Here is a 115,343-nt window from a genome sequence, read left to right as displayed (position 1 = left end):
GTTGCCGATCATCGTCAGCACCACCGGTAACATGCCGCCTTCGGCGATCCCCAGCGCAAAGCGCAGCGCCAGCAGCTGATACTGGCTGGTGGCCATGCCGGTCAGTATGGAAATCACCGCCCAGGCCAGCAGCGACCAGCCAATAAAGCGTTTACCGTTGCCGTAAACGGCCAGCCTGCCGCCGGGCACCTGCAGGAACAGGTAGCCAATGAAGAAAATGCCGCCTGCCAGCCCGGCCATCGAGGCGCTGATGCCCAGTTCAGCATCCATGCCGCCCGGCATCGCAAAGGCGATGTTGACCCGATCCATATACGAAATGATGCAGGTAATCAGAATCGGCGGAATGATCCGCAGCCAGCGCAGTGCAGGGACCTTTTCATGATTGACAGCGCTTGTGGTGATGCTCATCGTGCCTCCCTGCCTTACACCAGATCGCGCGTGGGGATCTTCACCACGACTTTGCGGATCGGACCGGGCTGACTGACCGCGCAGTTAGGACGATGAATATCCTGAGGAAAAAATACGGCGAACGTGCCGGGCTGCATCCGTACCAGGGTTTCATCGGGGGCATGTTGATAAAAAACGATGTCGCGTTCGCTGTCATAAGGCTGATGCACCGCCAGATCCAGCGGTTGTGTGGCGACGCCGATCACTTCTTCGCCTGCCACCAGATACTGCACGTCGATGTGATAGCGGTGCGCCTCCGGGTAATTCTCTGCGGCGGGAACCGTGTGCAGATCTAACACCTGTACGACCCAGCCGGTTTCTTCGTCCTGATAACGGCCGGCGGCCATGTTTGCCAGATCATGACCGGCGAGGTAGGCCAGGGCATGAGCAATCGCGGCGGGATAGTGACGGGGATCGGTATTGGCAAGGTGTCCGGTAATCATGATGCCTTCTCCTGTAGCGCCTGAATGCGCGCCCAGACGCGCTCATCAACCGGAATACCCAGGCGTTCGTTTTCTTCACGCAGTGGCGGAAATTTGTCACCCGGCAGGCGAATCGCCTGTATGCTGTCAGCCGGTTCCGCACCGGTGATGGATGCGCGAATACGATCGAGTTTTTGCTGGCGGGTTTCGCCCGGAATGAGCCGATCGACGTCGATGGCGATAAACACCTGAGAAATGCCAAATTCATCGCCGTTGTCGTGAGTGACTTCAGTCACGGAGGCGCCGTTAGAGAGCAGGGTGGCCAGCATATCCAGCACCACAGACAGCGCTGAGCCTTTCCAGTAACCCATTGGTAAAATGCGGCGGTTTTTTTCCAGCGTGGCCGGATCGCGGGTGTAGTTGCCCTCATCATCAAAGCCGCCATCGACCGGCAGGCTTTTCCCCGCCAGGCGATTCACTTCCAGCATGCCGTAGGAGAACATCGACATGGACATATCCACCATCGTAACCGGCTCGCCCGGTACCGCGATAATCAGCGGATTGGTGCCGATCGCGCAGCTTTTTGCGCCCCAGGGCGGCATTACGGCAATGGAGTTGGTCCAGCAGATGCCGACAAAGCCCTTTTCCGCCGCCTGCCAGCCATAGCTACCCCCGCGCATCCAGTGATTGGCATTGCGTAAGGCCACCAGCCCAATGCCGTGTTCCGTGGCCAGCGCCATCGCGCGCTCCATCATGCTATGGGCGGTGATATTGCCAATGGCGCGTTGCGCATCCCACTGCTCAATCGCACCCAGCGACAGGACTTTTTGCGCATCCGCATCGGGAATAATGTGGCCGGCATCCAGTTGCTGAATAAAACGCGGGAAGCGGTTAACGCCATGGGAATAGACGCCGTTAAGACTGGTTTCAGTAAACATGTGCGCGCAGGCCTCGGCTTTGGCCTGCGGCACGTTGCGGCTGAGGAGTACGCGAATAAACTCCTGATACAACTGCTGATAGCTGATTCTCATCTGACTGATACTCCCCGCGCCTTATTTCATAATGTGGAATGTAATTTCAACTAAATGCTATGGGGAAAAATGCAGCGAGTCAAAGAAATGACTCAAAAATTATTTCATTTAAATCAAAAGGATATAATTAATTCTGACTTCTGTGATCTTGGGCTTTTTTGCCCGATTCCGGCTACAGTCAGGCCGGTCAGCTGAGAGACAGCTGACCTGATTTGCTCTGCTTTTCGCCCTGCCTGTGCAGGGGCGTTAGCGTAGCGTTACCCGGTAGAGTGAAGTGTTGGCTGTGATATAAAGTTCATCATTATTCGGTCCGCCAAAGGTGCAGTTGGATACCGTTTCAGGAATCGGAATTTTGCCCTTACGGTTTCCGCTGCTGTCGAAAATAATCACGCCGTCAGCGCAGCTACAGTAAATATCGCCGTTGGCATCCACACAAAATCCGTCCGGGAAACCGGGTGAGACATTGGCAAAAAATTGCCCTGCAGACAACGTGCGACCGTCCACTTTATAGGTGCGCAGCTCATGGCGGCCGAGTGTCGGGAAATCCACCACCGACATGTCCGCCACGTACAGCACGCTTTCATCAGGCGAGAACGCTAGCCCGTTTGGCCGCTGCAGATCGCTGGCGGCAATACTGAGCTGCCCGCTTTCCGGATCAAAACAGTAGAGATAGCAGCCGATCACCTGGCTGGGAGCCAGGTAACCCTCATGATCGCTGACGATCCCGTAAGGCGGATCGGTAAACCAGATGGTGCCGTCGGAGCGGATCGCCAGATCGTTAGGCGAGTTAAACCGCTTGCCCTCGACTTTATCCACCAGCACGTTCACCGTACCGTCTGTTTCTGTCCGGCTGATAGCCCGGCGACCGTGTTCGCAACTGACCACGCGTCCCTGATGATCGCGGGCATTGCCATTGGCATAGTGAGAATGATGACGCCAGATACTCAGCTCGCCATTGCGCTGCCAGCAGTACATACGGTTGCCTTTGACATCGCTAAATACCACCCCATCCAGCGCCGGTAACCAGACTGGGCCTTCGGCCCAGGTGGCAGGGGAGCACAGTTTTTCTACCTGCATGATGCTGGCCTCCGTTACTTCACGCCCCAGATAGCTTTGTAATGGTCCTGATAGCCGTTTTCCGGATCGTAGTGGTTCTGCGGTCCGCCATCCCGGCTGATATTTTCCGGTGTAATCAGGTGCGCAGGCGTGACATAGCCTGACGGGGGCTGTCCGGCGAAGGCGCGGTTGAACTCATCCAGCAGTTGCCAGCCATGCAGTTTCAGCGGTTCAGCGACGGTCGCGACCTGGCTTTCACCATTGCGAATGCGCTGGAAGGCCGACACCGAGCCGTCGCCTGCCGAGATGTTATACGGTGCGTTTTTGCCGCCTTTCCCTGCGGTTTTCAGCGCGGGTGCCATAAAGTCAAAATAAAGGTCATTAATCGCCAGCGAGTACTGCCAGCGGTCACCGTACTTCTGTAACAGGCTAAAGGTCAGCGACGGCATACGGTTAGAGGTATCGGCCAGCGGCGTGTCAATAAAGTCGATGACTTTACACTCGCTGCACTTCTCAATTTCCTGCTTCATCGCATTGGCTTTATCCAGCGCGATTTTGTACAGCGAGTCGGTGAAGATAATCACCTGCGCTTTGCCGCCTGACTTCACAATGGCGTACTGCGCCGCCAGACGGGCAACCTCATTAGAATCGGACGTAATGTTATCGGTGATCCCGTACTGCTTAATCGGGCCCGGTTGAGGCTCTGCGTGCCAGGCCATCAGCACGATTTTTTGCTGCAGGGCTTTTTTCAGCGGCATTTTGGCGACGTTCGGGTTCCAGCCGCCGATAACGATACCGTCAGGGCGCTGGGCAATCGCCTGATTCAGCGCCGCCAGTTGATCTTTGACAGAGCCTGCGCCGTCCAGCGTATCCAGCGTCCAGCCAGCCACTTTCGCCGCTTCGCTCAGGCCTTGCTGAACGCCCTGCACACCGCCATTTTTCATATCCGAGGCGATAAAGATCAGTTTCTTTTTAGGCTGCAGCTTTGGCCCGGTCGTCGGACCGTCCCAGGTCGTGGCGCTGGCCGTCGCTTTGGCCACGGCCGCTGTCGCCTGATCGAGATAGCTGTCTGCATGGGCTGGTAAGGTGGCGACCAGCATGGCGATGAGAGAAAGACCAAATACCGGATTTTTCATAATGAGTTCCCTGGTGTGATGGTTTTTTGCTGTGAGTCAGGTGTGGTCGCCGGCGCGCTCTGACTGCGCACGACGGCTTTTTGATTCAACATACGGCGGCGCTGAGCGTAGCCGGCCAGCGTAATCGACAGCAGCAACGTGGCACCGTTAAACAGCGGTTCCACCCAGAACGCGCCGCCAAACTGCTGAATACCGGCAATACCGATAGCCAGGATAGCGATGCCGACCACGGTGCCCCAGACGTTTACCCGCCCCGGACGAATGGTGGTACTGCCCAGAAAAGCCCCGACCAGCGCAGGCAGCAGGTAATCCATCCCGACGCTGGCCTGGCCGACGCCCTGTTCCGCCGCAATCAGCACCCCGCTGAAGCCGGTGATCACACTGGAGGCGATAAACGCGCCGATCACGTATTTATTCACGGCAATACCGTTGAGGCGCGCGGCGACGGGGTTACCGCCCACGGCATACATGCACCTTCCCAGTGGCGTGTGCTCAGTGATCAGCCACAATACCAGCGCCAGGCCCAGCACATAGAAGGCACCAATCGGAATGCCAAATACTTCGGTACTGTGCAGCGCACTAAAGGCATCCGGTAAGTCACCAACAATTTGGCGACCGCCGGAGTGCCACAACGCAATGGCATACAGCACCGTGCCGGAACCGAGCGTGGCGACGAAGCTGTCGATATCCGCCAGCGCCACCAGAATGCCGTTCAGCAGGCCATACAGCGCCGACAAGACCAGCACTGTCAGCACCGCCATCTGCCAGGAAAAACCGTATTCCACCTGAAGCGTAATGGCCAGGATGTGCCACAGCACGATCCCGAAACCGACGTTCAGGTCGATTTTGCCCACAATCATCGGCAAGGTGGCGGCCAGCGCTAGCAGGGCGATTTTGGCCTTACTGGACAGAATGGCCTGCACGGTGAGCAGGGATGCGAAAGTCGGGGACAGTACCGAAAACAGTAACGCCAGCAGCACACATAACAACAGTAATCCGTAGCGGGTGACGACCTGCATCGACCACGGCGCAAAACCATGCTGAGCAAGGCTGACCCGTTGTTCAAGTGCAGTAGATTTCACCGAGGTTTTAGACATAGCGTTTCTCCTGACTGCCTTTTCAGACGGTAGCGAAGGGGGCAGCAGAGCTGGCTGAGGCCAGCTCCAGTAAATTAGCAAAAGTGACCTGTTCGTTTTTCAGTTCACCCACTACCTGGCCCCGGTTAAACACCAGCGCGCGGTTACAGATATGCGCGATTTCCTCCAGGTCATTCGAGATCACCAGCACTGCCACGCCGTCTGCCAGCGCTTTGTTGAGCAGGTGATAAATTTCTTCGCGCGCGCCCACGTCGACGCCCGCAGTGGGATCTTCAAGAATCAGCAACGGGGCATTGAGGTGCATCCAGCGGGCCATCACCACTTTTTGCTGGTTGCCACCGGACAGGGCGCTGATATCCAGATCCACGTTTTTAGGGCGCACGTCGAAAAGCTGCACTTTCCACCAGCTGGCACCCACCTCCGCGCGGCGACCATAATGGGACATCACCCGGTGCCCGCTCGCGCAGGGGTTGAGAAACAGGTTTTCACGCACGCTCATCGACATAACCAGACTTTCACCGGTGCGATCGCCTGCCACAAACGAGATGCCTGCCGCCATAGCCTCGCGAGGTGATCGGGAATGGCAGGGCTTGTCGCGAAAAATGACCTGGCCCTGGGTAGCCTGTTTCAGGCCAAACAGCATCCGGCCAATCTCTTCCTGACCGGCACCACGCAGGCCGGCCAGCGCCAGCATCTCGCCGGGTTGCAGACTGAACGAGACCGGGCCCACTTCATCGATGCAGAGCTGATCCAGTGACAGCACGGGCGGGCGCCCCTCAGGCAACACAAGGCGCTGATTGCTTTCCAGCGCTTCGCCGACAATCATTTCAACCAGATCGTGCAACCTGTAGTCTGCCGTGTTGCCCTCTGCGACGCGTTTACCGTCCCGCATCACACAAATGCGATCGGCAATTTCAATTACCTCATCCAGACGGTGAGTCACGTAAATCATGCCGACGTTGCGACTTTTCAGGCGTTCTATCACGCTAAACAGATGCCGTACGTCATTGGCGGGTAACGAGGCGGTCGGTTCGTCCAGTACCAGTACTTGCGCGTTGACGGCCACCGCGCGGGCAATGGCCAGCAGCGATTTCTCCGTGCGTGACAGTTCAAATACGCGGGCATCGGGATCGAGCTGAATACCGACGTCTTCCAGCGCTAAACGTGCCCGTTCACGCACGGCCCGCCAGTTAATCAGGCCCAGGCGACGGTTGAAGCCCATGATCAGCGCCATATTTTCCGCCACCGTCATCCACTCGATCAGCCCCAGATCCTGATGAATAAAGGCGACAGGCTGGCTGGTGGCGGTTTTTAGCGCGGCCGCTGAGGGGATGGGGTTACCATTAAAGGTTATCTGGCCTTCGTCGCTGGTATAAACGCCGGCCAGTACCTTGATCAGCGTCGATTTACCCGCACCGTTTTCACCTAACAGCGCGACCATTTCGCCCGGAAAGACATCCAGGCTTACGTCATTGACGGCAGGGTTTCCCCCGAAACGTTTGGTGATATGGCTTAGTGTCAGGACCGGTTTATCCGGGTTAGTTTGCATTCCAGCCTCCCGTGACGCCTGGTGAGTAGTGGCAGCAAGCGTGGTGACGCGCTTTTGCTGATTTCAACATGTGAAATACTATTCCAAAAAATACTATCCCTGAAAATGCGGAAAAGCAAAGAAGCGAGGCGACTATTTCCTCAGTAGAAACATGGAGTTAAAATATTGTTTTGAAATTGTGATGAACAGCGCAATTCCTGCCAGGCGGAATGCGATCGCCAGGCCACACTAAAAAAGCGAAAGATTCCCAGTTGTTATGCCATGAGTTAACATCATGCGATAGTGCGTTCAGGAAGTCAGAAACGGAGAGGATCGGCGGATGGTGGGTAAAGTGGATAAAGCTAAGGAAAATAAAAACGATAAGCCGTTGGGAACACAGAGTCTGTTTCGTGGCCTTCAGTTAATTGAGTTACTGAGCAATTTCCCGAACGGTTGCCCGCTGGCCCATCTCGCTGAGCTGTCCGGCATGAATAAAAGTACCGTCCACCGCCTGTTACAGGGGCTGCACAGCAGTGGCTATGTCACCCAGGCCCCGTCGCCTGGCAGCTATCGCCTGACGACCAAATTTATTTCGGTCGGTCAGAAAGCGCTGTCATCGCTCAATATCATCCACGTAGCCGGACCGCATCTGGAAAAGCTCAACCTGGACGTGGGCGAAACGGTTAACTTTTCCAGCCGTGAAGACGATCATGTTGTATTGATCAATAAACTGGAACCCACCACCGGCATGATGCGCACACGCGCCTATATTGGGCAGCATATGCCGCTCTATTGCTCGGCGATGGGCAAAATTTTTCTGGCCTGGGGCAGTGAAGAGTACCTGCTGCACTACTGGCAAAGCCATCAGGACAGCATTGAGCAACTGACAAAAAACACCATCACTACCTTGCCTGAGATGCAGCAGGAACTGAGAGATATTCTGCAGCAGCGCACCGCGATGGATCGCGAAGAGAACGAGCTGGGCGTGACCTGTATCGCCGCGCCGGTATTTGATATTCAGCAGCGCGTTCCCTATGCGGTGTCGGTCTCGCTGCCGACGGCCAAGCTGCAACAGATTGGGGCAAAAAACCTGATGGCGAAGGTGGTAGCGACCGCCCAGGCGATCTCACACGAGCTGGGCGCTTCCGCCTGAGCCCTGGGCAGCGGCCCGCCTGGGACGCATCCTGCGTTATCCGTTTTCAGGCGGGATACTGTCGCCCGCGCCAAGTGTCCGCTGCATCAATACCGTGTCCAGCCAGCGCCCGTGTTTGTAGCCTACGGAGGTTAACGTACCGGCCACGGTGAAGCCCGCCGATCGGTGCAGAGCGATGGAGGCCACGTTGGCGCTGTCGCCCACATTCCCGACCATCTGGCGAAAGCCCCGGCTTTCTGCCCAGTCAATCGCGTGCGCCAGCAGGCGTTTACCCACACCTTTCCCCTGAAAAGCCGGATGGATATAAAGGGAATCTTCCAGGGTAAAACGATAAGCCGGGCGCGGACGATAAAAGCCCAGATAACAGTAACCGCAAACCTGGCCGTCTTCGATGGCCACAAACCAGGGCAGCCCGGCGGCACGGATTTTTTCTAACCGGCTGGCGAGTTCGGCTTCATCAGGCGGATCCAGTTCAAAACTGCCCGTGCCATGCATAACATGGTGAGCATAAATCTGTTGCAGGGCGGGAATGTGGTCATCCTGCGCGAGCGTGATGTGCATTCTGCGATTCCGGAGTGAGCCAGTAAGGATCATGACAATACAAAAGACAGGCAGGAAAGGCTACCGGCCTGTTTTGCCGGGTAAGATCCCTGTCGCAGGACGGGGCGTCAGGCACCACTCCTGCCAGGCGCGGTTTATCGCTTTTGCACCTACCAGACGGCACCTGGGCAGGCTAAGTCCCTGATACAGGAGGTGATAGCGACGGCGATTGCCCGGCGTCACCCAGGTGATATGCCTGAGCATGGCGAGATTGATGTGATCGGTGCTGCCTTGCAGCGCCCCGGCACGCGGCGTGGTGGCACAGCAGCGCCGGATATAACGCAGCAAACTGACAGGCATCGCGAGATCCAGCAGGATATAGCCCGTTGCGCGCGCCAGTCTTTCGGGCATGCAGCGCGTATAATTGCCTTCGATAACCCAGCGTTCTGCACTGATTGCCTCGCGGTGAAGCTGTAAAAACACGGCGTGCTCTCTGGGCTGCCAGTCGGTATTGGGCTGGTGATAAAGCTGATCGAGATGAATAACGGGCAGCGACTGCTTTTCCGCAATCGCCACGGCCAGGGTAGATTTACCGCTGTTTGAGGGGCCCATGATACAAATGCGCGGACCCAGATGTGCAAGCGGCGGCAACGGTGTCATCAGGCGAAACCTCCGTCAAGGCTGTGTTTGCGCCTCAGTATACGCGGAAAATGTGCGCCAGCCATCGTGCCTCAGGGCTGGCCGGGGTCAGACCGATCCCGCTTTCTCGATCACCAGTACGCGCGCTTCGCCCTGTGGATGGGCAACATGTTCCGTGCCCACGCTGGCATAAAAAATATCCCCTGTCTGCAAGCGCACTGTCCTGATGTCTCCGTTTTCCTTGTAGTGCATCTCTACACAGCCATCCATCACCGCAAAAACTTCCTGACCGTCATTGATGTGCCACTTGTAGGGTTGATCCGTCCAGTGAAGCCGTACGGTTGTGCCATCAAAGTTAGCGATGTCGAGTGCACCCCAGGCCCGGTCGGCTGAGAACGCTTTGCTGATATAGGTTTTCATGGTTTTTCCGTTATGCGCAGTGGTAAGACATGGATGAGGTTATACCGCGTGAAGTGGGGCATGGCTTGCAAAAAATTGCGGAAAACTGAGGCGAATCAACAGAGCAGGTACGGGATGAAAGCGTCAGGGCAGGCGGGAAAGCAGACCTGCCCTGCGGGCAGGTCTGAAGGGCGGATCAGAAATTCACGTTAGCGCTGATTCCGCCGACAAAGGCATCTTTCACGTCGCTAACGGCACCCGGCGCAACAACGTATTGCAGGTTAGGACGCAGTTGCAGCCATTTGGTCAGCTGCGCGTTGTAATAGATTTCATAGTTGTACTCCGAACCGTCCTGAACAGGCAGATAGGTCGGGCTGTTAAAATCGGTCTGCCCGCTGGCGTCGTTCTGTTCACGCAGCGAACGCGTGTAGGCGCTGTTGACGTGAATACGCGCCGCGCCGATGCCAATCTCATCCTGCGGACGGGCATCGAACGGTCCTTTCCAGGTGAAGCTGACGGACTGATAATTATCGGTTTTCGAGGTTTTATGGTCGTTCATCACCGCCTGAACCGTCACGCCCAGACCCCGGCTGGCATCGCCGCCCTGCGCCGTCAACTGCTGCTGCAACAGGACATAGCCGCCGTAAGCATGATTTTTGCGCTGGTAAGCGCCGTCACGCCAGCTGCCATAGTTGTCGCCATTTGCGGACGAGTAGTAATAGCCGATACGATAGTTACCCGGCAACTTGTCGGGGCCTAACGTCGGTTTCCAGCCTAACTCGACCGGCACCAGATTCCCCTCTGAGTTGCTGGTATCCAGCCGGAAACCATCGCCACGGTCGTAATTCGCACGGTTTTGATTGTAGAAACCGACCTGGAAAAACACCTCAGGCGTAACGTTGACTTTTAGCCTGCCGCCCCACTGCGAAACCGGCCAGTTAAACCAGCGATCGCCGCGCCAGTTACCGGCCTGGCCGCTGCCAAACGCCAGGTTCTGGAACTTGCTGTCGAAGTTATCGAAATCTTCGCCGACGGTAACGCGTCCGGCTTTCAGATTGACCGTGTTATCGAACAGGCCTTTGCTTAACCAGAACTGCGTCAGGCGCCACGTCTGGCCACGACCGTACACCTCCTGGGTAGAAGAGAGCATCCCGGTGCGGCGATCGGCCACCTGATCGGAGATGTTGCGGCCATTGCGATCGGTAATGGTGACCTGGAACTGCGTATCCTGCCAGTCGAGGAGTTTTTGCAGATCGAAATTGGCACCAAACGCCCACTGGTCGCTGTAGCGCATCGAGGTATGGCTGTCAGCTCCGCCACCCAGATTGGCGGCACTTTCCATGGTGTAGTTAACATCTAACTTAATGCCGTCGTTTTCTAACTGCGTTCGGTTACCGCCCCAGTCGCCAAACAGGTAAGGTGAGTCATAGCTAAAGGCATCGGCGGCCAGCGCGGAGGCGCTCAGCATCGCAAACATCAGGCTGCCAGCGGCCAGGCGAGGCATAAACTGCACTGCTTTTTTTGTATTCATCAGCGTTATTCTTTATGAAATGACAGGAAAAGACAGGGCAGAGAATAATGCTGACTAAATGTCAATTTTTGCAAATCTGTGCGTATGTAACTGCAAAGTGGTAAGGAATTAACGCAATTGTGACAGTTATCGCTGAATGAATATTTTTATAGCTAAAAAGGCATTTATTGCGAGGCAAAGTAAAAGGGATGCCGCGGCATCCCCGGAGGTTTTATGGCCTGCTGGCCTGGGACAGCTCTTCAATTTCTTGCTTGCTCAGCGTCAACTCAGTGGCTTTGACCAGTTCATCAAGCTGCGACAAGGAGGTCGCACTGACGATAGGGGAGGTAATACTCGGGCGCGCGATGAGCCAGGCCAGCGCCACCTGCGTGGCTGACGCATCATGTGACGCCGCCACGTCTTCCAGCGCTTCAACAATGCGTTTACCGCGTTCATTCAGGTACTTATCTACAATACCCTGACCGCGCGCGCTCTTGCTGGCATCCTGCGGTTTTTTATATTTGCCGCTGAGAAAGCCGCTGGCCAGCGCGTAGTAGTTGATCACGCCAAGCTGATTCTCTCGCGCTACCTGCTCCAGCTCGCTTTCATATTCTTCACGGTCGTAAAGGTTGTAGAGCGGTTGCAGGGTTTCGTAACGCGCCAGCCCATGCTGTTTGCTGATGTCCAGCGCCTCCTGCAGTCGCGCGGCGCTGTAGTTGGAGGCCCCAATAGCCCGGACTTTGCCGGCTTTGATCAGAGCGTCAAAGGCGCTTAACGTGTCGGTCAGTGGCGTGGTTTCATCATCGCGATGCGCCTGATAGAGGTCGATCACGTCGGTTTGCAGACGGCGCAGCGAGTCCTCGACGGCCTGGCGAATATACCCAGGTTTCAGTCCCTGCTTCTCCGGTGACATTTCGATGCCGACTTTGGTCGCCAGCACTATTCTGTCGCGTTTACCGCTTTTCTTCAGCCATTTGCCGATGATGGTTTCGGATTCGCCCCCCTGATTGCCGGGCGCCCAGCGTGAATAGACATCGGCGGTATCGATAAAGAACAGGCCTTTTTCCACCAGCGCGTCGAGCAGAGAAAACGAGGTTTTCTCGTCTACCGTCCAGCCAAAGACATTGCCGCCAAAGGTCAGAAGCGGCACAGAGAGGCCGCTGTTGCCGAGGGGGCGGGTTTTAGGCTGCGTCATAGCATTCTCCTTTATTAAACGTATCAGGTGTACTTATCAGCTTAGCAAAGGTAAATCGACAGCTTTTCATTCGGTTTGTCAGCCAGTGCGGCATAACAAGGTAGCAAAGGTCACTTTTACCGCTGGCACGGCAGCGCCCGTCCTGAAACGTGCAGGCACACAGCCCCGCGAATGCCAGAAAACCCGATACCGTAAAGCGAGGGATTTTACATTCAGAAATCTGGCTTTACCGACGTGGACAAAATCGTAGCTGACGGGCCTTAGGGCTTGGGGTTATAAGAATACCGGGCTGGTGTGATGCGACCTTCACGATGATCGGGCAAAACGTCACAGGAGACGTGGCACTGATGAAACCTCATAATCTGTCTGGCTTCACATCCACGCCGCGACGTCGGTTCTTAAAACGCAGCGCGGCGCTGTTGCTGGGTTCCGCATTGCCGATACCGGCCTTCGCGGCCGAACCGGCTTTCCCCCCCTTAAAGCGCATAGCCGCGCAGCGTCATCTTCTGTTTGGGTTCGCGGTCCGGCCCGAGCGTTTGCGGTCCGATGCGCATTACCGGCAGTTTGTGGCCAGCCAGGCCAATATTATTGTTCCGGAAAACGCGCTGAAGTGGGTGGTCGTTCAGCCTGAGCAGAATCGCTACGATTTTTCTGGCCCGGATACGCTTGCCGCCTTTGCCAGAGCGCAGGGCCTGCTGCTACGCGGGCATACCTTTTGCTGGCACCGCGCGGTGCCGGACTGGCTGCTGGCGATTCGCGATGCCACGCTGCTGGAAAAAGTGTTGAGAGACCATATTCATACCGTCGCGGGGCGCTATCGGGGACAGATACAGAGCTGGGACGTGGCGAACGAGATTATCAACCTGTCTGACGGTTTGCCTGGCGGATGGCGCAACAGTTTCTGGTATCAACGTCTGGGGACGCGTTATCTGGATATCGCCTGTGACGCGCTGCATCAGACCGATCCTCACGCCGTCATTTGCTATAACGATTACGGGCTGGAAAGCGACCATGACAACGCGCAACGAAAACGCGACGCTGTGCTGGCGCTGCTACGCAATTTGCAGGACAGACAGATCCCCATTGGTGCGCTGGGCATTCAGTCTCATCTCAAGGCCGGTCCGCAGTATGCGTCTGGTCCGGGACTGGCGACATTTATTCGTGAAGTGAAAGCGCTGGGCCTGGCCGTGTATATCACCGAACTGGATGTTGATGACAGCCGCCTGCCGATGGCGCGCCGCGCCATGGCGGTCGCCAGCACCTATAAGCGCTATCTTTCGCTTGTGCTGGAAGCCGGTGTCGACGCAGTGCTCACGTGGGGTGTCTGGGACACGCCCCACCGGACGGCGGCGACGCCGAAGGCAAGCGATGAGCTGGCCACCGGACCGTTGCTGTTTGCTAAAGACGGCCAAATCAAAGACGCCAGTTGGGCAGCGCTGCATGCGCTACGCTGATTAACGCGTTGCGGGCGCCGCTCTGGCGGCAATCCACTGTCGATAACGCGCGGGTGTCATCGCCATCACCTGATTAAACGCTTTGCGAAAGCTGCTTTCGTCAGAATAGCCACAATCGGCGGCCACCTTACGGATGCTTACGGTGGGGTTCTCCAGGAGAAGACAGGCACCTTCAATGCGGACCCGGGTAATAAACGCCTTAGGACTTTCGCCGGTCAGCATTTTCATTTTACGGTGCAACGTACGTTCGCTGGTATGTAACGCAGAGGCCAGCCGTTCTGCCGTGATGCCTGGCTGTTGATAGCGAATAATCTCTTCCGCCCGCATCAGCAACGGGTGCTGAGTGTTAATAAACCCGGGCGGCGCATACAAACGTTGCGACACGGGCTGGGCATCGGCAACGGCCATATCAGCAACCTGTCTGGACACGTTCGCTCCCAGTATCCTGTGCAGCAAATGCAACGTGAGCGCGCTCCACGAGAGTGGGCCACCTGTAGTAATGATATTTTCCTGTTGTTCGAGCGTTTGTCCCCATACCGGACGCGCATCCGGATAGCGCTCCCGCAGGGTCGGAAACAGCCACCAGGTGGTGGTACAACGCCGACGACTGAGCAGCCCCGCTTCGCCCAGCACCAGACAGCCCGCGCAGGCGGCACCGACGATGGCACCCTGATGGTACATTTTTTTTATCCAGGTCCCCGCCTGTATGACCGCCTCCGGATGGTGCGGAAACCGATCGCGGCCCAACGCCATTCCCCCGACCAGGACGATATCTGACGCCTCTGCCTGGCTGAAATCAGCATCGACATGTAGCCATCGTCCCTGCGCATCGCGCACGGGCTGGCCATCAGCACTTACGATTTGGACCTCCAGCGGCGCGCGGGTCAGTTGCGCCGCAGTATCGGGGCGAGACGCAATCACCTGGCGCGCAATCCATAAGGTGTCACAAAAGCCGTTGACGGCAGAAGGCAGGCTGCCTTCCAGCGCCACAATCGCTATGCGCATAGCCAGTCACTCCTTATGGCGAGTTTTGCCTGTTAGTTGTCTTATTCGCCATCTTACACGCTCTTTTCGCCCGATCTACCATGGTCCGCATGAAAACAACCACAGGAACAGGCGAGATGCGGCGAAAGAGCAGTAAGGCGAAAAGATTAAAGCATGCGGTGCTGCTGGGGCTGACGTTATTGAATGTGCCGCTCGCTGCGCAGGCGACGGTGAAAAACATCGTCTTAGTCCACGGGGCGTTTACTGACGGCTCAGGCTGGCGGGCGGTGATTTCACGCCTTCAGCACAAAGGTTATCACGTCACCGCCGTTCAGAATCCATTGACCTCATTGCAGGATGATGTAAAGGCGACGGAGGCGGTCATTGCGCGTCAGCAAGGCCCGGTGCTGCTGGTTGGGCATTCCTGGGGCGGTGTGGTAGTGGCTGATGCTGGCAACGATTCGCGCGTAAGGGGCATGGTTTTTCTCTCTGCGCTGGTGCCCGACAGTAATGAATCTGCTGCCGGGCTGTTGCAACGACTTCATGCCCCGATGACGGAAATGAGGCCGGATAAACACGGGATGATCTGGCTGGATAATGCCCAACAGTTTGGTGAAATGCTGGCCGGCGACGTGCCTGGTGCGCGGGTGCGCGAACTGGCTGCGGTACAACAACCTGTTGCGGCGAGCGCTTTCACTGACAAGGTGACGCGAGCGGCATGGAAAAGCAAACCCACCTGGTATTTGTTGACCACGCAAGACCGGGCGCTGCCGCCCCGTGTCCAGTCTGACATTGCTGCGCATATTGGCGCACGCGTTCAGCGTCTCGCATCTAGTCATTTATCGCTGGTTTCACATCCTGAACAGGTGGCTGCGTTTATCGATCGCGCGGCCAGAACCCTTCCATCGTCATAGCACCATCACTCTCAGGGGAATCCCATGAACAGATTACTTCATATTGACGCCAGTATTTTCCAGACGCCGTCGGTTACCCGGCAGCTTACCGCGGACATCGTCAGAAAACTGTTGGCAAAGTACCCCGCTGCTCAGGCGACTTACCGTGATGTCGTGGCCGAGGAAATCCGTCCTCTTAACGCGGCCATCGCGGCAGGTTTCAGGGCGGGAAACGACGACAACGTCAGTGAGTACATAGCAAAAGAGCATCGCTTATCTGACCTGCTGGTGGCGGAGTTTCTTGCCAGTGATGTGATAGTCATCGGTGCGCCGATGTACAACTTTTCGGTGCCTGCCCAACTAAAATCCTGGCTGGACCGGATCGCGCAGGCAGGCAAAACATTCAGTTATACGGCACAAGGCCCGGTGGGATTGTCAGGTGGGCGAACCGTGATCGTGGCCTCGGCGCGAGGCGGCTTTTACCACGGCGGTTCCCTTGAAGAGTGGGATTTTCAGGAACGGTATCTGGCCGCATTTTTTCGGTTTTTAGGCGTTGAGCATATTCATGTTATCCGTGCAGAAGGGGCTTCAAAAGGGGAAGCCATTCAACAGCGTGAAATCGGCAACGCGTTTAATGCCGCCAGCACGCTCATCCAGTCACTTGCGTTGTAATCCACAGGAGAACCTTATGCTTTACATTGTTACGCTGAGTTATCGTGGTGCCACCGCCGAACGTGAAAAACACAGCGCGGGTCATAAAAGCTGGCTGGTGGAGCACATCAAGACGGGCGAGGTGGTGTTGGCCGGACCGCTGGAAAATCAGCAGGGCGGCGTTGTGTTGTTTCTCGCCTCTGATGAGCAGGCTGTTCGCGACAGGTTGACCGAGGATCCCTTTGTGGCGTTGGGACTGGTTGATGTGGCTGTTACGGGCGTTTATCCAGCCCTGGTTTCTTCTGTGTTTGACGCCGACTGGGGCAGTGAAACGAAGGTCGTTGATATGGCCCACCGCGCCTGAAGCCGTTTGCCGCGGAGCAGGGCATCGCTCCGCGGCAGGTCGATCAGAATGACTGCCAGTTATCCGCTGACGGTGCGGCAGGCACAGGCGTCATAACGGGTTTTTTCAAAGCTGTGCTGCGGGACGTCGCCAGACCTGTGGTCGGCTTTCTGCCCGTGTTAAACACGGAGACCGACTGACGTAACTGCGTAGCCTGATCTTCCAGTGAGGCTGCCGCACTGGCCGATTCCTCTACCAGCGCCGCGTTTTGTTGCGTGACGCCGTCCATTTCCGATACCGCTTTCGTCACCTGTTCAATACCGCGTGTCTGCTCGGCCGAGGCCGAGGCAATCTCAGCCATCAACTGGGTCACGCTGTTAACGGAATGCACAATGCTTCCCATGACATCACCCGCTTCTGAGGCATGAGTCGAACCGCTGTTGACACGCTGCGTCGATTGTTCAATCAGCGTGCGGATCTCCTGCGCCGCGCTTGCACTGCGTCCCGCCAGTGAACGCACCTCACCGGCGACCACAGCAAAACCGCGCCCCTGTTCGCCTGCGCGCGCGGCTTCGACCGCAGCGTTAAGCGCCAGGATATTCGTCTGGAACGCAATGCTGTCGATAATGCCGATGATGCTGGCAATCTGTTTGGAACTTTCACTGATCTGTTCAATATTGGAAATCACCTTCGCCACAATCTGGCCGCCCTGCGACGCCATCACCGCGGCATCATTCGCCATCGCGGTGGCCTGCTGTGCATTTTCCGCGTTCAGTTTTACTGTCGAGGTCAGTTGCTCCATGCTGGCTGCCGTCTCTTCCAGTGCGGCTGCCTGTTGCTCGGTGCGGGCAGAGAGGTCGATGCTGCCGGCCGATACTTCTGCTGCGCCGGTGAAAATGGACTGCGTCGCATCATCGACAGAACGAATCGTCACCACCAGCGCGCTGCGCATCTCTTCCAGTTGGCTGAGGAGCCGTCCTGTTTCATTGTGACTGTCGCTGGCGATCTCACGGGTCAGATCCCCGGCAGAAATCGCGCGCATGTAGTCGGTTGCCAGAGTCAGAGGTTTCAGCAGCAGTGTCCGCAGGCCAGCCCATACGCTGGCAACGGTCACCAGAGCAATAACTGCGATAATCAGCAAGGTCCACAGCATATTGGTGTAGTTGTGATCGTTTTCTGCGGCGATTTCCTTCATCAGCTGATAGTTAGCGCTCCGCCAGGCCTGATAAGCCTTATCCAGCTGATCCTGCGCTTCCTGTGCATCAAGATTGCCGTAAGCCTGATAGTTGTTATTTCGCAGGAACTCGACCGACGCGAGCATGGTATCGTGCATTTTGCTGTAAGCCGTCTGCACGTTTTGGGTCAGTTCCGCATGCTGTCCGGGTAAGGGCGGGGCGGCTTTGTAGGCTGAAAAATACTCATCGGCTTTTTCAGCAGATTGTTTCGCTGTGTCCAGCAGTGTGGCAATCGAGGCCAGAGATGCCGGATCCTTCTGGTTTTTCAGAAAACGAATAGCCACCCGGCTGACGGTGACACGCGTCTTTATCAGCGTCTGCACACTGTCGCTCAGTTGCTGTTGTTGTAGCGTCAGTTGTTCAGTGTGAGAAAAGTTGCGTCCCGCCTGGCTGACAGACGAATAAAAAAGCGACCCGGTAAGCATTAACAGCGCACTGAACAAAAACAATACGGCAATAATGCCCGTTGTAATTTTAAGGTTTTTAAACATGGCGGTGATACCTGATAAACGTGGATACAGGTATATCGGTATTTAACGGATTACCTTAATAGTGACGCCATAAATAATGTGATCTATAACGATTAGTTTAAAAATAAAATGACGCTTTCAGGAAAAGCGTGTTTTTTTAAGGGGTTGGCATAGTCACAAAAACGGGATGGTCAAGGGGCCGTTTATGCAGAAATGTACCAGGAGTTACGTTTTTTTCGCGCAATAATAAGATGAAGGCTTGTATGAGACATTTACGCGTTATTATTTTTCGCTGCCCTCATACGTGACCGCAATCTGACGTTGTGTCCGTCTTCGCTGTATAAGCCGTGCTTCACAGACAGGGGGCTGAAAATAGGTATGGCGTTATTTGCCCACCGCTGAGGCCGCTCAGCCTGTTTGCCGCTGAGGGACGTTTCTGACAATCTTCCGTAATGCTTCTTTCCGGATGGCCCTTAACCCGAGCGGGCCGTCAGGGTGAAATGGCATATCAGCGTGTTTTTGTCGCTATCCTGCGCATCACCCCCATCCAGATCAAGAAACAAGAATAGTTATCATTTGTATAATTCCTGCCTTAGTTGTTAACGGTTGGGATATATCTGTGAAAATCAAAACACACACCACCTATCGTGTCAGAGGCTACCAGCCTTCTGTTGATCCCGCCTGGCGGCAAAAATTACTAACCATGGGCGTGCTGCCCGGCACGCTGATTGACGTTATCCGTACTGCACCACTGGGTGATCCCGTTCATATCCGTACGCGTCGCCTCAGTCTGGCGGTGCGGCAACGCGATCTGGCTTCGGTTCTGCTGGAAGAAGTCCGCTGATGAGAACATTAACCCTGGGTCTGATCGGCAACCCGAATACCGGTAAAACCACGTTATTTAATCAGCTTACCGGGGCCCGCCAGCGCGTAGGGAACTGGGCGGGCGTGACGGTAGAACGCAAGGAAGGGCAGTTCTTTACGGCTGAAACGGATGTACGGCTGGTTGATCTGCCAGGCACGCGCTCGCTTACAACGCTTTCGGCGGACAGCGCCATCGATGAAAGTATCGCCTGTGGGTATCTGTTTGAGGATCACGCCGACCTGGTGATTAATGTGGTAGACAGCTCAAACCTGGAGAGTCATCTTTTCCTGACTTTTCAGCTACTGGAGCTGGGCATGCCCTGTATCGTGGCGTTAAACATGCAGGATATCGCGCTCAGCCAGAATATCATCATCGACAGGGCAGCGCTGTCAGCCCGGCTGGGGTGCCCGGTCGTGGCGCTGACGTCAACACGTGGCGAAGGCATCGCCTCGCTTAAACGCGCCATTGACGACTGGCAGGGAGAAAGACCGCCACAACCTCTGGTTTATCCTCGTGAAATTGAGACGGCCATCGCGCGCCTGCAAACGATGATGCCTGCGGACATCGCCAGGCAAAAGCAGCGCTGGCTGGCGCTACAGTTGCTGGCGGGTGACATTAACAGTCAGCGCATCTGTCCCACAGTCGTCCCCCAACTGCCGGCGATCAGGCAGGCGGCGGGCGGCGATCCGGCAATGCATGTGGTGAACTGTCGTTATCAGGCTATCAACGCGCTCTGCGCCGCGGTCTGTAACCTCAATAAAGCCGCACCCGCTGCGCTGACTGAGTGGCTGGACAACCTTGTGCTGAACCGGTTCCTGGGAATACCGGTTTTTCTGGGCGTGATGTATCTGATGTTTGTGCTGTCAATTAACATCGGTGCAGCCTTCCAGCCTTTGTTCGACAGCGGATCGGTGGCGCTGTTTATTCATGGCGCGCAGTGGCTGGGCTATACCTGCCACTTTCCCGACTGGGTAACGGTCTTCCTTGCGCAGGGCATAGGGGCCGGGATTAACACGGTGTTGCCGATTCTGCCCCAGATCGGCCTGATGTACCTGTTTCTGTCTTTTCTTGAAGACTCGGGGTATATGGCGCGTGCAGCGTTTGTAATTGATCGCCTGATGCAGTCGCTGGGCTTGCCGGGAAAATCCTTTGTACCGCTTATTGTCGGGTTTGGCTGCAACGTGCCTTCAGTAATGGGCACGCGTACGCTGGATACACCCCGTGAGCGCTTACTTACCGTGCTAATTGCGCCCTTTATGTCCTGCGGTGCGCGGCTGGCGATTTTTGCGGTTTTCGCCGCCACCTTTTTTGGCGCCTGGCGCGCCAGCCTGGTTTTCTCTCTGTACGTGCTGGGCATTATCGTGGCCATCGTCACTGGGCTTATCCTGAAAAATACGCTGCTGCGCGGCGAAGCGTCACCTTTTCTTATGGAGCTGCCGGTCTACCATCGCCCCCATGTGAAAAGCCTGCTGATCCAGACCTGGCAACGTTTAAAGATGTTTATCGTGCGCGCAGGTCGCGTCATTATTGTGGTCAGCATGGTGATCGGATTACTCAGCAACTTTTCGTTTAGTGGGGCAACCGTAGACCATATCAATGATTCTGCGCTGGCTACTGTGAGTAAAGTCGTCACGCCAGCCCTGCGACCTGTCGGCGTGACATCAGACAACTGGCAGGCCACGGTCGGGCTGGTGACAGGCATCATGGCGAAAGAAGTCGTGGTCGGTACGCTGAACAGCCTTTATGTCGGCGAAGATGTTCAAAGCGGCGCGTTTCGCCCGCAGGACTTTTCGCTGTCGGGTGAGTTAGGTGACGCGCTGAAAGAAACCGGTGACAGCCTGAAGAGCGCATTCAGCCTGCGTGCGCTGGCCAACCCTATTGAAGCGAGTAAAGGTGACAGTACAATCAATGCGACGCAAATGGGCGTGATGAGTGCGAAATTCGGCAACGGCTTCGCAGCGTACAGCTATTTGCTGTTTGTGTTGCTCTACGTTCCCTGCGTATCGGTGATGGGCGCAATAGCCCGGGAAGCCGGGAAAAACTGGATGCTGTTTTCCTTTTTCTGGGGCCTGAACGTTGCGTACTCCGTTGCTACGCTGTTTTATCAGAGTGTCAGTTTTCGCCTGCATCCGGGGTTTAGCGCGCTGTGCCTGATGAGTGTGGTCGTGCTTAACGGTCTGGTCATTAGCCTGCTGCGCCACGCAGGTGGACGTGCGCGCACGAAGCCGGTTTCCGCACCGCTCACCTCATCGCGTAAGACAGGATGTGGCGGCTGTGCGGGATGTGCTGAGCACCGGCACGCCAGCGACTGAGGACGACGGGGATGCGTGCGGCTGCCCATGATAACCGTGGGCAGACGGAGCCGCCGGAAAGCAATGACGATAAGGTTACCAGTCTGATCGCACGGCTTCCTCGGTCGCCGTTGAACGAAGAGGCAATGCCGGAAGCATATTTAGCGATTCTCTCCGCGACCCGGGCGGAATCAATCTCACCGCAGAAAGCCAGTCCATGCAGCCCCGGGGTGTGCCAGTCCACGCATATTTTCAGGCGCTGAGATTTTTTATATGCCCCAAAAAGTTAAACGTTAATTAAACACTTCTGTTTCTTCTGGCATATTTATTTATTTTTACTGGACACGCGTTGTTTTTTATTAATGTGTCATCTGAAATATGTCGATTTTTATAAGGAAGTTCTTATTAATTTTTTCCGGGAAAAGTGTCTTCCATTTTTCACTTCACTGGCTATTGTCTGAATGTTCTCTTTACGCTTTACATTGCGAAGGTGGCTTATTGCGGAAACGGTCCGCGCCTGAGTAGAGTATCACAGACAGGATCTCTGTATTTCCGCAGGGTTCAGTAACGCCATTTTTAAATTACAGAATACTCTTAGTTTTGATGTCATCTTCATGTTTATGCTGTCTTTTATTTTCTGGTTTCATGCTATACATATTTTGATACAAAAATTGGCGATGTGCATACAGATGACTGATTTAGAGTAGCGAAAAATTTTTACGAATAAAAATAGCTGGAACTAACCGACACTTTCCCTGCGCTACACTTTAATAAATATGTCACACCAGAGGTTATATGTTTAATGATCAACACGCCCCTTTAGTGTCATTTATCGTGCCTGTTTATAACGGCGCGATGTTTATTGAACGTTGCGTCGAGAGTATTCTTCAGCAACCTCATGCTGAGCATTGCCAGCTTATTTTAGTCAATGATGGTTCAAGTGATAATTCACTTGAGCTAATGAGAAAATACCAGAATTATCCTGGCGTAGAGATTATAGATAAGCCCAATGGCGGCGTTTCATCGGCACGTAACTGCGGTCTGGATGCTGCGCGTGGCACATTCCTCTCTTTCATCGATGCCGACGACTTTCTGCCTTCAGGTGTGCTGGATATCTGGCTGGGGCTGATGAATGAAGACGTCATTCTGGCCGTAGGCGAATCCCGCACCTTTTCTCATGACGGCGAGCCGCTGTCCGGGGAGCCTGAAGAGACCGCACTGCGCACTCTGCGCGCTGATAAGGCGATCGGTGAACTGCTCTACCACACGCCGAAACACGGTATCTGTGACAAGTTTTTCCGCCGGACGATCGTGCAACAGCAGCAGTTACGCTTTCGGGAAGATATCTTCAACTTTGAAGATCTGCTGTTTGTGATCAGCTACCTGTCCGGTGCCCCGCAGGGACAGGTCGTGTTCAGCCCTCGGGTCGTCTACCACTATGTTGAGTCACACGATTCGGCAACGCGCTCGGCGCTCAAAGAAAAACACTTCACTTACGTCCGGGCTTTTACAGGGATTAAACGCGTCTTGCTACGGCCGCAGGAACGCTATTACTACTTCTTATTTCTGAAGGTCACGGCCTCGCACATCTATAAAGCCCTGTATAGTGGGACGTTCAGCGCGGCATTCGTCAGGCAGTATATTGAACTTTACCGGCAAAACTATCGTGCCTATATTGCCGCGGGCGTACTCCCAGACGCCTGGAGCCTTTATTTTACGCTTTTCTACCTGTCTCCACGCCTGGTGTCGGGGCTGCGTCATGCCGTACAGACTCTGTTGAGGGCGCGTTCGTGAAACAAAAGCTGCAAAACTCGTTATGGATGATCATTGAGAAGCTGGTTGCGGTATTTGGCCTGATGTTTGTAACGTCCTTCGTCGCTAAGTACGTCGGGCCTGTCACGTTTGGTGTGATCGCCATTTCCATGCTGATATTTCAGTTTATCCAGTCTGTGGCGATGATGGGCTGCGACGTCATCCTGCTCAAGCGCATTGCCCAGAATCACCGTTCTGGCATCCGCCTTATGGTGCCGGCTGTCATTTTGGTGTTTAGCCTTTACTGTGTGCTCTCTACCATTGGCATTGTGGTGATGCGGGAAGAGATGAACTCGCAAGCGTTTGTCTTTATCTGCGCGGCGGCACTGGCTTGTCTGTTCTCGGCTATCGATCTGGTTAATATCTACAATGAAGCGGTGTTGAATGCGAAGCTGAACGTGATGGCTAACCTTACCGGTCTCCTGATCAGTCTGGCTATCCGTTATGGGATTTCCTGGTTCCAGCTCAAACCGGAATTGTTGGCCATTCCCATTGTGCTGGCTACCTTCATTCCTTTCCTGATCAAACTCTGTGTGTTTAGCTGGCACCAACGACGTACGCATGAGAAGCCGCCGCTTCCCCGACTCACTCATATCCGACGTTACAGCGGTTATATTTTGCAGGCCGGACGATCCCTGGTGCTGTCGGTGATTGCGATTACGATTTATACCCGGCTTAACCAGCTCAGCGTTTCATGGTTCTTAGGGTTAAAAGAGGCGGGCATCTTTTCTGTCGCGATGACGCTGTCGGTGGCCTGGGTCTTTTTACCCAACGCTTTACTTGCCTCGTTTTATCCCGCGTTGTTTGCCGAACGTGATCCTGATGTGGCGATTGTCCGCGCGCAGAAGTTACAGCTAATGGTCATTGCCGTGTCGGGGGCCGTTATCGGCGGTATTGCCCTGATCGGCCCCTGGTTTATCCGGCATTTTTACGGCGCAGCTTACACCGAAGCGATTGCTCCGATGGTGTTATTAAGCATCGGCGCCATGTTTGGTGTACTAAGCAGCGTCATGGATCGCTTCATTATTAAATACAATGGCTATCGCTACCTGATCAAAAAAACGTTCTGTGTGCTGGCGGTATGTCTGATCACGACGGTGACACTGGTGCCAGTCTTCGGCATTACTGGCGGTGCCATAAGTGTGGTGATTACTGAGTTTATGGCCTTTACGCTGTTAAACTATTTCTTCCGTGGGCAGCCGATGATGAAGATTCACAAAATATTCATTCAACCCGGAAAACTGTGGTTTCTTATTAATCGCTCGCTCTTTTCTGGGCGGTGATACAGATATTTCTTAAAGATATGCGTTGTAAGGCGTTTAAATAAAACGTCTTGAACGGCATCTTTAATATAACGCGTTTTTTATCTGCGCGTGAGTAACGTTAATATCCTGCCATGTGGCGGGAGGATGTACCCTGCCTGTTCGTTTTTTTTAATTATCGCTTAATAAAAATGAAAGCGTATCTTCATGATCCGAATAATGCCCGTTTACGGTCAGTTTAATTTCGCGCTTTTATAATCTTAGAGTGGGTTAATAAATAATTAGATGCTTATTTTCTTTTCGGTTATCAGGAAAAGGAAAGGCTTTTATTTTCATTATCTTTTTCGCCTTTTTAAGGGCGGCAGGCATTAGGGCTGGTTACGAGGTTTTGAAATGAATGATAAATATTTATTCAGTATAATAATACCTGTTTATAATGCTGAAAAGACGATTATGCGTACCCTGCAAAGTCTTCTCCTTCAGACATGCAAAGATTATGAAGTTATCCTGGTGAATGATGGCAGCAAAGATAACTGCGCCTCTGTTCTTGATGAATTTAAACACTATAAAAATTTTAATGTTATCTCGCAGAGTAATGCCGGCGTCAGCGCAGCGCGAAATGCAGGCCTGGAAGTGGCTAGGGGAGAATACGTTATTTTTGTTGATGCCGATGACTGGGTGGATGATGACTTTCTGGCTATGTTTCATCAGCACCTTTCTCCGAGCGTATCACAACCTGTTGATTTACTGGTGGGGAACCTCAGGTGCTCGCGCGTGGGTAGCCTTTCCACCTACGGCCATTTCGGCCATCAGTCTATTCCTGCTGTGCTGGATGAGCTTGAGTTAAGTGATAACATTGGCTATCTCCATAACAAGTGCTACAGAAGAAAGTTGCTTGAGGATCACCAGCTCCGCTTCACTAAAGGGATATCGATGAGTGAAGACCTGCTGTTTAATCTCAACTGTCTTTACTATGTCGATAACCTGTTTATTTTTGACAGTGCATCTTATCACTATGATGATGTGGAAAACTCGCTGTCGAAAAGACGCGTCCCGTATGAAGAATTGCTGGATCGTAAGCGTTACCTGACTGATCTGTATGAAAGGTTATTTGTTAAATATAAAAACGAGGATTTGTCGCTTTTCTCTACCGGTGTCACCAAACGTAAGCTCACCCTCGATATGCAAATCGTTACCGCCATGTATTACACCACGCTTAACATTAATGAAATCCGGAAAAGTATCAAACGCATCAAAGAGAAACGCTATCCGGCAAACGTACTGGCATTATTAAACAGAAGCGAGAAAGTGAAGTACCACGTCATGAATGTGAATGCCAGAGTGGCTTATCTGGTGTTGTATATGCTGTTCAGATTACGGTTTTTTTAACTTCCGGCTTTGTCATTCAGTGTCGGGCCCTCGACGGAAATGGCGCATATTTTGGCGAGGTGAATTTCCGTAGGGGGCTCTGTTATCGCGTCAGTATTTTGCTATTCCACGTTGGGTCAAATGTCGCAATTCTGAAAAGGGGCCGCGTTTTCACTGTCGCGCCGGTCCCCGATGCTTGGCAGGCATTGCATTCATTTCCGCAGCCTGATCGTGAACGTCATAACGAAGATGACCGCGTGCAAACGTAAGGCGAGGCTGGAGATGGCGTTATGCATTGACCTTCAGGCCCGGAATAGCCGACGCAACCTGCTGAGTCGCTGTCGTAAAAGCGCTTCCTTTAATGTGCACTATTCCCGACGCGTCACAGCACTGGCAGGCCCGGGTGTAACTTCTCAGCACGTCTGAGTGGAAGTTATGGCCACGCGCCCGAATCGTGCTGACGACCTCAGAAAATATCTGCTGTCCATAACGCTTATCCGTCTCGTCGGCCGCTCCGTTTCTGCCACGTATCAGATAACGCCAGCATACTGAAGATCACACCCAGGTGTCTTTGCATGTTCGCCATGAAAAAACGCATTTAGTTCAGCTCTGGATTGCCAGAGGGATCCGAAATGCTCGACGTAGAGACGCGCCTTCAACGTGCTGAGCAGCACGATGTCAGCCCGACATGCTTCTCTGAGTGTAAGTAACATGGGCATGTTCTTTTCATTCTTACCGATGCCCGTGCGTCACGAAGCGGTGAGCAGGGGGGAAATCAACGACATGCGGGTCAGGTGACAGGTGGCTTTCTGGTTGCGGCAGTGACAGCGTTTGTTGTCGCACAGTTGAAAGCCATCGCTTACGCCAATCGGTTATCACCCAGCCTGGCCGCCGCTTTTGTGTCGCCAGGCGTCTTTGCGGGGAACAGCAGCAGGCCGATGTTGATGCTGGTCGAAGCGTTCATGGCGAATCCTGAACAGTGAAAAATGTTTCATCGCTTTTTCTTGTTAAAAGGCAACGCCTCTGAATCCAATACAGGAAAGGGCGCATGACTACAGAGGAGGAGATGGCGAATGCAACCGCTATCACAGGCAGGCTGTCATGCAGAAAGGGCGACTGGTCATGATGAACGTAGAAAATTCACTTTCTTGCGGTGCTAAGGCGCATTATGAGTGCTAAAACGTAAAAACCCCCGCCGAAGCGAGGGTTTCAAATTTTGGTGCCCGAACCCGGAATCGAACCAGGGACACGGGGATTTTCAATCCCCTGCTCTACCGACTGAGCTATTCGGGCAACGGGGCGCATTAAACCGTAAAGGCCGCAGGCCGTCAACGGCTTTCATGAAAAAACCCTGCAAAACGTGACTGATTGCCTGAATTTCAGTCAAAGGCGTTGAAACTCACGCCAGTGCGCCATTTTTACGGCACAGGGCAATGCTTAATATATCTTCCGCCAGACGTTTAGCGACATCCACATCCTGCACATTGCGCTTGATCAGCAGCTTGCTTAAGCAGCCTTCCAGCACCAGCTCCATTTGATCAGCCACCATACTCGGGTTATCCAGACCCAGCGCATTTAAAATAGTGTGGGTAAATTCCCAGGAGGCGCGCTTCTGTTTTTCTGCCAGTTGATGAATGGGTTGATCGGGATGCGGATAGAAGCTGCAGGCGGCGATAAACAGGCAGCCGGGAAAGCGTCCCTTGGTGACATGCTCATTCAACCCTTCGTAGCGCGCCATTAACTTCTGTTCGGGTCGCAGTGCGCTGTTTTGTAATACCTCTTGTCGCCAGCTGTCGATTTGCTGGGCATGAAACTGCAATGCGTCGTAGAGCAGTGCGTCGCGGTCAGCCCAGAACTGCTCAAGTTGCTGCTCGCTGAGTCGCATCTCTTCGGCCAGGATTTTCAGCGACGAGGTGGACGCTAAGCCATTTTGTTCAAGCACATTTAATGCATGGTCAAGTATCTGTTCACGTTGCAAACCGTTCTCCTCTGCGATGCAGGCCCGTTCAGGTCAACGGGCTGTGTCCAGGTTCCAGTGTTGTTTACTCACGCAGTTTCTGCAAATGTTCGTCAAAATCCTTTGGCTTCAGGAAACCGGTGATACGTGAACCGGGAATTTCTTTTCCCTGAGCATCAAAGAATAAAATCGTGGGCAGCCCCAGCACGTGAAGATGCTGCAACAGCGCATTGTCGGTAGCCGTGTTCGCCGTGACGTTAGCCTGTAACAGCTGGACATCCTTAAGACTGGCACGTACCGCACTGTCGCTAAAGGTATACTTCTCAAACTCTTTACAGGCCACGCACCAGTCCGCGTACAAATCCACCATCGTCATGCGGCCCTGTGTGTGTTGCAGCGCCTGATCTAACTGGCTAACCGTTTGAACAGACTGAAAGGGAAGGTGCGCGACAGTTTGCTGTGGCGCGTCATTGCCAAACGCCCAGTCCTGCAAAGGGCGAGCGCTGATCAGGGCGGCGATCAGCATGAGCATTTGCACGATGCGCCATTTGCCGCCGCTGGCGCGCAGGCTGGCACTGAAGGCCCACGCAAAAAAGGCGACGCCCAGCAGGCTCCATAAGCGCACGCCCCACAGCTCACCCAGCACCCGTTCCAGCAGGAAAACCGGCAGCGCGAGAATAACGAACCCAAACCCTTCCTTGACGGTCTGCATCCAGGGGCCGCTTTTAGGCAGGAAGCGGCTACCGAACAGCGTCACGGCAATCAGCGGTAAGCCCATACCGATGGCATACAGCCACAATGTACCGGCACCCGCCAGCAGGTTACCGCTCTGTGCGATATAGAGCAGGATGGCACTGAGCGGCGCGGTGGTGCAGGGGGAACAAATTAAACCTGCCAGCGCGCCCATCAGGAAAACGCCGGGCAGTGAGCCGCCCTGCTGACGGTTGCTCCACAGCGTCAGACGGGTTTGTACGCTGGCGGGTAACTGTAGCGAAAACAGGCCAAACATCGACATGGCCAGCACTACAAACAGCACGGATAAACCGATCAGGACATAGGGATGCTGTAAGGCCGCCTGAAAACGCAGGCCAGCCGCGGCGACTGTCACGCCGAGCAAGGTATAGGTAAGCGCCATTCCTTGCACATAAACCAGGGCCAGCGCGAACAGGCGACCCAGCGAGTTGTTACGCTTACCGCCAAGGATAATGCCCGAAATCAGGGGATACATCGGTAAGACGCAGGGCGTAAATGCCACACCGATACCAATCAGCAACGCCCACAATGGCGAAAAGGGGAGCGGGCTGGCGGTGGCGGGCGGGCGCTCCCCTGAGTCTGCATCCGCGCTGGCGACAACGGGCGTGAGTGGAATGCTGCGCGTTTCAGGTGGATAACAGAAGCCAGCGGCAGCACAGCCCTGATACGTCACGCTCAGCGTACTGCCCCTGGCGGCCTGTTGCAGCGTGACGGGCACGTTCAGGTTCTGCGGATAAATCTCGCTCTTACCAAAAAATTCATCTTCGTGTGGCTGACCCGCTGGCAAGGCCACAGGCGCGATACGCGCATTGTTGGCGACGACCCTGATTTGCTGGCGGTAGAGATAGTAGCCGTCTTTAACCTTCCAGTGCAGATTGAGCTGTGCGCCCTGTTGGTCGAAATCAAAAGCAAAAGCCTGGTCGACGGGCAAAAAGCGGCTGGTGGTTTTGGGGGCAAACAGGTCTGCCTGCGCCTGCAGGCAGATAAACAGGGCCAGTATCAGGGTAATTAAGCGAGCGATGCGTGCAGCCATGACAAGTATTCACTGTCTCCATGTTGAACCGGAAGCACCAGCAGTTCTGGTACGTCATAAGGATGTGAGCGCTTAAGCAGATCGAGCAATGCCTGCTGATGAGCTGTATCGCATTTGAGTAACATCTGAACTTCGCTGGCCTGCTCCAGCTGGCCCTGCCAGACGTAGTACGAGGTGGCACCCGGTAAAAGGGTGACACAGGCGGCCAGTCTGGCCTTCAGCGCCTGGGTGGCAAGCTGCTGCGCGCACGCCTGGTCAGGGGCGGTGCAGAGGATGACAACGGCATTCATCATGAGGCTCCTGTTGAAAATCGCGTCGATGATAGCATGTTCACTGTGCGGTCGGGACTACAGCAGCAGCCCACCAAAAATAAAGCCGAACACGACAGACAGGGTGATGGCCAGCACGCCGGGAATGATAAAGGCATGGTTGAACACGAACTTACCGATTCGGGTCGAGCCAGTGTCATCCATCTCAACGGCGGCTAACAGTGTGGGATAGGTCGGTAACACAAACAGCGCTGACACGGCGGCAAAAGAAGCGATAGCTGTCAAAGGGGTGACGCCAAGGGCTAACGCCGCAGGCAGCAGGGCTTTCGCGGTTGATGCCTGAGAATAGAGCAGCATCGAAGAAAAGAACAATACCAGCGCCAGCATCCACGGATAGGTTTTTAAGGTATCCCCCGCCAGCATCTGGATATCAGCCAGATGGGCTTTGACGAAGGTATCGCCGAGCCAGGCTACGCCCATGACGCAGACGCAGGCACTCATACCGGATTTAAACGTACTGGCGCTCAGAATCGCGCCGCTGTCAATATTACAGGTCAGACTAATCAACGTGGCAATAGTGAGCATAAACACCACAATCGCTTCGTTGCGCGGCAGGGGCGGATTGACGATCAGGTTTACGCTTTCGCTGGTAATGGTCGCATAGATCACCACGGCAGCAATCCCGACCAGGAACAGCAGGACAGACTTTCTGGCGCCAGGTCTGGCGTGATAGACGGTTTCCCCACGCAGGGCCACGTCGCCTTTCGCCAGGCGAGCCTGATAAACGGCGTCATCTTTCAGCTCTTTTCCCAGGAAGTTAGTGACCAGCGCGGCAAGAAACAGCCCAACCATGGTAGCCGGAATGGCGATGGCCAGCAGCATGATATAGCTTACGCCGCGCGGTTCGAGCAGCGTGGCAAAGAAGACGACCGCCGCCGAGATTGGCGAGGCGGTAATGGCAACCTGAGATGCGACAACCGCCATCGACAGCGGACGAGAAGGACGCACGCCTTGCTCCTTCGCCACCTCGGCGATGACCGGCAGGGTAGAGAAGGCGGTATGACCGGTGCCCGCCAGCAGCGTCATCACATAGGTGACCAGCGGGGCAAGAAAGGTGACATAACGGGGATGACGACGCAGCAGGCGTTCGGCAAGGCTGACCAGGTAGTCCATGCCGCCAGCAACCTGCATGGCCGCAATCGCCGCGATGACCGCCATGATGATTTCAATCACATCAAACGGAATGGCGCCTGGCTTCATACCAAAGCCAAGCGTCAGGATGAGCACGCCCATGCCGCCCGCAAAGCCAATCCCGATCCCGCCAAGACGCGCGCCCAGCCAGATCGCCAGTACCACGATAAACAGTTCAACCAGGAACATGTGCCACTCCCGAAATGATGATGAGCCGAAAAGCAAACCCATCCTTTTAACAAACAAAAAGGCACATCGTTTTGATTACGATGTGCCTTTTACACCAGTAAGCGCAATTACGCCTTACTGTTCGTTTTCATCGGTATAGCGTTTCGCCTTGTAAACCGGATACATCAGGTTTTGCACAGAGAAAATATCATCCAGCTCGCTTTCGGTCAGCAGGCCGCGCTCCAGCACCACCTCGCGCACGCTTTTGCCGGTTTCGGCGCAAATTTTACCGACGATGTCACCATTATGGTGGCCGATATAGGGGTTCAGATAGGTCACAATCCCAATGGAGTTAAACACGTAGGCTTCGCAGACCGCTTTGTTCGCCGTGATACCGTTGACGCATTTTTCCAGCAGGTTATAGCAGGCGTTGGTCAGAATGCTGATCGATTCAAACAGCGCCTGACCGATGACCGGCTCCATGACGTTGAGCTGAAGCTGGCCGGCTTCCGACGCCATCGTGACCGTCGTATCGTTACCAATCACCTTGAAGCACACCTGATTGACGACTTCAGGCACCACCGGATTCACTTTGGCAGGCATGATGGAGGAACCGGCTTGCAGCTCCGGCAGGTTAATCTCGTTCAGGCCCGCGCGTGGGCCGGAAGAAAGCAGGCGCAGGTCATTACAGATCTTCGACAGTTTGACAGCCAGGCGTTTGAGCGATGAATGCACCATGACATAGGCACCGCAGTCTGAAGTGGCTTCGATCAGGTCTTCGGCGGGCACGACCGCGAGGTTGCTGACTTCCGCCAGTTTCTGCACCGCCAGCTGCTGGTAACCGTCCGGCGTGTTCAGGCGCGTACCGATAGCGGTTGCGCCCAGGTTCACTTCCAGCAGCAGTTCGCCAGTGCGCAAAATGCTTTTCGTCTCTTCATTCAGCAGAACGCTGTAGGCATGGAACTCCTGGCCCAGCGTCATCGGCACCGCATCCTGTAGCTGGGTACGACCCATTTTTAAAATGGTCTGGAATTCATCCGCTTTACGCTGAAACCCGTCCGCTAACTGACTGATACCGTCGAGCAGTTTCAGCAGTGAGCTGTAAACGGCAATACGAAAACCCGTCGGATAGGCATCGTTAGTGGACTGGCATTTATTTACGTGGTCGTTCGGGTTCAGGTACTGATATTCGCCTTTTTGATGCCCCATCAGCTCCAGACCAATATTCGCCAGTACCTCATTGGTATTCATATTCACCGAGGTGCCTGCGCCGCCCTGATAAACATCAACCGGAAACTGATCCATGCAGCGACCGTTGTTCAGCACTTCATCGCAGGCCTGAATAATGGTGTTGGCGATATCACGCGGTAAGGTTTGTAGCTCTTTGTTTGCCATCGCCGCGGCTTTTTTCACCATCACCATGCCGCGAACAAACTCAGGAATGTCACTGATTTTGCTGTTGCTGATGTAAAAGTTTTCAATCGCACGCAAAGTATGAACGCCATAGTAAGCATCCGCCGGAACTTCACGCATGCCTAACAGGTCTTCTTCGATACGAATGTTGTTCGCCATGATAACCTTCTTGTTGTCACTGCTAACCATCGCAGATGATGTGTTTGTTTTGTGGGGAAGCGCCAGAACCGCTATTTTATCCTTATTCAGGCAGGTGAGCACGATCCTATTCTGACAGAGACGCAAAGCGCGAACAGAGATCACCTGTCTGGCCGCGTTACGTTAACAATATGTGAAATCGCTCACAAAAATAACCCTTAAGCAAAAATTTGCCGGGTGCGGTTGAAATTGACGATCAGAATAACCATCTCTGTTTTTTACCTTTTTCACATTCATATTCCACGCTGTCGGGTTAACGACCGGGCAGCCTGACTCACAGGAGAATCCGGTGCGCTGGTTACCGTTAGTGATCTTTTTCGTACTGGCCTGGATTGAGATCTCACTTTTCATTCAGGTTGCACACGTCCTGGGCGTGCTGCTCACCATGCTGCTGGTGGTTTTCACCTCCTGCATTGGCGTGTCTTTAGTCAAAAATCAGGGCATGAAAAACTTTATGCTGATGCAGGAGAAGCTGGCACGTAATGAAAGCCCGGCACAGGAGATGCTCAAAAGCGTTTCGCTGATCATTGCCGGTTTCCTGCTGCTGCTGCCTGGTTTCTTTACCGATATGCTGGGGCTGCTGCTGCTGCTGCCACCGGTGCAAAAGCACCTCACGCTGAAGCTGATGCCGCATTTGCGCGTCTGGCGCGGGCCGGGAGCGGGCCCGGACAGTGGCTATACCATGGATGGCGAGTACGAACGTAAGGATACCGATCGTCTTGAACACCATGACGATCCTAAGGATCGTTAATCCCCACCCTGCGCGACGTCGGGTCGCGCTTTTTGTTTGTTCGCCCGCCTGTTTGCCACCTTTGTTCAAAAAGTCATCAGTCGCATCATCAGGCAAAAAAAATTTGTAGGTTCCCCCCTTGAAAGAGGGAAAGCGCGGCCCTATCTCTCTGGTCACGAGGCCGGAAGCCACACAGCCCGGTATTCAACCCAAAAATGAATGATTGGACTTCTCAAAGGAGAGCTATCAAATGAAAATTCGTCCATTACACGATCGCGTAATCGTGAAGCGTAAAGAAGTGGAAGCTAAGTCAGCGGGTGGCATCGTGCTGACCGGTTCTGCTGCAGGCAAATCCACGCGCGGTGAAGTGCTGGCTGTGGGTAAAGGCCGTATTCTTGAAAGTGGCGAAGTGAAGCCGCTGGATGTGAAAGTGGGTGACGTTGTGATTTTCAGCGAAGGCTACGGTGCCAAAACTGAGAAAATCGACAATGAAGAAGTCCTGATCATCTCTGAAAGCGACATTCTGGCGATTGTTGAAGCGTAAGTTTTACGCGTAATTCACTGAACGAAACGAATTTAAGGGAAATTTGAAATGGCAGCTAAAGACGTAAAATTCGGTAATGACGCACGCGTAAAAATGTTGCGTGGCGTAAACGTACTGGCAGATGCAGTAAAAGTTACCCTGGGTCCTAAAGGCCGTAACGTAGTTCTGGATAAATCTTTTGGTGCACCGACCATCACGAAAGATGGCGTTTCTGTTGCGCGTGAAATCGAGCTGGAAGACAAGTTCGAAAACATGGGTGCGCAGATGGTGAAAGAAGTTGCCTCTAAAGCCAACGATGCGGCGGGCGACGGTACCACCACGGCAACCGTACTGGCGCAGTCCATCATCACCGAAGGCCTGAAGGCCGTTGCGGCGGGCATGAACCCGATGGATCTGAAGCGCGGTATCGACCAGGCGGTTGTTGCTGCAGTTGAAGAACTGAAAAAACTGTCTGTGCCTTGCTCAGACTCTAAAGCGATTGCGCAGGTGGGTACCATCTCTGCAAACTCTGATGAAACCGTCGGTACCCTGATCGCGCAGGCGATGGAAAAAGTGGGTAAAGAAGGCGTTATCACCGTTGAAGAAGGCACCGGTCTGCAAGACGAGCTGGACGTGGTTGAAGGTATGCAGTTCGACCGCGGTTACCTGTCTCCGTACTTCATCAACAAGCCAGAAACAGGCGCAGTAGAACTGGAATCCCCGTTCATCCTGCTGGCTGACAAGAAAATTTCTAACATTCGCGAAATGCTGCCAGTGCTGGAAGCCGTTGCGAAAGCAGGCAAACCGCTGCTGATCATCGCGGAAGACGTAGAAGGCGAAGCGCTGGCTACCCTGGTGGTGAACACCATGCGTGGTATCGTGAAAGTGGCTGCGGTTAAAGCACCTGGCTTCGGCGATCGTCGTAAAGCGATGCTGCAGGATATCGCTATCCTGACTGGCGGTACCGTTATCTCTGAAGAGATCGGTATGGAGCTGGAAAAAGCTGCGCTGGAAGATCTGGGTCAGGCGAAGCGTGTGGTTATCAATAAAGACACCACCACTATCATCGATGGCGTGGGTGAAGAAAGCACCATCCAGGGCCGCGTTACCCAGATTCGTCAGCAGATCGAAGAAGCGACCTCTGACTACGACAAAGAAAAACTGCAGGAGCGTGTGGCTAAACTGGCAGGCGGCGTAGCCGTACTGAAAGTAGGCGCAGCGACTGAAGTTGAAATGAAAGAGAAGAAAGCGCGCGTTGAAGATGCCCTGCACGCAACCCGTGCTGCGGTTGAGGAAGGCGTGGTTGCAGGTGGTGGTGTGGCGCTGGTTCGTGTGGCAGCACAGCTGTCAGAACTGCGTGGTCAGAACGAAGACCAGAACGTGGGTATCAAAGTTGCGCTGCGCGCAATGGAAGCTCCGCTGCGTCAAATCGTTTCTAACGCCGGTGAAGAGCCTTCTGTTGTTGCCAACAACGTGAAAGCGGGTGACGGTAACTACGGTTACAACGCGCAGACTGAAGAATACGGCAACATGATCGACTTCGGTATTCTGGACCCAACCAAAGTGACCCGTTCTGCACTGCAGTACGCGGCGTCGGTTGCTGGCCTGATGATCACCACCGAATGTATGGTCACTGACCTGCCGAAAAGCGATGCGCCAGATTTAGGTGCAGGCGCTGGCGGTATGGGTGGCATGGGCGGAATGGGCGGCATGATGTAATTGCCCCCTGACCCTTGCGTCACAGGAACCCCCGATCGGAAACGGTCGGGGGTTTTTCTTTTGCTGAGGAAAAGGTATAAGTAGTGGCGCAACGGTTACGTTGGCACGGATTAGGGCAATGAATGTGCAGAAAAAATGCGTGTTTTTCTGCTACGCTGCCATCCGACTCTGATGATAATAAATGGGGATTATAATGCGGATTAACCTCTTGCTCGGTCTGACGGCTGGCGCGTTATTGCTTGCGGGCTGCAGCAGCTCAACCGAACTCTCTTCTGCAGGTCAGCGCGTCACCTTTACAGATCAGCAGCCTGGCAAACAGTGTCAGCTTCTGGGCACCCTGACCGGCTCACAAAGTAACTGGTTAAGCGGAGCCGGTGGTGAAACCAGCGCACTGCGTGGTGCGGCTAACGATCTGCGTAACCGTGCAGCAGAAATGGGCGGTAACGTGATTTACGGTGCGACCAGCCCGACACAAAACCTGCTTTCAGCGTTTGCACCACTCGACAGTAAAATGACCGGCCAGGTTTATAAGTGCCCTAACTGATCGGGCAATGAACTGGCAAGATTTCTGAGACGACCGGCCCGCGTGCCGGTCGTTTTTTTATGCGTGGATGAAATGTAAGAGGCTGTATTTGCTTGAAGTGCAACCGTTCCGCGAGGCTTTGCTTCAGTGCCGAAACAGGGCTTGTCGGGGCCGGATTATTCCTGCCGAAGTTGCAGATCCAGGGGGGTTTTACTGGGCTCACCCCCGATTTCGCGCGCCAGCTTCGGTACCAGATAACCGGAGACCAAAGGCAGCAGATCGCGCATCAGGGCACGCGCGTCCTGATCCGAAACATAGAAATGCGCCGCGCCCTGCACTTTATCCAGTACGTGCAGGTAGTAGGGCAGAATGCCCGCATCAAACAGTGCGTTGCTCAATGCCGCAAGGCATTGCGCCCGATCGTTCACGCCGCGCAGCAACACGCTCTGATTGAGTAGCGTTACGCCAGCGCGCTTAAGGCGCGTCATGGCGTCGCAGAGGGCGTCATCGATCTCGTTGGCATGATTGATGTGGGTGACCATCAGAACCTGCAGGCGCGTTTCCGCCAGCGTCTGACAGAGCGCCTGCGTAATGCGCGCAGGGATCACCACCGGCAGTCGGCTGTGAATGCGTAACCGTTTCAGATGGGGAATGGCAGCCAGCGCCTCAATCAGCCAGGCGAGTTCATGATCTTTCGCCATTAACGGATCGCCGCCAGAAAAGATGATCTCATCCAGTTCAGGGTGATCGGCAATATAATCAAGCGCTGCCTGCCAGTTACGCTTATTGCCCTGATTATCCTGATAAGGAAAATGACGGCGGAAGCAGTAACGGCAATTCACGGCGCAGCCACCTTTGACCAGCAGCAGGGCCCGGTTTTGGTATTTGTGCAGTAATCCCGGCACCACGCTGTTTTGCTCATCTAACGGATCGGTGCTATAACCTGGCGCTTCAATGAATTCCTGGCGGCTGGTCAATACCTGAAGCAAAAGGGGATCCTGCGCATCGCCTTTTTTCATCCGCTGGATAAATGCGCGCGGCACGCGCAGGGCAAAAAGCCGACGTGCATCGCTGCCAGCAGCCAGATCCGGAAGATGATCGAGCGCTAAAAGTTGCAGTAATTCATGAGGATCAGTGACAACATCAGCAAGTTGCTGCAACCAATCTTCTCTGGAAGGGGAATTTAGGGTTACAATGTGTGCCATTTTTTTGGCTATTACCAGTTAATATCTACAGAGGGCCTTTATGGCGACTTATCTTAGCAACGATTTCCGTACCGGTCTTAAAATCATGTTCGAAGGCGAGCCTTATGCCATCGAATCAAGCGAGTTTGTTAAGCCGGGTAAAGGTCAGGCGTTTGCACGTGTAAAAATGCGTCGTCTGCTGACCGGTTCACGCGTTGAGAAAACCTTCAAATCAACCGATTCTGCCGAAGGCGCAGACGTGAAGGATATGACGCTGCAGTACTCTTACAACGACGGCGATTTCTACTACTTCATGCACCCGGAAAGCTTTGAGCAGTACCAGGTTGAAGCTAAAGTGCTGGATGAAGTACAGAAGTGGTTGCAGGACAATGCGGAGTGTATCGTAACCTTGTGGAACGATAAACCGATTGCAGTTCAGCCACCGAACTTTATCGAAGCGGAAGTGATTGAAACTGACCCAGGCCTGAAAGGCGATACCGCGGGTACAGGCGGCAAGCCTGCCACGCTGTCTACCGGTGCCGTCATTAAAGTGCCTTTATTCGTTCAGATTGGCGAGGTGGTGAAAGTGGACACCCGCTCTGGCGAATACGTTTCACGCGTAAAATAATCCTGAGAGGCGCATCCTGTGATGCGCCTTTTTTATGTGAGTTTCAACAATGAAAAAACTGGCAAAACTTATCGCGCTGGCGTTGCTGGTCTCTTCTGGACTGAGCGCCTGTAATACCTTTCACGGTTTTGGCGAGGATGTCTCTCACCTGGGTGGGGCTATTTCTCGCGCCGCGAAGTAATACGGCAGAATTTCCTTTTTTCAGCGGGTTAGGCTCGCAGCGTGGCGTAATCGGTCTATGCTTTAAAAGCTGTACTTTTAATGCAACGTAAAAAAGGAACTGGCTTATGTTAAAGAAAAGTATTGTTGCGATTTTTTCTGTGGTGATGTTATCAGCATTGTTGTCAGGCTGTAATACCACGCGTGGCGTTGGCGAAGACGTTGAAGCAGGCGGTCAGGCGATTCAACGTAGCGCGCAGTAAGCTCCAAAAACCGGTACGAACGTCTTTCGTACCGGCTTTATTTTCTCTTCTATCCCTGTTTTACCCAAATCAACTCATCTACCGGGAAACCGGCCTGACGTGCCTGCTGTACCAGCTTTTGCTTCACGTCGTTGTCCAGCTGCGGCGTGCGGGACAGAATCCATAAATAGTGGCGGTTAGGTCCGCAGACCAGCGCATAGCGGTAGTCGGGATCCAGCGCAATAACGTTATAGCCACCATAAAAGGGGCCAAAGAAAGAAACTTTGAGCGCGGCGCGTTGTTTGTCGCCGGTAAAGTAAGCTTTGCCCACGCTCTCCTGCCAGCGCTGCTTTTTCGGGTTATAGCCGCGGTTAACCACCTTGAGGCCGCCGTCTTCCCGAGGACTGTAGTTTGCCGTCACCTGTTCAAGACCGCGTTCAAAGCCGTGATTCAGCCGGGCGATCTCATACCATTGACCGAGATAACGCTCACTGTCGAAGTGTTCAACGACGGTAACATTCTTCGGCGGTGTGGTTGAGCAGGCAACGGACAAGAAGGTACTCAGGCTGGCGACCAGTGTTTTCCATGGAGACATAAAAAGATTCCTTTGTTATTTAACCTGTTAATTATAGAACCCGGCCAGTTTATTGGACAGTTTTGCGCCATGATTGTCTGGCACCGCCATTGCGAGTAGACTTCCCACCCTTATTTGTATCAGGAGTCATCACCATGAGTGAAACGGCAAGCTGGCAACCGGGCGCGTCCATTGCCAATTTAATTAAACGCGCAGGCATTGTGGCTGAAGTGCGTCGTTTCTTTGCCGATCGTGGCGTACTGGAAGTGGATACGCCAGCCATGAGTCAGGCGACCGTCACCGATATCCATCTGGTGCCTTTCCAGACGCGGTTTGTCGGCCCCGGCATGTCCGACGGATGCGACCTCTGGCTGATGACCAGCCCGGAATACCATATGAAACGCCTGCTGGCAGCCGGTAGCGGGCCGATTTATCAGATGGGACGTTGTTTCCGCAATGAAGAGGCCGGACGGCACCACAATCCTGAATTCACCATGCTGGAGTGGTATCGCCCCCATTATGATATGTACCGGCTGATGAACGAAGTGGACGATTTGCTTCAGCAGGTGCTGGAGTGCGACAGCGCGGAATCCCTCTCATATCAGCAGGCGTTTATTCGTCATCTTGATCTGGACCCGCTTTCTGCGGATAAAACGCAATTGCGGGAGGCCGCAGAAAAGCTGGGTGAGGGCGAGCTGGCGAATCGGGAAGAGGATCGCGATACCTTGCTGATGCTGCTGTTTATGTTGGGCGTGGAACCCAAAATTGGTCAGGATAAGCCCTGTTTTGTCTATCACTTTCCGGCCAGCCAGGCGGCACTGGCGGAGATCAGCACAGAAGACCATCGCGTTGCCGAACGCTTTGAGGTTTATTACAAGGGCATTGAACTGGCGAACGGCTTCCGTGAACTGACGGACAGCCGTGAACAGCGTCAGCGTTTTGAACAGGATAATCGCCGCCGTGCAGCACGCGGGCTGCCGCAGCACCCGATTGATCATTACCTGCTGGCGGCGCTGGAACATGGCATGCCAGCCTGTTCAGGCGTAGCGCTGGGCATAGATCGGTTGATTATGCTGGCACTGAAGGCCGACTCGCTGAGTGAGGTTATCGCCTTTCCGGTAGACCGCTGCTAGTCAAGGCTTCGCGCCAGCTTACGCTGAGAAGCCTACTGACCTGAGCCAGAAACAGACAAGGCCGCGCAATGCGCGGCCTTGTCTGTTTTTTTCCGTGGGACGGGCGTTCCCGTCAAAATATTTTGCCTACTGACTGTTGTCCGGAAACTCCTGAATCGTCACCGGCAGGGTCAGCTTCTTATCATTACGCAGCACCTGGACATCAATCACTGAGCCGGGACGAATTTCGGCAACCTGGTCCATGGTTTCCTGTGCCGATATAGCCGGTTTTCCGTTTACGCTCAGCAACACATCGTTAGGCTCAATACCGGCTTTATCCGCCGGACCGCCGGGCGTAACGACGCTGACGATAATCCCCTGAACTCTGTCCAGACTGTTTCCCTGACCGTGCAGCGGGGGCACTTCGCGCCCTGTGATACCGATGTAGCCACGTATAACCCGGCCATCGCGAATCAGCTTATCCATGATTTTCGACGCGAGTGCGGTGGGAATGGCAAAACCGATTCCCTCGGGCGTTTCACCGTCGCTGCTTTTGTCGAAGGTCAGGGTGTTAATTCCCATCAGCTCGCCCAGCGAATTGATTAACGCGCCACCGGAGTTGCCCTGGTTAATGGAGGCATCGGTCTGCAGGAAATTCTGGCGGCCTGACGAGCTCAGCCCGACCCGACCCGTTGCGCTGATAATGCCCTGCGTGACCGTTTGCCCAAGGTTATAGGGGTTACCAATAGCCATCACGACATCGCCAATGTGTGCGACACGTTTGGGATTAATGGGGATCACCGGCAGATTCGGCGCGGTGATTTTCAGCACCGCTAAATCGGTCATCGCATCCGACCCAACCAGCGTCGCCTCGAAGAAGCGGCCATCCTGCAGAGCGACGATGATTTGATCGGCATTATTAATGACGTGCTTGTTGGTCAGAATATAGCCTTTGGCATTCATGATCACGCCGGAACCCAGCGTGGTGATACCACGGTTATTGTTCCCTTGCGTACTGCGGTTATAAACGTTGACCACGGCAGGCACAGCGCGGCGCACCCCTTGATTGAAGCCAAAGGGCGTTTCATCGTTACTGTCATTTTGACTATAGAGGGCAGCACCGCCCAAACGCAGTGCGGGCAACGCTGCGAGCAAGATGCCCGCAACAATCAGTCCCAACACCACTGAACGCAAAAGTTTAAGAAACATGGTGTTAAATCACGTCAGGGGAGAACGTTGGGGAGAATACCATGCGCGGGGCGGACACACACGTGCTTGTGTCCGCCATTATGCGTGGTTTATCTCAATAACAGATAGATGCTTTCCTGACCGCGCACGACATTCAGCGCCAGCACAGGTGGTTTGGCTTCCAGCACTTTGCGCATTTCGGCAATATTCTGGACGCGCGTGCGGTTAACGCCAATGATGACATCATCTTTTTGCAGGCCCACTTGTTCAGCCGGCGTGCCTTTTTCGATGCCGTCAATCTTCACGCCTTTATCACCGGTTTTCGTCTGACCATCGCTCAGCGTGGCACCCTGAAGAGCCGGTGACAGCAGTTGTGCGCTGGCGGTTGTCTGAGCACTCTGCTCAAGAGTGACCTCAACGCTGACGGGTTTGCCTTCACGCAGCAGGCCCAGCTTCACTTTCTCGCCGGGTGCCGTGGTGCCGATTTTTACGCGCAACTCAGCAAAACTGGTGATGGGTTTATCATTCACAGAAACAATGATATCTCCCGACTTAATACCGGCTTTCTGTGCCGCCGACTGCGGCAGCACTTCTGACACAAACGCGCCGCGTTGGGCATCGACGTTAAACGCCTTGGCCATATCCGCAGTCATTTCCGTGCCTTTAATGCCAAGCTGACCGCGTTTGACTTCGCCATACTTAATCAACTGATCGGCCAGGTTGATTGCCATATCGCTTGGAATCGCAAAGCCAATGCCGATATTACCGCCGCTGGAGGCGAGGATGGCGGTGTTAATACCAATCAGTTCGCCGTTTAAATTCACCAGCGCACCGCCGGAGTTACCGCGGTTGATGGCGGCATCCGTCTGGATAAAGTTCTCCAGCCCCTCAAGATTCAGTCCGCTGCGGCCCAGTGCCGAAATAATCCCGGACGTAGCCGTCTGGCCCAGCCCAAAGGGATTACCAATAGCGACGGCAAAATCGCCCACCTTAAGTTGGTCGGAATCCGCGACTTTAATCTGCGTCAGGTTCTTAGCGCCCTGGATCTGAATCAGGGCAATATCCGTTTGTTCATCGTGACCGATGAGTTTGGCGTCATATTCACTGCCGTCGCCCAACTGGACATTGATTTTATCGGCGCCGTTGACCACGTGGTTGTTCGTTAACACGTAGCCCTTCGCGGCGTCGATAATGACGCCGGAACCCAGGCCTTCAAACGGTTGTGGCTGAGACTGACCGCCGCCAGGCAGTTGGCCAAAGAAACGTTTTAAGGGTTCAGGAATATCCTGGGCCTGTGAATCCGACTGCGTGCCTTCAACATGCACACTGACCACGGCAGGTAACACTTTTTCCAGCATCGGTGCCAGGCTGGGCAGTGGCTGCCCCTGAATCTGTGCAGGTAGCGTCGCCATTGCGCCGGGCGCAGCGGCAAGACTCATTCCAATACTCAAGGCTAACGCGCTTAACAGTCGTGCTTGTTTTTTCATTGCTACAACGCTCTCGCTGCAAAAAGTGGGGGGAATAAATCAGTGAGACAGCCGTTTGCGGCCGGGGTTCGCAAAAACAGCGGGCACAGCGTGGCTGTGCCCGATGCGCTTAGTCGCGCACGGCGCGTTCACCGCGCAGTAAACCGGAAGCGCCTTCTGAGTAATCGCGTGGCATCTGAACCGGTGCCTGATCGTTATCGGCTTCCGCTTCGGTCAGTTGCCAGGCAAAGGGATTTTTGTCGCCAGGCATGTTTGGCAGCAGGTCATTAGATCCTTTCGCCATATGCTGGTAAAGCTGACGGTAATCGCGTGCCATGTTGTCAAGCAGCTCGGCGCTTTGCGCAAAGTGGTTGGTCAGCTCTTCACGATAATCAGCCAGTTCGGCTTTCGTTTTATCCAGCTCATACTGCATGCTGCGCTGCTCGCGCAGTTTCCTGTTGCCAAAACGCATGGCTACTGCGCCGACAATGATACCTACCACTAAACCAATTAGCCCGTATTCCCAGGTCATAATGACTCCCGTGTTATTTCCGTTGTTCCGTAGGGCGTTGCACCACTTAATAATAGTCACTATACCCGTTAATCTTATGGATGTGGAACTCTGGAGCGCCATGCCTTAGTGTAGAGCGGCCTTTTTTTCGACAAACGATGTGTGAATAAGACAACATTCAGGGACACTGAGCGAACCATGCAAACCTCATCTCCGCTTGCCCGCTATGAGCAGGCGCTATCGCAGGGCGATTTTAAGCCCGACGATGTACAACGTGAAGCGATCACCCGCTTAGATGCTATCCAGCAAGGGCTCATCGCCCGCCAGCAGACGACTGAACCTGCCTCGCAGGGGTTGTTTGGTCGTCTGTCGAAGCTGATGGGTAAAGAGAAGTCCCAGGTCAAAACGCCGGTACGTGGCTTGTATATGTGGGGCGGCGTGGGGCGCGGGAAAACCTGGGTCATGGATCTGTTTTTTCAGTCTATTCCTGGCAACCGCAAGCTGCGCTTACACTTTCACCGCTTTATGCTGCGCGTGCACGAAGAGCTGACCGAACTGCAGGGGCACAGCGATCCGCTGCTGATCATCGCCGATCGCTTCAAAGCCGAAACCGATATTTTGTGCTTTGACGAATTTTTTGTGTCCGATATTACGGATGCCATGTTGCTGGGCACGTTAATGGAAGCGTTGTTCGAACGGGGCATCAGCCTGGTCGCCACCTCGAATATTCCGCCCGATAACCTCTATAAAAACGGTTTACAGCGCGCGCGTTTCCTGCCGGCCATTGAGCAGATCAAGCAACATTGTGACGTCATGAACGTTGATGCGGGCATTGATTACCGTCTGCGCACGCTGACGTCGGCGCATCTGTGGAAGTCTCCTTTAGGGCCAGAAACCTACGCCGATATGGATCGCATGTTCCAGGCGCTGTCAGGGGAAAAACGCGACAGCGCACCGGTGCTGGAGATCAACCATCGCAAAATGCCCACGCTGGGTGTCAGTGAAGGCGTGGTGGCAATCGACTTCAAAACCCTGTGTGGGGAAGGGCGCAGCCAGCACGATTACATCGAACTATCGCGCCGCTTTCACAGCGTGCTGCTGTTTGATGTGCCGGTCATGATTTATAAAACGGAAGATCAGGCGCGGCGTTTTCTGGCGCTGGTGGATGAGTTTTACGAGCGCCATGTCAAACTGGTCGTCGCCGCGGAAACCTCGCTGTTCGAAATTTATCAGGGCACGCGCCTGAAATTTGAATACCAGCGCTGCCTGTCGCGTTTGCAGGAAATGCAGAGCGAAGAGTATCTGCGGCTGGCGCATTTACCCTGAGATTCCGGGTAATAAATGAAAATAGAGTTCGATTTTTGTAATCGACTTCTCTATAATCTTGCGACCCCACGTTACGGCACTGGATTTTTTTCCCAAATCCTCTGCGCGCCGGTAACGCTATCCGAAGGGGTGGCTTGCTGGTCAAAATGGTCGTGTGAGCCTCATTCGTTTACTTAAGCGTTTGGGATTTCACCAACGTGTAACTTAATTTGGGTAAGCTTTTCGATGAAAACTTTTACAGCTAAACCAGAAACCGTCCAACGTGACTGGTATGTTGTTGACGCAACTGGCAAAACCTTGGGTCGCCTGGCGACTGAACTGGCACGCCGTCTGCGTGGTAAGCATAAAGCGGAATACACTCCGCACGTTGATACAGGTGATTACATCATCGTTCTGAACGCTGAGAAAGTTGCTGTCACCGGCAACAAGCGTTCTGACAAGATTTACTATCACCACACTGGTCACATCGGTGGTATCAAACAGGCGACCTTTGAAGAGATGATTGCTCGCCGTCCTGAGCGCGTGATTGAGATCGCGGTTAAAGGCATGCTGCCGAAGGGCCCGCTGGGTCGTGCTATGTACCGTAAACTGAAAGTTTACGCAGGTAACGAGCACAACCATGCGGCACAGCAACCGCAAGTTCTTGACATTTAATCGGGATTAAAGGCAATGGCTGAAACTCAAAACTACGGCACTGGTCGCCGCAAAAGCTCATCCGCACGCGTCTTCATCAAGCCGGGTAGCGGTAACATCGTCATCAACCAACGCTCTCTGGAGCAGTATTTCGGTCGTGAGACTGCACGCATGGTCGTGCGTCAGCCTCTGGAACTGGTTGATATGGTTGGCAAACTGGACCTGTACATCACCGTTAAAGGTGGTGGTATCTCTGGTCAGGCAGGCGCGATCCGTCACGGTATCACCCGCGCTCTGATGGAGTATGATGAGTCACTGCGTGGCGAACTGCGTAAAGCAGGCTTCGTTACTCGCGATGCTCGTCAGGTTGAACGTAAGAAAGTCGGCCTGCGTAAAGCACGTCGTCGTCCTCAGTTCTCCAAACGTTAATTGTTGCTGCTTCGGCAGTCACAGTTGGCACAAAAAACCCGCTTCGGCGGGTTTTTTGCTTTTCATGCCAGGCGGCGCAGTCACAGAAAACAACAATGCTGTTCGCATTTTACCCGCAAAAATGCATTCCCCCGCCCACAAGCTGCCTAAAATCTGGTAAACTCCCTGTCACTTTGCGCCCGCAAGCTGGCGCGTTATGCGCCTGGCATCAGTCGGGAGTGGTTAGCGCGGATTGCGAGCGAGTTCTATGAGCAGGTGAGTCGCCGTGTGGTTGGCCATTCGCAGTAACTTTTTGTGAACAAACTGGGAGGTTTTCATGGCTGTCGCTGCCAACAAACGTTCGGTAATGACGCTGTTTTCTGGTCCTACTGACATTTTTAGCCATCAGGTGCGTATTGTGCTGGCCGAGAAAGGTGTCAGCGTAGAGATCGAGCAGGTCGAAATGGATAACCTGCCGCAGGATCTGATTGACCTCAATCCGTACCGTACTGTGCCGACGCTGGTTGATCGCGAACTGACACTGTATGAATCACGCATCATCATGGAATACCTTGATGAGCGTTTCCCACACCCGCCTTTGATGCCGGTTTATCCGGTTGCGCGTGGCGAAAGCCGTTTGATGATGCACCGTATCGAGCAAGACTGGTACAGCCTGATGAGAAAGGTCGAGAACAGCAGCGGTCAGGAAGCCGAAGCGGCGCGTAAGCAGCTGCGTGAAGAGTTACTGGCGATTGCCCCCCTGTTTGGACGTTCACCTTTCTTTATGAGCGACGAGTTCAGCCTGGTTGACTGCTACCTGGCACCGCTGCTGTGGCGCTTACCGTCAATGGGCATCGATCTGCTGGGATCGGGCTCAAAAGAGCTGAAAGGCTATATGAACCGCGTATTTGAACGTGACTCCTTCCTTGCTTCACTGACTGAAGCTGAACGTGAAATGCGCCTGCAAGCCCGGGGCTGATTTATGGAAATGTCGCAACTTACGGCCCGTCGCCCCTATTTGCTGCGGGCTTTTTATGACTGGCTCCTGGATAACCAGCTGACGCCGCATCTGGTGGTCGATATTAACCTGCCGGGCGTTCAGGTTCCGCTGGAATATGCACGGGACGGTCAGATCGTCCTCAACATTGCGCCGCGCGCTGTAGGCAATCTTGAGCTGGGTAACGAGGAAGTCTCGTTCAATGCCCGCTTTGGCGGCGTGCCGCGCCAGGTGAACGTGCCGATGGCGGCCATTCTGGCCATCTATGCGCGTGAAAACGGTGCGGGGACCATGTTTGAGCCTGAACCGGCTTATGAAGGGGCATCCCAGGCGTTCCCGGAAAATCAGGAAGAGACGGTCATGTCAGTGATTGATGGCGATCGCCCTGACGATGCCAGCGATGACGACAACTCACCTGATGACGATCCGCCACCGCGCGGCGGTCGTCCCGCACTGCGTGTGGTGAAATAACTCAGAATGCCTGTCAGCCGACAGGCATTTTTTTGATCGTCAGAATGATGAGCGAAAAAAAATCCGGGCGCACAGCGTACCCGGATTTTTGCTTTCTGCGGCTGAGATTAGTACACGTCGCGCAGGTAGCGTTTCTCTTTCTTCAACTGATCGATGTAGTCCGCCGCGCGCTCGCTGGACAGACCACCAAACTGGCGTACGATTTCATACAGCGCATTATCCACGTCTTTCGCCATGCGTGAGGCATCACCACAGACGTAGAAATACCCACCTTCCTGCAACCAGGCGTACAGTTCGGCGCCCTGTTCCAGCATGCGGTTTTGCACGTAGACCTTTTTGTCCTGGTCGCGTGAGAACGCCAGATCGAGACGCGTCAGCAAACCGCTCTCATGCCAGGCCGTCAGTTCTTCACGGTAAATGAAGTCATGCTCCTGATGCTGATCGCCAAAGAACAGCCAGTTTTTGCCTTGCGCACCGGTCACCTGACGTTCCTGCAGGAACGCACGGAAAGGGGCGATGCCGGTACCCGGGCCGACCATGATCATGGGCGCATTGCCGTTGGCCGGAACCCGGAAGGATTTATTCGGCGAAATAAAGATCGCCGGCTTTTCGCCACGACGCACGCGCTCGGCCAGGTAGGTTGAACAGACTCCGCTACGGTTGCGGCCGCCACTGTGATAGCGCACAGCCGCAATCGTCAGGTGAACCTGGTTAGGATGCGCTTTGGAACTGGACGAAATGGAGTAGGCACGGTGCTGCAGCGGACGCAGCAGGGCGACGAACTCAGGCACGCTCAGGCTGCGGGTCAGCTCAAGTTGCAGCAGGTCCAGCGTATCTTTGCCCCACAGCCAGACACCCAGGGCATCTTTATCATCGTGCTGAAGTACGTGACGCAGTTCCTGGTTCGTGGTGTTCTGTCCAACCCACTCAATCAGCTTGCGTGAAGGCTCAGAAATTTCAAACTGGTAGGTCAGCAGATCGCCAAGACTTCTGTCGAAGCCGGGGACGGGCGTCTGATAATCGGCGTTCAGTTGTGTCAGCAGCAGGCTGACCAGCGACGGTTCGTTCACCGGGATCACACCCAGCGCATCGCCCGCTTCGTACTTCAGACCGCTGTCAGTCAGATCAAATTCGAAATGGCGAATGTCTTTCGCAGACTGCTCACTCGACAGGCGCTTGTTGGTGATGAGGGCTGCGGCATAGGGATTGGATTTGTTGCTGCCGGGGATGACCGGGGCTTCCGGTGCACTTTCCAGAACCGTGCCGCTGCTGCCTGCGCTGCTGGCGAACTGTGGCATCGTGCTGTTCAGCCACGCATGCGAAGGCTCTTCATAATCAATATCGCAGTCAATACGATCAACAACACGTTTGGCACCGAGCTGTTCCAGGCGCATATCCAGGAATTTACCGGCCTGGCAGAAACCGTCATAGCCGGTGTCGCCGATAGCCAGAACGGCAAAGTGCATCTGCTCCAGACGCGGTGCGGTACTGGCGGAGATGGCGTCCCAGAATAACTGGGCATTGTCCGGCATTTCACCTTCACCGTAGGTCGAGGTGACGATCAGCACGTGGCGCATTGTGGCAAACACGTCGAGATCCACATCGCCCAGCGCCTGAACGACAGGCACCAGGCCTTTAGCACGGGCCGATTTGGCCGCAGACTGGGCCAGAGCTTCAGCGTTACCGGTCTGCGAACCATAAAGAATGTGCAGTTGGGTCGTTGCAGCGGCGGCGTTGCCCGCGGCAGGTTGCTGTTTGTCTTCTAACACCAGCAAACGGGAGTGCAGGCCAGCCAGAAAGCCCGCCAGCCAGTATTTCTGATCACCATTGAAAGGTGCATCTTCAGGAATGTATGGAATTTTCATGGATACCTTTACTCAATCCCGCTCTTAACCATCATGTTTCGCACCGCCGTGAGTATGGCGAAACCCGTCCTCTCAGCGGCCGTCTGCCACAGAGAGGCTCGGGATTGACCTCCGCCCGGTACCGCGAAACCCTCCGGGTAATCATGATTAAACACAGTTCAGTTTACAGACGCGGCTGTCAGGCCAGTTTCCCTACCGCCGCCGCAATTTCAGGTAATGCCGCACGTGCAAACAACTCTTCAAAATCAGGCAGACGACCAAGGATTTCACGGTTGCAGGCATCCTGATACATGATCCAGCCATAGGTGGCCAGGCTGTCCATGGAACGGATGTTGCGTTGCGTCAGTGCCGCTTTGTAATCGGACATGCGTTTTGAACCGATCAGGCTGGCTAATTCGCTGTCGCTGTAGTTCTCAATGGCTGCCCGCGCATGGCGCTGCAGTTTACTGACCAGCGAAAAGTCCTCTGTCATCAGTAAATTACGAACCGCTTTCTCGACCGCCGGATCCTCAACGTGGGTGCCTTTCGGTAACTTGCCGAGAGCCAGCTGCTGTGCGAAGCTCAATACGGTGTAGTTATTGAGCAATACAAACATCTCGACCGTATCTGTCGCACCATAAGCCGGTACGGCACCGTCTGCAATGGTTTTGCCCTCACGCCACGCGGCTTTGAATTTCGCCACCTGATGCGCTGCCAGCGCGGTTGAGAGTTCTTCCAGCAAATCCTTACGGGATTTCGCCTTCAGGATTTCACCGCCATCCTGATACAGCAGCAGAGAGCGCGGCATCACATACACGAAGTGCTGACATTCGGTTTCCCAGTGCTCCAGCAGCCAGGCCGCACGTGGTGACTGCGTGGCGTCCAGATGCCAGTTCAGCATGGTCAGCACGGCCTGCTTATGAATCTGTGCCAGCTCATCGGCATCGGCAATGGAACCAAACAGAACGGAATCGCCCGCTGCATGGTTAGCCAGGGAGCCGTACGGATCGTACTGGTAAGCAAAGCCGCCGCTCATGCCGTTACCGAAGCCTTTACCAAAGGTGCCCAGGTTCAACACGGCACCGTTGGTCATGTATTCGCAACAGAAGTCACCGACGCCTTCCACTACCGCAGTGGCGCCAGAGTTACGCACTGCGAAGCGGTCACCCGCCTGGCCCTGCACGAACAGGCGGCCGCCCGTTGCGCCAAACAGAGCAAAGTTACCGATCAGGACGTTGCCATCGCTGTCCTGTGCGCCGCCGCCCGGTGATAACACCACCAGCTCGCCGCCGCACTGGCCTTTGCCCACCCCATCGTTGCAGGTGCCACGATGTTGCATCAGCATGCCGTCATTGCAGAAGGCACCGAAGGACTGACCGGCTGAGCCGGTGGTCGTAATATGCACCGTGGCCGGCGCCAGATAGCGACGACCGCGATCGTCCTGCAGCACAGAGGGCATCGCCTGCAGTTGCTCTGCTGTCAGGGTATGATTCAGCATGCGCTCGATATCGATCGCCAACTGACCGCCCACGCTTTTATTGCGGTTGTTCAGGACGACGTCGTGACCTAACTGCAGCGATGTCTTGCCCGCTGTCACCAGTTGCTGGTTGAGTTCTTCCACCCAGCCATCATCCAGCTCAAAATCTTTTTCCAGATAAACCGGCTTGTCGATTTTCAGCTCTGGCACCACGGTGAGCATGGCGCGCAGATCCAGCTTGCCGACTTCCAGCGGGTGATCCATCAAATGGAGCAGGTCAGCGCGCCCGCGGGCCTCACGCAGCGAGCGCAGGCCCATACGCGCCAGGATTTCGCGGACTTCGTGTGCCACATTCAGGAAATACTGTGCGAGCTGACGCGGATCGCCATCAAAGGCTTCAGCATTCGTGGTTAACCCTGCCGGGCATTTGACGTTACAGTTCTTCGCCATCACGCATTTCAGCATCATCAGCGCAGTCGTACCGAATTCAAAGCTGTCACCGCCCAGCAGCGCGGATTTCACCACGTCGCTGCCCGTCTGCTGTGCACCTGAACAGCGCAGCAGGACTTTGTCGCGCAGGCCGTTCGCACACAGCGCCTGATGGACTTCGGCAATGCCGATTTCCGCGACGCGACCGGTATATTTCAGACTGGTCACCGAGGCGGCGCCCGTACCGCCCGTGTTACCGGCGACGTTAATAACGTCAGCACCGGCTTTCGCTACGCCCACGGCAATGGTGCCAATCCCTTCAGAGGACACCAGCTTCACAATGACGCGAACACGCGCCGCTTTGCAGTCGTGAATCAACTGGGCCAAATCTTCGATAGAGTAGGTGTCGTGGTGCGGTGGTGGCGAGACCAGCTCAACGCCCGGTGTGCCGCCACGTGCCGCCGCGATTTCGACGGTGACTTTCGCCGCAGGCAACTGGCCACCTTCGCCAGGTTTTGCACCCTGACCAATTTTGATCTCCAGCTCTTCCAGCATCGGATCGGCCAGGTACGCCGCCCAGACGCCGAAACGACCTGACGCCAGCTGCTTGATACGGGACGCACGGATAGTGCCATGACGGGAATAGTGCTCGCCGCCTTCCCCGCAGTTGCTCATGCCGCCGACCATGTTGGTGCCATGTGCGACAGCTTCATGTGCCGGTGCCACCAGCGCGCCGTGACTCATCGCCCCGGAGGCAAAAGTACGAGTGATTTCACAGGCAGGCTGAATTTCGCTTAACGGCAGTGAGGGCAGCGCAGTAAAAATGCGCGACAGATAGTCGGCAGCTTTACCTACGGCGGTGATTTTCAGGCCGCCTGCGACCACGTCCGCCGATTCGATTTCGTCACTGAAGCGGGCTTTCAGAGCCCGTGACAGATTCAGCAGACGTTCGCTTTCCGGCTTCAGTCCGGCGATGGCATCGGTCAGCCGCAGCATAAAGGTGTTCGGGCTGCCTTCGATGGCCTCGCATTCCAGGCCGCGAGTAGCAAATCCGTTGTTGGTCAGCGAATAACGGCCCAGTTTACGGCGGAATTCCGCTTCGCTGTCGATATGCGTCAGATCGGCCGGGAAGGCCAGAATGTCACGCAGCGCAGCAGGGCGGCGTTTACGCTCTTCATACATCAGGCTGGAGAACTGACGGTAATCGGCTGTGATGGCAAAGTTATTCATCACGTCATCAGGAATGCGCTCAAAGCTGCTGTCCTTGAACGTGTCAGGCTTGATGCCAAACGCATTATCCAGACGGGCCAGCGTCATCAGACGAATGAAATTGTCCTCTTCGCGCGCTTTGTCCGCAAAGCGAATCGGCTCTTCCGTCATATCAATAAAGGTACGCACGGCAATGGTGCCGTAGGAGTGGCCTGCGCCCTCTGCGCGCTCTTTAAACAGCCCCAGTAATGGCACTTCTGATTCGCCCTGAATTTTCAGCGCGCTTTGATGCCAGTCCACTGCCATTTGCGCGATGGTGGCAAAGCCCGCGCCACCAACAGGCGTTTTGATATTCGGGAAATACTTCTTCAGCACCGGATCGTCAGTGTTAAGGAAGTTAGGTTCAAAGAACTCACCGCTACTGTAGCTTTCAACGGTACACAGGCCTACTTTACCCATGGTCTTCATCAGGGCCTTTTCGGCGGCTTTGGCATAGCGTTTAAAGGCTTTATTGCCTTCTTCACCTTCACCGAATTTCTCCTCGGCACGCATCTGTACGCCGAGCGGATAGACAGCAGAGGCACCAAAGCCCAGCGTCGCGGCAATGTGATGCGACGAGATAATCTGCCCACTCTCCACCACCAGGGACACGTCAAGACGTAATCCTTCCTGTACCAGGCGCTGGTTCACCGCAGAAACCACCAACAGCATGGGCAGGGCGGCATGGGTGGACGAGATGTGGCGGTCGGTCAGGACGGCTATCCCGCCCTGAGAACGCGCGAAATCCACGACCTGCTGAGCCAGATCGTCAATCGCCTTCTCCAGCGCAGTGGCGTTGGCCGTACGGCTGAGCAGGTCTTTGCCGGTGACAGGTTCGTACAGCATGTCAAAACGGGCATAAGGTGCGACGTTCTGTTCGCGCAGCTGTAGCATGTCCAGGTGCGTCAGAATAGGCGTCGGCACAATAATCTGACGGCCTTTACTGCGTCCCAGGTGCGGTTTGGCTCCCAGTGCCACGCGCAGCGTCATACCGTCCGCTTCACGGATGGAGTCCAGCGGTGGGTTAGTGACCTGTGCAAAACGCTGCGAAAAGTAGTGCGCCATGCCGCCTTCGTGATCGGACAGACCATTGATCGCGTTGCCGTAACCCATAGCAGAGATTTTCTCGGCCCCGGTGTTCAGCATCGGGTCCATCATGAATTTGAAGCTTTCCTGGTTATAGTAGTAAGCCACAAAGCGCTGATAGGTTTTCAGATCGCCGCGATAGCGCAGAGGCGACCCTTGTTTCTCAGCAGGGATGACAGGCAACTCCTTGAGATCGACGCGAGATTTGCCGAGCAGTGCAGCGTAATCTTTTTCCGCAGCCAGCTTTTCCAGCGCTTCATGCGTGGTATAGCTGCGTTTTTCGCGATGATCAAAATAGAGCATGCCGCCGGCTTCGATACGACCACGGCGCAGTACGCTTTCCGGGGGAAAGGCAATCTGGCCGGCTTCCGACATGGCACCAATATACTCGGCGGTTTCTACCGAACGCAGTGGACGAAGACCCAGACGGTCAAGACGTGCGCCAATCACTTCCCCATTACCAAAGATCAACGCCGCAGGGCCGTCGTTCTTCTCTTCATAAAGTGAGAAATATTCCAGCATGTCACGCACCGCCGGAGAGAGCGCGGTGTCATTTTCCCATGCAGGTGGCATCATCGACACCACGGCGGTAATTAAGTCGAGATCGTCTTCCATCAGGCGGCTGTGAATGCTCTGGTCAAGACGGGAACTGTCTGACTGACCTTTCGGGCGAACGATAGTTTTTCCACGCGCAGAGGCCAGCGCGGATTCAGCAATCCGGTTTTTACGATCGGTATTCAGCTCACCGTTATGGGCCATTAACCGGAAAGGTTGCGCCATAGTGGTGTGCGGATCGGTATTGGTTGAGAAGCGGGTATGGAAAAACAGCCCACGGACCTGATGATCGGGATCGGTCAGATCTTTGAAATAAGGAATGACCTCATTGGAATTCAGACGGGCTTTGAATACCTGGGTACGGGACGAAAGCGACAGCGGATACAAACCGCCAAACTCACTTTTCGTAAAGGCCTCTGCCTCAATCGCCAGCAGGGCGCGATAAATCCGTTTTTCAAAATCGTTCTGGTGGCTGACATCCTGAGGCGCAGCAAAAATCCATTGCACGATGGGCAACTGAAACTGGACAGCGGCCGGACGCGTCACGCTGTTATCCAGCGGCATTTCGCGTTTCATGATCACCGGCAGATTAAAATGACGCAGCGTCTCTTCTACCAGGCGCTCCGCATTGGCACGCAGTTCAGCATCTTTAGGAACGAAGAAGTTACCCACGCCAAAGCGACCGGCTTCCAGCGCCTGACCGGTAATTTTACGGAAAAAGTGCAGTGAAAGATCGACGTTGACACCCGCGCCATCACCCACGCCTTCAGCGGACATGCCACCACGGTGCGGAACCGTGCAGAGTGCACTGTGCGCCATACGCAGAATGTCGTGGGTCTGCTCGCCGTCCTTACGGGTAATGAAACCTACACCACAGCTGTCACTTCCTGCTGCTGGGTTATATAAGCCATAGGATTCAGGTTTTTTAGTGGACATTGAGGGTCTCCTTAAACTGCTTTTGACATTACCTGCATTGTTTCAGGCACTGAGCTTTGTTAAACACTCTTCCCAGCGCGCATTCTTTTATTCCCGCGCCTGACAGCCTGCGCGATTTCGTTTTACGCACTTTTCATCGGCAGGAGGATAAGTCCGTGGATGTGTAGCGCGTGGTGTTTCCGTTCTCGAAAGGAGATGACTCAAACCATGCGGGCGTCATGTTGCATAGATATGCCGTGACGCTTGCCCATCATGAAAGCTTTCAGCGGAATTCCAACTTATCGGGAAAGCGAATCAAGGTCAAATAGCGAGCCTGACACAGTTTAATCACGTCTTTATGTCGATAACCAAATGAATTTATTATGCTTTTGTGTCTAAAATGTGTCAGTTTTTCATTAAGCGGCAGAGAGGGAAATGTGAACTCTATCACTGTGCCAGTGGCGTGAAATCGCTGAAGTATGCTGGCGACAGGGTACTAAACAGCATCAAATGCTGCTACAGGCAGTGGAAGCGCAGGATGTATCTGTTTTTCTTATAGCAGCAAATTTGAATCAATAAGGGGCATGTGATTAGTAAAATTAATCAGGTCGCGCTGCTTAAAACTTCGAATAATGTGAATGGCTATGCATGAAAAACAGGGCGTCGTGACAATAAAGCCTTGTCAGACGGAAAAGAAGAGGTTGGATACGCGCGCCTGTTTAGCAGACGGCCCTACAGATTCATTGAGTTAGCACAATTAGTCAAGGGTTTTAGCAATAATGGGGCAAACGTCGGCGAAGCAACGGCGTTTTGCACCATATAAGTGCATGACGGTCGCGATCTCGCCGGATGCACTAAGACGACGGTGACGTAAATACGCTATCATGTGGCTGTTCTCACCCAGGGAGTGTTTATGAAACAGATTCGCCTGCTGGCGCAATATTATGTTGATTTAATGGTCAAGCTTGGCCTGATCCGTTTTTCGCTGCTGCTGGCGTCTGCACTGGTCGTGCTGGCCATGATTGTGCAGATGGCGGTGACCATGGTACTGCGTGGTCATGTCGAAAGTATTGATATGGTGCGATCGGTCTTTTTCGGTCTGTTGATCACGCCCTGGGCGGTTTATTTTCTTTCCGTGGTGGTCGATCAGCTGGAAGAGTCACGCCAGCGTCTTGCCAGGCTGGTGGATAAGCTGGAAGAAATGCGTACGCGCGATCTTGAGTTGAATCAGCAGATGAAAGAGACCATTTCCCGACTCAATCAGGAAATTGCCGATCGTAAAAAAGCGGAGCAGGCACGTGAGCAGGTCATGGCTAAGCTACGCGAAGAGGTGGCGCGGCGCGAGCAGGCGCAAATAGAGCTGGAACAACAGTCGTCTTTCCTGCGCTCTTTTCTGGATGCATCGCCAGATCTGGTCTTTTATCGCAATATCGACAAGCAGTTCTCAGGCTGTAACCGCGCCATGGAGCTGCTGACCGGTAAAAGTGAAAAACAGCTTATCGGGCTCACGCCACATGATATTTATGACAATGACACGGCGACTAAAGTGTTGGAAACCGATGAAAAAGTCTTTCGTCACAACGTCTCGCTCACCTATGAGCAGTGGCTGCAGTATCCCGATGGGCGGAAAGCCTGTTTTGAAATTCGTAAAGTGCCCTATTACGACCGGGTCGGTAAGCGCAGCGGCCTGATGGGCTTTGGCCGCGATATAACCGAACGTAAACGCTATCAGGACGCGCTGGAGAACGCGAGCCGGGAAAAGACCACCTTTATCTCTACGATCAGCCACGAGCTTCGTACGCCGCTTAACGGCATTGTCGGTCTGAGCCGCATTTTGCTGGATACCGATCTGAATCAGGAGCAGCTCAAGTACCTGAAAACCATCCATGTCTCTGCCATCACCCTGGGCAATATCTTTAACGACGTCATCGAAGTGGACAAAATCGAGCGACGCAAGGTACAGCTGGACAACCAGCCGCTGGATTTCACCAGTTTCCTGGCCGATCTGGAGAATCTCTCTGGCTTGCTGGCGCAGCCAAAAGGCCTGAAGTTTGTCATGGCCCCGCAGTTACCGCTGCCTCATAAAATCTCAACGGATGGTACACGACTACGGCAGATCCTGTGGAACCTGATCGGCAATGCCGTGAAGTTTACTCAGCAGGGTGAAATCATCGTGCGTATCGCCTATGAACAGGATGAAACGCTGCGCTTTGAGGTACAGGATTCCGGGCAGGGCATTCGCGAGGAAGAGCAGGACAAAATTTTTGCCATGTATTATCAGGTTACCGATCAGCATGGCGGCAAACCGGCAACCGGAACCGGTATCGGCCTGGCGGTCTCCCGCCGTCTGGCGCAGGCGATGGGCGGGGATATCAGCGTCAGTAGTGCACCGGGCCAGGGCTCCTGTTTTACCGTGGTGATTAAAGCGCCGCGTATTGCCGAGGAAGTAGAAGATGAAGGCGTTGACGATACGCTGCCGCTTCCGGCCCTGCACGTGCTGTTGGTGGAAGACATTGAGCTGAACGTCATTGTGGCACGCTCGGTTCTGGAAAAACTGGGATGCAGCGTTGACGTTGCCATGACGGGGCAAGCAGCGCTTGAGATGTTTGACCCGCTGGAGTTCGATTTGGTGCTACTGGATATTCAGTTACCGGATATGACCGGCATGGACGTGTCGCGTGCCATTCGTCAACGGTATCCTGATGCGCATTTGCCGCCGCTGGTTGCCTTAACCGCCAACGTATTGAAAGATAAAAAAGAGTATTTTGATGCGGGCATGGACGATGTGCTCAGTAAACCGCTTGCCGTACCTGCGTTAACGGCCATCATCAAAAAGTTTTGGGATGACCAACCCGGAAACGATGATCAGGCCGTTATGACGCCGGGCAGTCGTCAGTCCGATACCTTGCTGGACATTCCAATGCTTGAACAGTATCTGGAGCTGGTGGGACCCGGTCTGATTACGCAAAGCCTGACCATCTTCGAACAGATGATGCCGGGCTACCTCGATGTACTGGACTCCAACCTGATGGCACGCGACGAAAAAGGCATTGCTGAAGAGGGCCATAAAATCAAAGGTGCCGCAGGGTCCGTTGGCTTACAGCATCTGCAACAGATCGCGAAACAAATTCAAAGCCCAGAATTACCGGCCTGGTGGGATAACGTGGGCGAATGGGTGGAAGAGCTGAAGCGTGAATGGCGGCACGATGTGCAGATATTGCGCGAGTGGGTGGCTGAGAAACAGCGGTGATCCAAAAAAAATGACCCCAGCCGAGGCCGGGGTGCGCTAATACTGCGCCAACACCAGGGAAAAAGTCGCTGCTGCTATGCTTAGTGTTTTTCAAGGCAACAACGGGTATTGGTTAACACATGCAACACCTTATCAAATTCGAATTAGCTTGTGACAAGATTCATTAAAATTTGTGATGTTGAACAGCGTTTAAATACAGGAAACATTAATTTGCCAACATAGTCAAGAAAGGAATCAATTTTACCGTTACATTGATTGTTTTTTGAACAAAAGTTCTGTTTTTTGTACGGGTTTAACCCAAATTTGTTAACAAAGCCTGTGTTAAGCCTCTTAACACAAATGATTCGTCACTGATGCGAACTAAATTGGCTATAAGCTTATGATAATAAAGAATAATGAAAGGATCGGGTCAGGAAGGTCCAAAACGTTTCGGAAAACGTCATCCGCCCTGGCGCTTAAAAGGTTTTACCAATAGAAAAGTTTGTAATGTTTGGGGAAATGTATTAATAAAAAAACATGTATTGCGGTGAAGAAATGCCATAAGTACGTTAATGCCTGCCGCATTGCTGCAACCTGTGTTCAGGCGCGCCCGAAATAAAATATAAGTTTTATGAAACATTGATGGCTGCAATTATCACGAATTAGTCTCATCGCCCTGCAAGGAATGGTGTGAGACTTCGTAAATGGAACCGATTCCTTTTTAAGGGAACTTATTGAACTCATTCATACTATTGTTGCATCGCAGATGCATTTTCTTTGCCATATCATAAAGGTGACAGGCCCGGACGGCGAATTTTTCAGGAACGCTTTTTATCATCAGGGGTGATTACACCTGAAATTAATTAAAAAACGACATAATGATGAGACGATTGTATGAGTAAGCATAAAGGGAAGCTTTGGCAGGGTGTAAAGCGCATTGTGCTGCGCATTCTGCTGATTTGGGCAGGGCTGTGGCTGGCAGGTATTTTACTTTTTTCCTTTCTCCCGGTGCCTTTCTCTGCCGTGATGGCTGAACGCCAGATCGGTGCCTGGCTGCGTGGCGATTTCAGCTATGTCTCACATTCGGATTGGGTGGGGACACAGGCGATGTCGCCCTGGATAAGGCTGGCCGTTATCGCGTCGGAAGATCAAAACTTTCCTCACCACTGGGGCTTTGATGTGGCAGCCATTCAGTCTGTACTGGACAGCGATGATAACCGGATGCGCGGTGCGTCAACGCTGTCACAGCAAACGGCTAAAAATCTGTTTTTGTGGGATGGACGTAGCTGGATGCGTAAAGGACTGGAAGCGGGTCTGACGGTCGGCCTGGAAACCGTTTGGACTAAACGCCGTATCTTAACGGTTTACCTGAATATCGCGGAGTTTGGTAAAGGGACCTTTGGTGTTGAGGCGGCGTCCCGGCGTTTTTTCAACAAGCCTGCCAGTCGCTTAACCATGTCAGAAGCGGCGTTACTGGCGGCCGTTTTACCTAACCCGCTGCGCTTTCGTGCCGACGCGCCGTCAGGCTATGTGCGCCAGCGCCAGCAATGGATACTCCGACAGATGCGCCAACTGGGAGGAGAGGGCTTCCTGCAGCGCAATCATCTGGACTGACGTTACTCTTCGTCGAAACCGGCTTCGAAGAGTTCAATGACGGCGGCCAGCGCGTCAGTTTCCTGGGGGCCGCTGGCTTCGATCTCAATATGGCCGCCCTTGGCGGAATCCAGCATCAGCAACGCGATAACGCTGCTGGCTTCGGCTTCTGTGCCGGCCTCGTTGCGTAACAGCACTTCGGCATCGAAACTTTGCACCAGTTCAAACAGCTTCATGGCGGGGCGTGCATGCATGCCCAGCTTGTTTCTGATTTCCACGGTTTGCTTAACGGTCATGATTTACGTTTTTCCAGTGTGCGATGACGGGACTGTACATTTTTACCCCGGGAGCGGAAATAATCAGCGAGCTGTTCTGCAATATACACCGAGCGGTGTTTGCCACCGGTGCAACCAATCGCCACGGTGAGATAGCTGCGGTTGTTCGTTTCCAGCATGGGCAGCCAGAGTTCCAGATAACTGCGTGTCTGATAAATGAAGTTATGGACTTCGGTATGACGATCCAGAAAAGCCGCGACGGGACGATCCAGCCCCGTCATCGGGCGCAGTTTGGGATCCCAGTGTGGATTGGGCAGGAAACGCACGTCAAAGACGTAGTCCGCATCAATGGGAATACCATGTTTGAAGCCAAACGACTCAAACACCATAGTCAGCTCCCGCTCGCGTTTACCCAGTAAGCGGGTACGCAACATCTCAGCCAGTTCATGCACCGACATCTCTGACGTATCAATGATCAAATCGGCACGCGAGCGCAGCGGCTCGAGCAGGTCACTCTCTTCATCAATCGCGCTTTCCAGCGACAGATTTTTGCTGGACAGGGGATGGAGGCGACGCGTATCACTGTAACGGCGGATCAGCGTATTGCGGTCGGCATCAAGAAACAGCAACTGGGGCGAGAATCCGGAAGGCAAATTATTGAGCGCGGTTTCAAAAATTTCAGGCGACTCAGGCATGTTACGCACATCGATACTCACCGCCGCTGAGATATTGCGCTCAACCAGTGATTCTGCCAGCTGAGGCAACAACACGACCGGCAGGTTATCCACGCAGTAAAAACCCATGTCTTCCAGCGCGCGCAGCGCCACTGATTTTCCTGAGCCTGACCGACCGCTGACGATCATCAGCACCATGACCTTCTCTCCCGTTTTAAAGCCGGCTCACGCCGGTAAATCACGCGCTTTATTGCTCTGTTTGTTCTTCGGTAATGATGGCATACAGCTCTTCATCGCTCTGCGCAGCACGCAGACGGCGGCAAACCGTTTTATCCGCCAGCCGTTTGGCGACTAACGACAGTGTATGTAAGTGAGTTTTACACTGGTCCGCGGGCACGAGGAGCGCAAAAAGGAGATCGACAGGCTGATTATCCACGGCATCAAATGCGATGGGTTGCTCAAGGCTGATAAAGACGCCGACGGCACGTAACGTATCCTCCTCCAGCTTGCCATGCGGGATGGCAATACCGTTGCCAATACCGGTACTTCCCATGCGCTCGCGGGTCAGTATCGCTTCAAACAGCGTTTGATGCGGCAGGTTGAGCTGCTTAGCGGCCAGTTCACTGATAATTTCCAGCGCCCGTTTTTTGCTTTGGCAGTGTACGCTGCTGCGGGTGCAGTCTGGCGAAAGCACTGTGCTCAGTTCCAGTGTTAAATCATTGTTCATTTTCGTTTCACTTGCGAGTTCACTTAGCCAGTAAACCGGTACGCGGTAATCACGTAGCGGAATCATGGCGCTGGCACAGATGACAAAACGGGGCGGTTAATCCGCCCCATCCTTTCAGCTCTGCGCGCCCGGCGCGCCTGCCAGCGTGAAGGTTAGTGTTTTTTTAACTTGTCTTTATATTTGGTCAGTTGACGGGCCAGCTTGTCAATCAGCCCGTCAATTGCCGCATACATATCTTCCGCTTCCGATGTGGCGTGCAGCTCGCCCCCGTTAACGTGCAATGTGGCATCAGCAACCTGTGTCACCTTCTCAACGTTCAGGACAACATATACCTGGTTGATATGATCAAAGTAGTGTTCCAGTTTGGCAAATTTCGCCGTGACGAATTCACGCAGTGGCTCGGTGATTTCAACATTTTGCCCGGTAAGGTTCAGCTGCATAGGTCTTCCTTCTCTCTGTTAAACCAACTGCTTACGTTGGTTTGAAGGCGGTATGGACAAAGACTCTCGATATTTTGCAACGGTACGACGTGCCACTATAATCCCTTGATCAGATAACATGGAGGTCAGTTTACTGTCACTCAAGGGCTTAGCGGGATTTTCCGCCGAGATTAATTTTTTTACCAGTGCCCGTATCGCAGTAGATGAGGCTTCGCCTCCTCCTTCAGTATTAACATGACTGGAGAAAAAATACTTCAGTTCAAAAATGCCACGCGGGCTGTGAAGATATTTTTGCGTGGTGACGCGGGAAATCGTGGATTCATGCATATCCACCGCCTGGGCAATATCGGCCAGCACCATCGGACGCATAAACTCTTCGCCCTGCTCAAAAAAGGCCTGTTGCTGTTCAACAATGCAGCGTGAGACTTTTAACAGCGTCTCATTGCGACTTTCCAGACTTTTGATCAGCCAGCGCGCCTCCTGCAAATTACTGCGGATAAACTGACTGTCACTGTCATTACGCGCAGCACCGCCCATGGCGGCATAGTGCTGGTTGATTTTAAGCCGCGGCAGACTGTCGGTATTGAGTTCTACCGTCCAGCGCGTCGCAACTTTACGAACCAGCACATCAGGAATAACGTATTCAGGCTCGCCAGTATTGATCGACTGGCCCGGACGTGGATCGAGCGACTGAATCAGCAGCATTGCCTCTTTCAGTACGTCTTCCTTTAAACGCGTGACGCGCATCAGGCTGCGGAAATCATGGTTAGCCAGCAGATCAAGATGATGGCTGACGATCAGGCGGGCTTCAGAGAGCGTTGGCGTTTCAGGCGCATACTGCGACAACTGTACCAGCAGACAATCACGCAAATCACGTGCACCTACGCCGATCGGATCAAAATGTTGAATGCGCTTTAAAACGGCCTCAACTTCGTCCATTTCCAGCTCATCGTCGCCGATACTGTCGAGAATGTCTTCAAGCGAAACGGTAAGATAACCCGTATCGTCAATGGCATCGACGATAGACGTCGCGATCGCCCGATCGGTATCGCTAAACGGCGTCAGCTCAACCTGCCACATCAGATAATCTTGCAGCGACTGGGTGGTTTCGCCCTGGTAGATGGGCAGTTCATCATCCTGATAGTCCGTACCGGTTCCTGATGGCGTTCCCGCGGTATAGATTTCATCCCAGGTCGCATCGAGCGGCAACTCTTCGGGCATATCCTTTTGTTCCAGCGCTTCACGCGTATCAAGTCCCGCTTCGCCTTCCTGATACTCTTTTGCGTCTATTTCTTCATGCTGTTCAGTCTGTTCAAGCAGGGGATTACTTTCCAGGGCCAGCTGTAGCTCTTGCTGAAGTTCAAGCGTAGAAAGCTGCAACAGACGTATCGCCTGTTGCAGCTGTGGGGTCATCGCCAGTTGCTGGCTGAGCCGGAGTTGTAAACCTTGCTTCATAGACAGGATGAATATTCCCGGGTAACCATCAGTATTAACGACACCTTATCAGAGTCTGAACTCTTCACCCAAATAAACACGTTTAACCTGCTCATCTGCAAGGACTTCATTCGGCGTACCGTGAGCAATCAGGTTGCCCTGGCTGACAATATAGGCCCGTTCACAGACCGCCAGCGTTTCACGCACGTTGTGGTCAGTGATTAACACGCCAAGCCCACTGTCGCGCAGATGTTCAATAATCTTTTTGATATCAATAACGGAAATCGGGTCAACACCGGCAAAAGGCTCATCCAGCAGAATGAATTTGGGATTTGCGGCCAGCGCACGGGCAATTTCCACACGGCGACGTTCACCGCCCGACAGTGACTGTCCCATATTGTCGCGCAGATGTGCAATATGGAACTCATCCATGAGCTCATTCGCCCGATCCTGTCGCTGTTCTTCGGTTAAATCATCACGAATTTGCAGCACGGCCATCAGGTTGTCGTAAACGCTCAGACGCCGGAAGATTGACGCTTCCTGGGGCAGGTAGCCGATACCGCGGCGCGCACGCGCGTGGAGCGGCAGAATACTGATGTCTTCATCGTCGATGACAATGCGGCCCGCATCGCGCGGAACAATCCCGACCACCATATAGAAGGTGGTGGTTTTACCGGCACCGTTTGGGCCGAGCAGGCCGACGATTTCACCGGATTTTACCTGCAGACTGACGTCTTCAACCACGCGACGGCCTTTGTACGCCTTCGCCAGGTTCTCTGCGATTAATGTGGCCATAGTGATCAGTTACTCTTTTTTTCGCTATTGGTTGACGCGGGCTTGTCCTGTAACTGCGACGGCACCAGAACTGTGGTCACGCGCTTGCTCTGGCCCTGGCTGTAAGCCTGCATTTTTTGCTCTTTGACCAGGTAAGTAATGCGGTCGCCTTTAATATTGCTGTCCAACTGCTCAATGTACGCATTGCCCGTCAGCTCAACAAAGTCATTAGCAAGCTCGTAATGCAGTTTGGACGCGTGTCCCTGTACCGGTTTACCGTTGTCCTGCATCTGATAGAAGGTCGCCGGATTGCCGTAAGCATCAACGATAGTTTTTTTGCTGTCGCCGCCCGGACGGGTCACCACGACTTTATCTGCCGTAATCTTGATCGACCCTTGAGTTACGACCACATTACCGGTAAAGGTCGCGACGTTGCCTTGCAGATCCAGCGACTGATTTTCAGAGTCGATATTAACGGGTTTGTCCGAGTCACCGGTCAGCGCCAGCGCCGGCAGGCTGGCTGCAAGCAGCAGGCTGGCCAGTAAAAACTTAATGCTGTTTTTGTTCATTTTGAATTTCATAAGAGGTTTTGACCTTTTCGAGTAACTCGGCTTGCTTTGTCCGTAAATTTCCACGCATTTTCATGCCGGTAGAGTTAAAACTGCGGCCATATAACGTCACCTGATCGTCCGAGGCGACGTCCTGAGTGACAAGATTGACCTGAGCGTTATCCGTTTTGATGCGCTCCAGTTCAGAATCTGGCGCCAGCGCATTCAGCTCAACATGACCATATAAATACAGCATACGATCTTTAGTGAGCTTTGCTTTATCTGAACGTACCGTCCAGGTCGGCATTTTATTCTCGTCGTAGGTTGTCATGACCGGATTATCAAACCAGCTGGTTCCCGTATTTTCGAAATACGTAACTTTGTCCGAGATCAGCTTATAAGCCAGGCCACCCTGAGGGTTGTAAACTACGGTATGCGAATTGGCACTGGTGTAGGTTGGCGTTTGATCATTATTCATTACCGGTGCGCCATCGTCGCTGTCCCGGTTAGTGAAATTCCAGCCAATGAGCACCAGCGCAATCAAGGCCAGCCCCAACGTTATCCAACGCCTGCTTTTACTCATACTGATTGCCCTTTGGCATCCTCAAATTTATTTTGCGCCATCAAAATGAGATCGCACAGTTCACGCACTGCGCCGCGCCCACCGGCGATACGTGTGACGTAACGCGCTCGTGCTAACAGCAGCGGGTGCGCGTCGGCCACCGCTACGCTGAGCCCTACTTTTGCCATAACTGGCCAGTCGATCAGATCGTCACCAATATAAGCCACCTGCTCGTCAGAGAGCGACAGTGTATCCAGAAGTTCGCGATAGGCCAAAAGCTTATCTGATTGCCCCTGATAAAGATGGCGAATCCCCAGCGTTTTGCAGCGGTCTTCCAGTAACCGGGCCGTGCGGCCGGTAATAATAGCCACTTCAATGTCCGAGGTCAGCAGGCAACGAATGCCGTAACCGTCACGCACATTAAAGGTTTTCAGTTCTTCTCCACTGTTACCCATGTAGATCAGGCCATCAGACATCACGCCGTCCACATCGCAAATCAGCAGGCGAATGTGCCCGGCACGGGCCATAATGTCGGCACTGACCGGGCCGTAACATGTTTCTATAGCGGCAATCTCAGACTGCATTGTGTCTTCCTGTTTACACTACGCCTGCGCGCAGCATGTCATGCATATGTACCACACCCAGCAGATGGTCGTCATCGGCTACCAGCAGGGAGGTAATGTTTTTGGTTTGCATTAAATTCAGCGCATCGACGGCCAGCACGTTCGGACGTACGCGGATGCCGCCACGCGTCATGACTTCTGCAATGGTCGCTTTTTGAAAATCGATGCCCATGTCAAAGATGCGGCGCAGGTCACCATCGGTAAAAACGCCTTCAATCTTCATCAAATCGTCAACAATCACGGTCAGGCCCAGATTTTTACGGGTTATCTCCAGCAACGCATCCCGCAATGATGCATCCCGCGTGACGTGCGGTAACTCATCACCGCTGTGCATGATATCGCTCACGTGCAGCAGCAGTTTACGGCCCAGCGCACCGCCCGGATGCGACAGCGCGAAATCTTCAGGCGTGAAGCCGCGAGCCTCCAGCAGGGAGACCGCCAGTGCATCGCCCATCACCAGGGCTGCGGTGGTACTGGTTGTAGGTGCCAGGCCCATCGGACAGGCTTCCTGCGGCACCTTGACGCAAAGATGAATATCGGCGGCCCGAGCCATGGCGCTTTCAGGTCGACTGGTCAGGCAGATCAGTTTAATCTGCTGGCGTTTAACCACCGGAATCAGCGCCAGAATCTCGCTGGATTCACCGCTATTCGAAATGGCAAGCACCACGTCGTCTTTACCCACCATTCCCAGGTCGCCGTGGCTGGCTTCCGCTGGATGCACAAAGAAAGCCGGCGTGCCGGTGCTGGCAAAAGTCGCCGCCATTTTTTTACCAATATGACCTGACTTGCCCATGCCCATAACCACCACTTTGCCCTTACAGGCATAAATCATGGCGCAGGCGTCGGAAAAGGCCTCGTTGATATACTGGTCAAGCTGCTCAAGGCCTTCGCGCTCAATGCGCAGAACCGTTTTACCGGCTCGCTGAAAATCAAACTCTACCGTTGGTTGCTGATGTGACATGGCAAATCTGTCCTTTTTAGCCGCCCATAAACGCTGGCTGTAGCCACAGCAACGTTACCCAGACGAAGAAACCACAGAGTAAAAGCGTCCCCGCCGTACGGCCAATGCGGCGGTGACGCAACAGACAAAGCATGGCGAACAGTACGCTTACGCCAAGCATTATCCAGTAATCGCGTGCAAAAGCGTGATAATCGACGCTGCCGGGGTGAATCAGTGCCGGCAGGCCCAACACGATAGCGAGGTTATAAATATTGGCCCCAATCAGGTTGCCAATCGCAATATCATCTTCGCCTTTCAACGCACCGGCGATGACCGTGGCCAGCTCCGGCAGACTGGTGCCGACGGCGATAAGCGTCAGCCCCATAACCAGTTCACTCACGCCAAAGTAGTCGGCAAAGACCGTCGCATTATCAATCACCATGTGTGTCGACATGGGCAGGATAATCAGGGCGACAGCCAGCCAGAGAAAGGCCACGGTGTTACCCGTCTCTTCGCGTGGCAGCTCAGCCAGTTGTTCACGCGTCAGCGTATCGTTATTGTCATTTTCTGCTTTACGCGCGATGCGAATAGTCACAATCAGATAAATCGCGGCGATGGCAATCAGGGCGATACCGTCCAGTCGACTAAGATAGTTATCAAATAGCGTAATACCGCTCAGTAATGAGACCAGCACCATCAGCGGCAGTTCACGGCGAATTAAGTTGGAATGGATGCTGAGCGGATGTAACAGCGCCGCGCCGCCGAGAATCAAAAGTATATTGGTGATGTTCGAACCAAGCGCGGTGCCCACCGCCAGATCCATTTGGCCATACTGCGCAGCGGAGAAGGAAAGGATGATCTCCGGAAGCGAGGTACCGATACTGACGACGGTCATGCCGATGATTAACGGCGGGATCCCGAACGATCGGCAAAGTATTGCAGCACTAAACACCAGACGATCGGCACCATAAGCCAGTAAAAGCAGTCCGATAATCAGCAGTGCGGTTGCGACGAACATGAAAAATCCTTGCTTAAAACCCCTGTTGGCTTGCCTTCAGGTTCGATGTGACAAAACAGGCGCTGATTTTGACCGTCCGAGCGACAAAAGTAAATTTTATGACCGTTTTCGCCAAATCTTTGCATTAAGTTTCTGTAAAGCTATCGTGCGTTTAACCTTAACAGGCTACCATCGTACCCTATGTTTACGCCCGATCCGTAATAGAGGTGATAATGATCCAACAAAAAACGAACCTGGTTGAGGTTCGTGGCGTGAGTTTCTCACGTGGCGATCGCAAAATTTTCGACGATATTTCCCTTACGGTACCCAAAGGCAAAGTGACGGCGATCATGGGGCCGTCAGGGATCGGGAAAACAACGCTGCTGCGCTTGATTGGCGGGCAACTTCAGCCTGACAGCGGCGAGATCTGGTTCCGGGACGAGAACATTCCGACATTGTCGCGCACCCGATTGTATGAAGCGCGTAAAAAGATGAGCATGCTGTTTCAGTCCGGTGCACTTTTTACCGATTTAACCGTCTACGAAAATGTGGCCTGGCCGCTTCGTGAACACACACGGTTGCCGGCGGCGCTTCTGCACAGCACCGTCATGATGAAGCTGGAAGCCGTGGGGTTACGGGGTGCCGCGCAGTTGAAACCTGCGGAGCTTTCGGGCGGAATGGCGCGCAGGGTGGCCCTGGCTCGGGCTATTGCTCTGGAGCCTGAATTAATTATGTTCGATGAGCCGTTTGTAGGTCAGGATCCTATTACGATGGGCGTACTGGTTAAACTGATTGATGAGCTTAACCATGCACTGGGACTGACATGCATTGTGGTGTCGCATGACGTGCCTGAAGTGTTAAGTATTGCCGATTATGCTTATATCGTGGCGGGACAAAAAATTATCGCGCACGGGACCACGCCCGATTTGCGTGCCAACAATGACCCACGCGTGCGCCAGTTTATCGACGGCATCGCGGACGGGCCCGTACCGTTTCGTTTTCCGGCGGGCGATTATTTGGCCGATTTAACCGGGTCAGGGAGAAGCTAAGCTGATGTTGTTAAAAGCACTGGCGTCATTAGGACGTCGGGGGATTGGAACCTGCGCCAGCTTTGGGCGTGCCGGATTAATGCTTTTTCATGCGCTGGTCGGTAAACCCGCGTTTCGCAAACACTTCCCGCTGTTAGTCAAACAACTCTACAGCATTGGCGTCCTGTCTTTGGTGATCATTGTGGTCTCCGGGTTATTTATCGGCATGGTGCTGGGGTTGCAGGGCTATCTGGTATTAAACACCTATGGTGCAGAAACCAGCCTGGGCATGTTGGTGGCACTGTCATTGCTACGTGAACTGGGGCCGGTTGTCACAGCCTTGCTGTTTGCAGGTCGGGCAGGGTCGGCGTTAACGGCTGAGATTGGGCTGATGAAGGCCACGGAACAGCTGTCCAGCATGGAAATGATGGCGGTCGATCCTCTGCGCCGTGTTGTCTCACCACGTTTTTGGGCAGGCTTTATCAGCATGCCGCTGCTGGCACTCATCTTCACCGCCGTAGGGATTACCGGCGGCGCGCTGGTGGGCGTGAGCTGGAAAGGTATTGACCCTGGCTTCTTCTGGTCGGCGATGCAAAATGCCGTCGATTTTCGTAGCGATGTGGTTAACTGCATTATTAAAAGCGCCGTTTTTGCCGTCACGGTTACCTGGATCGCGCTGTTTAATGGTTACGATGCGATTCCGACCTCTGAAGGTATTAGTCGCGCCACGACGCGCACCGTGGTGCATGCATCACTGGCGGTCCTCGGTTTAGATTTTGTGCTGACAGCACTGATGTTTGGGAATTAATGCGATGCAAAGCAAAAAAAGCGAAATTTGGGTTGGCGTTTTTATGATCATGGCACTGTTAGCGGTGCTGTTCCTTTGCCTGCGCGTGGCGGATCTTAAATCGCTGGGGACAGAACCCACCTGGAAGCTGTATGCCACCTTCGATAATATCGGCGGCCTGAAAGTCAGTTCGCCTGTTAAAATTGGTGGTGTCGTGATTGGTCGGGTGACAGATATTTCACTTGAACCGAAAACATTACTGCCACGCGTCACGATGGATATCAGCGACAAGTATGCCAACCAGATTCCGGACACCAGTTCGCTTGCCATCCGCACTCAGGGCTTGCTGGGCGAGCAGTTTCTGTCGTTAAACGTTGGCTTTGACGATCCTGAGCTGGGCTCGGCGATGTTAAACGATGGTGGCACGATACGTGATACCAAGTCGGCGATGGTACTGGAGGACCTGATAGGCCAGTTCCTGTATAAAAGCGGCGACAACAAAGGTAACAAGCAAACCGGTGACAGTAAGGATGCGCAGGGTGGCGATACTGCCGCTCCCGCAGCCGCTCAACCTTAACAGAGGGATAACATGATGTTTAAACGTTTTCTGATGATTGCCATGCTGGCGATCGCGCCATTGGCGGCGACAGCAGCCGATCAAAGCAATCCTTATACGTTGATGAATGAAGCGGCTAACAAAACTTTTACCCGCCTGAAAAGCGAGCAGGCGAAAATCAAGCAGGATCCCAACTACCTGCGTGATATCGTCCGCCAGGAGCTGCTGCCTTATGTGCAGATTAAATATGCGGGGGCGTTAGTCCTGGGCCGTTTCTATCGGGAAGCCACACCGGCACAGCGCGAAGCCTATTTTAAGGCTTTTGGTGATTATCTGGCTCAGGCTTATGGCCAGGCGTTAGCGCTTTATCACGGTCAGACTTACCAGATCGAACCTGCGAAACCGCTGGGCAATGCCAATATTGTCGCCATCCGTGTGACGATCATCGATCCTCAGGGCCGTCCGCCAGTGCGCCTGGATTTCCAGTGGCGTAAAAACAGCCAGACCGGTAACTGGCAGGCGTTCGATATGATCGCAGAAGGGGTCAGCATGATCACCACGAAACAAAATGAGTGGGGCGATCTGTTACGTACGAAAGGGATTGATGCACTGACTGCGCAACTTGAAGCGTCAGCGAAACAGCCAATCACACTGGATCAAAACAAATAATGCAGCCCTCACTGCACTGGAGCCGCGAGGCGAACACGCTACGGCTGGAAGGTGAGCTGGATCGTGACACGCTGCTGGATCTCTGGGAGCAGCGTGAAACGTTGATTAGCGGGGCGACGCTGATCGACGTTTCAGCTCTGGAACGGGTGGATACCTCAGGCCTGGCGCTGTTGGTCCACCTGCGGGAAATCGTCTCGCAGCAGGGCGGCGCGCTGCAGTTTGTTGGCATCGGTGACAAACTGCGGTCGTTGATCACCCTTTACAACCTGCAACAAATTATTGTTTCTGCGGATTAAAGCGCCTGTATTCGCCTTCTCAGCCTTAGCCCCGGTCGCCGACAGGGGCTTTTGCGTATTTAAGAATCAGGCACTTTCCTCTACTATGTCAGCCTTATTATTATTAAGTGAAGTTAAGAGCGATGGAAAACAGTGAAATTCAGGCTGTGCTGATGGCAGCACTGCCTTTAGAAGAAGTTCATGTCATGAGCAACGATGGCAGCCATTTCCAGGTGATCGCCGTGGGCGAAATGTTTGGTGAGTTAAGCCGCGTTAAGAAACAGCAGGCTGTTTATGCGCCGCTGATGGAATTCATTGCGGATAACCGCATTCATGCGGTATCCATCAAAACCTACACGCCTGCAGAGTGGGCGCGTGACCGTAAACTGAACGGTTTCTGATCCCCGCAAGGGCTGCGCCACCTGCGCGACCGTTTAATAGCCAGTTAATTGAGAACCGTGTTAATGGATAAATTTCGTGTGCAAGGCCCCACCCGTTTAAGTGGTGAAGTCACCATTTCCGGGGCGAAGAACGCCGCACTGCCAATTCTGTTTGCAGCTTTACTGGCCGAAGAGCCGGTTGAGATTACGAATGTGCCGAAGCTGCGTGACATCGACACCACTATGAAGTTGTTAACCCAGTTAGGTGCGAAGGTTGAGCGCAACGGTTCCGTTCACGTCGATGCCAGCGGCGTAGACGTTTTTTGTGCACCCTATGACCTTGTGAAAACCATGCGTGCCTCTATTTGGGCGCTTGGTCCGTTAGTGGCCCGTTTCGGTCAGGGCGAAGTCTCACTGCCTGGTGGTTGCGCCATCGGTGCGCGCCCGGTAGACCTGCACATCTCGGGTCTTGAGCAGTTGGGTGCGGAGATTAAGCTGGAAGAAGGCTATGTAAAAGCCTCAGTTAACGGTCGCCTGAAAGGGGCGCTGATCGTGATGGATAAAGTCAGCGTAGGCGCGACGGTGACCATTATGAGTGCCGCGACGCTGGCAACCGGGACCACGGTGATTGAGAACGCGGCGCGTGAACCTGAAATCGTGGATACCGCCAATTTCCTTAATACGCTGGGTGCAAAAATTTCGGGCGCAGGCACGGATAAAATCACCATTGAAGGCGTTGAGCGTCTGGGCGGTGGGGTTTATCGCGTCCTGCCAGACCGTATTGAGACCGGCACCTTCCTGGTGGCGGCTGCTATTTCGGGGGGGAAAGTGCTGTGCCGCAATGCGCAGCCTGACACTCTGGACGCAGTGCTGGCGAAACTGCGTGATGCCGGTGCAGACATTGAAACCGGTGAAGACTGGATCAGCCTGGATATGCACGGTAAGCGCCCTAAAGCGGTCAACGTGCGTACCGCTCCTCATCCGGGTTTCCCGACCGATATGCAGGCGCAGTTCACCCTGCTGAATTTGGTCGCGGAAGGCACGGGGCTAATCACCGAAACCATTTTTGAAAACCGTTTTATGCACATCCCTGAACTGATTCGTATGGGTGCTCACGCAGAAATTGAGAGCAATACCGCAATCTGTCACGGTGTGGAAACCTTGTCGGGCGCGCAGGTGATGGCGACGGATCTCCGTGCATCGGCAAGCCTGGTGCTGGCAGGGTGTATAGCGGAAGGCACAACGCTGGTCGATCGCATTTACCACATCGATCGGGGTTACGAGCATATCGAAGATAAGCTAAAAGCGATGGGCGCAAACATCGAGCGCGTCAGCGGCGAATAATGTTTCGGACAGGCCTGTAAAAAACCAGCCTGGCATACGGGCTGGTTTTTTTTCGTCTGGCACTAACCCGATGTTAGTTTTTGGTCGTCTGATCGGACGATCGCACACGTTTTTTTCGATCCAGTAGGCTGTTCGTTTCAGGATCGTAATAGCGGCTTGGCCATATCTCTGATGGGTGGACATTGATCGCATCAGCAATCAGCCATTCCCCTTTTGGCCATGGCCGTGAAAGGGCGTTAGCCAGTGTTGATGAGCTTAATCCTGCCTGGCGGGACAATGCCGCCAGCGTTGTACCACGTTTGCGCAGTGCGGCAATAATATCGGCAGGATGCCAGTCCTCTGTCCTTTTTTGCATTACTGTTTTCTCCTTGTCAGTGCGAAGCGCGCGGGGGGATTCTGACGTGCTTTAAAATACATCTGGAAACTTATGGTGGTTTATATCAGAAAATTTCCATAAGGTTCCAGTAATATTTCCGTAAGCAGACAGAACTGCGCGGCCTGACGCAAAAGGATGGTAATGACTGCAACCGCGGCGGGGGAAAGAAAGAAGACGAGGCCGTCAGGCCCCGTCAGCGATTAGAAATCGCGTTGAACCGACATGTGAGCCAGAGATTCCAGCGCTGTGCGCCATGGGGTTTCAGGCAGGATTTGTAATGCCGCGATGGCCTTATCCGCTTCCTGCTCAGCACGCTTGCGCGTCCATTCCAGAGAGCCGCACTGGTTCATCGCTTCCAGAACGGGAGCCAGTAAATGGCGGCCGTTCCCCTGTTCAATCGCCTCACGGATCATTTTAGCCTGTTCAGGCGATCCGTTGTTCATGGCATGAAGCAGAGGCAGCGTGGGTTTACCTTCGCTGAGATCGTCACCGGTATTTTTGCCCAGGGTTTCACCATCGGCACTGTAGTCCAGTAAATCATCGATTAACTGGAAAGCCGTTCCCAAATAACGTCCGTAATCCTGCAGCGCTTTTTCCTGCGCTGGCGTCGCTTCCGCCAGAATCGCCGAGGCCTGAGAGGCGGCTTCAAATAAGCGCGCGGTTTTGCTGTATATCACCCGCATATAGCTCTCTTCGGTGATGTCGGGATCGTTGACGTTCATCAGCTGGAGCACTTCTCCTTCAGCGATCACGTTCACCGCCTCGGACATCAGCGCCAGAATGCGCAACGAGCCCATGCTGGTCATCATCTGGAAAGCGCGGGTATAAATAAAATCACCGACCAGTACGCTGGCCGCGTTACCAAATGCGGCGTTCGCGGTGGCTTTTCCACGGCGCATATCGGATTCATCCACGACATCGTCATGCAACAGCGTGGCGGTGTGGATAAATTCGATCAGCGCCGCGTTGGTCACGTGTAAATCCCCCTGGTAACCCATGGCGCGAGCAGACAGCACGGCAATCATGGGCCGGATGCGTTTACCGCCGCCACTGATGATGTAATAACCCAGCTGGTTGATGAGCGAGACATCTGAATTCAGCTGGTCGAGTATGGTCTGGTTAACGGCAGCCATGTCCTGTGCGGTTAATTCGTTAATCTGTTCTAAGTTCATTCGTCTTTTCAGCTATGACTCGTTTCTCTGCCATGGTAAGCGGTTTTACCCAGCCAGCGTTCAGTAATCTGTTACTGATTGTACTTGAATTTTCAGGTTGAGAAACGTTTGCATTGAGCCTGTGTTTTTTTTCTGCAAGAGTGTGCAAAGTGCTCTTGTCTTCTGTTTGAGTTTTGCGTAGAATTCGCGCCCTATTGTGAATATTTAGCGCGCCGCCTGATGAACTAAAAGGCAAGCGCAGAAGCGGAGTTTTATATGTACGCGGTTTTCCAAAGTGGTGGTAAACAACACCGAGTAAGCGAAGGTCAGACCGTTCGCCTGGAAAAGCTGGACATCGCAACCGGTGAAACCATCGAGTTTGACCAGGTTCTGATGATTGCAAATGGCGAAGACGTGAAAATCGGCGCGCCACTGGTTTCAGGCGGTGTGATCAAGGCAGAAGTTGTTGCTCATGGTCGTGGCGAGAAAGTTAAAATCGTTAAGTTTCGTCGTCGTAAGCACTACCGTAAGCAAGCTGGCCATCGCCAGTGGTTCACTGATGTGAAAATCACTGGTATCACGGCGTAAGAGGAGATCTGACAAATGGCACATAAAAAGGCTGGTGGTTCGACTCGAAATGGTCGTGACTCCAATGCAAAACGTCTGGGTGTAAAACGTTTCGGTGGCGAATCTGTTCTGGCAGGTAGCATCATCGTTCGTCAGCGTGGTACCAAATTCCACGCCGGTAACAACGTAGGTTGTGGTCGTGACCACACTCTGTTTGCTACCGCAGACGGCAAAGTAAAATTCGAAGTTAAAGGTCCGAACAACCGTAAATACATCAGCATCGTTGCTGAGTAAGGTTGTCGTGACGCAGACGGTTACCGTCTGAACGCACGAATTGAAGGCCCCGCAACTCTTGCGGGGCTTTTTACATTCTGCGACCTGTCGCCAGACAGGCGACATAGCCTGGCTGCGTGTTGTACACTTTATGTACATGCTGGCGAGAGCCAGTTTTGATTTATCCGCCGCTGGTCAGCGCAGAACGACCCTGGCGGACCCGTTTGCAGCCTGTTGCAGACGATTGTGTGACGGAGAAAGAAAATGAAGTTTGTTGATGAAGCGACAATTTTGGTCGTCGCAGGTGATGGCGGTAATGGCTGTGTCAGTTTCCGCCGTGAAAAATATATCCCAAAAGGCGGCCCGGACGGCGGTGATGGTGGTGACGGCGGTGACGTATATTTAGTCGCTGACGAAAACCTTAACACCCTGATCGATTATCGTTTCGAAAAATCTTTCCGCGCTGAGCGTGGTCAGAATGGTCAGAGTCGCGACTGTACGGGTAAACGCGGCAAAGATATTACGATTAAAGTCCCCGTCGGAACCCGCGTTATTGACCAGGGAACGGGCGAGACACTGGGCGATATGACGCGTCACCAGCAGACGCTGATGGTGGCAAAAGGCGGCTGGCACGGTCTGGGTAACACCCGTTTTAAATCCTCGGTCAACCGTACCCCACGGCAGAAAACCATGGGCACCGCAGGCGAGAAACGTGACCTGCAACTGGAGCTGATGCTGCTGGCTGACGTGGGCATGCTGGGCTTACCGAATGCCGGTAAATCCACCTTTATCCGTGCGGTTTCCGCTGCCAAGCCGAAAGTGGCTGATTATCCTTTTACCACCCTGGTACCCAGCCTGGGCGTTGTACGTATGGACAGCGAGCAGAGCTTCGTCGTCGCCGATATTCCGGGGCTGATTGAAGGTGCTGCAGAAGGCGCCGGTCTGGGGATTCGCTTCCTGAAACATCTGGAACGCTGCCGTGTTCTGTTGCACCTGATTGACATCGCCCCGATTGACGAGAGCGATCCGGTTGAGAACGCCCGTATTATTCTGGGTGAGCTGGAAAAATACAGCGATAAGTTGTTCAACAAGCCGCGCTGGCTGGTGTTTAACAAAGTCGATCTGATTGATGAAGAAGAAGCACAGGCTCGCGCAAAAGCCATTGCTGAGGCGCTGGGCTGGGAAGAGAAGTACTATCTTATCTCGGCGGCCAGCCGTCAGGGCGTGACCGACCTGTGCTGGGATGTGATGAGCTTTATCAACGCCAATCCGAAAGAAGCGGACGTTGAAGAAAAACAGCCTGAGAAAGTGGAATTCATGTGGGACGACTACCACAAAGAAGCCCTCGAGAACGCGGCTGTTGAAGACGATGAAGAGTGGGATGACGACTGGGATGAAGATGACGACGAAGGCGTCGAAATCATTTATCAGCGTTAACACACTTTGCTGCCCCCTTCTGCCGGAATGGGGGCAGTTTTCTTTCCGGCCTGTCTTTGCCCGCTATCACGCCTTGCCGTTGATAACTCAAATGCCGCAGGCAGTGGACAAACCTCCTGCTACCCGCTTCGACGTATACGCCGAAATCCAGCGGGCAGGCGCTGGGTTCACCCGCGCAGCCCTGGCGTATGTCTGCCAGTTTCTTCATACAGCCTACATTTCACCATGCTTTCCCTCCTTCGCATAAAAGCCTGAGGTTCGCTTATGTGGCTAACGTATCGCGGCTCACGGCGTGTTTAATGGCCCGTGGCGTCAGCCCGAGGAACGTCACTAACGCGATGGCAGTAAGAATAAAACAGTGAGGCAAAGGGGAAGGGCGAACGCCTGTCAGGCCAATAAAAAAGCGCAGCGGCGTTGATCCCACTGCGCTTTTATCGACATCAGTTAGTAGTTCTTGTTGATATCGCGATAGAGCCGACTTTCGAACCGCACCAGTGGAATACGGCGCGTGCGCTGATCTTCCGGCGGTACCGCATAGCCGGACAGGAACTGCACAAACGCGACGCGCGCCCCGCTGGACGTGGTGATAAAACCGGCAAGGTTGTAAACGCCCTGCAGTGAACCCGTTTTGGCAGAGACTTTGCCATCCAGACCGGCTTCATGCAGGCCGCCGCGATATTGCAGCGTGCCGTCATGACCCGCCAGGGGCAGCATGGAAATATAATCCAGCTTGCTGTCATTTTGCGCAATGTACTGCAGCACCTGCATCATGGTGGCAGGAGAGATGAGATCGTGGCGCGACAAGCCGGAACCATCAACCTGGATACTGTTACCCAAATCGATATTCGCTTTTTCACGCAGGATACGGCGCACCGCGTCTGACCCGGCGCGGAAGGTGCCCGGTACATTAAAGTAATGATGGCCAATGGTGCGGAACACCGTGTCGGCGATCATATTGTCGGACTTCTTCAGCATCATATGCAGCAGCGTATGCAGCGGCGCAGACTGGGTTGAGGCCAGCACGGTGCCCGGCTCAGTGACCTGTGTCTGGCGCAGCAGATGTCCGCTGTAATCAATACCGGCGGAACGCAGTTCAGATTTCAGAATCTCGCCGGCCCAGGCGGCACCATCCTGAACGGCAAAGGCCAGCGGAAGGGGATCGCTACGCTGACGCAGACAGCCGGTCAGGGTATAGCGGTTCAGCTCACCTGGCACCACATCCAGTTCGCAATACTGCCCCTCGCCACTGTTGCGCCCAATGGTGCGCACCTGGCTCAGCATGTGCGCCGGATAATAAGAGGCGATGCGCACGAAGGCGTTTTCGCCGGGCTTATCCGCACTGTAGAGCGACACGGAGAAACAGTTTTTATCGACGATAGCCGCAGCGGGCGGTGCGCTAAAGCACTGCGTCATATCGTTCCACGGCCAACCCGGCGCCGCATCATGGCTGGCAAACACCGAGGTATCAATGACCAGATTGCCTTTGATATGCGTGATGCCTTGTTTTTTTAAGGCTGCGACCATATTACGCAGATCCTGGCGGCCCAATGTAGGATCGCCAGCGAAACGGGCAACAAGATCGCCATTCAGTGTGCCATCGATCAGCGCACCTTTGGTCTCAAAGGTCGTTTGAAAACGATAATCACCGCCCAGTTCCAGTAATGCCGCCAGCGCGGTGATGACTTTCATGGTACTGGCGGGAAGCGCCATCTGTTTCCCGTGGTAATCAATGATCGGCGTAGTTGCGCCCACTTTTTGCACCAGTAAAGCCAGGTTGGCACCATCTGGCAGATACTGCATGTATTCATCAACGGGTGCTGCTTGTGCCTGCAGCATAAACGCACAGGTTAATCCGGTAACAAGTCGTGAAAATCGCATAATCTCGCGGCAACTGACAGGTGAAGGCGACAATACTACGTCCCTGGACGGTGCAAAGTAAACGATGACCCGCAGGGAACTCTGGGGTAAAATACGTATCAAATTGCAAAACCTTTTCTGGCCTGGAACATTTCCGGGTCAGTCTTCTTTTATTTGCAAAATGAGGCATGGCGCCGCAGAACGCTTTTTTCTGCAGTCACCGGTCAGGATGCACCGTGAAACAGGATTGATGACGAGGAGCTAAAATGAACCAGATTCCGATGACGTTAAGAGGCGCTGAAAGGCTGCGCGAAGAGCTGCATGAGCTGAAAACGGTGAAACGCCCGCGCATTATTGCCTCCATCGCGGAGGCCCGCGAGCACGGCGATTTGAAAGAGAATGCCGAATACCATGCTGCGCGTGAAGAACAGGGGTTCTGTGAGGGACGCATTCAGGAGATTGAGGCCAAACTCTCAAATGCGCAGGTTATCGACGTCACCCAAATGCCTAAAACCGGCCGCGTCATTTTTGGCGCGACGGTAACGGTCCTGAATGTGGATACGGATGAAGAGTTTACGTACCGCATCGTAGGTGACGATGAAGCAGACTTTAAGCAAAATCTGATTTCTGTTAACTCGCCAATGGCGCGTGGCCTGGTGGGGAAAGAAGCCGATGACGTGGCGATTATCAAAACGCCGGGCGGCGATGTGGAGTACGAAATCCTGAAGGTGGAATACATCTGACAGGTGGCAACCTTTTGTAACGGGTTGCAGTACAATGTAAAGAAAGGAAAAAGGCCGCGCTGCGGCCTTTTATCCCATGTAAGAGCATGGCACTTTCTTTGCCCACTTAACGTGGCAGAGAAATCTTGCTCTCATTAGCGGGGCGATACAGCACCAGCGTTTTACCTATCAACTGAACGTTGACGGCGCCAGTTTCACGTACGATAGCGTCGACGATCAGCTGCCGGGTCTCACGATCTTCAGAGGCGACTTTCACCTTGATTAACTCGTGGTGTCCCAGCGCGTGTTCGATCTCTGCCAGCACACCTTCGGTCAGGCCATTGCCTCCGAGCATGACGACTGGCTTGAGCGGATGGGCGAGGCTTTTCAGGTGCTGTTTTTGTTTGGTACTTAGATTCATCGTATTATTTACTTACTCGGGGATTGAAAACGGTTCATTCTACCGCCATCTCGGGTATATCGCCAAATCGACGCAACCTACTGCGTGCAGATTTATCGCTACGATGACGATTTAGTTGGAAATTTTATGACCGGTAAAAAGCGTTCAGCCAGCTCCAGCCGCTGGCTACAGGAACACTTTAGCGATAAATACGTGCTCCAGGCACAGAAAAAAGGGTTGCGTTCGCGCGCCTGGTTTAAACTTGATGAAATACAACAGGGTGACAAGCTTTTCAAACCCGGTATGACCGTGGTAGATCTGGGTGCTGCACCCGGTGGCTGGTCGCAATATGTGGTACAGCAAATTGGGTCCAAAGGGCGTGTCATTGCATGTGATATCCTGCCTATGGATCCTATTGTTGGTGTCGATTTTCTTCAAGGCGATTTTCGTGAAGAATCGGTGATTAACGCGTTGCTTGAGCGTGTGGGCGATCAGAAAGTCCAGGTCGTCATGTCTGATATGGCACCGAATATGAGTGGTACACCTGCCGTAGATATTCCCCGGTCGATGTATTTGGTTGAGCTGGCGTTAGAGATGTGTCGTGACATTTTGGCTCCCGGCGGGAGTTTTGTAGTGAAAGTGTTCCAGGGGGATGGCTTTGATGAATACCTGCGGGAAATTCGATCCCTGTTCACGAAAGTGAAAATACGTAAGCCTGACGCTTCACGTTCACGTTCACGTGAAGTTTATATTGTGGCGACTGGGCGCAAGCTGTAGCCAACGTGGTGGATCATCCAGCCTTCCCGCTGCGATTCCATGTACGAAGGATCTATAGTACCCTACGCTATCTGTTAACACCGTTGTAATATGAGGTTAATCCCTTGAGTGACATGGCGAAAAACCTGATTCTCTGGCTAGTCATCGCGGTTGTACTGATGTCAGTCTTCCAGAGCTTTGGGCCCAGCGAGTCAAATGGCCGTAGGGTTGATTATTCAACCTTCCTGTCGGAAGTGAACCAGGATCAGGTCCGCGAGGCACGTATTAACGGGCGTGAAATTAACGTAACCAAAAAAGACAGTAATAAATACACCACCTACATTCCTGTCAATGATCCCAAGTTACTCGATAACCTGTTGACCAAGAACGTTAAAGTGGTTGGTGAGCCGCCTGAAGAGCCAAGCCTGCTGGCGTCGATCTTCATTTCCTGGTTCCCAATGTTACTGCTGATTGGTGTGTGGATTTTCTTCATGCGGCAAATGCAGGGCGGTGGCGGCAAAGGCGCAATGTCCTTTGGTAAGAGCAAAGCCCGCATGCTAACGGAAGATCAGATTAAAACCACTTTTGCTGACGTAGCAGGCTGTGACGAAGCGAAAGAGGAAGTCGGTGAGCTGGTCGAATACCTGCGTGAACCGAGCCGTTTCCAGAAGCTGGGGGGTAAAATCCCGAAAGGCGTTCTGATGGTCGGCCCGCCGGGTACCGGTAAAACCCTGCTGGCGAAAGCCATTGCCGGTGAGGCGAAAGTACCGTTCTTTACCATTTCAGGTTCTGACTTTGTTGAAATGTTCGTTGGTGTGGGTGCGTCTCGCGTCCGTGACATGTTTGAACAGGCTAAGAAAGCGGCACCGTGCATTATCTTCATCGATGAGATCGATGCCGTTGGTCGCCAGCGTGGTGCCGGTTTAGGGGGAGGGCACGATGAGCGTGAACAAACCCTGAACCAGATGCTGGTTGAAATGGATGGCTTTGAAGGTAACGAAGGCATCATCGTGATTGCTGCGACCAACCGTCCAGACGTACTTGACCCTGCGCTGCTGCGTCCGGGCCGCTTTGACCGTCAGGTTGTCGTGGGCTTGCCAGACGTACGTGGTCGTGAGCAGATTCTGAAAGTGCATATGCGTCGTGTACCCCTGGCAACCGACATTGATGCGGCCATCATTGCGCGCGGTACGCCAGGCTTCTCCGGTGCCGATCTGGCGAACCTGGTGAACGAAGCGGCGCTGTTTGCTGCACGCAGCAATAAACGCGTTGTGTCGATGGTGGAATTCGAAAAAGCCAAAGACAAAATCATGATGGGTGCAGAGCGCCGTTCCATGGTGATGACCGAAGCACAGAAAGAGTCTACGGCTTACCATGAGGCCGGCCACGCGATTATTGGTCGTCTGGTACCGGAACACGATCCGGTGCACAAAGTGACCATTATTCCGCGCGGTCGTGCATTAGGTGTGACCTTCTTCCTGCCTGAAGGCGATGCGATTAGCGCAAGCCGTCAGAAGCTGGAAAGTCAGATTTCGACCCTGTACGGCGGTCGTCTGGCGGAAGAGATCATCTACGGTGCAGAACATGTCTCTACCGGTGCCTCTAACGATATCAAAGTGGCAACCAACCTGGCCCGTAACATGGTTACCCAGTGGGGCTTCTCTGAGAAACTGGGCCCGCTGCTGTATGCTGAAGAAGACGGTGAAGTGTTCCTGGGCCGTTCAGTGGCAAAAGCCAAGCATATGTCAGATGAAACTGCCCGTATTATCGACCAGGAAGTTAAACACCTGATTGATACGAACTATCAGCGCGCTCGCCAGATCCTGGGCGAAAACATGGACATTCTTCACGCGATGAAAGATGCGCTGATGAAGTATGAAACCATTGATGCACCGCAGATTGACGACCTGATGGCACGCCGTGAAGTGCGTCCGCCAGCAGGCTGGGAAGATCCGGGCAGCAGCAATTCAGACAGTAACGGTACGCCAAAGGCCCCGCGTCCGGTCGATGAACCGCGTACGCCGAATCCAGGCAATACCATGTCAGAACAGTTCGACAAATAAGACGTCAGGTCTTTTAATAAAACCCCGGCTGGTCCGGGGTTTTTTACATCTATACATTGAGCCACAAGGAGTTTTTCACCATGAAACTGTTCGCCCGTGATTCCCATCTCGATTTGTCATTTCCACATGTGATGGGCATTCTCAACGTCACGCCGGACTCTTTTTCCGATGGTGGTAAACACAATGCGCTGGTCGATGCGTTAACGCACACTAACGAGATGGTCAACGCTGGCGCAACAATTATTGACGTGGGGGGCGAGTCCACGCGTCCGGGCGCTGATGAAGTGAGCGTTGAGGAGGAGCTTGAACGGGTGATTCCGGTGGTCGAAGCTATCGCTCAACGCTTTGAGGTATGGATATCGGTCGATACGTCCAAAGCCGACGTGATTCGTGAAGCCGCCAGCGCAGGGGCTCACATTATCAATGATGTGCGCTCGCTGTCTGAGCCTGGCGCGTTGGCAGCGGCAGCGGCAGCGGGCTTACCGGTTTGTCTAATGCATATGCAGGGCGAACCGCGTACGATGCAGCAGGCACCAGCCTATAAGGATATTGTAAGCGAAGTGGACACTTACTTCGTTGAACAACTGGCCCGCTGCGAAGCCGCAGGCATAAAAAAAGAGAATCTGTTACTCGACCCGGGCTTCGGTTTCGGTAAGAATCTCAGCCACAATTATGAACTGCTGGCCCACCTCAGTAAATTTCACCGTTTTGCGCTGCCGCTGTTGGTTGGCATGTCACGCAAATCAATGATTGGACAACTGCTGAATGTGGGACCTTCCCAGCGCCTGACGGGCAGCCTGGCCTGTGCGGTTATTGCCGCCATGCAGGGCGCGCACATTATTCGCGCCCACGATGTAAAAGAAACCGTCGAAGCGATGCGGGTGGTTGAAGCGACACAAAGAGCGAAAGGATGAAGAGCATGAGCGAACGTAAATATTTCGGTACCGATGGGATTCGCGGCAAAGTCGGTGAGTCACCGATTACCCCTGACTTTGTATTAAAGCTCGGCTGGGCGGCGGGTAAAGTGCTGGCCCGTCACGGCTCCAAAAAAATTATCATTGGTAAAGACACGCGCATTTCAGGCTATATGCTGGAATCCGCGCTGGAAGCCGGTCTCGCAGCCGCAGGGCTGTCTGCGGCGTTTACCGGCCCAATGCCCACGCCCGCTATTGCCTATCTGACCCGCACGTTCCGTGCCGAAGCCGGCATCGTGATTTCCGCGTCGCACAATCCGTTTGATGATAACGGCATTAAGTTTTTCTCCGCCGAAGGGACGAAACTGCCCGATGACGTGGAAGAGGCGATCGAACTGGAAATGGAAAAACCGCTTACCTGCGTGGAATCCGCCCAGTTGGGGCGTGCCAGCCGTATTGTTGACGCGGCCGGGCGTTACATTGAATTTTGTAAAGGTACGTTCCCCAGCGAACTCAGCCTCAGTGGCCTGAAAATTGTCGTCGACTGTGCAAACGGTGCCACTTATCACATTGCGCCTAATGTCCTGCGTGAACTCGGTGCGACGGTGATTGCAGTTGGCGTCCAGCCTGATGGCATGAACATTAATAAAGCATGCGGCGCGACCGATCTCAGGATGCTGCAGGAACGCGTACTGGCTGAAAAAGCGGACATCGGTCTGGCCTATGACGGTGACGGCGATCGCATCATGATGGTCGACCACCTTGGCAAGAAAGTGGATGGGGACCAGATTCTGTATATCATCGCCCGCGAAGGTCTGCGTCAGGGACAGTTGCGCGGTGGTGTGGTCGGCACGCTGATGAGCAACATGGGGCTGGAGCTGGCGCTGAAACAGCTGGGTATTCCGTTTGTTCGTGCAAAAGTGGGCGACCGCTATGTACTGGAAAAAATGCAGGAAAAAGGCTGGCGCCTGGGAGCGGAAAACTCCGGTCATGTGATCCTGCTGGATAAGATCGCTACGGGTGACGGCATCGTTGCAAGTTTGCAAGTACTTACAGCTATGGTTCGTAACCATATGAGCCTGCACGATCTCTGCACCGGCATGAAAATGCTGCCTCAGGTGCTGGTAAATGTCCGCTTCGCCGGCGAGCACGATCCGCTGGAAAGCGATGCCGTTAAAGCGGTAGCCGAGGACGTGGAAAAAGCCCTGGCCGGAAAAGGACGCGTGCTGCTGCGTAAATCGGGCACGGAACCGCTAATCCGCGTAATGGTAGAGGGTGAGGATGAAACCCAGGTGACGGCGCTGGCGAATCGAATTGCCGATGCGGTTAAAGCTGTCTGAGGCAGCTGGCAGGCGGGGACATCGCAGTGGACCTGCCTGCAAAATCATCGCACTGGCGCTTTTTTCTGCAATCAGCGTGCCGCATGTAAATTGCACTTGCAGAGGTATGCGCCATTGGTTAGTATTCACACCCGCTTCTGATGGGTGATGAAGAAACTCCCCGTCAAATTGGTTGAAGCTTTAACTGTGCGGATTACGCGCAAGGAAACAGGTTGATTATGTACGAAGCTCTGTTAGTTGTTTTCCTTATTGTAGCAATTGGCCTGGTAGGTCTTATCATGCTGCAGCAAGGCAAAGGCGCTGATATGGGTGCATCATTCGGTGCAGGCGCGTCAGGTACGCTGTTCGGTTCAACCGGGTCAGGTAATTTCATGACTCGCATGACCGCCGTACTGGCTACGCTGTTTTTCGTCATCAGCTTGATTCTGGGTAACCTGAACAGTAATAAAACAGCCAAAGGAAGTGAGTGGGATAATCTCACTGCGCCAGCTCAGTCTCAACAGCAGACTCAGCCAGCTAAACCGGCTACGCCGGGCAACGATATCCCGCATTAATAGCGTTAAGCGTCATAAGCGGCAGTTCAGCGTCGCAGTCAGTGCAGTACCGAGGTGGTGAAATTGGTAGACACGCTACCTTGAGGTGGTAGTGCTCGAAAGGGCTTACGGGTTCAAGTCCCGTCCTCGGTACCAAATCATAGTTAGACTTGCATTTTATGCATGATCGGCGTAACATTCGCCACGTTTTCGGACGCGGGGTGGAGCAGCCTGGTAGCTCGTCGGGCTCATAACCCGAAGGTCGTCGGTTCAAATCCGGCCCCCGCAACCACTTTCCCTTAGAGTTCTTTTTCAAATATACTGTATGCATCGACGGGCGCATTAGCAGCGAATTTTGAAAAAAATTCTTTTGGATGGGCGTCCGGGCCGCAATGCGGCATACAGGGTCCAGTGATAAAAAGCCCCGACTATTCGGGGTTTTTTGTTATTAGCGAATCGTAATACTGGGCTATAGGCCCTTTTTTTATGTCTTGGGGGTGGGCTTGTCCACATTAGAGCAAAAATTGACAGAGTTGGTATCTGCTCCGGTAGAAGCGCTCGGCTACGAACTGGTCGGAATTGAATTCGTTCGTGGTCGCACATCAACCCTGCGCATCTATATTGACAGTGAAGATGGCATCAATGTTGACGATTGCGCGGACGTCAGCCACCAGGTGAGTGCCGTGATGGATGTGGAAGATCCCATCACCGTCCCTTACCACCTTGAAGTGTCCTCACCGGGGCTCGACCGTCCTCTGTTCACTGCAGAACATTATGCACGCTTTACCGGCGATGAGGTGAGCCTGGTGCTGCGTATGGCCGTTCAAAACCGCCGTAAATGGCAGGGAATCATCAAGTCTGTAGAAGGCGAGATGATAACGGTAAACGTTGAGGGTAATGACGAGGTGTTCGCGCTGAGTAATATTCAGAAAGCGAACCTGGTCCCCCACTTTTAAAAGTCCGGATTGAGGCTAACCAGGATGAACAAAGAGATCTTAGCTGTTGTAGAAGCCGTTTCTAACGAAAAAGCCCTGCCGCGTGAGAAAATCTTCGAAGCGCTGGAGAGCGCGCTGGCGACTGCGACCAAGAAAAAGTACGAGCAGGAAATTGACGTCCGCGTCAGCATCGACCGCAGAAGTGGCGACTTTGATACGTTCCGCCGTTGGGAAATCGTAGAGCAGGTCACTCAGCCAACGCGTGAGATCACGCTGGATGCGGCTCGCTACGAAGATGAGTCCCTCAATCTGGGCGACTACGTTGAAGATCAGATTGAATCTGTCACCTTTGACCGCATTACTACCCAGACCGCAAAACAGGTTATCGTGCAAAAAGTACGTGAAGCCGAGCGCGCAATGGTCGTGGATCAGTTCCGTGAGCAGGAAGGCGAAATTATCACCGGCGTGGTGAAAAAAGTTAATCGTGACAATATTTCACTGGATCTGGGCAACAATGCTGAAGCGGTAATCCTGCGTGAGGATATGCTGCCGCGCGAAAACTTCCGCCCTGGTGACCGTATTCGTGGTGTTCTGTATGCCGTTCGCCCGGAAGCGCGTGGTGCACAGCTGTTTGTGACCCGCTCAAAGCCAGAAATGCTGATCGAACTGTTCCGCATTGAAGTACCAGAAATTGGCGAAGAAGTGCTTGAAATTAAAGCCGCAGCCCGCGATCCGGGTTCACGCGCTAAAATTGCAGTAAAAACGAACGACAAACGTATTGATCCGGTGGGTGCCTGCGTCGGTATGCGCGGTGCGCGTGTTCAGGCCGTGTCCAGTGAACTGGGCGGCGAGCGTATCGATATCGTGCTGTGGGACGACAACCCGGCACAGTTTGTTATTAACGCCATGGCTCCGGCTGATGTGGCGTCAATCGTGGTTGATGAAGACAACCACACGATGGATATCGCCGTTGAGGCTGGCAATCTGGCCCAGGCGATCGGCCGTAATGGCCAAAACGTGCGTCTGGCTTCACAGCTGAGTGGCTGGGAGCTGAACGTGATGACCGTCGATGATCTGCAGGCGAAGCATCAGGCTGAAGCCCATGCAGCGATCGATATGTTCACTAAACATCTCGACATCGACGAAGAGTTCGCCACCATTCTGGTGGAAGAGGGCTTCTCATCGTTGGAAGAACTGGCCTATGTGCCAATTAACGAGCTGTTGGAAATCGACGGCCTCGACGAAGAGACCATTGAAGCCCTGCGTGAACGAGCAAAAAATGCGTTAACCACCCTGGCACTGGCTAAAGAAGAGAGCCTGGGGAATCAGGAACCTGCAGAAGACCTCTTGAATCTTGAGGGTCTGGATCGTGCACTGGCTTTCCGCCTGGCATCCAAAGGCGTTTGCACGCTGGAAGACCTTGCTGAGCAAGGTGTTGACGATCTGACTGATATTGAAGGGCTGACTGATGAGCAAGCTGGCGCGCTGATTATGGCCGCACGCAATATCTGCTGGTTCGGCGATGACGCGTAATAACAGGAAGGAACAGCATGACAGATGTAACCGTAAAATCGCTGGCAGCAGAAATTCAGACTTCGGTCGATCGCCTGGTACAGCAGTTTGCTGATGCGGGGATCCCAAAGTCTGAAAATGATGCGGTGACCCAGCATGAGAAAGAAACCTTACTGTCTCACCTGAAGCATGGTCAGGCCGGTTCAGGCAAACTGACCCTGCAGCGCAAAACGCGTAGTACCTTGAATATTCCTGGCACCGGGGGTAAAAGTAAATCGGTGCAAATCGAAGTCCGCAAAAAGCGCACGTATGTAAAAGGTGATGCAGAGTCTGAGCAAGCTCAGGCAGAAGCAGAAGCCGAGGCGCAGCGTGAAGCGGAAGAGCAGGCGCAACGCGAGGCCGCTGAACAGGCGCGTCGTGAAGCGGAACAAAAAGCGCAACGTGAAGCCGAAGAGAAAGCCAGGCGCGAAGCCGCTGAAAAGGCTAAGCGTGCAGCAGCGGAAAATGAGAAAGTGACTAATCAACCTACCGACGAAGTGACCAAGGCCGCCCAGTCCGATAAAGCACGTCGTGAAGCTGAAGCCGCTGAACTGAAGCGTAAAGCGGAAGAAGAAGCGCGTCGTAAGCTGGAAGAGGCTGCCCGCCTCGCCGCGGAAGAAGCCCGCCGTTTAGCCGAAGAAAAAGCGGCTGAATGGGAAAAGCCTGAAGAAGAGGATAAGGGCGACTATCACGTCACCACCTCAACACATGCCCGTCAGGCCGAAGACGAGAATGATCGTCAGGTCGAAGCGGGTCGTGCCCGCACGCGCAGTGCTAAAGCCGCGCGTCCGGTGAAAAAAGGCAACAAGCATTCAGAAGCCAAAACCGACCGCGAAGAAGCCCGTGCGCAGGTTCGTGGTGGTAAAGGTGGTAAGCATCGTAAGCCAAGCGCTCTGCAGCAGGGCTTCAACAAGCCAGCACAGGCGGTTAACCGCGATGTGGTGATTGGCGAAACCATCACCGTTGCTGAACTGGCTAACAAAATGGCCGTTAAAGGTTCACTGGTCATCAAAGCGATGATGAAAATGGGCGCTATGGCGACCATCAACCAGGTTATCGACCAGGAAACCGCACAGCTGGTTGCCGAAGAAATGGGCCACAAGGTGACCCTTCGTCGTGAAAACGAGCTGGAAGAAGCGGTAATGGACGATCGTGATACCGATGCAGCGCAGGAAGCGCGTGCGCCGGTCGTGACCATTATGGGCCACGTTGACCACGGTAAAACCTCACTGCTGGATTATATCCGCTCGACCAAAATCGCCTCTGGCGAAGCGGGCGGGATTACACAGCACATCGGTGCATATCACGTCGAAACCGACAACGGTATGATCACCTTCCTGGATACCCCGGGCCACGCCGCGTTTACCGCGATGCGTGCACGTGGTGCGCAGGCAACGGATATCGTTATCCTCGTGGTGGCGGCAGATGATGGTGTGATGCCACAAACCATCGAAGCGATTCAGCACGCCAAAGCCGCGAAAGTGCCGGTTGTGGTTGCTGTCAACAAGTGCGATAAGCCAGAAGCCGATCCGGATCGTGTTAAAAATGAACTGACACAGTACGGCATCATTCCGGAAGAGTGGGGCGGCGAAAACATGTTCGTCAACGTCTCTGCGAAAGCGGGTACCGGTATTGACGATCTGCTGAACGCGATTCTGCTGCAGGCAGAAGTGCTTGAGCTGACGGCCATTCGTGCCGGTATGGCCAGCGGCGTTGTGATCGAATCGTTCCTCGACAAAGGTCGTGGTCCGGTTGCGACCGTTCTGGTACGCGAAGGTACGCTGAACAAAGGCGATATCGTTCTGTGTGGCTTCGAATACGGCCGTGTTCGTGCAATGCGTGACGAACTGGGACGTGAAGTCATGGAAGCGGGCCCGTCTATCCCGGTTGAGATCCTCGGCTTGTCCGGTGTTCCGGCGGCAGGTGATGAAGCGACCGTGGTGCGTGACGAGAAGAAAGCCCGTGAAGTGGCACTGTATCGTCAGGGCAAATTCCGTGAAGTGAAACTGGCACGTCAGCAGAAATCTAAGCTGGAAAACATGTTTGCTAACATGACCGAAGGCGAAGTATCTGAACTGAACATCGTGCTGAAAGCCGACGTTCAGGGCTCTGTGGAAGCGATCTCCGACTCCCTGCTCAAACTCTCCACCGACGAAGTGAAGGTGAAGATTGTGGGTTCAGGCGTAGGTGGTATCACCGAAACCGACGCGACGCTGGCAGCCGCATCTAACGCGATTATCCTTGGCTTTAACGTCCGTGCTGACGCATCTGCGCGTCGCGTCATCGACGCTGAAAGCCTGGATCTGCGTTACTACTCCGTCATCTATAACCTGATTGACGAAGTGAAAGCCGCAATGAGCGGTATGCTGGCACCAGAGTACAAACAGCAGATCATCGGTCTGGCTGAAGTGCGTGACGTGTTCAAATCACCGAAATTTGGTGCTATCGCAGGTTGTATGGTGACGGAAGGTAACATCAAGCGTCACAACCCAATCCGCGTCCTGCGCGATAACGTGGTGATCTACGAAGGTGAGCTTGAATCACTGCGTCGCTTTAAAGATGACGTTAACGAAGTGCGTAACGGCATGGAGTGCGGTATCGGCGTGAAGAACTATAATGACGTTCGTGTCGGCGATATGATCGAAGTCTTCGAAGTGATTGAAGTTAAACGCACCATCGCTTAAGTCCTGGCGTTGATGATGCAATTTGGGAGGCCGCTGGCCTCCCGAATTATTTGGGAGAAATAAAAATGGCGAAAGAATTTGGCCGTCCGCAGCGTGTATCACAGGAGCTGCAAAAAGAGATTGCGATGATTCTGCAGCGTGAGATTAAAGATCCACGCCTTGGCATGATGGTGACCGTTTCGGGTGTTGAGGTGTCACGTGACCTCGCTTACGCCAAAGTGTTTGTGACATTCCTCAACGATCAAGATGAAGAAGCCGTAAAAAATGGCCTGAAAGCGTTGAAAGAAGCCTCGGGTTATATCCGTACGCTGCTGGGTAAAGCCATGCGCCTGCGTATCGTGCCTGAACTGACCTTCTTCTACGATAACTCGTTGATTGAAGGGATGCGCATGTCTAACCTCGTGACTAACGTGGTGAAAAAAGACGTTGAGCGTCGTGGTCCAGAAACCACGGATGATGACGAGGAGGCGTAATGAGTCGTCCTCGTCGTCGCGGTCGCGACGTCCATGGCGTTTTGTTGCTGGATAAGCCACAAGGCATGTCGTCTAACGATGTTCTGCAGAAGGTGAAGCGCATTTTTAACGCTAACCGTGCAGGACACACCGGTGCACTTGATCCGCTGGCAACCGGCATGTTGCCGATCTGTCTGGGTGAAGCCACCAAGTTCTCGCAGTATCTGCTGGATTCCGATAAGCGTTATCGCGTGATTGCCCGGTTAGGTGAACGTACCGATACCTCCGATGCGGACGGGAACCGGGTACAAACCCGTCCCGTGACCTTTACCCAGGCCGATCTGAATACCGCACTGGACAGTTTTCGTGGTGACATTATGCAGGTGCCGTCGATGTTTTCAGCATTGAAACATCAGGGCCGGAAACTGTATGAATATGCCCGCGAAGGCATCACTATCGAACGTGAGCCCCGGCCGATCACCGTGTATGACTTGCAGTTTATTCGCTGGCAGGGCAATGAGCTTGAGCTGGAAATTCACTGCTCTAAAGGTACGTACATCCGTACCATTATTGACGATTTGGGTGAAAAGCTGGGCTGCGGTGCGCATGTCATCATGCTGCGTCGTTTGCAGGTAGCACGCTATCCCTTCGAAAGAATGGTCACGCTGGAGCAGCTTCAGGCGTTGCAGGCAGAGGCGAACGCCTCAGGCGACGATCTGGCGTTACAGCTCGATCCTCTGCTGCTGCCCATGGACAGTCCGGCTGCGGATTTTCCTGCGGTCAACCTGTCAGCGGATGTGGCGGCCTACTTTAAACAGGGCCAGCCGGTGCATGCAAGTCAGGCACCTGACCAGGGGCTGGTTCGGGTCACCGAAGGTGAAACACGCAAGTTTATCGGTATGGCAGAAGTGGCCGACGATGGCCGGATTGCTCCACGCCGTTTAGTGGTTGAGTATCAGAATTAAGTTGTGCGCTTTTCATTAAGGGCATTTGCGTTGCCTTCTGGCGAAGAGTAGAATAGCGCGGCTTTAAAGCGGGATGCTGAATTAGAGATCGGCGCCCATACATTCATTTAACTGGAGTTTATTATGTCTCTAAGCGTAGAAGCTAAAGCAGAGATCGTTGCTAAATATGGTCGTGGTGCTAACGACAGCGGTTCAACTGAAGTTCAGGTTGCACTGTTGACCGCGCAGATCAGCCATCTGCAGGGCCACTTCTCTGAGCACAAAAAAGACCACCACAGCCGCCGCGGTCTGCTGCGCATGGTATCTCAGCGTCGTAAGCTGCTGGACTACCTGAAGCGTAAAGACGTTGCACGCTACAGCAGCCTGATCGAAAGCCTCGGTCTGCGTCGCTAAGTCTTAAAATCGGATCGTCCGGGATGCCACAAATGTGTGCTAAAACCCCTTTGGCGATCAGATTTGTGCGAGTTTCATGAAAAGGGGGCCTTTATGGCCCCTTTTTTCGAGCAATGCGCAGCAATCCTGAGCAAACTCATGTATTGTTGTTGGGTGTGATCTTTGTTTGCAGAGGTTCGCGCGGCTAATGAGAGGCTTTACCGCAGGGGCGGTTAAGGGTTGTCATTAGTCGCGAGGATGCAACGGAGATCGGTAATTAATGGCAGGCTCAAGATAGCACTGCCCCGATGTTAAGGACTTTGATTTTGCTTAATCCGATCGTACGCAAATTCCAATATGGTCAACATACCGTCACGCTGGAAACCGGCATGATGGCTCGCCAGGCGACTGCCGCCGTTATGGTGAGCATGGATGACACCGCTGTTTTTGTCACCGTTGTTGGCCAGAAAAAAACCAAACCAGGCCAGGACTTCTTCCCACTGACCGTTAACTATCAGGAGCGTACTTACGCTGCTGGTCGTATCCCGGGCAGCTTCTTCCGTCGCGAAGGCCGTCCAAGCGAAGGTGAAACGCTGATTTCACGTCTGATTGACCGTCCGGTGCGTCCTCTGTTCCCGGAAGGGTTCGTTAACGAAGTTCAGGTGATTGCGACCGTTGTTTCGGTCAACCCACAGGTTCACCCAGACATCGTTGCGATGATCGGTGCCTCTGCCGCGCTGGCGCTGTCGGGTCTGCCTTTCAATGGCCCAATCGGTGCGGCGCGTGTGGGTTATATCAATGACCAGTACGTACTGAACCCAACGGCTGACGAACTGAAAACGTCACGTCTGGATCTGGTGGTTGCAGGTACGCAGAACGCCGTTCTGATGGTGGAATCTGAAGCAGAAATCCTGTCTGAAGAACAAATGCTGGGTGCTGTGGTGTTCGGCCACGATCAGCAGCAGGTGGTGATTGAAAACATTAATGCACTGGTCGCTGAAGCGGGCAAGCCGCGTTGGGACTGGCAGCCAGAAGCGGCCAATACTGCACTGATTTCACGTGTCGCGGCCCTGGCTGAAGCGCGTATCAGCGATGCGTACCGTATCACTGACAAGCAAGCGCGTTATGCCCAGGTTGATGCCATCAAAGACGAAACCATCGCGGCGCTGCTGGCGGAAGACGAATCCCTGGATGCGGCTGAAATCGGTGATATCGTGCACAGCCTGGAGAAGACGGTTGTTCGTACCCGTATTCTGAACGGCGAGCCGCGTATCGATGGCCGTGAAAAAGACATGATTCGTGGTCTGGACGTGCGGACCGGCGTACTGCCGCGTACCCATGGTTCAGCCCTGTTCACCCGTGGTGAAACACAGGCGCTGGTGACCGCAACGCTGGGTACCACCCGCGATGCGCAGAACCTGGATGAACTGATGGGTGAGCGTACCGACAGCTTCCTGTTCCACTACAACTTCCCTCCCTACTCAGTAGGTGAAACCGGTATGGTGGGCTCGCCTAAGCGTCGTGAAATTGGTCACGGTCGTCTGGCGAAGCGCGGCGTGTTGGCCGTAATGCCAAAAGTGGAAGATTTCCCTTACACCGTTCGTGTCGTGTCTGAAATCACTGAATCAAACGGTTCATCTTCTATGGCTTCCGTCTGTGGTGCTTCTCTGGCGCTGATGGACGCGGGCGTACCTATTAAAGCGTCTGTTGCCGGTATCGCGATGGGCCTGGTAAAAGAAGACGACAAATTTGTTGTTCTGTCTGACATTCTGGGTGATGAAGATCACCTGGGTGATATGGACTTCAAAGTGGCGGGTAGCCGTGACGGTATCACCGCGCTGCAGATGGACATCAAAATTGAAGGCATCACCCGCGAGATCATGCAGGTAGCGCTGAATCAGGCCAAAGGTGCACGTCTGCACATTCTGGGCGTGATGGAGCAGGCTATCAGCACGCCGCGTCAGGAAATCTCTGAGTTCGCACCGCGCATTTACACCATCAAGATCAGTTCAGATAAGATCAAAGATGTGATCGGTAAAGGCGGTTCTGTTATCCGTGCGCTGACCGAAGAAACCGGCACCACCATCGAAATCGAAGATGACGGTACGGTGAAAATCGCGGCAACTGATGGCCTGAAAGCGAAAGAAGCGATTCGTCGCATCGAAGAGATCACCGCTGAAATCGAAGTGGGCCGCATTTACAGCGGTAAAGTCACGCGCATTGTCGATTTCGGTGCTTTCGTTGCTATCGGCGGCGGTAAAGAAGGTCTGGTGCACATTTCACAAATCGCTGATAAGCGCGTTGAGAAAGTGACGGATTATCTGCAGATGGGTCAGGAAGTACCGGTGAAGGTGATGGAAGTGGATCGCCAGGGCCGTGTCCGTCTGAGCATCAAAGAAGCGACAGAAACCAAGCCTGAGGCTGTTGCAGCTGAGAGCGCACCTGACGCTGAATAAGTCTTTCCTGATTTGCCTCTCCTTGCCTGGCAGGGGGAGGCTTTTGTGTCATCGCGAGGGCAGGAATCCTTGTGCACAGCAGGCGGATAACAGGACGGTTGTCCCAATGTTTGTATTCGGGAGTGGGAAATGAAGCCTTTTTTGCGCTGGTGTTTTGTTGCGACAGCTTTGACGCTGGCAGGATGCAGCAACTCCAATTGGCGTAAGAACGAAGTTCTTGCAGTACCTTTACAGCCCACACTGCAGCAGGAAGTGATTCTGGCTCGCATGGAACAAATTCTTGCCAGTCGAGCCCTTACCGATGATGAACGCGCACAGCTGTTATATGAGCGCGGAGTGTTGTATGATAGTTTGGGTCTGAGGGCATTAGCGCGGAACGATTTTTCGCAAGCGCTGTCTATAAGACCTGATATGCCAGAAGTGTTTAACTATCTTGGTATATACTTAACGCAGGCGGGCAACTATGATGCCGCCTATGAAGCGTTTGATTCTGTACTTGAGCTTGATCCAACTTACAACTATGCGCATTTAAATCGTGGTATCGCCCTCTATTACGGTGGTCGATACAAGTTAGCGCAAGATGATCTGCTGGCGTTTTATCAAGACGATCCTAACGATCCTTTCCGTAGCTTGTGGCTCTATCTTGTTGAAAGCAAGATGGACGCAGCCAAAGCAAAAGTGGCGCTTAAACAGCGTTACGACAAAGCGGTTAAGGACCAATGGGGATGGAATATTGTCGAGTTCTACCTGGGCGACATCAGCGAAGCAACACTGATGGAACGTCTCAAGGCGGACGCAACGGATAACACCTCGCTCGCTGAACATCTCAGTGAAACCAACTTCTATTTAGGTAAGTATTACCTAAGTCTGGGGGAGAAGGACAACGCAGAAGCGTTGTTCAAACTGGCGGTCGCCAACAACGTGAATAACTTTGTTGAACACCGATACGCATTGTTGGAACTGGCGCTACTCGGCCAGGCACAAGACGATTTATCAGAATCTGACCAGCAATAGCTGACGAACTTTTTTGCCTGTAAACCTGTCAAGTCATCATCTTCAGGGATGAGGGCTTTTCTGTTCGTCAAAACTTCTAATTTGAGCCGGTTCACACTTTTTGATGAAAATGACTGAAAGTTTTCACGACGAGTTATGTAGACTGGCCGCCGCAATCAACGAGGCACGTGTACTACATGACTGATATTCAAACCACTTTTGCAGACCTTGGCCTGAACGCCGACATCCTTGAATCACTGAACGGCATGGGCTACGTAAAGCCATCCCCAATCCAGGCTGAGTGTATTCCTCACCTGTTGGCGGGCCGTGACGTGTTAGGCATGGCGCAGACCGGGAGTGGTAAAACGGCAGCGTTCTCTCTGCCGCTGTTAAACAACATTGATCCGACTATTAAAGCACCGCAAATTTTGGTGCTGGCTCCGACCCGCGAACTGGCGGTTCAGGTTGCTGAAGCGATGACCGAATTCTCTAAGCACATGCGCGGTCTGAACGTAGTTGCCCTTTACGGTGGCCAGCGTTATGACGTGCAGCTGCGTGCTCTGCGCCAGGGACCCCAGGTTGTTGTGGGAACCCCAGGTCGTCTGCTGGATCACCTGAAGCGTGGCACGTTAGATCTGTCTAATCTGCGTGGTCTGGTGCTGGACGAAGCAGATGAAATGTTACGTATGGGCTTCATCGAAGACGTTGAAACCATCATGGCGCAGATCCCGGAAGGTCATCAGACCGCGCTGTTCTCTGCCACCATGCCAGAAGCGATTCGTCGCATCACCAAGCGTTTCATGAAAGATCCGCAGGAAGTGCGTATTCAGTCGAGCCTGACAACGCGTCCTGACATCAGCCAGAGCTACTGGACGGCTTACGGCCGTAAAACCGATGCACTGGTTCGCTTCCTGGAAGCAGAAGATTTTGATGCGGCGATCATCTTTGTTCGTACCAAAAATGCCACTCTGGAAGTCGCTGAAGCGCTGGAGCGTAGCGGTTACAACAGCGCGGCCCTGAACGGTGATATGAACCAGGCCCTGCGTGAGCAGACGCTGGAGCGTTTGAAAGATGGTCGTCTGGACATCCTGATCGCGACTGACGTTGCGGCTCGTGGCCTGGACGTTGAGCGTATCAGCCTGGTTGTTAACTACGATATCCCGATGGACGCCGAATCTTACGTTCACCGTATTGGCCGTACGGGTCGTGCGGGTCGTGCGGGGCGCGCACTGCTGTTCGTTGAGAACCGCGAGCGTCGTCTGCTGCGCAACATCGAACGCACCATGAAGCTGACTATTCCGGAAGTTGAGCTGCCAAACGCAGAGCTGCTGGGTCAGCGTCGTCTGGCTAAGTTTGCCGCGAAAGTTCAGCAGCAACTGGAAAGCAGCGATCTGGAACAGTACCGTGCACTGCTGACCAAAATGCAGCCTGAAGAAGAGCTGGATATCGAAACGCTGGCTGCCGCCCTGCTGAAAATGGCACAGGGTGAGCGTCCGCTGATCGTACCTGCTGACGCACCGCGTCCTCCGCGCCGCGAATTCCGTGAGCGTGACGATCGTCGCGACAGCCGTGGTCCACGTGACAGCCGTGATGGCGATCGTCCACGTCGTGAGCGTCGCGATGTTGGCGACATGCAGCTGTATCGCATTGAAGTGGGCCGTGATGACGGTGTTGAAGTTCGTCACATCGTTGGCGCGATTGCTAACGAAGGCGACATCAGCAGCCGTTACATCGGTAACATCAAACTGTTTGGTACGCACTCGACGATCGAACTGCCGAAAGGCATGCCGGGCGATGTCCTGCAGCACTTTACCCGTACGCGTATTCTCAACAAGCCGATGAATATGCAACTGCTGGGTGATGCACAGCCGCATGAAGGTGGCCGTGGTGAGCGTCGTTCAGGTTCTGGCGAGCGTCGTGGTCCTCGTCCTGAAGGTCAGGGCCGTCGTTTCTCTTCTGAGCGCCGTGAAGGTGGTCGTGAAGGTGGACGCAGCTTTAACCGTGAAGGCGGTCGTGGTCCACGTCGTGAAGACGGTGCTGCTGCACCTCGTCGTCGTGACGCATAAGCGAGACGATTTCGCATGATAAAAAGGGAAGCCTGCGGGCTTCCCTTTTTTTTGCCCTTGCGGTAAATCCATGTCAGGGCAGACCGGCTGAGACAGCGGGGAAGCAAGATAAGTAAAGGGAAGCCAGCAGGCTTCCCTTTTTGTCTTTGTCTTTTACCTGGCGCGAAACAGAACGAGGCGTTTACAGCCCGCGTGCCGCCTCCATCGCCAGCTTAAAGGAGTGCAGACGTGCATCGGTATCGTAAATCTGACCGTTAACCATGATCTCATCGGCCTGCGTTTCACGCAGCAGCGAGGCCAGACCGTGACGCACTTTATCCACGTCCCCGACCAGCGACATGCTCAGAGCCTGCTGGACGCCATACTGTTCTGACGGCGACCAGAGACTGTCCATGTTCTGCACCGGGGCAGGTAACGGACCAGGCTTGCCGCGACGCAAATTAATAAACTGCTGCTGCATCGAGGTAAACAGAAAACGGGCGTCGCTTTCCGTGTCCGCCGCCACGATGTTAATGCAGACGGTAGCATAAGGTTCAGCAAGGCGGGCTGACGGTGTAAAGTTTTCACGATAAACATGCAGAGCCTGGAACAGCTGGTCCGGTGCGAAATGCGAGGCAAACGCAAACGGCAGCCCCATTTTGGCCGAGAGCTGGGCGCTGTACAGGCTGGAACCCAGTAACCAGACGGGAATTTTCATCCCTAAACCAGGTACCGGCTGAACAGGCGGCTGTGCGCCAGCTTCTGCATCAAACCAGTGAATCAGCTCGGCCACATCATCCGGAAACGTATCGGCCTGCATGCCTGACAGGTTGCGACGTAAAGCCAGCATCGTGCGCTGATCCGATCCTGGCGCACGGCCTAATCCCAGATCGATGCGATCGGGATACAGCGATGCCAGGGTGCCGAACTGTTCTGCGATCACCAGCGGCGCGTGATTGGGCAACATAATGCCGCCAGAGCCCAGACGCAGCGTCGTGGTGTTTGCGGCCAGATAGCCGATTAACACGGCTGTGGCGGCGCTGGCGATGCCGGTCATATTATGGTGCTCAGCTAACCAGTAACGTTCAAATCCCAGGGCTTCGGCCTGACGTGCCAGCGCAAGTGAATTCTGAAACGCATCACGTGGCGTAGCGCCCTGAGGAACAGGGGCAAGATCGAGTACAGAGAGGCGAACGTTTTTTTTCTCAGACATGGGTACTCCAGAGGTTATAGCGCAGGTTTCATACCCTGCACTATTAAGTATTGCGCAACATTCGCTATATTAAAACGCTTTACGCCCACTCTCTGTTGCCTGTATGTGCGTTTCAGTCGGTGGTCTGTAAAACCATCCCCGGCAGTTTACGCCAGTAGCCATTGCAGTCCCGGTTTTTCTCGATCGCTAACGGGGCCTGACCCGCTTCGTTGTCGCGAAAACGGTCAACAAGGCTTAAGGTTTCCTCGCTTTGTGGTGAAAGTCGCACGATATCGACACAGTTGTGCATGCTTACCAGATCGTTGCCCAGGTTGTAACAGTAGCCACTCAGCGTCTGAATACCGTTCAGAACGAAAACCTGTTGTTGCTCCTGCGAAAGCACCCTGCGTCCGTTCGGATAATGACGGCAGCAGGTTTCGCAGTCATCTTTAGCACGATTCTCCGAGCGGGCCGTAAAGCATCGCGCTGACAGGGCTAGCGGTAAATGCCCATAGCCCAGCACCTCCACTTCAAACTGTTCGCGAATACCGCGCGTTTCGCACTGCGCCAGCAGAGTTAACAACCAGTCTCGTGGCATTTCAACGGGCAGGCACCAGCGCGTCATACCTTCTTTCACCAGCAGATGTAAGGTGTCAGCGTTATAAACGTTCAGGGTAGGACCGGCGACAAAGGGCAGCTTGCGCTCCGCCGCCATATTGACCGCCCCCATGTCGTTGGCCTCGATAAGAAACTCGCCATTTTCGACATAACGCTGTAACTCTTTCAGTTCGGATGGGGATTGCAGCAGCGCCAGCGTGCTCACGACAACCTGCTTGCCGCTGGCAGCCAGCTCACGCGCTAAATCCATCCAGGCGGCAAACGAGGTTGCGCGGCGCTTGCTGCATACGGTTTCGCCCAGGTAAATGATGTCGGCACTGCTTTGGGCGGCGAGGTGGTAAAAGTGTTGCAGTGTGTCGCCAGGCCAGTACCACAGCACCGGGCCAAGGGAATATTTCATGCTGTCTCCTTATTGCCAGTCACGATGGTAAGCACCTAACGTGGTTTGCGTTCCTTCAGACAGCGCCCCTAATGTCTGCATCCATTTCTCGCTGACATCAAAGCTATCCGGCGCGGCCTGACAGCGATTGATCGCCTGACGCCAGACGCGCGCCACCTCAGAAATATAGGCGGGGCTGCGTTGACGGCCTTCAATCTTCACTGAGGCAATGCCCGCCCGCAGCAGCTCAGGCAGCAGTTCCAGGGTATTCAGGCTGGTGGGCTCTTCCAGCACGTGGTAGCGCTGTTCGTCAATCTCGTAACGCCCTTTACACAGGGTGGGATAACCCGCGCTTTCATCCGCACCGTAACGGTCAACCAATACGTCATTCAGGCGCACCTCCATCCCGGCAGGCGTTTGCTGCCAGCGCACAAACTTCGCCGGCGAGCAGGCGCCTTTGCTGTTTGGCGATTCCCCTGTGAGCCAGGAGGACAGGTAGCAGCGACCTTCGGCCATAATACACAGGCTGCCAAAGGCAAATACTTCCAGCGGGACTGGCGTACTGCGCGCCAGTTGTTTTACCTGATGAAGGGATAAAACACGGGGCAGCACTACGCGATGCAAAGTGAAATGACGGTGATAAAAACGGATGGCTTCCAGATTGGTTGCCGAGGCCTGAACGGACAAGTGTCGCGCTATGTGTGGATAGCGTTCGCGGGCATAGGCCAGCGTGGCGATATCGGCCAGTATCAGCGCATCCGCTCCACAGTCCGCCGCCACATCAATGGCCCGCTGCCAGCGATGCACGCTATCAGGGTGTGCAAAGGTATTAATGGCAACGTGCAGTTTGCGACGATGCTGATGTAAATAACAGGCTGCTTCACGTAATTTCTTATCCGTAAAGTTTAGCCCGGCAAAATGACGCGCATTGGTATCGTCTTTTAGCCCGACATAGACCGCATCGGCCCCATTCTCAACGGCGGCGCGCAGGGCTGGCAGGCTCCCGGCCGGACACAGCAACTCCATACCCAATCCTCTCGACATACAGATGGAGCCCGAGTCTAGTCATGCCGCGTTGCGCAAATCTTGATTTGGGGCAGTGAAAGCCGTTTTGATGCGTGAGGCTGGCGTATTTTTAATCGGTCAGCTGTTGGTTTTATTGATCTCACCGACGGCGATAACCGGTGTCTGTGGCAATATAGCTAAAATTTTTTTAACAGGAGTGACGAGCGTGCTTCAGCGGTTTTCAGCCAGTTTAGTGAAAAATGGCCCTAAAATTATTGGTTTACCGGCGAAGATTGCCCCGTTTACCTTGAAGAAGCCCCTCTTGCAGCAACTCTTAAACTGGCAATTTCGTCATGTTTTGGCTGAAGGTGAGTTAGACTTCCTTCAGGGACGCTTTTTAGGCATTGAGATCCTTGATATGCATCTCACCTGGATGACCACGCTAGAGGATGGCCGACTGAAGGTGTTGCAGCATGCCGAAGCAGATGTCTGGTTCCGGGGCAATGCCAATGATTTGTTGCTGGTAGCCGCGCGTAAAGCGGATCCTGATATGCTTTTCTTTCAGCGTCGATTGCTGATTGAAGGGGATACTGAACTGGGACTGGAGGTTAAGAACGTAATGGATGCAATAGAACTCGACACCATGCCCGTAGGGTTACGTACCGCCATTCAGCACATGGCTGCGATTGTGGAAACAATGATGCAACAGGACGCGAACGCCGCACAGGCACGCGCAGGTGTTTCATGTTAATACGAACGGAAATTGGCGTTGACGCCGCCGGAATCGATGCACTGCTCCGACGTTGTTTCCCTACATCGGACGAGGCGGAACTGACACAGGCACTGCGCGAAGATGGCCTGTTAACGCTTGGCGTCGTGGCAACCGATGATGAAGGACAAGTGCTGGGTTATGCTGCCTTTAGTCCGGTCACGATGCAGGGCGAGGATCGCGGCTGGGTCGGCCTTGCGCCGCTGGCCGTTGATGAACCTTTACGGGGGCAGGGCATTGCGAAACGCCTCATTTACGAAGGTCTGGATACGCTCAATGAGTTTGGTTACAGCGCGGTAGTCGTACTTGGCGAGCCTGCGCTGTTTCATCCGCTGGGATTTGAACCTGCGGCGCGCCGGGGATTGCACTGTCGCTGGCCGGACAGTGAAGCCGCTTTCCAGGTTTACCGTCTGGCCGATAATGCCTTCGACGACGCGGAAGGGCGCATTGAGTATTCAGCCCCCTTTAACGCACTGCGCTAAGCCAGGTTTCGAGACTCTGCGGTTGCTCGGCAACCAGTTGCAGTTTGCGTTGCCGGGGAAGTTGCTTGACCTGATATTCCAGCCTGGATGCCTGCGCGCGGTCACCTGCCGCGCAGGCATAAACCAGCGCCAGTGGGCCTTTTCCGCGCAGGGCCCGGGCTCCTCGACCACACTCATGTTGCGCAAGGCGGCGCGTGACGTCGGTTGTGATGCCGGTATATAACAGACCGGCGGCCGTTTTTATCAGGTAAAGTTGCCAGTGCTGACTCATAATCTGTCCCAGAAATGCCTGCCCGGCAGTGTAACGCGCTTCCCCATCGTGCGCTATCCGTTGCCCTTATCCGGAGTTGATTGTGTCTGATCTTTCCCATCTTATTCGCTACCTGAAGAAGCAACATGTCCTGTCACTGTGCTGCAGTGCCGGAAATGAACTGTGGTGTGCAAACTGTTACTACGTGTTTGATGAGGCACGTATGGCATTCTGGTTGATGACGGAACCGGATACACGTCATGGCCTTCTGGCCAGCAAAAATCCTCACGTGGCCGGAACGATCAATGGTCAGCCGAAAACGGTCTTACTGATAAAAGGGGTGCAGTATCGTGGACGCATCAGGCAACTGCGTGAGGAGGAGGCGGTTGAAGCTCGCCATGCCTATCAGCGACGTTTCCCGATGTCACGCAGCGTGTCTGCACCGCTGTGGGAAATCACGCTCGATGAGCTGAAAATGACCGATAACGCGCTGGGATTTGGCAAAAAGATTGCCTGGCTGCGGGAAGAGTAGTGCGCCCTGATCCCTGACGGAAAAGGGCGCCAACGCGTTACAGCGCTTCCAGAATGCGCAGGGACTCACGGTTAAAAGCAGGCAGGTCAGCCGGGGTGCGGCTGGTTACCAGCTTGTCACTGTCCACCACCACTTCTTCATCGCGGAAATCAGCCCCGGCATTAATCAGGTCGACCGCAATGGCTTTTACGCTGGTCATTTTTCGGCCGCGGACGCCATTGGCACTGATCAGCAACTGTGGCCCGTGGCAGATCGCAAACACCGGTTTGCCGCTTGCCACGAAATCTTTGGTGAAAGCGACGAAGCGGTCGTCGCCGCGCAGGGCGTCAGGTGAATGGCCGCCAGGCAGCAGTAGCGCGTCAAACTCAGCCGCACTGACATCGTCGATGCTGCGGTCAATCTTCACTTCCGCATCACCCTGTTTGCCTTTAACGGTTTTACCCGCCTGCTCCTCAATGGTCACCACCTCGTAGCCAGCGCGTTTATACACTTCCGCTGGCGAGGTAAACTCAGAGTCTTCAAATTCATCGGTGATCAATACCGCAATTTTGGTGCTCATCTTTACCCTCCTGTAGGCATGTTAGGCGCTTAATGCGCTATCCTGATACGCATTAAGCCTGGCTGCCGACATCAGGAAAGCAAGCCAGACGGCGCACATTGACCAGATTTTGCACGGCTGGTGATGAAACAGGGACAATTCTGAGATGAATCGTGTTTTAGTGACCGGCGCAACCGGGTTAGTCGGGTCATATCTGCTGCGTTTACTGGTTGATGATCCTCGCATCGATGAGATCATCGCCCCGACGCGCCGTGCGTTGCCTGTTATGAACAAGGTGATCAATCCGGTTGAGGACGTCTGACCGATGTGCTTCAGCCCCTGGATGGGCCACTGACCACGGTATTTTGCTGTCTGGGCACCACGCGCAAACAGGCAGGCAGTAAAGCGGCCTTTATCCATGTGGATTACACGCTGGTGGTGGACACCGCATTGAATGGCTTACGACTGGGTGCCACGCAGATGCTGGTGGTGAGTGCGCACGGCGCGCATCGCCATTCGCCCTTTTTATACAGCCGCGTAAAAGGTGAGATGGAGAATACGCTGCGCCACCAGAACTGGGCACGCCTGGTTTTCGTCCGGCCATCTTTATTGCTCGGTGAAAGAAAAGAGAAACGCCGCGGAGAAAGCCTGATGGCACCGTTGTTTTCCTGGTTGCCCGGCAACTGGCGTGCAGTGTCAGCACAGGATGTGGCCCGCTGTCTGCATCAGCAGGCCTTCATGGATAAAGCCGGCGTAACCCTCATTGAATCCGGGGCGATTCCCCGCTCTTCAGCGTAAATACCAGATGTGCTGATTACGACTGCCGCGCCATAAGAGGGTGGCGTCTTTTTCGGCCTCTTCAAAGCGCCCGTCGATCAGAACGTCAATCCAGGGCAGCACTTCACGCTGCGCGGACGTCAGTGACGCCATTTCATAGCCGGTCCATAGCCAGATATCTTTGCCCGGGCAGGTCTGTTTGACGCGTTTCACCAGACGACGAATATGCGGCACATTCTGTGGATGCAGGGGATCGCCGCCGCTTAACGATAAGCCCTGTCGTGGGATGCGCGTGTCGTTCAGATCGGCCAGCAGTTGTTCTTCCATCGCCAGGGTAAACGGCACCCCGGAATCCAGCCGCCAGGTACGTTGATTGTAACAGCCGCGGCACTGGTGCTCGCAGCCAGAGACAAACAGCGTACAGCGGGTGCCGGGGCCGTTCACGATATCGACATCGTAGTAACGATGGATGCGCATCATTCCAGCTGGCCGCTATTAAGATGTTTCACCCGACGCTGCACTTCCTGTTGTTTTCCCGCATTAAACGGGCGCGCGTCCGGACTGCCCAGATAGCCACAAACCCGCCGTGTGACCGAAACCCGTGCAGGATCGTGATTGTCGCAGTTCGGGCAGGTAAATCCGCGGCTGGTACAGGTGAATTCCCCGTTGAAGCCACAGTCGTAACATTCGTCAATTGGCGTGTTGGTGCCGTAGTAAGGCACGCGGTCGTAGCTGTAATCCCAGACGTCTTCCAGCGCCTTAAGGTTGTGCTGCACATTGGGATATTCGCCGTAACAGATAAAACCGCCATTGGAGAGTGGCGGATAGGGGGCTTCAAAATCGATTTTTTCGTAAGGATTCACCTTCTTCTCAACGTCCAGATGGAAGCTGTTGGTGTAATAACCTTTGTCGGTCACGCCTTTTATCACACCAAATTCAGCCGCATCCAGACGGCAGAAACGGTCACATAAGTTTTCGCTGGGGGTACTGTAGAGGCTAAAGCCATAGCCCGTTTCCGCTTTCCAGGCGTCGGTCGCCGCGCGCAGACGTGCCACGATGGCCACGCCTTTGGCGCGCAGGGTTGCATCATCAAAAGGATGGACTGAGGCGCCGCTCAATGCATTCAGTGTTTCGTGCAAGCCGATGAAACCGAGAGACAAGGAGGCGCGGCCATTGCGGAAAATCGACCCCACCTCATCGTCTGCCTGCAAACGCACGCCGCAGGCACCTTCCATATAAAGAATGGGCGCAACCCGGGCTTTGGTTTTTTCCAGCCGGGCAACACGCGTCATCAATGCCCGTTTCGCCAGCATCAGCCTGTCATCCAGTAACGCCCAGAAACGCGCCTCATCACCCCGTGCTTCCAGCGCGATACGTGGCAGATTCAGACTGATGACGCCGATATTGTTGCGCCCTTCATGAATCTGCTCGCCATTTTCTTCGTAAACGCCCAGAAAACTGCGACAGCCCATCGGCGTTTTAAAGGAGCCGGTAACCTTAACGACCTGATCATAATTGAGAATATCGGGATACATTCGTTTGCTGGCACAGGCCAGCGCCAGTTGCTTAATGTCATAGTTCACATCGCCGGGACGACGGTTAACGCCTTCCCGAATCGCAAACACCAGCTTCGGGAAGACGGCCGTTTTGCGATTTTTACCCAGTCCTGCCAGACGGTTACGCAAGATGGATGTCTGCACCAGACGGGCGGCCCAGCTTGTCCCCAACCCGAACCCAAACGTGACAAACGGTGTCTGGCCATTTGCCGTATGCAGCGTGTTCACCTCATATTCCAGCGACTGAAAGGCGTCATAACACTCTTTTTCGGTACGCTGGCGGGCATAGGCTTCCGCCTGCGGGATATCCCAGTGCTGCGCTACCTCTTTATGCCGGGCAAAACTTTTTTCAACATAGGGTGCCAGCACCTCGTCAATTCGATTCAGCGTGGTTCCGCCATAGATATGGCTGGCAACCTGGGCAATGATTTGCGCGGTCACCGCAGTGGCGGTAGCAATCGACCTGGGCGGCTCGATCTCCGCGTTACCCATTTTAAAACCGTTGGTCAGCATGCCTTTCAAATCGATCAGCATGCAGTTAAACATGGGGAAGAAAGGCGAGTAATCAAGATCGTGATAATGGATCTCGCCGCGCTCATGCGCCTGAACCACATCACGAGGCAGGATTTGCTGCTGGGCGTAATGTTTCGCCACAATTCCGGCCAGCAAATCGCGCTGGGTCGGGATCACTTTGCTGTCTTTATTGGCATTTTCATGAAGCAGGGCGGCATTGGTCTGATCGACCAGGCCACGGATGGCATGATGCAGCTGGCTGCGGCGTTCGCGCTCGACGTCACGATCGTGACGATAGGCAATATAAGCCCGTGCCAGTTGTGGATAAGGTCCGGCCATCAGCGTTTCTTCCACCGCACACTGAATATCCTGAATGTCGACGTCCTGACGATCCACCAGTTGTGCGCTAACCTGTCCGGCCACCGCGTCGCACCATGCGGCATCGTCGACGTTCGCTGCCCGCGCAGCCGCCATAACGGCCGCTGCGATACGTTGCGCATCAAAGCTTACGCGGCATCCGTCGCGCTTTATCACCACCGTTGCCATGCTCTCTCCGTTAACTACATATAGGTGTTGTTTCGGATTTTAGGCTCAACATGTAGTGACTGCAGCGAATTAATTCGTCTCGTTTTGACCTGAAACAAAGAAGCCGTAAACACGCGCAGAAAATCAGCACGACAAAAAAATCGCCCCGGGGGCGCCTTTTCGGACGGACTGATTTGATTAGCCACGCAAAATGACATTACTCTGGTGACCGACCTTTTTTGCCATCGACTTGCAGGGTACCGTGCCAATGTCGCTACGCCGAAATGTGCTTATCTGTTGTTGTGCTTTGTCCTTTTCTGCCGCAGCGGACACGTTGCCGTTAATGCCATGGCCACAGCAGGTAGAGCAACCTGCCAACGCAGGCTGGCTGACGTTGACGCCACAGCTCACCTTGCGCATTGAGGGAGACAGGTTACCCGGTGCCGAAACGCGCTGGTTGTCACGCATTGCCCGACAAACCGGCTGGCCTTTACTGCCCATCGATCAGGCCGTGACCCCGCCTACGATTCGCGTGCAGATTGCAACGGTCACCGATCCCATTCCGCAGCCAGACAGCGATGAAAGCTACCAGCTTAACGTCAACAGTGATGGCGTTTTGCTACGGGCCACTACCCGTTTTGGCGCGATGCGCGGCATGGAAACGCTGCTGCAACTAATTGAAAACACGCCCGAAGGTACCCGCATTCCCTGGGTGACGATCCAGGATAAACCGCGCTTTGCGTGGCGCGGCATCCTGATCGACAGTGCCCGCCATTTCATGCCGGTCAGAACGATTAAGCGGCAGATTGATGGCATTGCGGCGGCACGGATGAACGTGCTGCACTGGCATCTGACGGACGATCAGGGCTGGCGTTTCGCCTCCAGCCGCTATCCTCAGCTACAACAAAACGCCAGCGACGGCCTTTTCTATACCCAGGAAGAGATGCGCGACGTGGTGCAGTATGCGGCGGAACGTGGCGTGCGCGTAGTGCCGGAACTCGATTTTCCCGGACATGCCTCTGCGCTGGCAGTGGCGATGCCGGAACTGATCAGCGCCCCCGGTCCTTATCGGATGGAGCGCGGCTGGGGCGTCTTTAAGCCGCTACTGGATCCCAGTAATGAGCAGGTTTACCAGGTCATTGATGCGCTAATCGGGGAGGTCGCCGCCATTTTTCCCGATCCGTATGTGCATATTGGCGGCGATGAGGTCGATCCCAGCCAGTGGCAGGCATCATCCCGCATTCAGCAATTTATGCACGATCGTGGTCTTGCCGACAGTCACGCGCTTCAGGCGTACTTTAATCAGCGCCTTGAAAAAATTCTCGAAAAACACCAACGACACATGGTGGGCTGGGATGAGATCGCCCATCCGGATCTGCCCCACAGCATCCTGATCCAGTCCTGGCAGGGCCAGGATGCGCTGGGTACCGTCGCCAAAAATGGCTATCGCGGCATTCTCTCCACCGGTTTCTATCTGGATCAGCCTCAACCGGCCAGCTATCACTATCGCAATGAAATCTATCCCCAGGGGCTTGAGGGTAAAGATGTCATTCAGCCGGGTGACCAGGCGCAGAGCTGGTCGTTCTCTATGCCGCGGTTAAAAGGCAGTCCGGTGACGGGCAGCTTTACGCTGATTAAAGGTCGTGACGGCTGGCGCGGGTTTATTGATTTCGCGGGTAAGTCGCGCCGTCTGGTGAAAGGGATTGCGTGGCTGGCACCCGATCGTCTGACGTTCGAGGTCGATACGTGGATGGGACCGTTCCAGCCCGTGGTGACGCTGACCGGTAACCAGCTCAGCGGGTATATGCGGGTAGGGAACGTACGCTATGCCACCGAAGGCCGACGCCTTGATGCCGTGCCAGCCGGTATTCAGCCGGTGCTGCCCGATGCGCGGCAGAAGCAGCAAAACCTGCTGGGCGGCGAGGCCGCGCTGTGGGCTGAAAACGTCAACAGCACGATCATTGATACCAAACTCTGGCCGCGCGCTTTTGTGGTGGCCGAACGGTTATGGTCAGCGCAGAACGTCACCGACCCTGACAGCATGTATCAACGGCTGGCGGCGATGGATCGCTGGACAACGATCTCCGTCGGCCTGCAACAGCACGATCAGACGGAACGACAGATGATGCGGCTGGCCAACAGTACCCATATCGAGCCGCTGCGCGTGCTGGCCCAGGCGCTGGAACCGGCACAGTACTATACGCGTCAGCATCTCAAGTTTCAGGCCGGGCATTACAACTACTTTGAACCGCTGAATCGCCTGGCGGACGTCTTACCGGCTGAAAGTGATACCGTCCGGGCGCTGGATAAGCAGGTTGCCCTGCTGATTGAAGACCGGACCGATCCTGCCGCCGCGACGGCGATTCGTGCACAGTTACAACGCTGGCACGAAAATTATTCGCAGGTTCAGCCGCTACTGAATGCCACCCAGCCGCTCCATGCGCTGGCGGGCAGCGCCAGGCAGGTTGATGCACTGAGCGTGATGGGCATGGCGATGGTGGATGCCTATGTACGTAACCAGGCCTTTGGGGCGGGCGAGGTGGCGCAGATGCAGGCGAAGCTGGATGCAGCGGCACAGGTGCAGGATGAGACGGTCATTGCACTCGTACGGCCGCTTGAACGCCTCCTCCATGCTTTCAAATAAGCTGGCGACCTGCGCACAGCAGGCGCGTTGTCAGCGGTTCGCCATCACGGTCACTGACAACAGTAAGTTCCCGGGGATGACTCATCTTGCCGCCTTCCTGCAGCGCGAAGGCCCAGCTTATTTCGCAGAACAGGCAGAGAGAGAAAAGATGCAAAAAATGGTGGGTATCATCCTGCACCATCAACATATGCCGCGCCAAAGCAGGAACTCAGGACGAGGTGGCCGGGCCGCTGACCGAGTGGCGGCGGACTAACGTCGGGCTGAACATATTGGTCACTTCAGGAACGGGCTGGTGGTGAGCCAGCGCCAGCGCCAGTTCGGCGGCTTGCTGCGCCATAGTGACGATGGGATAACGCACCGTCGTCAGGCGCGGGCGAACGTAGCGGGAAACCAGCACGTCATCAAAACCGATCAGGGACATTGCTTCGGGAACCTGTACGCCATTATCGCTTAAGACCGCCAGCGCCCCGGCAGCCATAGAGTCGTTATAGCAGGCTACGGCAGTAAAGTTTCTGCCGCGTCCCAGTAATTCCGTCATCGCCTGCTCGCCGCCGACTTCATCCGGTTCGCCCCAGGCGACCAGCCTGTCATTGCAGGGCAGGCCGTGCTCTTCCAGGGCATCGTAATAGCCCTGCAGGCGGTCTTCCGCATCCGAAATGGTGTGAGTGGAACAGATAAACGCGATATTTTGATGGCCCAGTTGAATCAGATGGCGCGTGGCCAGCCAGGCACCGTAGCGGTCATCAAGCGCAATACAGCGTTGTTCAAACCCCTTTAGCAGGCGATTCACTAATACCATGCCGGGCATCTGCTTCATCAACACTTCCAGCTCGCTGTCGGGGATTTTCTTGGCGTGAACCACCAGCGCCGCGCAGCGATGACGCATCAGTTGTTCGATAGCCTGGCGCTCTTTTTGCTCATTATGGTAACCGTTACCAATCAGCAAAAAGTTGCCTGTCTGGCCTGCCACTTCATCTACTGCTTTCACCATCGCGCCAAAGAACGGGTCGGATACATCGCCCACCACCAGCCCCAGGGTTTCGGTTGACTGCTGTGCCAGCGCCCGTGCATTGGCGTTTGGATGGTACTGGAGCGATTCCATGGCCTGATTCACCGCCTGGCGCGAACTGTCACTGGCCTTAGGCGAATTGTTGATCACGCGGGAAACCGTGGCGACAGAAACACCCGCCAGCCGGGCAACATCCTTAATGGTAGCCATGGGTTTACCTGATTTTGGGGAAACGTTTACACATCGCTCCAGTGTTACGGAAAAGCGCACGTACATCAAGCCAACAGAATTCCAGCAAGGTCGCAAACAGGGCAAAATCAGACGATGGGTGATGCCTTCTGCTACGGTCACAGCCCGTGATATGCTGCTTATCCCAACACCTGCCGAAGCGATGACCATGAAAATAAAAGTGCCACATCTGGCGCACTGGGGCGCCTTTACCGCGGTAAGCGAAAACGACCGTCTCATCGGTTGCGAACCTTTTTTTGCCGACGCCGATCCGTCGCCCATGCTCAACACCATTCCTGAACTGGTCTACTCGGATAAACGCATCCGCCAACCTATGGTGCGGCGTTCGTGGTTAACCTCCCGCGAGAACAGCGATCGCACCTTGCGTGGACGTGAAGATTTTGTCGCCGTTGACTGGGATACGGCGCTGGATCTGGTGGCTGAGGAAAATCGCCGCATTCGTGAACGCTACGGTGCCTCCGGCATTTTTAATGGCTCTTACGGCTGGTCATCGGCAGGGCGCGTCAACCATGCGCGCACGCTGGTACGGCGTTTCTATTTTCAGGGCGGCGGCGGGGTCGATCAGCAAGGCAACTACAGCTGGGGCGCAGCGCAGTTTTTCCTCCCTTATGTCATGGGCACCTACATGCCGCTCACCGGGCGCGTCACCGACTGGCCGCAGGTGGTGGAACACGCCGAGATTTTTGTCGCCTTTGGCGGACTGGCGCTAAAAAATGCCCAGGTGGCTTCCGGCGGTGCAGGTCAGCACAGCCTGAAACCGGCGCTGGAACAGCTGGCCGCGAAAGGCACGCCCGTCATCAACATCAGCCCCATGCGCGACGACTGCCCTGAATTTGTTCGCGCCGACTGGATCCCGATCCGGCCGAATACCGATGTGGCGCTGATGCTGGCCCTCGGTTATGAAATTTATCAGCGCGGTGCGACCGACGAGGATTTCCTTGCCCGTCACTGCACCGGCTGGCCGCAGCTGCGTGCTTATCTGCTGGGCGAAAGCGATGGCATCGCCAAAACGGCGGGCTGGGCGAGCCGGATCACCGCGGTCCCGGCGGAGCGCATTGTGCAACTGGCGCAGCAGCTGATCGGCAAACGCAGTTTTATCACCTGCTCCTACTCTGTCCAGCGTGCTCATCGCGGCGAACAGCCCTACTGGATGATGATCGCGCTGTCCTCCATGCTCGGACAGCCAGGCCTGCCGGGCGCGGGCTTCTCATTTGGTCACGGCTCCATGAACAGCGTGGGCAATCCGCGCCAGGAAGGGCCCGCGCCGATGATGAGTACCGGGCCCAATCCGTCGGGCCTCTCTATTCCCGTGGCGCGCATCAGTGACATGTTGCTTAACCCCGGCCAGCCCTATAGCTTCCAGGGCGAAACCCTGCACTACCCGGACATTCACATGGTGCACTGGGCGGGCGGCAACCCGTTCCACCATCATCAGCAGTTGAACCGGCTGGTGGAAGGCTGGCAAAAGCCGGATACCGTCGTGGTGCAGGATATCGTCTGGACACCGGCCGCACAGATGGCCGATATCGTACTGCCGGCAACCACCACGCTGGAGCGCAATGATATCGGGGGCTCGTCGCGCGATCGCTTTGTGCTGGCGATGCATCAGGCGATTAAACCCCAGCATCAGGCACGTAACGACTTTGATATCTTTGCGGATCTGGCCGAGCGACTGGGCTATCGGGATACCTTCACGGAAGGGCGCAACGAGATGCAGTGGATCGCGCATCTTTACCAACAATGCGCCGTCGCCCATGGTCGTCGCGGCATTGCTTTCCCCGAATTTGAGGCGTTCTGGCAGCGCGGCTTCGTTGAAATCCCCGAAGGCGGTAAACCCTACGTCTTTATGGCGGACTTCCGCGCCGATCCCCTCGCGCATCCGATCCAGACCGCCAGCGGCAAAATTGAGCTGTTCTGCCAGACCATTGCGGATTATCAGCTGGAGGATATGGCCGGTCACCCGGAATGGCGTGAGCCGCGGGAATGGCTGGGAGCGCCGGCAAGTCAGGACTATCCACTGCATATGATCTCCATTCAGCCCTCGGATCGCTTGCACAGTCAGCTGGATGCCACTGCCACCGTGCAGGGCAATAAAATCGCCGGCCATGAAACGCTGTACATGCATCCTGAGGATGCGAACCCGCGCGGCATTGTCGATGGTGACGAGATTGAAGTCAGCAATGCGCGCGGCAGGATTCTGGCTGGGGTGCGTTTAACCGATGGCCTGAAGCAGGGCGTGGTGATCATCTCTACCGGTGCCTGGTTTGATCCCGGCTTTGGCAACGCCTGGCAGCCGTTTGATCGGGCGGGCAATCCGAATGTCTTAACGCTGGATATCGGCACCTCGTCACTGACCCAGGGGCCGAACGCCATGAGTTGCCTCGTGGACATCAAAAAACATGTCGTTTGCACAAATACGTAAGGATCACACGGCTGGTTACATTTTGCAGGTAACTGTTGCGTTTCTGTCGTGGCAGAACGGGATCGCCGCTTGCTACAGTCAGGATCCCAGAGGTATTGATGGGTGAACATCAACTGATTTTTTTGATTACACCAACCTGCGTAGATACGCAGGTTTTTTTTGCCCCGAGGAAAACGATCAATAACGAACTGATACACAGTTTTCCTGTGTTTTCACCCGCGCTTTGATTATAACTGCTGGATTGACCTCTTTTTTTTAAGCGCAGCGGATTGCTATGCCCCGGATAAAAAAATTACTGGGTAAAGACCAGATAAAAGCCCCGTTTAACCCGTTTCGTTTTCGCCTGATTTGTCTGGGCGTATTGGCCTGCATGGTCGTTTTGCTGGCGCGCGTGGCCGATTTGCAGTTCCTGAATCAGCCGATGCTGGAGCATGAGGCGGATCAGCGTTCCCTGCGTACCGTGACGCTGCCCACCAGCCGGGGCACCTTACTGGATCGCAATGGTGAGGCACTGGCACTCAGCGTGCCCTCGCGTGACGTGATCGCCGATCCGCAGCGCGTACTGGAAAGTAACCCCGACTTTACCAGCGCCAAATGGGCCTATCTGGCGGCGGCGCTGGGCATGCGGCCTGAAGAGGTCGCGTCACAGATCACTGCGAATCCTAAACGTCGTTTTCTCTATCTGGGACGTAAAGTGGAGCTGGGGATCGCCAAAGACATCAAAGATCTCAAGCTGAAAGGCATCAGTGAGGTCTATGACGACAGCCGCTTCTATCCGATGAGTGAAGCCTCGGCACCGCTTATCGGCATCGTTGGTGCTGACAACACCGGTCTGAACGGCCTGGAAAAAGGCTTCGATAAAGTGCTGCAGGGTCAGCCGGGCAAAGAAGTGTATCGCCAGGATGCGGCCGGCAATATCATTTCGATGATTAGCTATCAGCCGCCAACGCAGCCGCCGACGGTACAGCTCAGCATTGATAAATTCAGCCAGTACACGCTGTACAGCAAACTGCGTGACGGCGTGTTGCTCAACAAGGCCGACTCCGGTGCGGCGGTGCTGGTCAAAATTGATACCGGCGAGATTCTGGCGATGGCCTCTTATCCGTCGTTCAACCCCAACAACTACCAGGGTGCCACACCGGCACAGATGCGCAATACCGCCATCAACGACAGTTATGAACCGGGTTCGACAGTGAAACCGCTGGTAGTGATGGAAGGGCTGGAGCGCCACCTGGTGCGACCGGATTCTGTACTGGATACCACGCCTTATCGCGTGAACGGCCACCTGATCCGTGACGTCGGGCACTGGCCGCGTCTGACGATGACCGGCATCCTGCAAAAATCGAGCGATATCGGCGTCTCGCATATTGCCCTGGCAATGCCTGCGGAAGCCCTGGTGAACACCTACTATGCCTTTGGCCTCGGTAAACCCACCGGACTGGGCTTAACCGGCGAAAGCGTCGGCTACTTCCCGCTGCACCGCACGCGCTGGGCCGATATCGAACGCGCGACCTTCTCCTTCGGCTATGGTTTACGCGTGACGCCGCTACAGATTGCCCGGGAATATGCCACGCTGGGTTCCTATGGGGTTTATCGTCCGCTGTCGATCACCAAGGTCACGCCACCCGTGCTGGGCAAGCAGGTGGCCAATCCTGAAACGGTGAAAGAAGTGGTGCATATGCTGGAAAGTGACGTCTTACCGGGCGGGACCGGGGTGAAGGCGGCGGTACCCGGCTATCGTCTGGCTACCAAAACCGGGACAGCGGAGAAAATGGGCAGCAGCGGTAAATATGACGGCGGCTATGTGAACTACACCGCTGGTATTGCTCCCGCCAGCCATCCTGAAGTGGCGCTGGTCGTCATGATTAACCACCCGACCGCTGGCGATCACTTTGGTGGCTCCGTGGCCGCGCCGGTATTCGGCAACATCATGGGGCCGGTGCTGAAGCACATGAATATCGCCCCCGATGCTATCTACAGTAAGCCTGTGGATAACGGTTCAGATAAATCCTAATCAAATCAAACTGTAAGCGAGGTGTGGATGTTTTTACACCTCGTTTCATTTCGGCGAATTCATTTTCTTTTTTCATCTGTCTCTGACCGACTAAAGGGTGAGAGGATAGAAATCCCAGAGGTATTGATGGGTGTGAAAACGGGCACTGCTCCGGCAAGGCCAGTCGTTATTACACCGACCCACGCAGATGCGTGGGTTTTTTTTGCCTGAAATCTGGCCTGGTCTTGTCATGATCTGCGTCAGCTTTCTCCGGCGCATCCGCCAATAATCAGTTGTCGATTACCGCTAAATCCTGCATCGTGAGTGGCTGTTTTCACCATGCTAAGGAGCCGGCATGCTATTCACTTTTTTCCGTCTGCTTTTTCGCCTGCTGTGGCGGGTTGAACTGCGGGGCGATACCGCTGAGCTGCGCAAGCAGAAAGTGTTGATTACGCCCAATCACACTTCATTCCTGGATGGCG

General features: G+C 54.2%; 109 protein-coding genes, 3 tRNA genes and 1 pseudogene (2 of these 113 only partly in view). 62 read left to right on the top strand and 51 right to left on the bottom strand.

Going from position 1 to position 115,343, the window contains the following annotated elements; genetic code table 11:
* The 7 genes from GC087_RS20745 to GC087_RS20715 form a co-directional block, all read right to left on the bottom strand.
* Positions 1-408 carry the 5' end (the start) of an MFS transporter gene (locus tag GC087_RS20745; protein WP_058707848.1) on the bottom strand. Its footprint begins 888 nt before the window's first position, so the window shows 408 of its 1,296 coding nt (coding positions 1-408); it begins with the start codon at positions 406-408; its stop codon lies beyond the left edge, outside the window.
* A 14-nt stretch (positions 409-422) separates the two neighbouring features.
* Positions 423-890: a NanQ anomerase/TabA/YiaL family protein gene (locus tag GC087_RS20740; RefSeq protein ID WP_324029218.1), complete on the bottom strand. Its 468-nt coding sequence runs from the start codon at positions 888-890 to the stop codon at positions 423-425.
* The gene (gene yiaK / locus GC087_RS20735; RefSeq protein ID WP_324029216.1) at positions 887-1,900 is read right to left on the bottom strand and encodes a 3-dehydro-L-gulonate 2-dehydrogenase; all 1,014 of its coding nucleotides are present in this window, start codon (positions 1,898-1,900) and stop codon (positions 887-889) included. Before yiaK ends, GC087_RS20740 begins: the two co-directional genes overlap by 4 nt.
* 246 nt (positions 1,901-2,146) lie before the next feature.
* Positions 2,147-2,977 (bottom strand): SMP-30/gluconolactonase/LRE family protein, encoded by an 831-nt coding sequence (locus tag GC087_RS20730; RefSeq protein WP_058707850.1) that lies wholly within the window; start codon positions 2,975-2,977, stop codon positions 2,147-2,149.
* Between the two features lie 14 nt (positions 2,978-2,991).
* Positions 2,992-4,092, bottom strand: coding sequence for an ABC transporter substrate-binding protein (locus tag GC087_RS20725; protein ID WP_039339010.1), 1,101 nt, complete (start codon positions 4,090-4,092; stop codon positions 2,992-2,994).
* Positions 4,089-5,189 (bottom strand): ABC transporter permease, encoded by a 1,101-nt coding sequence (locus GC087_RS20720; protein ID WP_033739104.1) that lies wholly within the window; start codon positions 5,187-5,189, stop codon positions 4,089-4,091. Before GC087_RS20720 ends, GC087_RS20725 begins: the two co-directional genes overlap by 4 nt.
* A 22-nt stretch (positions 5,190-5,211) precedes the next feature.
* Positions 5,212-6,738, bottom strand: a complete 1,527-nt coding sequence (locus GC087_RS20715; RefSeq protein ID WP_058707851.1) for a sugar ABC transporter ATP-binding protein — start codon at positions 6,736-6,738, stop codon at positions 5,212-5,214.
* A 319-nt stretch (positions 6,739-7,057) separates the two neighbouring features.
* Between GC087_RS20715 and GC087_RS20710 the strand changes: the two genes are divergently transcribed.
* Positions 7,058-7,870, top strand: a complete 813-nt coding sequence (locus GC087_RS20710; protein ID WP_006121620.1) for an IclR family transcriptional regulator — start codon at positions 7,058-7,060, stop codon at positions 7,868-7,870.
* Between the two features lie 36 nt (positions 7,871-7,906).
* Here GC087_RS20710 and GC087_RS20705 read toward each other — a convergent pair whose 3' ends face one another.
* From GC087_RS20705 to GC087_RS20685, 5 genes are all read right to left on the bottom strand, one after another.
* Positions 7,907-8,431 (bottom strand): GNAT family N-acetyltransferase, encoded by a 525-nt coding sequence (locus GC087_RS20705; protein ID WP_033739108.1) that lies wholly within the window; start codon positions 8,429-8,431, stop codon positions 7,907-7,909.
* A gap of 60 nt (positions 8,432-8,491) precedes the next feature.
* Positions 8,492-9,070: a P-loop NTPase family protein gene (locus GC087_RS20700; protein WP_324029214.1), complete on the bottom strand. Its 579-nt coding sequence runs from the start codon at positions 9,068-9,070 to the stop codon at positions 8,492-8,494.
* An 87-nt stretch (positions 9,071-9,157) separates the two neighbouring features.
* The gene (locus GC087_RS20695; protein WP_006121617.1) at positions 9,158-9,469 is read right to left on the bottom strand and encodes a cupin domain-containing protein; all 312 of its coding nucleotides are present in this window, start codon (positions 9,467-9,469) and stop codon (positions 9,158-9,160) included.
* Positions 9,470-9,644: 175 nt separating this feature from the next.
* Positions 9,645-10,979, bottom strand: a complete 1,335-nt coding sequence (locus GC087_RS20690; RefSeq protein ID WP_033739112.1) for a carbohydrate porin — start codon at positions 10,977-10,979, stop codon at positions 9,645-9,647.
* 211 nt (positions 10,980-11,190) lie between these two features.
* Positions 11,191-12,153, bottom strand: coding sequence for an aldo/keto reductase (locus GC087_RS20685; protein WP_058707852.1), 963 nt, complete (start codon positions 12,151-12,153; stop codon positions 11,191-11,193).
* Positions 12,154-12,500: 347 nt separating this feature from the next.
* Here GC087_RS20685 and GC087_RS20680 point away from each other — a divergent pair, with 347 nt between their 5' ends.
* Entirely contained in the window at positions 12,501-13,607 is a 1,107-nt protein-coding gene (locus tag GC087_RS20680) for an endo-1,4-beta-xylanase (RefSeq protein ID WP_058707853.1), read from the top strand.
* Here GC087_RS20680 and GC087_RS20675 read toward each other — a convergent pair whose 3' ends face one another.
* On the bottom strand, positions 13,608-14,612 hold the full coding sequence (locus tag GC087_RS20675; protein WP_324029211.1) for a GlxA family transcriptional regulator: 1,005 nt from the start codon (positions 14,610-14,612) through the stop codon (positions 13,608-13,610). It abuts the gene before it with no gap.
* A gap of 116 nt (positions 14,613-14,728) precedes the next feature.
* On the opposite strand from GC087_RS20675, the gene GC087_RS20670 reads away from it, so the two are divergent.
* The 3 genes from GC087_RS20670 to GC087_RS20660 are packed head-to-tail and all read left to right on the top strand — an operon-like array spanning position 14,729 to position 16,499.
* Positions 14,729-15,505: an alpha/beta fold hydrolase gene (locus tag GC087_RS20670; RefSeq protein ID WP_039339004.1), complete on the top strand. Its 777-nt coding sequence runs from the start codon at positions 14,729-14,731 to the stop codon at positions 15,503-15,505.
* 24 nt (positions 15,506-15,529) lie between these two features.
* Positions 15,530-16,156, top strand: coding sequence for an FMN-dependent NADH-azoreductase (locus GC087_RS20665; protein ID WP_054688366.1), 627 nt, complete (start codon positions 15,530-15,532; stop codon positions 16,154-16,156).
* A gap of 16 nt (positions 16,157-16,172) precedes the next feature.
* Positions 16,173-16,499: a YciI family protein gene (locus GC087_RS20660; protein WP_324029209.1), complete on the top strand. Its 327-nt coding sequence runs from the start codon at positions 16,173-16,175 to the stop codon at positions 16,497-16,499.
* Between the two features lie 43 nt (positions 16,500-16,542).
* Here GC087_RS20660 and GC087_RS20655 read toward each other — a convergent pair whose 3' ends face one another.
* On the bottom strand, positions 16,543-18,204 hold the full coding sequence (locus GC087_RS20655) for a methyl-accepting chemotaxis protein (RefSeq protein ID WP_058707857.1): 1,662 nt from the start codon (positions 18,202-18,204) through the stop codon (positions 16,543-16,545).
* 598 nt (positions 18,205-18,802) lie between these two features.
* Here GC087_RS20655 and GC087_RS20650 point away from each other — a divergent pair.
* From GC087_RS20650 to GC087_RS20625, 6 genes are all read left to right on the top strand, one after another.
* Positions 18,803-19,027: a FeoA domain-containing protein gene (locus GC087_RS20650; protein WP_110268055.1), complete on the top strand. Its 225-nt coding sequence runs from the start codon at positions 18,803-18,805 to the stop codon at positions 19,025-19,027.
* A complete protein-coding gene (gene feoB / locus GC087_RS20645) occupies positions 19,027-21,360 on the top strand; it encodes a Fe(2+) transporter permease subunit FeoB (RefSeq protein ID WP_263757121.1) in 2,334 nt (777 codons plus the stop codon). The genes GC087_RS20650 and feoB overlap by 1 nt, the downstream gene beginning before the upstream one ends.
* Before the next feature lie 774 nt (positions 21,361-22,134).
* Complete coding sequence (locus GC087_RS20640; protein ID WP_324029206.1) at positions 22,135-23,133, top strand: glycosyltransferase family 2 protein; 999 nt, start codon at positions 22,135-22,137, stop codon at positions 23,131-23,133.
* On the top strand, positions 23,130-24,434 hold the full coding sequence (locus GC087_RS20635) for an oligosaccharide flippase family protein (protein ID WP_058707861.1): 1,305 nt from the start codon (positions 23,130-23,132) through the stop codon (positions 24,432-24,434). The genes GC087_RS20640 and GC087_RS20635 overlap by 4 nt, the downstream gene beginning before the upstream one ends.
* Positions 24,435-24,866: 432 nt before the next feature.
* A complete protein-coding gene (locus GC087_RS20630; RefSeq protein ID WP_324029204.1) occupies positions 24,867-25,802 on the top strand; it encodes a glycosyltransferase in 936 nt (311 codons plus the stop codon).
* A 773-nt stretch (positions 25,803-26,575) separates the two neighbouring features.
* Positions 26,576-26,764, top strand: coding sequence for a hypothetical protein (locus GC087_RS20625; RefSeq protein ID WP_033739138.1), 189 nt, complete (start codon positions 26,576-26,578; stop codon positions 26,762-26,764).
* A gap of 234 nt (positions 26,765-26,998) precedes the next feature.
* Here the strand turns inward: GC087_RS20625 and GC087_RS20620 are convergent.
* The 6 genes from GC087_RS20620 to aspA form a co-directional block, all read right to left on the bottom strand.
* A tRNA-Phe gene (locus tag GC087_RS20620) sits at positions 26,999-27,074 on the bottom strand.
* Between the two features lie 106 nt (positions 27,075-27,180).
* The gene (gene dicD, locus GC087_RS20615) at positions 27,181-27,759 is read right to left on the bottom strand and encodes a division control transcriptional repressor DicD (protein WP_006121703.1); all 579 of its coding nucleotides are present in this window, start codon (positions 27,757-27,759) and stop codon (positions 27,181-27,183) included.
* Between the two features lie 64 nt (positions 27,760-27,823).
* The gene (locus tag GC087_RS20610; protein WP_058707929.1) at positions 27,824-29,524 is read right to left on the bottom strand and encodes a protein-disulfide reductase DsbD; all 1,701 of its coding nucleotides are present in this window, start codon (positions 29,522-29,524) and stop codon (positions 27,824-27,826) included.
* The gene (gene cutA, locus GC087_RS20605) at positions 29,500-29,814 is read right to left on the bottom strand and encodes a divalent cation tolerance protein CutA (RefSeq protein ID WP_006121705.1); all 315 of its coding nucleotides are present in this window, start codon (positions 29,812-29,814) and stop codon (positions 29,500-29,502) included. The genes GC087_RS20610 and cutA overlap by 25 nt, the downstream gene beginning before the upstream one ends.
* A 57-nt stretch (positions 29,815-29,871) precedes the next feature.
* Complete coding sequence (locus GC087_RS20600; RefSeq protein ID WP_058707930.1) at positions 29,872-31,173, bottom strand: anaerobic C4-dicarboxylate transporter; 1,302 nt, start codon at positions 31,171-31,173, stop codon at positions 29,872-29,874.
* A gap of 114 nt (positions 31,174-31,287) precedes the next feature.
* A complete protein-coding gene (aspA, locus tag GC087_RS20595) occupies positions 31,288-32,724 on the bottom strand; it encodes an aspartate ammonia-lyase (RefSeq protein ID WP_033739147.1) in 1,437 nt (478 codons plus the stop codon).
* Between the two features lie 328 nt (positions 32,725-33,052).
* Between aspA and GC087_RS20590 the strand changes: the two genes are divergently transcribed.
* The 4 genes from GC087_RS20590 (at position 33,053) to GC087_RS20575 (ending at position 36,279) form a co-directional block, all read left to right on the top strand.
* The gene (locus GC087_RS20590; protein WP_324029202.1) at positions 33,053-33,514 is read left to right on the top strand and encodes an FxsA family protein; all 462 of its coding nucleotides are present in this window, start codon (positions 33,053-33,055) and stop codon (positions 33,512-33,514) included.
* A 229-nt stretch (positions 33,515-33,743) separates the two neighbouring features.
* Complete coding sequence (locus tag GC087_RS20585) at positions 33,744-34,037, top strand: co-chaperone GroES (protein ID WP_006121709.1); 294 nt, start codon at positions 33,744-33,746, stop codon at positions 34,035-34,037.
* Between the two features lie 48 nt (positions 34,038-34,085).
* The gene (gene groL, locus GC087_RS20580) at positions 34,086-35,735 is read left to right on the top strand and encodes a chaperonin GroEL (RefSeq protein ID WP_006121710.1); all 1,650 of its coding nucleotides are present in this window, start codon (positions 34,086-34,088) and stop codon (positions 35,733-35,735) included.
* A gap of 193 nt (positions 35,736-35,928) precedes the next feature.
* The gene (locus tag GC087_RS20575) at positions 35,929-36,279 is read left to right on the top strand and encodes a DUF4156 domain-containing protein (RefSeq protein WP_006121711.1); all 351 of its coding nucleotides are present in this window, start codon (positions 35,929-35,931) and stop codon (positions 36,277-36,279) included.
* A 155-nt stretch (positions 36,280-36,434) separates the two neighbouring features.
* Here GC087_RS20575 and epmB read toward each other — a convergent pair whose 3' ends face one another.
* Complete coding sequence (gene epmB, locus GC087_RS20570; protein WP_033739151.1) at positions 36,435-37,463, bottom strand: EF-P beta-lysylation protein EpmB; 1,029 nt, start codon at positions 37,461-37,463, stop codon at positions 36,435-36,437.
* A gap of 40 nt (positions 37,464-37,503) precedes the next feature.
* Here epmB and efp point away from each other — a divergent pair, with 40 nt between their 5' ends.
* The 3 genes from efp to GC087_RS20555 all read left to right on the top strand — a co-directional run bounded on the left by efp (position 37,504) and on the right by GC087_RS20555 (position 38,492).
* A complete protein-coding gene (gene efp / locus GC087_RS20565; RefSeq protein WP_006121713.1) occupies positions 37,504-38,070 on the top strand; it encodes an elongation factor P in 567 nt (188 codons plus the stop codon).
* Between the two features lie 49 nt (positions 38,071-38,119).
* Positions 38,120-38,251, top strand: coding sequence for an entericidin A/B family lipoprotein (locus GC087_RS20560; protein ID WP_006121714.1), 132 nt, complete (start codon positions 38,120-38,122; stop codon positions 38,249-38,251).
* 106 nt (positions 38,252-38,357) lie between these two features.
* On the top strand, positions 38,358-38,492 hold the full coding sequence (locus tag GC087_RS20555; protein WP_006121715.1) for an entericidin A/B family lipoprotein: 135 nt from the start codon (positions 38,358-38,360) through the stop codon (positions 38,490-38,492).
* A 49-nt stretch (positions 38,493-38,541) separates the two neighbouring features.
* On the opposite strand, the gene GC087_RS20550 is transcribed toward GC087_RS20555, so the two are convergent.
* On the bottom strand, positions 38,542-39,066 hold the full coding sequence (locus GC087_RS20550) for a lipocalin family protein (RefSeq protein ID WP_054634606.1): 525 nt from the start codon (positions 39,064-39,066) through the stop codon (positions 38,542-38,544).
* A 134-nt stretch (positions 39,067-39,200) separates the two neighbouring features.
* Here GC087_RS20550 and epmA point away from each other — a divergent pair, with 134 nt between their 5' ends.
* The gene (epmA, locus tag GC087_RS20545) at positions 39,201-40,178 is read left to right on the top strand and encodes an elongation factor P--(R)-beta-lysine ligase (protein ID WP_033739156.1); all 978 of its coding nucleotides are present in this window, start codon (positions 39,201-39,203) and stop codon (positions 40,176-40,178) included.
* 126 nt (positions 40,179-40,304) lie between these two features.
* Here the strand turns inward: epmA and degS are convergent, their stop codons facing one another.
* From degS to zapG, 3 genes are all read right to left on the bottom strand, one after another.
* Entirely contained in the window at positions 40,305-41,366 is a 1,062-nt protein-coding gene (gene degS / locus GC087_RS20540; protein ID WP_033739158.1) for an outer membrane-stress sensor serine endopeptidase DegS, read from the bottom strand.
* Positions 41,367-41,455: 89 nt separating this feature from the next.
* A complete protein-coding gene (gene degQ / locus GC087_RS20535; RefSeq protein ID WP_039338905.1) occupies positions 41,456-42,832 on the bottom strand; it encodes a serine endoprotease DegQ in 1,377 nt (458 codons plus the stop codon).
* A 109-nt stretch (positions 42,833-42,941) separates the two neighbouring features.
* Positions 42,942-43,343, bottom strand: coding sequence for a Z-ring associated protein ZapG (zapG, locus tag GC087_RS20530; RefSeq protein WP_006121720.1), 402 nt, complete (start codon positions 43,341-43,343; stop codon positions 42,942-42,944).
* A 177-nt stretch (positions 43,344-43,520) separates the two neighbouring features.
* Between zapG and zapE the strand changes: the two genes are divergently transcribed.
* The 5 genes from zapE to sspB all read left to right on the top strand — a co-directional run bounded on the left by zapE (position 43,521) and on the right by sspB (position 47,157).
* Complete coding sequence (zapE, locus tag GC087_RS20525; RefSeq protein ID WP_058702619.1) at positions 43,521-44,648, top strand: cell division protein ZapE; 1,128 nt, start codon at positions 43,521-43,523, stop codon at positions 44,646-44,648.
* 225 nt (positions 44,649-44,873) lie between these two features.
* A complete protein-coding gene (rplM, locus tag GC087_RS20520) occupies positions 44,874-45,302 on the top strand; it encodes a 50S ribosomal protein L13 (RefSeq protein WP_006121722.1) in 429 nt (142 codons plus the stop codon).
* Positions 45,303-45,317: 15 nt separating this feature from the next.
* Positions 45,318-45,710, top strand: coding sequence for a 30S ribosomal protein S9 (gene rpsI / locus GC087_RS20515; RefSeq protein ID WP_006121723.1), 393 nt, complete (start codon positions 45,318-45,320; stop codon positions 45,708-45,710).
* A 316-nt stretch (positions 45,711-46,026) separates the two neighbouring features.
* The gene (gene sspA / locus GC087_RS20510) at positions 46,027-46,668 is read left to right on the top strand and encodes a stringent starvation protein SspA (protein WP_033739161.1); all 642 of its coding nucleotides are present in this window, start codon (positions 46,027-46,029) and stop codon (positions 46,666-46,668) included.
* Positions 46,669-46,671: 3 nt separating this feature from the next.
* Positions 46,672-47,157: a ClpXP protease specificity-enhancing factor gene (gene sspB / locus GC087_RS20505; RefSeq protein WP_006121725.1), complete on the top strand. Its 486-nt coding sequence runs from the start codon at positions 46,672-46,674 to the stop codon at positions 47,155-47,157.
* Positions 47,158-47,264: 107 nt separating this feature from the next.
* On the opposite strand, the gene GC087_RS20500 is transcribed toward sspB, so the two are convergent.
* Both GC087_RS20500 and GC087_RS20495 read right to left on the bottom strand, forming a co-directional pair.
* Complete coding sequence (locus tag GC087_RS20500) at positions 47,265-49,022, bottom strand: sulfite reductase subunit alpha (protein WP_006121726.1); 1,758 nt, start codon at positions 49,020-49,022, stop codon at positions 47,265-47,267.
* Positions 49,023-49,200: 178 nt separating this feature from the next.
* A complete protein-coding gene (locus GC087_RS20495) occupies positions 49,201-54,732 on the bottom strand; it encodes a glutamate synthase-related protein (protein WP_058702618.1) in 5,532 nt (1,843 codons plus the stop codon).
* Between the two features lie 892 nt (positions 54,733-55,624).
* Here GC087_RS20495 and arcB point away from each other — a divergent pair.
* Positions 55,625-57,961, top strand: coding sequence for an aerobic respiration two-component sensor histidine kinase ArcB (gene arcB, locus GC087_RS20490; RefSeq protein WP_039338901.1), 2,337 nt, complete (start codon positions 55,625-55,627; stop codon positions 57,959-57,961).
* 873 nt (positions 57,962-58,834) lie between these two features.
* Positions 58,835-59,554: a monofunctional biosynthetic peptidoglycan transglycosylase gene (gene mtgA / locus GC087_RS20485; protein WP_033739165.1), complete on the top strand. Its 720-nt coding sequence runs from the start codon at positions 58,835-58,837 to the stop codon at positions 59,552-59,554.
* 2 nt (positions 59,555-59,556) lie between these two features.
* On the opposite strand, the gene npr is transcribed toward mtgA, so the two are convergent.
* The 11 genes from npr to GC087_RS20430 all read right to left on the bottom strand — a co-directional run bounded on the left by npr (position 59,557) and on the right by GC087_RS20430 (position 67,548).
* The gene (gene npr / locus GC087_RS20480; RefSeq protein WP_006121730.1) at positions 59,557-59,829 is read right to left on the bottom strand and encodes a PTS phosphocarrier protein NPr; all 273 of its coding nucleotides are present in this window, start codon (positions 59,827-59,829) and stop codon (positions 59,557-59,559) included.
* On the bottom strand, positions 59,826-60,680 hold the full coding sequence (gene rapZ / locus GC087_RS20475; protein ID WP_006121731.1) for an RNase adapter RapZ: 855 nt from the start codon (positions 60,678-60,680) through the stop codon (positions 59,826-59,828). Before rapZ ends, npr begins: the two co-directional genes overlap by 4 nt.
* A 49-nt stretch (positions 60,681-60,729) precedes the next feature.
* Entirely contained in the window at positions 60,730-61,209 is a 480-nt protein-coding gene (gene ptsN / locus GC087_RS20470) for a PTS IIA-like nitrogen regulatory protein PtsN (RefSeq protein ID WP_033739256.1), read from the bottom strand.
* A 152-nt stretch (positions 61,210-61,361) separates the two neighbouring features.
* Positions 61,362-61,649: a ribosome hibernation promoting factor gene (hpf, locus tag GC087_RS20465; RefSeq protein ID WP_006121733.1), complete on the bottom strand. Its 288-nt coding sequence runs from the start codon at positions 61,647-61,649 to the stop codon at positions 61,362-61,364.
* Positions 61,650-61,667: 18 nt separating this feature from the next.
* Positions 61,668-63,104 (bottom strand): RNA polymerase factor sigma-54, encoded by a 1,437-nt coding sequence (rpoN, locus tag GC087_RS20460; RefSeq protein WP_033739167.1) that lies wholly within the window; start codon positions 63,102-63,104, stop codon positions 61,668-61,670.
* A gap of 48 nt (positions 63,105-63,152) precedes the next feature.
* The gene (lptB, locus tag GC087_RS20455; protein WP_006121735.1) at positions 63,153-63,878 is read right to left on the bottom strand and encodes an LPS export ABC transporter ATP-binding protein; all 726 of its coding nucleotides are present in this window, start codon (positions 63,876-63,878) and stop codon (positions 63,153-63,155) included.
* A gap of 5 nt (positions 63,879-63,883) precedes the next feature.
* Positions 63,884-64,438, bottom strand: coding sequence for a lipopolysaccharide ABC transporter substrate-binding protein LptA (lptA, locus tag GC087_RS20450; protein WP_033739170.1), 555 nt, complete (start codon positions 64,436-64,438; stop codon positions 63,884-63,886).
* A complete protein-coding gene (gene lptC, locus GC087_RS20445; protein WP_006121737.1) occupies positions 64,407-64,988 on the bottom strand; it encodes an LPS export ABC transporter periplasmic protein LptC in 582 nt (193 codons plus the stop codon). The genes lptA and lptC overlap by 32 nt, the downstream gene beginning before the upstream one ends.
* Positions 64,985-65,551, bottom strand: coding sequence for a 3-deoxy-manno-octulosonate-8-phosphatase KdsC (gene kdsC, locus GC087_RS20440; RefSeq protein ID WP_039338895.1), 567 nt, complete (start codon positions 65,549-65,551; stop codon positions 64,985-64,987). The genes lptC and kdsC overlap by 4 nt, the downstream gene beginning before the upstream one ends.
* 13 nt (positions 65,552-65,564) lie before the next feature.
* The gene (gene kdsD / locus GC087_RS20435; RefSeq protein WP_006121739.1) at positions 65,565-66,551 is read right to left on the bottom strand and encodes an arabinose-5-phosphate isomerase KdsD; all 987 of its coding nucleotides are present in this window, start codon (positions 66,549-66,551) and stop codon (positions 65,565-65,567) included.
* 16 nt (positions 66,552-66,567) lie between these two features.
* Positions 66,568-67,548: a calcium/sodium antiporter gene (locus tag GC087_RS20430; protein ID WP_006121740.1), complete on the bottom strand. Its 981-nt coding sequence runs from the start codon at positions 67,546-67,548 to the stop codon at positions 66,568-66,570.
* 212 nt (positions 67,549-67,760) lie between these two features.
* Between GC087_RS20430 and mlaF the strand changes: the two genes are divergently transcribed.
* The 7 genes from mlaF (at position 67,761) to murA (ending at position 72,566) form a co-directional block, all read left to right on the top strand.
* Entirely contained in the window at positions 67,761-68,576 is an 816-nt protein-coding gene (gene mlaF, locus GC087_RS20425) for a phospholipid ABC transporter ATP-binding protein MlaF (protein ID WP_006121741.1), read from the top strand.
* Between the two features lie 4 nt (positions 68,577-68,580).
* Positions 68,581-69,363 carry a lipid asymmetry maintenance ABC transporter permease subunit MlaE gene (mlaE, locus tag GC087_RS20420; protein WP_006121742.1) on the top strand — a complete coding sequence of 261 codons (783 nt, stop codon included), beginning with the start codon at positions 68,581-68,583 and terminating at the stop codon, positions 69,361-69,363.
* Positions 69,364-69,367: 4 nt separating this feature from the next.
* Positions 69,368-69,919 (top strand): outer membrane lipid asymmetry maintenance protein MlaD, encoded by a 552-nt coding sequence (gene mlaD, locus GC087_RS20415; protein WP_006121743.1) that lies wholly within the window; start codon positions 69,368-69,370, stop codon positions 69,917-69,919.
* A 15-nt stretch (positions 69,920-69,934) separates the two neighbouring features.
* Positions 69,935-70,567, top strand: coding sequence for a phospholipid-binding protein MlaC (gene mlaC / locus GC087_RS20410; RefSeq protein ID WP_006121744.1), 633 nt, complete (start codon positions 69,935-69,937; stop codon positions 70,565-70,567).
* Positions 70,567-70,863 (top strand): lipid asymmetry maintenance protein MlaB, encoded by a 297-nt coding sequence (gene mlaB / locus GC087_RS20405; RefSeq protein ID WP_058702617.1) that lies wholly within the window; start codon positions 70,567-70,569, stop codon positions 70,861-70,863. The genes mlaC and mlaB overlap by 1 nt, the downstream gene beginning before the upstream one ends.
* Before the next feature lie 122 nt (positions 70,864-70,985).
* The gene (ibaG, locus tag GC087_RS20400) at positions 70,986-71,243 is read left to right on the top strand and encodes a BolA family iron metabolism protein IbaG (RefSeq protein ID WP_058702616.1); all 258 of its coding nucleotides are present in this window, start codon (positions 70,986-70,988) and stop codon (positions 71,241-71,243) included.
* Positions 71,244-71,306: 63 nt separating this feature from the next.
* The gene (gene murA / locus GC087_RS20395) at positions 71,307-72,566 is read left to right on the top strand and encodes a UDP-N-acetylglucosamine 1-carboxyvinyltransferase (RefSeq protein ID WP_006121747.1); all 1,260 of its coding nucleotides are present in this window, start codon (positions 71,307-71,309) and stop codon (positions 72,564-72,566) included.
* A 73-nt stretch (positions 72,567-72,639) separates the two neighbouring features.
* Here the strand turns inward: murA and GC087_RS20390 are convergent, their stop codons facing one another.
* Together GC087_RS20390 and ispB are read right to left on the bottom strand one after the other, a co-directional pair.
* Positions 72,640-72,921 carry a helix-turn-helix domain-containing protein gene (locus tag GC087_RS20390; RefSeq protein ID WP_006121748.1) on the bottom strand — a complete coding sequence of 94 codons (282 nt, stop codon included), beginning with the start codon at positions 72,919-72,921 and terminating at the stop codon, positions 72,640-72,642.
* Between the two features lie 221 nt (positions 72,922-73,142).
* Positions 73,143-74,114 (bottom strand): octaprenyl diphosphate synthase, encoded by a 972-nt coding sequence (ispB, locus tag GC087_RS20385; protein ID WP_006121749.1) that lies wholly within the window; start codon positions 74,112-74,114, stop codon positions 73,143-73,145.
* A 255-nt stretch (positions 74,115-74,369) separates the two neighbouring features.
* On the opposite strand from ispB, the gene rplU reads away from it, so the two are divergent.
* The 3 genes from rplU (at position 74,370) to cgtA (ending at position 76,370) form a co-directional block, all read left to right on the top strand.
* The gene (gene rplU, locus GC087_RS20380) at positions 74,370-74,681 is read left to right on the top strand and encodes a 50S ribosomal protein L21 (protein WP_006121750.1); all 312 of its coding nucleotides are present in this window, start codon (positions 74,370-74,372) and stop codon (positions 74,679-74,681) included.
* A 15-nt stretch (positions 74,682-74,696) separates the two neighbouring features.
* A complete protein-coding gene (gene rpmA / locus GC087_RS20375; protein ID WP_006121751.1) occupies positions 74,697-74,954 on the top strand; it encodes a 50S ribosomal protein L27 in 258 nt (85 codons plus the stop codon).
* Positions 74,955-75,197: 243 nt separating this feature from the next.
* A complete protein-coding gene (cgtA, locus tag GC087_RS20370) occupies positions 75,198-76,370 on the top strand; it encodes an Obg family GTPase CgtA (protein WP_033739183.1) in 1,173 nt (390 codons plus the stop codon).
* A 444-nt stretch (positions 76,371-76,814) separates the two neighbouring features.
* On the opposite strand, the gene dacB is transcribed toward cgtA, so the two are convergent.
* Positions 76,815-78,248 (bottom strand): serine-type D-Ala-D-Ala carboxypeptidase, encoded by a 1,434-nt coding sequence (gene dacB / locus GC087_RS20365; protein WP_033739262.1) that lies wholly within the window; start codon positions 78,246-78,248, stop codon positions 76,815-76,817.
* A 245-nt stretch (positions 78,249-78,493) separates the two neighbouring features.
* Here dacB and greA point away from each other — a divergent pair, with 245 nt between their 5' ends.
* Positions 78,494-78,970 (top strand): transcription elongation factor GreA, encoded by a 477-nt coding sequence (gene greA, locus GC087_RS20360; protein WP_006121754.1) that lies wholly within the window; start codon positions 78,494-78,496, stop codon positions 78,968-78,970.
* A 106-nt stretch (positions 78,971-79,076) separates the two neighbouring features.
* Here the strand turns inward: greA and yhbY are convergent, their stop codons facing one another.
* The gene (gene yhbY, locus GC087_RS20355) at positions 79,077-79,370 is read right to left on the bottom strand and encodes a ribosome assembly RNA-binding protein YhbY (RefSeq protein ID WP_324029200.1); all 294 of its coding nucleotides are present in this window, start codon (positions 79,368-79,370) and stop codon (positions 79,077-79,079) included.
* Positions 79,371-79,496: 126 nt separating this feature from the next.
* Between yhbY and rlmE the strand changes: the two genes are divergently transcribed.
* The 17 genes from rlmE (at position 79,497) to GC087_RS20275 (ending at position 97,429) form a co-directional block, all read left to right on the top strand.
* A complete protein-coding gene (gene rlmE, locus GC087_RS20350) occupies positions 79,497-80,126 on the top strand; it encodes a 23S rRNA (uridine(2552)-2'-O)-methyltransferase RlmE (protein WP_006121756.1) in 630 nt (209 codons plus the stop codon).
* A 113-nt stretch (positions 80,127-80,239) separates the two neighbouring features.
* The gene (ftsH, locus tag GC087_RS20345; RefSeq protein ID WP_033739186.1) at positions 80,240-82,168 is read left to right on the top strand and encodes an ATP-dependent zinc metalloprotease FtsH; all 1,929 of its coding nucleotides are present in this window, start codon (positions 80,240-80,242) and stop codon (positions 82,166-82,168) included.
* Between the two features lie 80 nt (positions 82,169-82,248).
* The gene (folP, locus tag GC087_RS20340) at positions 82,249-83,082 is read left to right on the top strand and encodes a dihydropteroate synthase (protein WP_039338891.1); all 834 of its coding nucleotides are present in this window, start codon (positions 82,249-82,251) and stop codon (positions 83,080-83,082) included.
* A 5-nt stretch (positions 83,083-83,087) separates the two neighbouring features.
* Complete coding sequence (gene glmM / locus GC087_RS20335) at positions 83,088-84,422, top strand: phosphoglucosamine mutase (RefSeq protein ID WP_033739188.1); 1,335 nt, start codon at positions 83,088-83,090, stop codon at positions 84,420-84,422.
* Positions 84,423-84,640: 218 nt separating this feature from the next.
* On the top strand, positions 84,641-84,976 hold the full coding sequence (gene secG, locus GC087_RS20330) for a preprotein translocase subunit SecG (RefSeq protein WP_006121760.1): 336 nt from the start codon (positions 84,641-84,643) through the stop codon (positions 84,974-84,976).
* 48 nt (positions 84,977-85,024) lie between these two features.
* Positions 85,025-85,111, top strand: a tRNA-Leu gene (locus GC087_RS20325).
* Between the two features lie 59 nt (positions 85,112-85,170).
* Positions 85,171-85,247: transfer RNA gene (locus GC087_RS20320), tRNA-Met, on the top strand.
* Between the two features lie 211 nt (positions 85,248-85,458).
* A complete protein-coding gene (gene rimP / locus GC087_RS20315) occupies positions 85,459-85,911 on the top strand; it encodes a ribosome maturation factor RimP (RefSeq protein ID WP_006121761.1) in 453 nt (150 codons plus the stop codon).
* Positions 85,912-85,935: 24 nt separating this feature from the next.
* Entirely contained in the window at positions 85,936-87,423 is a 1,488-nt protein-coding gene (gene nusA / locus GC087_RS20310; protein WP_006121762.1) for a transcription termination factor NusA, read from the top strand.
* Positions 87,424-87,440: 17 nt separating this feature from the next.
* A complete protein-coding gene (gene infB, locus GC087_RS20305) occupies positions 87,441-90,125 on the top strand; it encodes a translation initiation factor IF-2 (RefSeq protein ID WP_028723648.1) in 2,685 nt (894 codons plus the stop codon).
* A gap of 65 nt (positions 90,126-90,190) precedes the next feature.
* A complete protein-coding gene (gene rbfA, locus GC087_RS20300) occupies positions 90,191-90,598 on the top strand; it encodes a 30S ribosome-binding factor RbfA (RefSeq protein ID WP_006121764.1) in 408 nt (135 codons plus the stop codon).
* On the top strand, positions 90,598-91,542 hold the full coding sequence (truB, locus tag GC087_RS20295) for a tRNA pseudouridine(55) synthase TruB (protein ID WP_054634601.1): 945 nt from the start codon (positions 90,598-90,600) through the stop codon (positions 91,540-91,542). The genes rbfA and truB overlap by 1 nt, the downstream gene beginning before the upstream one ends.
* A 123-nt stretch (positions 91,543-91,665) precedes the next feature.
* The gene (gene rpsO, locus GC087_RS20290; protein ID WP_006121766.1) at positions 91,666-91,935 is read left to right on the top strand and encodes a 30S ribosomal protein S15; all 270 of its coding nucleotides are present in this window, start codon (positions 91,666-91,668) and stop codon (positions 91,933-91,935) included.
* Between the two features lie 305 nt (positions 91,936-92,240).
* Complete coding sequence (gene pnp / locus GC087_RS20285; protein ID WP_006121767.1) at positions 92,241-94,370, top strand: polyribonucleotide nucleotidyltransferase; 2,130 nt, start codon at positions 92,241-92,243, stop codon at positions 94,368-94,370.
* A gap of 129 nt (positions 94,371-94,499) precedes the next feature.
* Positions 94,500-95,384, top strand: coding sequence for a lipoprotein NlpI (gene nlpI, locus GC087_RS20280; protein ID WP_033739194.1), 885 nt, complete (start codon positions 94,500-94,502; stop codon positions 95,382-95,384).
* A 103-nt stretch (positions 95,385-95,487) separates the two neighbouring features.
* The gene (gene yrbN, locus GC087_RS25855) at positions 95,488-95,568 is read left to right on the top strand and encodes a protein YrbN (RefSeq protein WP_100208641.1); all 81 of its coding nucleotides are present in this window, start codon (positions 95,488-95,490) and stop codon (positions 95,566-95,568) included.
* Entirely contained in the window at positions 95,561-97,429 is a 1,869-nt protein-coding gene (locus tag GC087_RS20275; RefSeq protein WP_058702613.1) for a DEAD/DEAH family ATP-dependent RNA helicase, read from the top strand. The genes yrbN and GC087_RS20275 overlap by 8 nt, the downstream gene beginning before the upstream one ends.
* 181 nt (positions 97,430-97,610) lie before the next feature.
* On the opposite strand, the gene GC087_RS20270 is transcribed toward GC087_RS20275, so the two are convergent.
* The 3 genes from GC087_RS20270 to ubiU all read right to left on the bottom strand — a co-directional run bounded on the left by GC087_RS20270 (position 97,611) and on the right by ubiU (position 100,623).
* Positions 97,611-98,621: a luciferase-like monooxygenase gene (locus tag GC087_RS20270; RefSeq protein ID WP_006121770.1), complete on the bottom strand. Its 1,011-nt coding sequence runs from the start codon at positions 98,619-98,621 to the stop codon at positions 97,611-97,613.
* Positions 98,622-98,733: 112 nt separating this feature from the next.
* Complete coding sequence (locus tag GC087_RS20265; RefSeq protein ID WP_058702612.1) at positions 98,734-99,618, bottom strand: U32 family peptidase; 885 nt, start codon at positions 99,616-99,618, stop codon at positions 98,734-98,736.
* 9 nt (positions 99,619-99,627) lie between these two features.
* A complete protein-coding gene (gene ubiU / locus GC087_RS20260) occupies positions 99,628-100,623 on the bottom strand; it encodes a ubiquinone anaerobic biosynthesis protein UbiU (RefSeq protein WP_039338888.1) in 996 nt (331 codons plus the stop codon).
* Positions 100,624-100,828: 205 nt separating this feature from the next.
* Here ubiU and ubiT point away from each other — a divergent pair, with 205 nt between their 5' ends.
* A complete protein-coding gene (ubiT, locus tag GC087_RS20255; protein WP_324030667.1) occupies positions 100,829-101,353 on the top strand; it encodes a ubiquinone anaerobic biosynthesis accessory factor UbiT in 525 nt (174 codons plus the stop codon).
* A complete protein-coding gene (locus GC087_RS20250) occupies positions 101,347-101,853 on the top strand; it encodes a GNAT family N-acetyltransferase (RefSeq protein ID WP_324029198.1) in 507 nt (168 codons plus the stop codon). The genes ubiT and GC087_RS20250 overlap by 7 nt, the downstream gene beginning before the upstream one ends.
* Here the strand turns inward: GC087_RS20250 and GC087_RS20245 are convergent.
* Complete coding sequence (locus tag GC087_RS20245) at positions 101,837-102,124, bottom strand: GIY-YIG nuclease family protein (protein ID WP_006121775.1); 288 nt, start codon at positions 102,122-102,124, stop codon at positions 101,837-101,839. The genes GC087_RS20250 and GC087_RS20245 overlap by 17 nt on opposite strands.
* An 82-nt stretch (positions 102,125-102,206) precedes the next feature.
* On the opposite strand from GC087_RS20245, the gene GC087_RS20240 reads away from it, so the two are divergent.
* The gene (locus GC087_RS20240) at positions 102,207-102,635 is read left to right on the top strand and encodes a YhbP family protein (protein WP_033739205.1); all 429 of its coding nucleotides are present in this window, start codon (positions 102,207-102,209) and stop codon (positions 102,633-102,635) included.
* Between the two features lie 37 nt (positions 102,636-102,672).
* Here GC087_RS20240 and GC087_RS20235 read toward each other — a convergent pair whose 3' ends face one another.
* Positions 102,673-103,194, bottom strand: a complete 522-nt coding sequence (locus GC087_RS20235; protein ID WP_006121777.1) for a type 1 glutamine amidotransferase domain-containing protein — start codon at positions 103,192-103,194, stop codon at positions 102,673-102,675.
* Positions 103,195-103,339: 145 nt separating this feature from the next.
* Here GC087_RS20235 and GC087_RS20230 point away from each other — a divergent pair.
* Positions 103,340-103,971, top strand: a pseudogene (locus GC087_RS20230) (NAD-dependent epimerase/dehydratase family protein).
* Here the strand turns inward: GC087_RS20230 and nrdG are convergent.
* Positions 103,963-104,430, bottom strand: coding sequence for an anaerobic ribonucleoside-triphosphate reductase-activating protein (gene nrdG, locus GC087_RS20225; protein ID WP_033739209.1), 468 nt, complete (start codon positions 104,428-104,430; stop codon positions 103,963-103,965). The pseudogene GC087_RS20230 and the gene nrdG sit on opposite strands and share 9 nt — an antisense overlap.
* Entirely contained in the window at positions 104,427-106,565 is a 2,139-nt protein-coding gene (gene nrdD / locus GC087_RS20220; protein ID WP_324029195.1) for an anaerobic ribonucleoside-triphosphate reductase, read from the bottom strand. Before nrdD ends, nrdG begins: the two co-directional genes overlap by 4 nt.
* 247 nt (positions 106,566-106,812) lie before the next feature.
* Between nrdD and GC087_RS20215 the strand changes: the two genes are divergently transcribed.
* Positions 106,813-109,188 carry a beta-N-acetylhexosaminidase gene (locus tag GC087_RS20215; protein ID WP_324029193.1) on the top strand — a complete coding sequence of 792 codons (2,376 nt, stop codon included), beginning with the start codon at positions 106,813-106,815 and terminating at the stop codon, positions 109,186-109,188.
* Here the strand turns inward: GC087_RS20215 and GC087_RS20210 are convergent.
* On the bottom strand, positions 109,181-109,369 hold the full coding sequence (locus GC087_RS20210; RefSeq protein WP_324029191.1) for a hypothetical protein: 189 nt from the start codon (positions 109,367-109,369) through the stop codon (positions 109,181-109,183). The two genes, GC087_RS20215 and GC087_RS20210, sit on opposite strands and share 8 nt — an antisense overlap.
* Positions 109,370-109,396: 27 nt before the next feature.
* Positions 109,397-110,407: an HTH-type transcriptional regulator GalR gene (gene galR / locus GC087_RS20205; protein WP_039338882.1), complete on the bottom strand. Its 1,011-nt coding sequence runs from the start codon at positions 110,405-110,407 to the stop codon at positions 109,397-109,399.
* A 187-nt stretch (positions 110,408-110,594) separates the two neighbouring features.
* On the opposite strand from galR, the gene GC087_RS20200 reads away from it, so the two are divergent.
* From GC087_RS20200 to aas, 3 genes are all read left to right on the top strand, one after another.
* On the top strand, positions 110,595-112,868 hold the full coding sequence (locus GC087_RS20200; protein WP_324030666.1) for a molybdopterin guanine dinucleotide-containing S/N-oxide reductase: 2,274 nt from the start codon (positions 110,595-110,597) through the stop codon (positions 112,866-112,868).
* 274 nt (positions 112,869-113,142) lie between these two features.
* Positions 113,143-114,882 (top strand): penicillin-binding transpeptidase domain-containing protein, encoded by a 1,740-nt coding sequence (locus GC087_RS20195; protein ID WP_039338881.1) that lies wholly within the window; start codon positions 113,143-113,145, stop codon positions 114,880-114,882.
* A gap of 334 nt (positions 114,883-115,216) precedes the next feature.
* Positions 115,217-115,343, top strand: the start of a protein-coding gene (gene aas / locus GC087_RS20190) for a bifunctional acyl-ACP--phospholipid O-acyltransferase/long-chain-fatty-acid--ACP ligase (RefSeq protein ID WP_033739215.1). The gene runs 2,024 nt beyond the window's last position; 127 of the gene's 2,151 nt are visible here — the first part of the coding sequence; its start codon is at positions 115,217-115,219; its stop codon lies off the right edge, out of view.

It is taken from the genome of Pantoea sp. JZ2, assembly GCF_035191405.1.
In the GTDB taxonomy this organism is placed as follows: Bacteria; Pseudomonadota; Gammaproteobacteria; order Enterobacterales; family Enterobacteriaceae; genus Pantoea; species Pantoea stewartii.
Note: the sequence above shows the minus strand (reverse complement) of the source record. Positions and strands in the feature narration are given on the sequence as shown.

Bases quoted from the DNA above. Each gene is read 5' to 3' on its own strand.
- ispB (WP_006121749.1), bottom strand. From the start codon at position 74,114: ATGAACTTAGAACAGATTAACGAATTAACCGCACAGGACATGGCTGCC.
- GC087_RS20200 (WP_324030666.1), top strand. From the start codon at position 110,595: ATGAAAATAAAAGTGCCACATCTGGCGCACTGGGGCGCCTTTACCGCG.
- GC087_RS20695 (WP_006121617.1), bottom strand. From the start codon at position 9,469: ATGAAAACCTATATCAGCAAAGCGTTCTCAGCCGACCGGGCCTGGGGT.
- GC087_RS20665 (WP_054688366.1), top strand. From the start codon at position 15,530: ATGAACAGATTACTTCATATTGACGCCAGTATTTTCCAGACGCCGTCG.
- GC087_RS20500 (WP_006121726.1), bottom strand. From the start codon at position 49,022: ATGAAAATTCCATACATTCCTGAAGATGCACCTTTCAATGGTGATCAG.
- GC087_RS20630 (WP_324029204.1), top strand. From the start codon at position 24,867: ATGCGTACCCTGCAAAGTCTTCTCCTTCAGACATGCAAAGATTATGAA.
- epmB (WP_033739151.1), bottom strand. From the start codon at position 37,463: ATGGCACACATTGTAACCCTAAATTCCCCTTCCAGAGAAGATTGGTTG.
- ptsN (WP_033739256.1), bottom strand. From the start codon at position 61,209: ATGAACAATGATTTAACACTGGAACTGAGCACAGTGCTTTCGCCAGAC.
- rpmA (WP_006121751.1), top strand. From the start codon at position 74,697: ATGGCACATAAAAAGGCTGGTGGTTCGACTCGAAATGGTCGTGACTCC.
- GC087_RS20660 (WP_324029209.1), top strand. From the start codon at position 16,173: ATGCTTTACATTGTTACGCTGAGTTATCGTGGTGCCACCGCCGAACGT.
- zapE (WP_058702619.1), top strand. From the start codon at position 43,521: ATGCAAACCTCATCTCCGCTTGCCCGCTATGAGCAGGCGCTATCGCAG.
- secG (WP_006121760.1), top strand. From the start codon at position 84,641: ATGTACGAAGCTCTGTTAGTTGTTTTCCTTATTGTAGCAATTGGCCTG.
- nrdD (WP_324029195.1), bottom strand. From the start codon at position 106,565: ATGGCAACGGTGGTGATAAAGCGCGACGGATGCCGCGTAAGCTTTGAT.
- ibaG (WP_058702616.1), top strand. From the start codon at position 70,986: ATGGAAAACAGTGAAATTCAGGCTGTGCTGATGGCAGCACTGCCTTTA.
- feoB (WP_263757121.1), top strand. From the start codon at position 19,027: ATGAGAACATTAACCCTGGGTCTGATCGGCAACCCGAATACCGGTAAA.
- kdsC (WP_039338895.1), bottom strand. From the start codon at position 65,551: ATGCAGTCTGAGATTGCCGCTATAGAAACATGTTACGGCCCGGTCAGT.
- folP (WP_039338891.1), top strand. From the start codon at position 82,249: ATGAAACTGTTCGCCCGTGATTCCCATCTCGATTTGTCATTTCCACAT.
- arcB (WP_039338901.1), top strand. From the start codon at position 55,625: ATGAAACAGATTCGCCTGCTGGCGCAATATTATGTTGATTTAATGGTC.
- GC087_RS20670 (WP_039339004.1), top strand. From the start codon at position 14,729: ATGCGGCGAAAGAGCAGTAAGGCGAAAAGATTAAAGCATGCGGTGCTG.
- mlaB (WP_058702617.1), top strand. From the start codon at position 70,567: ATGCAGCCCTCACTGCACTGGAGCCGCGAGGCGAACACGCTACGGCTG.
- GC087_RS20430 (WP_006121740.1), bottom strand. From the start codon at position 67,548: ATGTTCGTCGCAACCGCACTGCTGATTATCGGACTGCTTTTACTGGCT.
- GC087_RS20585 (WP_006121709.1), top strand. From the start codon at position 33,744: ATGAAAATTCGTCCATTACACGATCGCGTAATCGTGAAGCGTAAAGAA.
- hpf (WP_006121733.1), bottom strand. From the start codon at position 61,649: ATGCAGCTGAACCTTACCGGGCAAAATGTTGAAATCACCGAGCCACTG.
- kdsD (WP_006121739.1), bottom strand. From the start codon at position 66,551: ATGTCACATCAGCAACCAACGGTAGAGTTTGATTTTCAGCGAGCCGGT.
- npr (WP_006121730.1), bottom strand. From the start codon at position 59,829: ATGACCGTTAAGCAAACCGTGGAAATCAGAAACAAGCTGGGCATGCAT.
- GC087_RS20210 (WP_324029191.1), bottom strand. From the start codon at position 109,369: ATGGTGCAGGATGATACCCACCATTTTTTGCATCTTTTCTCTCTCTGC.
- glmM (WP_033739188.1), top strand. From the start codon at position 83,088: ATGAGCGAACGTAAATATTTCGGTACCGATGGGATTCGCGGCAAAGTC.
- nrdG (WP_033739209.1), bottom strand. From the start codon at position 104,430: ATGATGCGCATCCATCGTTACTACGATGTCGATATCGTGAACGGCCCC.
- mlaC (WP_006121744.1), top strand. From the start codon at position 69,935: ATGTTTAAACGTTTTCTGATGATTGCCATGCTGGCGATCGCGCCATTG.
- rplU (WP_006121750.1), top strand. From the start codon at position 74,370: ATGTACGCGGTTTTCCAAAGTGGTGGTAAACAACACCGAGTAAGCGAA.
- rpsO (WP_006121766.1), top strand. From the start codon at position 91,666: ATGTCTCTAAGCGTAGAAGCTAAAGCAGAGATCGTTGCTAAATATGGT.
- rpsI (WP_006121723.1), top strand. From the start codon at position 45,318: ATGGCTGAAACTCAAAACTACGGCACTGGTCGCCGCAAAAGCTCATCC.
- infB (WP_028723648.1), top strand. From the start codon at position 87,441: ATGACAGATGTAACCGTAAAATCGCTGGCAGCAGAAATTCAGACTTCG.
- degS (WP_033739158.1), bottom strand. From the start codon at position 41,366: ATGTTTCTTAAACTTTTGCGTTCAGTGGTGTTGGGACTGATTGTTGCG.
- GC087_RS20560 (WP_006121714.1), top strand. From the start codon at position 38,120: ATGAAAAAACTGGCAAAACTTATCGCGCTGGCGTTGCTGGTCTCTTCT.
- aspA (WP_033739147.1), bottom strand. From the start codon at position 32,724: ATGGCGAACAACATTCGTATCGAAGAAGACCTGTTAGGCATGCGTGAA.
- cutA (WP_006121705.1), bottom strand. From the start codon at position 29,814: ATGAATGCCGTTGTCATCCTCTGCACCGCCCCTGACCAGGCGTGCGCG.
- GC087_RS20640 (WP_324029206.1), top strand. From the start codon at position 22,135: ATGTTTAATGATCAACACGCCCCTTTAGTGTCATTTATCGTGCCTGTT.
- degQ (WP_039338905.1), bottom strand. From the start codon at position 42,832: ATGAAAAAACAAGCACGACTGTTAAGCGCGTTAGCCTTGAGTATTGGA.
- rapZ (WP_006121731.1), bottom strand. From the start codon at position 60,680: ATGGTGCTGATGATCGTCAGCGGTCGGTCAGGCTCAGGAAAATCAGTG.
- sspB (WP_006121725.1), top strand. From the start codon at position 46,672: ATGGAAATGTCGCAACTTACGGCCCGTCGCCCCTATTTGCTGCGGGCT.
- yhbY (WP_324029200.1), bottom strand. From the start codon at position 79,370: ATGAATCTAAGTACCAAACAAAAACAGCACCTGAAAAGCCTCGCCCAT.
- GC087_RS20740 (WP_324029218.1), bottom strand. From the start codon at position 890: ATGATTACCGGACACCTTGCCAATACCGATCCCCGTCACTATCCCGCC.
- yrbN (WP_100208641.1), top strand. From the start codon at position 95,488: ATGAAAATGACTGAAAGTTTTCACGACGAGTTATGTAGACTGGCCGCC.
- GC087_RS20700 (WP_324029214.1), bottom strand. From the start codon at position 9,070: ATGACACCGTTGCCGCCGCTTGCACATCTGGGTCCGCGCATTTGTATC.
- nlpI (WP_033739194.1), top strand. From the start codon at position 94,500: ATGAAGCCTTTTTTGCGCTGGTGTTTTGTTGCGACAGCTTTGACGCTG.
- GC087_RS20710 (WP_006121620.1), top strand. From the start codon at position 7,058: ATGGTGGGTAAAGTGGATAAAGCTAAGGAAAATAAAAACGATAAGCCG.
- truB (WP_054634601.1), top strand. From the start codon at position 90,598: ATGAGTCGTCCTCGTCGTCGCGGTCGCGACGTCCATGGCGTTTTGTTG.
- efp (WP_006121713.1), top strand. From the start codon at position 37,504: ATGGCGACTTATCTTAGCAACGATTTCCGTACCGGTCTTAAAATCATG.
- GC087_RS20250 (WP_324029198.1), top strand. From the start codon at position 101,347: ATGTTAATACGAACGGAAATTGGCGTTGACGCCGCCGGAATCGATGCA.
- GC087_RS20235 (WP_006121777.1), bottom strand. From the start codon at position 103,194: ATGAGCACCAAAATTGCGGTATTGATCACCGATGAATTTGAAGACTCT.
- GC087_RS20215 (WP_324029193.1), top strand. From the start codon at position 106,813: ATGTCGCTACGCCGAAATGTGCTTATCTGTTGTTGTGCTTTGTCCTTT.
- GC087_RS20655 (WP_058707857.1), bottom strand. From the start codon at position 18,204: ATGTTTAAAAACCTTAAAATTACAACGGGCATTATTGCCGTATTGTTT.
- GC087_RS20575 (WP_006121711.1), top strand. From the start codon at position 35,929: ATGCGGATTAACCTCTTGCTCGGTCTGACGGCTGGCGCGTTATTGCTT.
- GC087_RS20195 (WP_039338881.1), top strand. From the start codon at position 113,143: ATGCCCCGGATAAAAAAATTACTGGGTAAAGACCAGATAAAAGCCCCG.
- mlaF (WP_006121741.1), top strand. From the start codon at position 67,761: ATGATCCAACAAAAAACGAACCTGGTTGAGGTTCGTGGCGTGAGTTTC.
- GC087_RS20725 (WP_039339010.1), bottom strand. From the start codon at position 4,092: ATGAAAAATCCGGTATTTGGTCTTTCTCTCATCGCCATGCTGGTCGCC.
- groL (WP_006121710.1), top strand. From the start codon at position 34,086: ATGGCAGCTAAAGACGTAAAATTCGGTAATGACGCACGCGTAAAAATG.
- GC087_RS20705 (WP_033739108.1), bottom strand. From the start codon at position 8,431: ATGCACATCACGCTCGCGCAGGATGACCACATTCCCGCCCTGCAACAG.
- dacB (WP_033739262.1), bottom strand. From the start codon at position 78,248: ATGCGATTTTCACGACTTGTTACCGGATTAACCTGTGCGTTTATGCTG.
- GC087_RS20600 (WP_058707930.1), bottom strand. From the start codon at position 31,173: ATGTTCCTGGTTGAACTGTTTATCGTGGTACTGGCGATCTGGCTGGGC.
- epmA (WP_033739156.1), top strand. From the start codon at position 39,201: ATGAGTGAAACGGCAAGCTGGCAACCGGGCGCGTCCATTGCCAATTTA.
- GC087_RS20245 (WP_006121775.1), bottom strand. From the start codon at position 102,124: ATGAGTCAGCACTGGCAACTTTACCTGATAAAAACGGCCGCCGGTCTG.
- GC087_RS20265 (WP_058702612.1), bottom strand. From the start codon at position 99,618: ATGAAATATTCCCTTGGCCCGGTGCTGTGGTACTGGCCTGGCGACACA.
- mlaE (WP_006121742.1), top strand. From the start codon at position 68,581: ATGTTGTTAAAAGCACTGGCGTCATTAGGACGTCGGGGGATTGGAACC.
- cgtA (WP_033739183.1), top strand. From the start codon at position 75,198: ATGAAGTTTGTTGATGAAGCGACAATTTTGGTCGTCGCAGGTGATGGC.
- nusA (WP_006121762.1), top strand. From the start codon at position 85,936: ATGAACAAAGAGATCTTAGCTGTTGTAGAAGCCGTTTCTAACGAAAAA.
- GC087_RS20390 (WP_006121748.1), bottom strand. From the start codon at position 72,921: ATGCAAAAAAGGACAGAGGACTGGCATCCTGCCGATATTATTGCCGCA.
- GC087_RS20270 (WP_006121770.1), bottom strand. From the start codon at position 98,621: ATGTCTGAGAAAAAAAACGTTCGCCTCTCTGTACTCGATCTTGCCCCT.
- lptC (WP_006121737.1), bottom strand. From the start codon at position 64,988: ATGAGTAAAAGCAGGCGTTGGATAACGTTGGGGCTGGCCTTGATTGCG.
- rplM (WP_006121722.1), top strand. From the start codon at position 44,874: ATGAAAACTTTTACAGCTAAACCAGAAACCGTCCAACGTGACTGGTAT.
- GC087_RS20610 (WP_058707929.1), bottom strand. From the start codon at position 29,524: ATGGCTGCACGCATCGCTCGCTTAATTACCCTGATACTGGCCCTGTTT.
- mtgA (WP_033739165.1), top strand. From the start codon at position 58,835: ATGAGTAAGCATAAAGGGAAGCTTTGGCAGGGTGTAAAGCGCATTGTG.
- zapG (WP_006121720.1), bottom strand. From the start codon at position 43,343: ATGACCTGGGAATACGGGCTAATTGGTTTAGTGGTAGGTATCATTGTC.
- rpoN (WP_033739167.1), bottom strand. From the start codon at position 63,104: ATGAAGCAAGGTTTACAACTCCGGCTCAGCCAGCAACTGGCGATGACC.
- GC087_RS20555 (WP_006121715.1), top strand. From the start codon at position 38,358: ATGTTAAAGAAAAGTATTGTTGCGATTTTTTCTGTGGTGATGTTATCA.
- GC087_RS20690 (WP_033739112.1), bottom strand. From the start codon at position 10,979: ATGAATACAAAAAAAGCAGTGCAGTTTATGCCTCGCCTGGCCGCTGGC.
- GC087_RS20720 (WP_033739104.1), bottom strand. From the start codon at position 5,189: ATGTCTAAAACCTCGGTGAAATCTACTGCACTTGAACAACGGGTCAGC.
- sspA (WP_033739161.1), top strand. From the start codon at position 46,027: ATGGCTGTCGCTGCCAACAAACGTTCGGTAATGACGCTGTTTTCTGGT.
- GC087_RS20675 (WP_324029211.1), bottom strand. From the start codon at position 14,612: ATGCGCATAGCGATTGTGGCGCTGGAAGGCAGCCTGCCTTCTGCCGTC.
- lptB (WP_006121735.1), bottom strand. From the start codon at position 63,878: ATGGCCACATTAATCGCAGAGAACCTGGCGAAGGCGTACAAAGGCCGT.
- GC087_RS20680 (WP_058707853.1), top strand. From the start codon at position 12,501: ATGAAACCTCATAATCTGTCTGGCTTCACATCCACGCCGCGACGTCGG.
- lptA (WP_033739170.1), bottom strand. From the start codon at position 64,438: ATGAAATTCAAAATGAACAAAAACAGCATTAAGTTTTTACTGGCCAGC.
- yiaK (WP_324029216.1), bottom strand. From the start codon at position 1,900: ATGAGAATCAGCTATCAGCAGTTGTATCAGGAGTTTATTCGCGTACTC.
- GC087_RS20730 (WP_058707850.1), bottom strand. From the start codon at position 2,977: ATGCAGGTAGAAAAACTGTGCTCCCCTGCCACCTGGGCCGAAGGCCCA.
- GC087_RS20685 (WP_058707852.1), bottom strand. From the start codon at position 12,153: ATGACGCAGCCTAAAACCCGCCCCCTCGGCAACAGCGGCCTCTCTGTG.
- GC087_RS20495 (WP_058702618.1), bottom strand. From the start codon at position 54,732: ATGTCCACTAAAAAACCTGAATCCTATGGCTTATATAACCCAGCAGCA.
- GC087_RS20275 (WP_058702613.1), top strand. From the start codon at position 95,561: ATGACTGATATTCAAACCACTTTTGCAGACCTTGGCCTGAACGCCGAC.
- ftsH (WP_033739186.1), top strand. From the start codon at position 80,240: ATGGCGAAAAACCTGATTCTCTGGCTAGTCATCGCGGTTGTACTGATG.
- GC087_RS20550 (WP_054634606.1), bottom strand. From the start codon at position 39,066: ATGTCTCCATGGAAAACACTGGTCGCCAGCCTGAGTACCTTCTTGTCC.
- murA (WP_006121747.1), top strand. From the start codon at position 71,307: ATGGATAAATTTCGTGTGCAAGGCCCCACCCGTTTAAGTGGTGAAGTC.
- rlmE (WP_006121756.1), top strand. From the start codon at position 79,497: ATGACCGGTAAAAAGCGTTCAGCCAGCTCCAGCCGCTGGCTACAGGAA.
- GC087_RS20715 (WP_058707851.1), bottom strand. From the start codon at position 6,738: ATGCAAACTAACCCGGATAAACCGGTCCTGACACTAAGCCATATCACC.
- galR (WP_039338882.1), bottom strand. From the start codon at position 110,407: ATGGCTACCATTAAGGATGTTGCCCGGCTGGCGGGTGTTTCTGTCGCC.
- ubiU (WP_039338888.1), bottom strand. From the start codon at position 100,623: ATGGAGTTGCTGTGTCCGGCCGGGAGCCTGCCAGCCCTGCGCGCCGCC.
- mlaD (WP_006121743.1), top strand. From the start codon at position 69,368: ATGCAAAGCAAAAAAAGCGAAATTTGGGTTGGCGTTTTTATGATCATG.
- greA (WP_006121754.1), top strand. From the start codon at position 78,494: ATGAACCAGATTCCGATGACGTTAAGAGGCGCTGAAAGGCTGCGCGAA.
- rbfA (WP_006121764.1), top strand. From the start codon at position 90,191: ATGGCGAAAGAATTTGGCCGTCCGCAGCGTGTATCACAGGAGCTGCAA.